116 protein-coding genes and 2 tRNA genes (1 of these 118 running past the window's edge) are annotated in these 115,343 nt (G+C 41.7%); 36 read left to right on the plus strand and 82 right to left on the minus strand.

The window, feature by feature from the left end:
• Nucleotides 1-192 precede the first annotated feature (192 nt).
• The 3 genes from FQ083_RS10910 to FQ083_RS10920 all read right to left on the minus strand — a co-directional run bounded on the left by FQ083_RS10910 (nucleotide 193) and on the right by FQ083_RS10920 (nucleotide 2,866).
• Nucleotides 193-672 (minus strand): hypothetical protein, encoded by a 480-nt coding sequence (locus FQ083_RS10910; protein ID WP_149409875.1) that lies wholly within the window; start codon nucleotides 670-672, stop codon nucleotides 193-195.
• Nucleotides 673-1,032: 360 nt separating this feature from the next.
• Nucleotides 1,033-1,980, minus strand: coding sequence for a CDP-diacylglycerol--serine O-phosphatidyltransferase (pssA, locus tag FQ083_RS10915; protein WP_011512903.1), 948 nt, complete (start codon nucleotides 1,978-1,980; stop codon nucleotides 1,033-1,035).
• Nucleotides 1,981-1,990: 10 nt separating this feature from the next.
• Complete coding sequence (locus tag FQ083_RS10920; RefSeq protein WP_011512902.1) at nucleotides 1,991-2,866, minus strand: 23S rRNA (adenine(2030)-N(6))-methyltransferase RlmJ; 876 nt, start codon at nucleotides 2,864-2,866, stop codon at nucleotides 1,991-1,993.
• 150 nt (nucleotides 2,867-3,016) lie between these two features.
• On the opposite strand from FQ083_RS10920, the gene FQ083_RS10925 reads away from it, so the two are divergent.
• Together FQ083_RS10925 and dapE are read left to right on the plus strand one after the other, a co-directional pair.
• Nucleotides 3,017-3,775, plus strand: a complete 759-nt coding sequence (locus FQ083_RS10925) for a 2OG-Fe(II) oxygenase (RefSeq protein WP_149409876.1) — start codon at nucleotides 3,017-3,019, stop codon at nucleotides 3,773-3,775.
• A gap of 81 nt (nucleotides 3,776-3,856) precedes the next feature.
• Nucleotides 3,857-5,080: a succinyl-diaminopimelate desuccinylase gene (dapE, locus tag FQ083_RS10930; RefSeq protein ID WP_149409877.1), complete on the plus strand. Its 1,224-nt coding sequence runs from the start codon at nucleotides 3,857-3,859 to the stop codon at nucleotides 5,078-5,080.
• A 65-nt stretch (nucleotides 5,081-5,145) separates the two neighbouring features.
• On the opposite strand, the gene FQ083_RS10935 is transcribed toward dapE, so the two are convergent.
• From FQ083_RS10935 to FQ083_RS10960, 6 genes are all read right to left on the minus strand, one after another.
• Complete coding sequence (locus tag FQ083_RS10935) at nucleotides 5,146-5,670, minus strand: GyrI-like domain-containing protein (protein ID WP_149409878.1); 525 nt, start codon at nucleotides 5,668-5,670, stop codon at nucleotides 5,146-5,148.
• Between the two features lie 98 nt (nucleotides 5,671-5,768).
• On the minus strand, nucleotides 5,769-5,978 hold the full coding sequence (gene iscX / locus FQ083_RS10940) for a Fe-S cluster assembly protein IscX (protein ID WP_011279849.1): 210 nt from the start codon (nucleotides 5,976-5,978) through the stop codon (nucleotides 5,769-5,771).
• A 99-nt stretch (nucleotides 5,979-6,077) separates the two neighbouring features.
• Nucleotides 6,078-6,641, minus strand: coding sequence for an acyl-CoA thioesterase (locus FQ083_RS10945; protein ID WP_149409879.1), 564 nt, complete (start codon nucleotides 6,639-6,641; stop codon nucleotides 6,078-6,080).
• Nucleotides 6,642-6,795: 154 nt separating this feature from the next.
• Nucleotides 6,796-8,196 (minus strand): NAD(P)(+) transhydrogenase (Re/Si-specific) subunit beta, encoded by a 1,401-nt coding sequence (locus FQ083_RS10950; RefSeq protein ID WP_149409880.1) that lies wholly within the window; start codon nucleotides 8,194-8,196, stop codon nucleotides 6,796-6,798.
• Complete coding sequence (locus tag FQ083_RS10955) at nucleotides 8,193-8,528, minus strand: proton-translocating transhydrogenase family protein (RefSeq protein ID WP_198010341.1); 336 nt, start codon at nucleotides 8,526-8,528, stop codon at nucleotides 8,193-8,195. The genes FQ083_RS10950 and FQ083_RS10955 overlap by 4 nt, the downstream gene beginning before the upstream one ends.
• A gap of 115 nt (nucleotides 8,529-8,643) precedes the next feature.
• The gene (locus FQ083_RS10960; RefSeq protein WP_149409881.1) at nucleotides 8,644-9,801 is read right to left on the minus strand and encodes a Re/Si-specific NAD(P)(+) transhydrogenase subunit alpha; all 1,158 of its coding nucleotides are present in this window, start codon (nucleotides 9,799-9,801) and stop codon (nucleotides 8,644-8,646) included.
• Between the two features lie 474 nt (nucleotides 9,802-10,275).
• On the opposite strand from FQ083_RS10960, the gene yaaA reads away from it, so the two are divergent.
• Nucleotides 10,276-11,076 (plus strand): peroxide stress protein YaaA, encoded by an 801-nt coding sequence (gene yaaA / locus FQ083_RS10965; RefSeq protein WP_149409882.1) that lies wholly within the window; start codon nucleotides 10,276-10,278, stop codon nucleotides 11,074-11,076.
• A gap of 204 nt (nucleotides 11,077-11,280) precedes the next feature.
• Here the strand turns inward: yaaA and groL are convergent, their stop codons facing one another.
• Both groL and FQ083_RS10975 read right to left on the minus strand, forming a co-directional pair.
• Nucleotides 11,281-12,930, minus strand: coding sequence for a chaperonin GroEL (groL, locus tag FQ083_RS10970; RefSeq protein WP_149409883.1), 1,650 nt, complete (start codon nucleotides 12,928-12,930; stop codon nucleotides 11,281-11,283).
• A 94-nt stretch (nucleotides 12,931-13,024) separates the two neighbouring features.
• On the minus strand, nucleotides 13,025-13,318 hold the full coding sequence (locus tag FQ083_RS10975) for a co-chaperone GroES (RefSeq protein WP_025652227.1): 294 nt from the start codon (nucleotides 13,316-13,318) through the stop codon (nucleotides 13,025-13,027).
• A 507-nt stretch (nucleotides 13,319-13,825) separates the two neighbouring features.
• On the opposite strand from FQ083_RS10975, the gene FQ083_RS10980 reads away from it, so the two are divergent.
• Complete coding sequence (locus tag FQ083_RS10980) at nucleotides 13,826-14,596, plus strand: DUF3108 domain-containing protein (RefSeq protein ID WP_149409884.1); 771 nt, start codon at nucleotides 13,826-13,828, stop codon at nucleotides 14,594-14,596.
• A 122-nt stretch (nucleotides 14,597-14,718) separates the two neighbouring features.
• On the opposite strand, the gene FQ083_RS10985 is transcribed toward FQ083_RS10980, so the two are convergent.
• Nucleotides 14,719-15,201: a hypothetical protein gene (locus FQ083_RS10985; RefSeq protein ID WP_020442832.1), complete on the minus strand. Its 483-nt coding sequence runs from the start codon at nucleotides 15,199-15,201 to the stop codon at nucleotides 14,719-14,721.
• A 52-nt stretch (nucleotides 15,202-15,253) separates the two neighbouring features.
• Entirely contained in the window at nucleotides 15,254-15,871 is a 618-nt protein-coding gene (wrbA, locus tag FQ083_RS10990; protein WP_149409885.1) for an NAD(P)H:quinone oxidoreductase, read from the minus strand.
• A gap of 252 nt (nucleotides 15,872-16,123) precedes the next feature.
• Between wrbA and FQ083_RS10995 the strand changes: the two genes are divergently transcribed.
• The 3 genes from FQ083_RS10995 (at nucleotide 16,124) to FQ083_RS11005 (ending at nucleotide 20,814) form a co-directional block, all read left to right on the plus strand.
• Nucleotides 16,124-17,692 carry a YihY family inner membrane protein gene (locus tag FQ083_RS10995; protein WP_188004109.1) on the plus strand — a complete coding sequence of 523 codons (1,569 nt, stop codon included), beginning with the start codon at nucleotides 16,124-16,126 and terminating at the stop codon, nucleotides 17,690-17,692.
• 190 nt (nucleotides 17,693-17,882) lie between these two features.
• Nucleotides 17,883-19,505: a DUF2254 domain-containing protein gene (locus tag FQ083_RS11000; RefSeq protein ID WP_262881111.1), complete on the plus strand. Its 1,623-nt coding sequence runs from the start codon at nucleotides 17,883-17,885 to the stop codon at nucleotides 19,503-19,505.
• Between the two features lie 34 nt (nucleotides 19,506-19,539).
• Nucleotides 19,540-20,814, plus strand: a complete 1,275-nt coding sequence (locus FQ083_RS11005) for a cation:proton antiporter (RefSeq protein ID WP_149409888.1) — start codon at nucleotides 19,540-19,542, stop codon at nucleotides 20,812-20,814.
• Between the two features lie 92 nt (nucleotides 20,815-20,906).
• Here FQ083_RS11005 and FQ083_RS11010 read toward each other — a convergent pair whose 3' ends face one another.
• The 3 genes from FQ083_RS11010 to FQ083_RS11020 form a co-directional block, all read right to left on the minus strand.
• Nucleotides 20,907-21,470 carry a DUF2127 domain-containing protein gene (locus tag FQ083_RS11010; RefSeq protein WP_149409889.1) on the minus strand — a complete coding sequence of 188 codons (564 nt, stop codon included), beginning with the start codon at nucleotides 21,468-21,470 and terminating at the stop codon, nucleotides 20,907-20,909.
• Nucleotides 21,463-22,644 (minus strand): dihydroorotase, encoded by a 1,182-nt coding sequence (locus FQ083_RS11015; RefSeq protein WP_149409890.1) that lies wholly within the window; start codon nucleotides 22,642-22,644, stop codon nucleotides 21,463-21,465. The genes FQ083_RS11010 and FQ083_RS11015 overlap by 8 nt, the downstream gene beginning before the upstream one ends.
• Nucleotides 22,645-22,734: 90 nt before the next feature.
• Nucleotides 22,735-23,808 carry an aspartate carbamoyltransferase catalytic subunit gene (locus tag FQ083_RS11020; protein WP_149409891.1) on the minus strand — a complete coding sequence of 358 codons (1,074 nt, stop codon included), beginning with the start codon at nucleotides 23,806-23,808 and terminating at the stop codon, nucleotides 22,735-22,737.
• Between the two features lie 404 nt (nucleotides 23,809-24,212).
• On the opposite strand from FQ083_RS11020, the gene FQ083_RS11025 reads away from it, so the two are divergent.
• Nucleotides 24,213-25,196 carry a class 1 fructose-bisphosphatase gene (locus FQ083_RS11025; RefSeq protein WP_149409892.1) on the plus strand — a complete coding sequence of 328 codons (984 nt, stop codon included), beginning with the start codon at nucleotides 24,213-24,215 and terminating at the stop codon, nucleotides 25,194-25,196.
• A 98-nt stretch (nucleotides 25,197-25,294) separates the two neighbouring features.
• Nucleotides 25,295-26,089 (plus strand): TrmH family RNA methyltransferase, encoded by a 795-nt coding sequence (locus tag FQ083_RS11030; RefSeq protein ID WP_149409893.1) that lies wholly within the window; start codon nucleotides 25,295-25,297, stop codon nucleotides 26,087-26,089.
• A gap of 103 nt (nucleotides 26,090-26,192) precedes the next feature.
• Here FQ083_RS11030 and FQ083_RS11035 read toward each other — a convergent pair whose 3' ends face one another.
• From FQ083_RS11035 to FQ083_RS11065, 7 genes are all read right to left on the minus strand, one after another.
• Complete coding sequence (locus FQ083_RS11035; RefSeq protein ID WP_149409894.1) at nucleotides 26,193-27,125, minus strand: electron transfer flavoprotein subunit alpha/FixB family protein; 933 nt, start codon at nucleotides 27,123-27,125, stop codon at nucleotides 26,193-26,195.
• Between the two features lie 131 nt (nucleotides 27,126-27,256).
• Complete coding sequence (locus tag FQ083_RS11040) at nucleotides 27,257-28,006, minus strand: electron transfer flavoprotein subunit beta/FixA family protein (RefSeq protein WP_011512880.1); 750 nt, start codon at nucleotides 28,004-28,006, stop codon at nucleotides 27,257-27,259.
• A gap of 589 nt (nucleotides 28,007-28,595) precedes the next feature.
• A complete protein-coding gene (locus tag FQ083_RS11045; protein WP_010196799.1) occupies nucleotides 28,596-28,808 on the minus strand; it encodes a cold-shock protein in 213 nt (70 codons plus the stop codon).
• Nucleotides 28,809-29,185: 377 nt separating this feature from the next.
• A complete protein-coding gene (locus FQ083_RS11050) occupies nucleotides 29,186-29,611 on the minus strand; it encodes a hypothetical protein (protein ID WP_149409895.1) in 426 nt (141 codons plus the stop codon).
• 287 nt (nucleotides 29,612-29,898) lie between these two features.
• Nucleotides 29,899-30,915: a ketol-acid reductoisomerase gene (gene ilvC / locus FQ083_RS11055; RefSeq protein WP_011279823.1), complete on the minus strand. Its 1,017-nt coding sequence runs from the start codon at nucleotides 30,913-30,915 to the stop codon at nucleotides 29,899-29,901.
• Between the two features lie 152 nt (nucleotides 30,916-31,067).
• The gene (ilvN, locus tag FQ083_RS11060) at nucleotides 31,068-31,565 is read right to left on the minus strand and encodes an acetolactate synthase small subunit (protein WP_011512877.1); all 498 of its coding nucleotides are present in this window, start codon (nucleotides 31,563-31,565) and stop codon (nucleotides 31,068-31,070) included.
• On the minus strand, nucleotides 31,565-33,277 hold the full coding sequence (locus FQ083_RS11065; RefSeq protein WP_011512876.1) for an acetolactate synthase 3 large subunit: 1,713 nt from the start codon (nucleotides 33,275-33,277) through the stop codon (nucleotides 31,565-31,567). Before FQ083_RS11065 ends, ilvN begins: the two co-directional genes overlap by 1 nt.
• 888 nt (nucleotides 33,278-34,165) lie before the next feature.
• Here FQ083_RS11065 and FQ083_RS11070 point away from each other — a divergent pair.
• A complete protein-coding gene (locus tag FQ083_RS11070; RefSeq protein ID WP_149409896.1) occupies nucleotides 34,166-34,654 on the plus strand; it encodes a DUF4124 domain-containing protein in 489 nt (162 codons plus the stop codon).
• A 48-nt stretch (nucleotides 34,655-34,702) separates the two neighbouring features.
• On the opposite strand, the gene FQ083_RS11075 is transcribed toward FQ083_RS11070, so the two are convergent.
• A complete protein-coding gene (locus FQ083_RS11075; RefSeq protein WP_149409897.1) occupies nucleotides 34,703-36,472 on the minus strand; it encodes an NAD(P)H-hydrate dehydratase in 1,770 nt (589 codons plus the stop codon).
• Between the two features lie 222 nt (nucleotides 36,473-36,694).
• Between FQ083_RS11075 and queG the strand changes: the two genes are divergently transcribed.
• Complete coding sequence (gene queG / locus FQ083_RS11080) at nucleotides 36,695-37,912, plus strand: tRNA epoxyqueuosine(34) reductase QueG (protein ID WP_149409898.1); 1,218 nt, start codon at nucleotides 36,695-36,697, stop codon at nucleotides 37,910-37,912.
• 134 nt (nucleotides 37,913-38,046) lie between these two features.
• On the opposite strand, the gene lysM is transcribed toward queG, so the two are convergent.
• The 6 genes from lysM to FQ083_RS11110 all read right to left on the minus strand — a co-directional run bounded on the left by lysM (nucleotide 38,047) and on the right by FQ083_RS11110 (nucleotide 42,673).
• Nucleotides 38,047-38,553 carry a peptidoglycan-binding protein LysM gene (gene lysM, locus FQ083_RS11085; RefSeq protein ID WP_149409899.1) on the minus strand — a complete coding sequence of 169 codons (507 nt, stop codon included), beginning with the start codon at nucleotides 38,551-38,553 and terminating at the stop codon, nucleotides 38,047-38,049.
• 288 nt (nucleotides 38,554-38,841) lie between these two features.
• The gene (gene acpP / locus FQ083_RS11090; protein WP_011279816.1) at nucleotides 38,842-39,078 is read right to left on the minus strand and encodes an acyl carrier protein; all 237 of its coding nucleotides are present in this window, start codon (nucleotides 39,076-39,078) and stop codon (nucleotides 38,842-38,844) included.
• Nucleotides 39,079-39,391: 313 nt separating this feature from the next.
• Nucleotides 39,392-40,126, minus strand: coding sequence for a 3-oxoacyl-ACP reductase FabG (fabG, locus tag FQ083_RS11095; RefSeq protein ID WP_226939375.1), 735 nt, complete (start codon nucleotides 40,124-40,126; stop codon nucleotides 39,392-39,394).
• Complete coding sequence (gene fabD / locus FQ083_RS11100; RefSeq protein ID WP_149409900.1) at nucleotides 40,117-41,085, minus strand: ACP S-malonyltransferase; 969 nt, start codon at nucleotides 41,083-41,085, stop codon at nucleotides 40,117-40,119. Before fabD ends, fabG begins: the two co-directional genes overlap by 10 nt.
• Before the next feature lie 490 nt (nucleotides 41,086-41,575).
• Nucleotides 41,576-41,758, minus strand: coding sequence for a 50S ribosomal protein L32 (rpmF, locus tag FQ083_RS11105; RefSeq protein ID WP_011512869.1), 183 nt, complete (start codon nucleotides 41,756-41,758; stop codon nucleotides 41,576-41,578).
• 321 nt (nucleotides 41,759-42,079) lie between these two features.
• On the minus strand, nucleotides 42,080-42,673 hold the full coding sequence (locus tag FQ083_RS11110; RefSeq protein ID WP_149409901.1) for a YceD family protein: 594 nt from the start codon (nucleotides 42,671-42,673) through the stop codon (nucleotides 42,080-42,082).
• 174 nt (nucleotides 42,674-42,847) lie between these two features.
• Here FQ083_RS11110 and FQ083_RS12960 point away from each other — a divergent pair, with 174 nt between their 5' ends.
• Entirely contained in the window at nucleotides 42,848-43,645 is a 798-nt protein-coding gene (locus FQ083_RS12960; protein ID WP_149409902.1) for an elongation factor P hydroxylase, read from the plus strand.
• Between the two features lie 212 nt (nucleotides 43,646-43,857).
• Entirely contained in the window at nucleotides 43,858-44,475 is a 618-nt protein-coding gene (locus FQ083_RS11120; RefSeq protein WP_149409903.1) for an L-threonylcarbamoyladenylate synthase, read from the plus strand.
• Between the two features lie 121 nt (nucleotides 44,476-44,596).
• Here FQ083_RS11120 and rplQ read toward each other — a convergent pair whose 3' ends face one another.
• The 33 genes from rplQ to FQ083_RS11285 form a co-directional block, all read right to left on the minus strand.
• Nucleotides 44,597-44,956 (minus strand): 50S ribosomal protein L17, encoded by a 360-nt coding sequence (rplQ, locus tag FQ083_RS11125; RefSeq protein ID WP_011279809.1) that lies wholly within the window; start codon nucleotides 44,954-44,956, stop codon nucleotides 44,597-44,599.
• A 19-nt stretch (nucleotides 44,957-44,975) separates the two neighbouring features.
• A complete protein-coding gene (locus FQ083_RS11130; protein ID WP_011279808.1) occupies nucleotides 44,976-45,983 on the minus strand; it encodes a DNA-directed RNA polymerase subunit alpha in 1,008 nt (335 codons plus the stop codon).
• A gap of 81 nt (nucleotides 45,984-46,064) precedes the next feature.
• The gene (rpsD, locus tag FQ083_RS11135; RefSeq protein WP_011512865.1) at nucleotides 46,065-46,706 is read right to left on the minus strand and encodes a 30S ribosomal protein S4; all 642 of its coding nucleotides are present in this window, start codon (nucleotides 46,704-46,706) and stop codon (nucleotides 46,065-46,067) included.
• A gap of 48 nt (nucleotides 46,707-46,754) precedes the next feature.
• Nucleotides 46,755-47,144, minus strand: a complete 390-nt coding sequence (rpsK, locus tag FQ083_RS11140; protein ID WP_010196728.1) for a 30S ribosomal protein S11 — start codon at nucleotides 47,142-47,144, stop codon at nucleotides 46,755-46,757.
• 20 nt (nucleotides 47,145-47,164) lie between these two features.
• Complete coding sequence (gene rpsM, locus FQ083_RS11145) at nucleotides 47,165-47,521, minus strand: 30S ribosomal protein S13 (RefSeq protein ID WP_011512864.1); 357 nt, start codon at nucleotides 47,519-47,521, stop codon at nucleotides 47,165-47,167.
• Nucleotides 47,522-47,778: 257 nt separating this feature from the next.
• Complete coding sequence (rpmJ, locus tag FQ083_RS11150; RefSeq protein ID WP_010196721.1) at nucleotides 47,779-47,895, minus strand: 50S ribosomal protein L36; 117 nt, start codon at nucleotides 47,893-47,895, stop codon at nucleotides 47,779-47,781.
• Between the two features lie 32 nt (nucleotides 47,896-47,927).
• Nucleotides 47,928-49,259, minus strand: coding sequence for a preprotein translocase subunit SecY (gene secY, locus FQ083_RS11155; RefSeq protein ID WP_011512863.1), 1,332 nt, complete (start codon nucleotides 49,257-49,259; stop codon nucleotides 47,928-47,930).
• A gap of 19 nt (nucleotides 49,260-49,278) precedes the next feature.
• On the minus strand, nucleotides 49,279-49,719 hold the full coding sequence (gene rplO, locus FQ083_RS11160) for a 50S ribosomal protein L15 (protein WP_011512862.1): 441 nt from the start codon (nucleotides 49,717-49,719) through the stop codon (nucleotides 49,279-49,281).
• Complete coding sequence (gene rpmD / locus FQ083_RS11165) at nucleotides 49,719-49,898, minus strand: 50S ribosomal protein L30 (protein ID WP_011512861.1); 180 nt, start codon at nucleotides 49,896-49,898, stop codon at nucleotides 49,719-49,721. The genes rplO and rpmD overlap by 1 nt, the downstream gene beginning before the upstream one ends.
• A gap of 20 nt (nucleotides 49,899-49,918) precedes the next feature.
• Nucleotides 49,919-50,434 carry a 30S ribosomal protein S5 gene (rpsE, locus tag FQ083_RS11170; RefSeq protein WP_010196711.1) on the minus strand — a complete coding sequence of 172 codons (516 nt, stop codon included), beginning with the start codon at nucleotides 50,432-50,434 and terminating at the stop codon, nucleotides 49,919-49,921.
• Between the two features lie 2 nt (nucleotides 50,435-50,436).
• The gene (rplR, locus tag FQ083_RS11175) at nucleotides 50,437-50,787 is read right to left on the minus strand and encodes a 50S ribosomal protein L18 (RefSeq protein ID WP_011279801.1); all 351 of its coding nucleotides are present in this window, start codon (nucleotides 50,785-50,787) and stop codon (nucleotides 50,437-50,439) included.
• Between the two features lie 11 nt (nucleotides 50,788-50,798).
• Nucleotides 50,799-51,332: a 50S ribosomal protein L6 gene (gene rplF, locus FQ083_RS11180; protein WP_011512860.1), complete on the minus strand. Its 534-nt coding sequence runs from the start codon at nucleotides 51,330-51,332 to the stop codon at nucleotides 50,799-50,801.
• Nucleotides 51,333-51,506: 174 nt separating this feature from the next.
• Nucleotides 51,507-51,905: a 30S ribosomal protein S8 gene (rpsH, locus tag FQ083_RS11185; protein WP_011512859.1), complete on the minus strand. Its 399-nt coding sequence runs from the start codon at nucleotides 51,903-51,905 to the stop codon at nucleotides 51,507-51,509.
• 11 nt (nucleotides 51,906-51,916) lie between these two features.
• Nucleotides 51,917-52,222, minus strand: coding sequence for a 30S ribosomal protein S14 (gene rpsN / locus FQ083_RS11190; protein ID WP_011279798.1), 306 nt, complete (start codon nucleotides 52,220-52,222; stop codon nucleotides 51,917-51,919).
• A gap of 12 nt (nucleotides 52,223-52,234) precedes the next feature.
• Nucleotides 52,235-52,771 carry a 50S ribosomal protein L5 gene (rplE, locus tag FQ083_RS11195; RefSeq protein ID WP_011512858.1) on the minus strand — a complete coding sequence of 179 codons (537 nt, stop codon included), beginning with the start codon at nucleotides 52,769-52,771 and terminating at the stop codon, nucleotides 52,235-52,237.
• 21 nt (nucleotides 52,772-52,792) lie between these two features.
• Nucleotides 52,793-53,110, minus strand: coding sequence for a 50S ribosomal protein L24 (gene rplX / locus FQ083_RS11200; RefSeq protein WP_011512857.1), 318 nt, complete (start codon nucleotides 53,108-53,110; stop codon nucleotides 52,793-52,795).
• Between the two features lie 8 nt (nucleotides 53,111-53,118).
• The gene (gene rplN, locus FQ083_RS11205) at nucleotides 53,119-53,487 is read right to left on the minus strand and encodes a 50S ribosomal protein L14 (RefSeq protein WP_010196702.1); all 369 of its coding nucleotides are present in this window, start codon (nucleotides 53,485-53,487) and stop codon (nucleotides 53,119-53,121) included.
• A 181-nt stretch (nucleotides 53,488-53,668) separates the two neighbouring features.
• Nucleotides 53,669-53,944 carry a 30S ribosomal protein S17 gene (rpsQ, locus tag FQ083_RS11210; RefSeq protein WP_011512856.1) on the minus strand — a complete coding sequence of 92 codons (276 nt, stop codon included), beginning with the start codon at nucleotides 53,942-53,944 and terminating at the stop codon, nucleotides 53,669-53,671.
• Nucleotides 53,941-54,138, minus strand: coding sequence for a 50S ribosomal protein L29 (gene rpmC / locus FQ083_RS11215; protein WP_011279794.1), 198 nt, complete (start codon nucleotides 54,136-54,138; stop codon nucleotides 53,941-53,943). Before rpmC ends, rpsQ begins: the two co-directional genes overlap by 4 nt.
• Complete coding sequence (gene rplP / locus FQ083_RS11220; RefSeq protein WP_011512855.1) at nucleotides 54,138-54,551, minus strand: 50S ribosomal protein L16; 414 nt, start codon at nucleotides 54,549-54,551, stop codon at nucleotides 54,138-54,140. Before rplP ends, rpmC begins: the two co-directional genes overlap by 1 nt.
• A 3-nt stretch (nucleotides 54,552-54,554) precedes the next feature.
• A complete protein-coding gene (rpsC, locus tag FQ083_RS11225; protein ID WP_011512854.1) occupies nucleotides 54,555-55,283 on the minus strand; it encodes a 30S ribosomal protein S3 in 729 nt (242 codons plus the stop codon).
• Between the two features lie 3 nt (nucleotides 55,284-55,286).
• The gene (gene rplV / locus FQ083_RS11230; RefSeq protein ID WP_010196689.1) at nucleotides 55,287-55,616 is read right to left on the minus strand and encodes a 50S ribosomal protein L22; all 330 of its coding nucleotides are present in this window, start codon (nucleotides 55,614-55,616) and stop codon (nucleotides 55,287-55,289) included.
• A 10-nt stretch (nucleotides 55,617-55,626) separates the two neighbouring features.
• Entirely contained in the window at nucleotides 55,627-55,902 is a 276-nt protein-coding gene (gene rpsS / locus FQ083_RS11235; RefSeq protein WP_011279791.1) for a 30S ribosomal protein S19, read from the minus strand.
• Between the two features lie 12 nt (nucleotides 55,903-55,914).
• On the minus strand, nucleotides 55,915-56,742 hold the full coding sequence (gene rplB / locus FQ083_RS11240; RefSeq protein WP_011512853.1) for a 50S ribosomal protein L2: 828 nt from the start codon (nucleotides 56,740-56,742) through the stop codon (nucleotides 55,915-55,917).
• A gap of 11 nt (nucleotides 56,743-56,753) precedes the next feature.
• Nucleotides 56,754-57,104 (minus strand): 50S ribosomal protein L23, encoded by a 351-nt coding sequence (gene rplW, locus FQ083_RS11245; protein WP_011279789.1) that lies wholly within the window; start codon nucleotides 57,102-57,104, stop codon nucleotides 56,754-56,756.
• Entirely contained in the window at nucleotides 57,101-57,703 is a 603-nt protein-coding gene (gene rplD / locus FQ083_RS11250) for a 50S ribosomal protein L4 (RefSeq protein ID WP_011512852.1), read from the minus strand. Before rplD ends, rplW begins: the two co-directional genes overlap by 4 nt.
• 14 nt (nucleotides 57,704-57,717) lie before the next feature.
• Nucleotides 57,718-58,356, minus strand: coding sequence for a 50S ribosomal protein L3 (gene rplC / locus FQ083_RS11255; RefSeq protein ID WP_011512851.1), 639 nt, complete (start codon nucleotides 58,354-58,356; stop codon nucleotides 57,718-57,720).
• Between the two features lie 48 nt (nucleotides 58,357-58,404).
• Nucleotides 58,405-58,716 carry a 30S ribosomal protein S10 gene (gene rpsJ / locus FQ083_RS11260; protein WP_010196670.1) on the minus strand — a complete coding sequence of 104 codons (312 nt, stop codon included), beginning with the start codon at nucleotides 58,714-58,716 and terminating at the stop codon, nucleotides 58,405-58,407.
• A gap of 486 nt (nucleotides 58,717-59,202) precedes the next feature.
• Complete coding sequence (locus FQ083_RS11265) at nucleotides 59,203-60,789, minus strand: ribonuclease E/G (protein ID WP_149409904.1); 1,587 nt, start codon at nucleotides 60,787-60,789, stop codon at nucleotides 59,203-59,205.
• Nucleotides 60,790-61,014: 225 nt separating this feature from the next.
• The gene (locus tag FQ083_RS11270) at nucleotides 61,015-61,695 is read right to left on the minus strand and encodes a Maf family protein (protein WP_149409905.1); all 681 of its coding nucleotides are present in this window, start codon (nucleotides 61,693-61,695) and stop codon (nucleotides 61,015-61,017) included.
• A gap of 140 nt (nucleotides 61,696-61,835) precedes the next feature.
• The gene (mreD, locus tag FQ083_RS11275) at nucleotides 61,836-62,321 is read right to left on the minus strand and encodes a rod shape-determining protein MreD (protein WP_149409906.1); all 486 of its coding nucleotides are present in this window, start codon (nucleotides 62,319-62,321) and stop codon (nucleotides 61,836-61,838) included.
• A 142-nt stretch (nucleotides 62,322-62,463) separates the two neighbouring features.
• Nucleotides 62,464-63,324 (minus strand): rod shape-determining protein MreC, encoded by an 861-nt coding sequence (gene mreC / locus FQ083_RS11280; protein WP_149409907.1) that lies wholly within the window; start codon nucleotides 63,322-63,324, stop codon nucleotides 62,464-62,466.
• A 245-nt stretch (nucleotides 63,325-63,569) separates the two neighbouring features.
• Complete coding sequence (locus FQ083_RS11285; protein ID WP_011512846.1) at nucleotides 63,570-64,598, minus strand: rod shape-determining protein; 1,029 nt, start codon at nucleotides 64,596-64,598, stop codon at nucleotides 63,570-63,572.
• Nucleotides 64,599-65,292: 694 nt separating this feature from the next.
• Here FQ083_RS11285 and gatC point away from each other — a divergent pair.
• From gatC to FQ083_RS11370, 17 genes are all read left to right on the plus strand, one after another.
• Nucleotides 65,293-65,607, plus strand: coding sequence for an Asp-tRNA(Asn)/Glu-tRNA(Gln) amidotransferase subunit GatC (gene gatC, locus FQ083_RS11290; RefSeq protein ID WP_011512845.1), 315 nt, complete (start codon nucleotides 65,293-65,295; stop codon nucleotides 65,605-65,607).
• Nucleotides 65,608-65,672: 65 nt separating this feature from the next.
• A complete protein-coding gene (gene gatA, locus FQ083_RS11295; RefSeq protein ID WP_149409908.1) occupies nucleotides 65,673-67,169 on the plus strand; it encodes an Asp-tRNA(Asn)/Glu-tRNA(Gln) amidotransferase subunit GatA in 1,497 nt (498 codons plus the stop codon).
• Nucleotides 67,169-68,698 (plus strand): Asp-tRNA(Asn)/Glu-tRNA(Gln) amidotransferase subunit GatB, encoded by a 1,530-nt coding sequence (gene gatB, locus FQ083_RS11300; protein WP_149409909.1) that lies wholly within the window; start codon nucleotides 67,169-67,171, stop codon nucleotides 68,696-68,698. Before gatA ends, gatB begins: the two co-directional genes overlap by 1 nt.
• A gap of 114 nt (nucleotides 68,699-68,812) precedes the next feature.
• Nucleotides 68,813-68,889 (plus strand) — tRNA-Pro (locus tag FQ083_RS11305).
• A gap of 163 nt (nucleotides 68,890-69,052) precedes the next feature.
• A complete protein-coding gene (locus FQ083_RS11310; RefSeq protein WP_149409910.1) occupies nucleotides 69,053-70,297 on the plus strand; it encodes a tyrosine-type recombinase/integrase in 1,245 nt (414 codons plus the stop codon).
• Nucleotides 70,298-70,471: 174 nt separating this feature from the next.
• Complete coding sequence (locus FQ083_RS11315) at nucleotides 70,472-75,562, plus strand: DEAD/DEAH box helicase (protein WP_149409911.1); 5,091 nt, start codon at nucleotides 70,472-70,474, stop codon at nucleotides 75,560-75,562.
• Nucleotides 75,563-75,758: 196 nt separating this feature from the next.
• Nucleotides 75,759-76,874, plus strand: coding sequence for a hypothetical protein (locus tag FQ083_RS11320; protein WP_149409912.1), 1,116 nt, complete (start codon nucleotides 75,759-75,761; stop codon nucleotides 76,872-76,874).
• A gap of 112 nt (nucleotides 76,875-76,986) precedes the next feature.
• Nucleotides 76,987-77,256, plus strand: a complete 270-nt coding sequence (locus FQ083_RS11325; RefSeq protein WP_262881112.1) for a helix-turn-helix transcriptional regulator — start codon at nucleotides 76,987-76,989, stop codon at nucleotides 77,254-77,256.
• Nucleotides 77,257-77,259: 3 nt separating this feature from the next.
• On the plus strand, nucleotides 77,260-77,496 hold the full coding sequence (locus FQ083_RS11330; protein ID WP_149409913.1) for a helix-turn-helix domain-containing protein: 237 nt from the start codon (nucleotides 77,260-77,262) through the stop codon (nucleotides 77,494-77,496).
• Nucleotides 77,489-77,806: a hypothetical protein gene (locus FQ083_RS11335; protein ID WP_149409914.1), complete on the plus strand. Its 318-nt coding sequence runs from the start codon at nucleotides 77,489-77,491 to the stop codon at nucleotides 77,804-77,806. The genes FQ083_RS11330 and FQ083_RS11335 overlap by 8 nt, the downstream gene beginning before the upstream one ends.
• Nucleotides 77,807-77,972: 166 nt before the next feature.
• Nucleotides 77,973-78,773, plus strand: a complete 801-nt coding sequence (locus FQ083_RS11340; protein WP_262881113.1) for a YdaU family protein — start codon at nucleotides 77,973-77,975, stop codon at nucleotides 78,771-78,773.
• On the plus strand, nucleotides 78,770-80,152 hold the full coding sequence (gene dnaB / locus FQ083_RS11345; protein ID WP_149409916.1) for a replicative DNA helicase: 1,383 nt from the start codon (nucleotides 78,770-78,772) through the stop codon (nucleotides 80,150-80,152). Before FQ083_RS11340 ends, dnaB begins: the two co-directional genes overlap by 4 nt.
• A 536-nt stretch (nucleotides 80,153-80,688) precedes the next feature.
• Nucleotides 80,689-82,647 carry an AAA family ATPase gene (locus FQ083_RS11350; protein ID WP_149409917.1) on the plus strand — a complete coding sequence of 653 codons (1,959 nt, stop codon included), beginning with the start codon at nucleotides 80,689-80,691 and terminating at the stop codon, nucleotides 82,645-82,647.
• Nucleotides 82,634-83,479 (plus strand): hypothetical protein, encoded by an 846-nt coding sequence (locus FQ083_RS11355; RefSeq protein ID WP_149409918.1) that lies wholly within the window; start codon nucleotides 82,634-82,636, stop codon nucleotides 83,477-83,479. Before FQ083_RS11350 ends, FQ083_RS11355 begins: the two co-directional genes overlap by 14 nt.
• A gap of 1,104 nt (nucleotides 83,480-84,583) precedes the next feature.
• Complete coding sequence (locus tag FQ083_RS11360; protein WP_133105437.1) at nucleotides 84,584-85,357, plus strand: hypothetical protein; 774 nt, start codon at nucleotides 84,584-84,586, stop codon at nucleotides 85,355-85,357.
• Nucleotides 85,358-85,490: 133 nt separating this feature from the next.
• A complete protein-coding gene (locus FQ083_RS11365) occupies nucleotides 85,491-85,670 on the plus strand; it encodes a hypothetical protein (protein ID WP_133105438.1) in 180 nt (59 codons plus the stop codon).
• Between the two features lie 102 nt (nucleotides 85,671-85,772).
• A complete protein-coding gene (locus FQ083_RS11370; RefSeq protein ID WP_133105439.1) occupies nucleotides 85,773-86,729 on the plus strand; it encodes a DUF1853 family protein in 957 nt (318 codons plus the stop codon).
• A 25-nt stretch (nucleotides 86,730-86,754) separates the two neighbouring features.
• On the opposite strand, the gene FQ083_RS11375 is transcribed toward FQ083_RS11370, so the two are convergent.
• The 7 genes from FQ083_RS11375 to FQ083_RS11405 all read right to left on the minus strand — a co-directional run bounded on the left by FQ083_RS11375 (nucleotide 86,755) and on the right by FQ083_RS11405 (nucleotide 94,834).
• Nucleotides 86,755-87,285 carry a DUF2726 domain-containing protein gene (locus tag FQ083_RS11375; protein ID WP_020442801.1) on the minus strand — a complete coding sequence of 177 codons (531 nt, stop codon included), beginning with the start codon at nucleotides 87,283-87,285 and terminating at the stop codon, nucleotides 86,755-86,757.
• A gap of 303 nt (nucleotides 87,286-87,588) precedes the next feature.
• On the minus strand, nucleotides 87,589-88,785 hold the full coding sequence (locus tag FQ083_RS11380) for an SPOR domain-containing protein (protein ID WP_149409919.1): 1,197 nt from the start codon (nucleotides 88,783-88,785) through the stop codon (nucleotides 87,589-87,591).
• A gap of 230 nt (nucleotides 88,786-89,015) precedes the next feature.
• Nucleotides 89,016-90,389 carry a bifunctional folylpolyglutamate synthase/dihydrofolate synthase gene (locus tag FQ083_RS11385; protein ID WP_149409920.1) on the minus strand — a complete coding sequence of 458 codons (1,374 nt, stop codon included), beginning with the start codon at nucleotides 90,387-90,389 and terminating at the stop codon, nucleotides 89,016-89,018.
• Nucleotides 90,390-90,618: 229 nt separating this feature from the next.
• Complete coding sequence (gene accD, locus FQ083_RS11390; RefSeq protein WP_187289120.1) at nucleotides 90,619-91,572, minus strand: acetyl-CoA carboxylase, carboxyltransferase subunit beta; 954 nt, start codon at nucleotides 91,570-91,572, stop codon at nucleotides 90,619-90,621.
• A gap of 262 nt (nucleotides 91,573-91,834) precedes the next feature.
• On the minus strand, nucleotides 91,835-92,653 hold the full coding sequence (trpA, locus tag FQ083_RS11395) for a tryptophan synthase subunit alpha (RefSeq protein WP_149409921.1): 819 nt from the start codon (nucleotides 92,651-92,653) through the stop codon (nucleotides 91,835-91,837).
• Between the two features lie 114 nt (nucleotides 92,654-92,767).
• Nucleotides 92,768-93,970 (minus strand): tryptophan synthase subunit beta, encoded by a 1,203-nt coding sequence (trpB, locus tag FQ083_RS11400; protein WP_188004112.1) that lies wholly within the window; start codon nucleotides 93,968-93,970, stop codon nucleotides 92,768-92,770.
• Nucleotides 93,971-94,150: 180 nt separating this feature from the next.
• Nucleotides 94,151-94,834, minus strand: a complete 684-nt coding sequence (locus tag FQ083_RS11405) for a phosphoribosylanthranilate isomerase (protein ID WP_149409923.1) — start codon at nucleotides 94,832-94,834, stop codon at nucleotides 94,151-94,153.
• Between the two features lie 137 nt (nucleotides 94,835-94,971).
• On the opposite strand from FQ083_RS11405, the gene FQ083_RS11410 reads away from it, so the two are divergent.
• The gene (locus FQ083_RS11410) at nucleotides 94,972-96,597 is read left to right on the plus strand and encodes a cryptochrome/photolyase family protein (protein WP_149409924.1); all 1,626 of its coding nucleotides are present in this window, start codon (nucleotides 94,972-94,974) and stop codon (nucleotides 96,595-96,597) included.
• A 309-nt stretch (nucleotides 96,598-96,906) separates the two neighbouring features.
• Here the strand turns inward: FQ083_RS11410 and FQ083_RS11415 are convergent, their stop codons facing one another.
• The gene (locus FQ083_RS11415) at nucleotides 96,907-97,668 is read right to left on the minus strand and encodes a DUF4230 domain-containing protein (protein ID WP_149409925.1); all 762 of its coding nucleotides are present in this window, start codon (nucleotides 97,666-97,668) and stop codon (nucleotides 96,907-96,909) included.
• 604 nt (nucleotides 97,669-98,272) lie between these two features.
• On the opposite strand from FQ083_RS11415, the gene FQ083_RS11420 reads away from it, so the two are divergent.
• The gene (locus tag FQ083_RS11420) at nucleotides 98,273-99,991 is read left to right on the plus strand and encodes a proline--tRNA ligase (RefSeq protein ID WP_149409926.1); all 1,719 of its coding nucleotides are present in this window, start codon (nucleotides 98,273-98,275) and stop codon (nucleotides 99,989-99,991) included.
• 105 nt (nucleotides 99,992-100,096) lie between these two features.
• Here FQ083_RS11420 and queF read toward each other — a convergent pair whose 3' ends face one another.
• The 4 genes from queF to FQ083_RS11440 form a co-directional block, all read right to left on the minus strand.
• Nucleotides 100,097-100,954, minus strand: coding sequence for an NADPH-dependent 7-cyano-7-deazaguanine reductase QueF (gene queF / locus FQ083_RS11425; RefSeq protein WP_149409927.1), 858 nt, complete (start codon nucleotides 100,952-100,954; stop codon nucleotides 100,097-100,099).
• A gap of 114 nt (nucleotides 100,955-101,068) precedes the next feature.
• Nucleotides 101,069-101,842 (minus strand): ABC transporter permease, encoded by a 774-nt coding sequence (locus FQ083_RS11430; protein ID WP_011512829.1) that lies wholly within the window; start codon nucleotides 101,840-101,842, stop codon nucleotides 101,069-101,071.
• A gap of 179 nt (nucleotides 101,843-102,021) precedes the next feature.
• Nucleotides 102,022-102,969: an ABC transporter ATP-binding protein gene (locus FQ083_RS11435; protein ID WP_149409928.1), complete on the minus strand. Its 948-nt coding sequence runs from the start codon at nucleotides 102,967-102,969 to the stop codon at nucleotides 102,022-102,024.
• Nucleotides 102,970-103,195: 226 nt separating this feature from the next.
• The gene (locus FQ083_RS11440; RefSeq protein ID WP_149409929.1) at nucleotides 103,196-103,873 is read right to left on the minus strand and encodes a c-type cytochrome; all 678 of its coding nucleotides are present in this window, start codon (nucleotides 103,871-103,873) and stop codon (nucleotides 103,196-103,198) included.
• A 298-nt stretch (nucleotides 103,874-104,171) separates the two neighbouring features.
• Between FQ083_RS11440 and FQ083_RS11445 the strand changes: the two genes are divergently transcribed.
• Nucleotides 104,172-104,248, plus strand: a tRNA-Arg gene (locus FQ083_RS11445).
• A 191-nt stretch (nucleotides 104,249-104,439) separates the two neighbouring features.
• Here the strand turns inward: FQ083_RS11445 and FQ083_RS11450 are convergent.
• The gene (locus FQ083_RS11450; protein WP_149409930.1) at nucleotides 104,440-104,799 is read right to left on the minus strand and encodes a hypothetical protein; all 360 of its coding nucleotides are present in this window, start codon (nucleotides 104,797-104,799) and stop codon (nucleotides 104,440-104,442) included.
• Between the two features lie 35 nt (nucleotides 104,800-104,834).
• Between FQ083_RS11450 and FQ083_RS11455 the strand changes: the two genes are divergently transcribed.
• Nucleotides 104,835-105,635, plus strand: a complete 801-nt coding sequence (locus FQ083_RS11455; protein ID WP_149409931.1) for an NAD-dependent deacylase — start codon at nucleotides 104,835-104,837, stop codon at nucleotides 105,633-105,635.
• A gap of 11 nt (nucleotides 105,636-105,646) precedes the next feature.
• Here the strand turns inward: FQ083_RS11455 and FQ083_RS11460 are convergent, their stop codons facing one another.
• The 4 genes from FQ083_RS11460 to FQ083_RS11475 form a co-directional block, all read right to left on the minus strand.
• Nucleotides 105,647-106,645, minus strand: a complete 999-nt coding sequence (locus FQ083_RS11460; RefSeq protein ID WP_149409932.1) for an adenosine deaminase — start codon at nucleotides 106,643-106,645, stop codon at nucleotides 105,647-105,649.
• Nucleotides 106,646-106,736: 91 nt separating this feature from the next.
• Nucleotides 106,737-107,261, minus strand: coding sequence for a TPM domain-containing protein (locus tag FQ083_RS11465; protein WP_020442785.1), 525 nt, complete (start codon nucleotides 107,259-107,261; stop codon nucleotides 106,737-106,739).
• 91 nt (nucleotides 107,262-107,352) lie between these two features.
• On the minus strand, nucleotides 107,353-108,498 hold the full coding sequence (locus tag FQ083_RS11470; protein WP_149409933.1) for a TPM domain-containing protein: 1,146 nt from the start codon (nucleotides 108,496-108,498) through the stop codon (nucleotides 107,353-107,355).
• A 264-nt stretch (nucleotides 108,499-108,762) separates the two neighbouring features.
• On the minus strand, nucleotides 108,763-109,395 hold the full coding sequence (locus FQ083_RS11475) for a LemA family protein (RefSeq protein WP_149409934.1): 633 nt from the start codon (nucleotides 109,393-109,395) through the stop codon (nucleotides 108,763-108,765).
• Nucleotides 109,396-110,354: 959 nt separating this feature from the next.
• On the opposite strand from FQ083_RS11475, the gene FQ083_RS11480 reads away from it, so the two are divergent.
• Complete coding sequence (locus FQ083_RS11480; protein WP_020442782.1) at nucleotides 110,355-111,905, plus strand: alanine/glycine:cation symporter family protein; 1,551 nt, start codon at nucleotides 110,355-110,357, stop codon at nucleotides 111,903-111,905.
• Between the two features lie 286 nt (nucleotides 111,906-112,191).
• Here FQ083_RS11480 and FQ083_RS11485 read toward each other — a convergent pair whose 3' ends face one another.
• The gene (locus FQ083_RS11485) at nucleotides 112,192-112,794 is read right to left on the minus strand and encodes a fasciclin domain-containing protein (RefSeq protein WP_011512819.1); all 603 of its coding nucleotides are present in this window, start codon (nucleotides 112,792-112,794) and stop codon (nucleotides 112,192-112,194) included.
• A gap of 338 nt (nucleotides 112,795-113,132) precedes the next feature.
• Nucleotides 113,133-113,687, minus strand: a complete 555-nt coding sequence (locus FQ083_RS11490; RefSeq protein ID WP_020442781.1) for a fasciclin domain-containing protein — start codon at nucleotides 113,685-113,687, stop codon at nucleotides 113,133-113,135.
• 713 nt (nucleotides 113,688-114,400) lie between these two features.
• On the opposite strand from FQ083_RS11490, the gene metH reads away from it, so the two are divergent.
• Nucleotides 114,401-115,343, plus strand: partial view of a methionine synthase gene (gene metH, locus FQ083_RS11495; RefSeq protein WP_410477369.1) — the 5' portion only. 2,714 nt of this gene lie beyond the right edge of the window; only the first 943 of its 3,657 coding nucleotides appear in the window; its start codon is at nucleotides 114,401-114,403; its stop codon lies off the right edge, out of view.

Genomic DNA, 115,343 nt, shown 5'->3' on the forward strand with positions numbered 1-115,343 from the left:
ATTTTAATTTGAGTTAACTTAAAAGTAATTTTTTTGGTTGGCTAAACTCTCTAAGCGATAAACCACTCTCAATCCGCCTTCCTCTCCGACTGGGTGGCAGTATACGCTGTTTTAGTAGAGGGTCAAGAGATTATTAAGGTTTATTTTTATTTGGTTGAAAACACTAGGCTTGGCATTCAATGCAAGATTCCATTAAGGACAAAGACTTTTCGTCCATTTCCCTACTTTATTACCGCGAACACATTGATATTGCACCCCATACTGTACCCATTGCCAATTTAAATCAGACGGCTTGCCTTTTAAGGTAAAACTAATACGGTAACTTTCTGCACTCACACTATCATCCATGAGACCAGAACGGGTAATGACAACAACCGCTGTCTTAGGCTGCGATTTTAATGGATAGTAAAAAGCTTGTGCCAAATCATAATCCGCATCTATCTCGTTAATACTACTATTGATTAGCTTAAGCTTTTCAAGACCACAAGCAATCAGCCCTTTTTTAATAGAGCATGGTGCTGATGCGGAAGTTACTGCATTACCATTGATGTTTAAATGCTTAAAATTAGCTGGATTGGCAGCTTCAGCGCGAGATATTGTACTTACTGAATTACTAGTAGTGGCATGTGTAGAGACTGAAATAAGTGACAATGAAAATAAAGCGCTTGCCATCAAACCTCTCAACAAATTGTTTGAGGTCCTTGAAACACGTAATAGGCGATTAAAAATAGGTAAGTTCAGCATAATAATCTCGGCTTAGTTATCAAATGGCGTTATAGGAAGGCTCATCGTATAAACTTTATATAGATTGCATACAATAGCATTGTATAAGGCTTTAATATTAAACCCAATCAATAGATATTTGTAGTGTTTTATTTTAACTTTTCCATTGTTGTGCTTATCTCTATCAGAGCTATATTTCAGTGCCCAATAGAATCAAAAACTAGCACGCAAATAAAAACCGCCTATTAAAAAATAAGCGGTTTTTGTTTGCGTGTCTTAAGTTTATATTCACTATAAAAAGCTATAGTATTAACTTGTCGCTTTGGCTTGTAAGGTGCTAACAATACCTGACAAGGCATAAATAACACCAATCGCTAAAATGCCGACTGGAATATCATATAACACGATACTCATGACCAATACACCAACGATAAGCACCACGAAAGGGACTTTCTTCTTATCAAACTCTTTAAAGCTATAGTATTTGACGTTGCTAACCATCAGCAAACCGCAAATAACGACCCAAGCAGCAAATAAAAACATCACAAGCGTATCGTATTGTCCGATCCATTGATTGTGATCAACGGCAACCATAACAGCCGCTGTGACCAAAATAGCGGCAAGCGGACTGGCCAAACCAACAAAATATTTTTTATCGACCTCACCAATCTGAACGTTAAAACGCGCTAGACGGAAGGCGGCACAGGCAGTAAAGACAAACGCACAGCCAAGCCCAATACGACCTAATGGCTGCAAAGCAAAGCTATAAATTAAGATTGCCGGTGCAACACCGAAGGCTAACATATCGGCAAGCGAATCGTACTGCTCACCAAAGGGGCTTTGCGCATTTAGCATACGTGCTACCCGACCATCTGCGCCATCCAAAATAGCCGATAAGAAAATCGCTAAAGAGGCTTTATAAAACTCACCTTGGGTACTGGCTAAAATAGAATAAAAGCCTGACAGCAGCGATAAAGTGGTGATCAAGTTGGGCGCTAAATAAACACCGCGACTGACTACCCGCTTACCTTCAGCGACTTCTGCTTCAATCACCTCGAACGTCAGCCCATCATAGTTCTCATTATCCGCCAAGCGAATATCGAAATCATGCTCATCCACAAAAGGCGGTTGAGTGGCAGCGCTATCTTGTAATAAGGGCTCTTTGATCAAACCGTCATTCATCACTTTATCAGTGACCAGACTACCCTTTGCAAGATTGTTTTTTTCAAGGCTACGTGATGATTGATCAGTCGTCATAACAATATCCTTATTCGCCAACCAACCAGCGGACGGTGGTTGCACTATCAGGTGTTAAATCTGGTGCATCAGCAACTTTTAATACAGGCTGTAAGAAACGCAATATCTCACGCGCTTGGTTATCAAACTGCCATGGCGGATTGATCACAAGTAGCCCTGTACCGTTTAGACCGACAGCGATATCTTTAGGATAGATATTTAGCTCACAAACCAGCTGACGTCTCATCTCGGTACGTTTGAGTTTTTTATAGAACAGCTCAACCGCGTCGATGTTCTTGATTGGGAACCATAATGCATAAGTGCCTTGTGGCCATTTGTTATAAGAATGCACCAACAAATCGATTAGACGCGTGAAGTCTTTATGCTCCTGCTCGTAAGGAGGATCTAAAAATATCAAGCCACGCTTTTCTTTTGGCGGAATCACGGCAGCGATACCTTCAAAAGCATTGCGATGATGAATACCGATTGGCAATTTATGTAGCTGATAGTTCAGTGCATCATATTCACTGGCTTTGGCTTCAAACGCTTCACCGCGCACGCCAGCATCTGGATTTTTTTCAACATGATGGGCAATCCACCATGGCGAACCCGGATAGACTTTTTTGTCATAGGTAAAACGGGCTTGCTTAATGCCTTCCATATAGTCTTTGATGGCAGCTGGTGCTTTTTCGACATCGGCTTTTACCAAAGCTTGGATACCGCCTTTGGCTTCACCAGTCTTGCGCGCCTCTTCACTGCCGAGCGAATACAGTCCACGACCGCCATAAGCATCAAGCACATAAAAAGGTTTGTTTTTTTGCCCCATTTGGTTCAGTAGTTGTACCAATAGAATGTGTTTAACAACATCGGCAAAGTTACCAGCATGATAGGCGTGTTTATAATTCATAAGTTCAAAAGTTTAAATAAGAAAAATTGCATCTATGGTAGCATAGGATGGCTAAAAGATAACGATGGTTTTGGTAAAAAGGCATAGATTGGACGGGTAAAAGTATAGATTGACGGTGTAATGACAGATAATGGACGATAGTGAGACAAAATGACGAAGATTATTAGCAATCTTGATGTGACAACGTTGGTGGTTGATAATCCAATAGATAAGGAGAATCCGCCACTGTCATCTTTACATTCTACTAACTATAATAATCAGGCGCTGCCGACCCAATATTTATTACAATCCTCTGATTTTGCGGTTAATTGGGAACACAAGCTGACAGATAAACAGTTGGATACGTTTGTTGATGATGGTTGGCTCATTATTGACAATGTCTTTGAACGAAAAGCCTTATTAGCACTGCAAGCGGAAAGTGGCTTTATTGACTATCGTGACGCCCAGTTGACTGCCGGTATTCGTATCAGTGATATTCGCGGTGATAAAATACGCTGGATTACCAAAGACTTTTTTGCAGGATTTTATTATCTACACAGTATCAATGCGCTTGCCAACTTATTCAATCAAAGCTTGTTCGCTGGTATTCGCCATAGCGAGGCGCATTATGCTTGTTATCCAGTAGGTTTTGGCTATCTATGGCATAGTGATAATCCGGCTGGACGTAATGAACGCGTTATCTCGGCAGTGTTTTATCTTAATGATGATTGGACAGCGAATGACGGCGGCGCGCTAGAAATCGTTGATAAACATGGTGTCCATCATAATGTAATGCCTGTCGCTAATAGGCTTGTAATATTCGATAGTGACTTACGGCATCAAGTGCAAATCGCCCATCGTCAGCGTTATTCTATCGCGACTTGGATGCGCCGTGATGGCTTAGTACCTTTTATTGAAGACGTTATTTAAGTACTGTAATATTCATAAAGACTCTCTTACCAGTTACATCTAACCATACTATCTATCCCTCTATAATAAAAAAGGCTTCCCATGTCAGATTTTGATAAAAACCGAAATACTCAGTCTCAGACGCAAGCAACTCATCAACAAGCAACCTTGGACTTAAGCATCGCCCTACTTGAACGTCCTTCTGTCACCCCAGATGATGATGGCTGCCAAGATATTTTGTCTGAGCGGCTAACGCAAGCAGGCTTCGACTGCGAGTTTATGTATTACGGTGATAGACAAGCAAAAGGCGAACACGCTGAGGTTAAAAACTTATGGGCGCGCCGCGGTAATACCAATCCAGTCATTTGCTTTGCCGGTCATACTGACGTCGTCCCAACAGGCGATGAAACAAACTGGACTTATCCGCCATTTACGCCAACCATTGCAGATGGCTATTTATGGGCACGCGGTGCTGCGGATATGAAAACCGGTATTGCTGCTTTTACCGTTGCCGCCGAGCGTTTTGTCGCTAATTATCCAGAGCACAATGGCTCTATTGCTTTTTTAATCACCTCAGATGAAGAAGGTCCGTCTATTAACGGCACAGTCAAGGTAGTAGAAACGCTAGAAGCACGTAATGAGAAAATTACGTACTGCTTAGTAGGTGAACCATCAAGCACGGATACACTTGGCGATATCATTAAGAATGGTCGTCGTGGCTCACTCGGCGCAGTGCTCACTGTCACTGGTAAACAAGGTCACGTTGCCTACCCGCACCTTGCCTCAAATCCCATTCATGCGGCTATGTCGGCACTCGCAGAACTGACCAATGCTACTTGGGATAATGGCAATGATTACTTCCCTGCGACTTCACTACAAATATCTAATATCAATAGTGGAACGGGCGCGACCAATGTCATTCCTGAAACCTTAGAAGCTGTATTTAACTTCCGCTTTTCGACAGAAACGTCTGAAGATGAACTAAAAGCAAAAACCCACGCTATCTTTGATAAATATTTCGCTGATAGCAAAGCAGCTTATGATATTCATTGGAAATTATCTGGTCAGCCTTTTTTGACGCCTGAAGGTAAATTGGTCTCAGCATGCCAGCAAGCGATTAAATCTGTGACTGGAACCGATACGACATTATCAACTTCTGGCGGCACATCAGATGGACGCTTTATTGCACCAACCGGTGCGCAAGTGGTCGAACTTGGCGTGCGTAATGCCACTATTCATCAGGTTGATGAAAAAGTTGAAGTAGATGACTTAGGGAAATTGGCGCAGATTTATGAAGGGATTTTAGAGAATTTACTATTAGATTAATAAGCACTAGTAAAAAAAGCGCCATCTCATACAGATGGCGCTTTTTTATTATAGATATTAATTACTTACTCAATACCAATATACAGCTCGACTTGACCATATTCTAACTTACCCTCAACGTAACGCTCAAAGTCAACGTTATAAGTTCGAGTATGCTCACAGCTTGGATCATTGAAATACGTCCACGCTTTTTCCCATGCATTCATCACGGTATTAGGCATGTTACCGTATTCAGAAAACACCATGTATTTTCCTGCAGGAATAGTGACCGTTGTTAGGTTGCTTGCATTTTTATTCTTAGTAGCTTTGACAGTATTGGTCGTATCGTCATTGTCTGACTGTTTTTGCTGACTTTCCACCTTCCAACTCGCAACCACATCAAAAGCGCCTACATCATCACTCTCATAGTTATGATAGATACCATAGATATCCTGACCCTTTTCAAGTTGGCTCACGTGATTTTTGTAAAAACTTTGCCATAGCTTGCCTAACTTTGCCGTTTCATGGCTGATTTCATCGGTGTTGGTGGTGCGTACGCTGATGCCTGTGCAAGTTTGTACGTCGGTTAGTTCTTGGATTGGTGCAGTCATGAGACAATATGTCCTGTTTTCATTTGAGATTATGTTTATTAAAGCTATGTTTGTTATTAATGCTATGCTAATTATTAAAAAATAGTAAAAAGGTCAATCTAGTCAGCTTCGTCGATCCAATTCATCTGAATCGCTTCTAAGATACCTTCATTGGAGCGTTGCGGATCATCGTCAAAGCCTTCAAGCTCAGTCACCCAGCGATGCAAATCCGTAAAGCGAATATACTGCGGATCGGTCTCTGGGAATTTTTCATAAAGCTCAATAGCGATATCTAAGCTGTCTGTCCATTTTAACTTCTGCGGGGTCATAGTAGCTCCTTATGTTTTCAATTATTTTTATAAAATAGCATTATAAAATATATATGCGCTATCCTACCAAAATTCATCATAGGATTATAGGCAAGTTGGTTACGCAGCCTTTGTTGATTTAGTCAACTCAGTAGATTGAGCAGCTTTAATCGCCACTTGATGCTGATTCCATGACTCAATAACTTCTGTCAGCTGCTTACCCGTCATATCTAGCACCTCAGTTGCGCACTTACCTTGCTTATTGGTTAAAACAAACTTGGTCATACCCACTGCCATCAGCTGGTTTTTAACAAAAAATCGATGCTCAAAATAGACATATTTTTTATCCCAACCGACAAGCATACTATTGACTGTTATCTTATCTAGAAACTTAATTTGTTTAAGATAGACCATCTCCTGCATAGCGATAATCCAGCCGAGATTTTTAATCCCTTTTTGATGACAGCAGTTCATCAGCCATTTGGTGATATTTAGCTCAATAAAAGACAGATAGCGATAATTAGGCAGATGATCGCGAAAACCCATGTCATGTGGTAATACCCGATACTGACGCACAGTTGGTGCTGTCAATGTCTCAATACTCAGGTGATTGCTTGTCGATTGCTGCTTAAGTTGTTGTTTGAGTAGGCTTACCATAATAAAGAAACGCAGCAGCATATTCATAAGAAACCTTCTTATTTTATAATATTGATAATGAGAAAATACATTGTAGATAGCTTTAGATGGGCAATACTCTAACGCAAAAAAAGCCACCTCAGTGACTTTTTTATGTGAAAGCTTCTGTTTAAAAAATGATATGTCAGACCTATTTTAAAGATTAATGACCTGCGCCATTGATACTACGTACCATCTCTTCAACCATTTTCTTGGCATCACCAAAGATCATCATGGTTTTGTCCATATAGAACAAGCTGTTATCTAGACCAGCATAACCTGTACTCATAGAACGCTTAATAACCATCACCGTTTGCGCTTTGGTCACTTCTAGAATTGGCATACCAAAGATTGGTGATGTCGGATCATCTTTCGCAGATGGGTTTACCACATCATTGGCACCGATGACTAATACCACATCAGTACTGGCGAAGTCCGAGTTAATCTCATCCATCTCTAAAATATCATCATAAGGGACATCGGCTTCTGCCAATAGGACGTTCATATGTCCTGGCATACGACCTGCAACTGGATGAATGGCAAAACGAACATTAACGCCTTCTTCTTTTAACAGCTCATACAATTCTTTTACAGCGTTTTGTGCACGACCTTGTGCCATGCCATAACCTGGGACAATCACCACACTACTAGCATTTGCCATAAGGAAGCCTGCATCTTCTGCTGATCCTGCTTTGTAATTCTTTGGCGCGCCATCATCGCTGCCAGCTGCGACTGCTGATGTACCCATACCGCCAAACAAGACATTAAGCAATGAGCGGTTCATGGCTTTACACATGATGTAAGATAGAATCGCACCTGATGAACCAACTAATGAACCTGCGATAATCAACATCGAGTTGCCAAGAGTAAAACCAATACCTGCTGCTGCCCACCCTGAAAATGAGTTCAATAGCGACACGACCACTGGCATATCGCCACCACCGATTGGGGCAATCCACATCCAACCAAAAATCACTGCAATCACTGCCATCGCATAGAAGGCGGGTAATGAATCAGTGACAAAGTACACACCACCGAACGCAATCATCGCCATGAAAAGTGCCGCTTGTACTAGTTTTACCCAACTACCAACTAAGGTCTTAGCCCAGCTCTTAGCTGCCAATTTACCAAAGGCAAAGACAGATGCTGAGAAAGTAATCGCACCGATGAAACAACCGATAAACAATTCAACACGAGCAACCGCGCCATGCTGTTGTTCAGTATGCAGTACCGTTGCTAATGCAATCGCCACCGCTGCCAAACCGACAAACGAATGCATCAAAGCCACGGTTTCTGGCATTTGGGTCATCGCGACCGTCTTTGCTTTCCACATACCGACGATAGCACCCAATACCATCGCACCGATGATTAACCAAAGCACTGGACCTTCTGCTAGGAAGAACGTTGTTACAACGGCAATCGCCATGGCAACCATACCCAATCGATTACCACGAATAGCCGTTTTTGGGCTAGATAAACCCCGTAACGTCAGAACAAAAAGAATGGCACCGACTAGATAAAACCAGTCCGCATTAGCCGCAATCATATTTGATAAGTCACTCATGCGTCACCCCCAGTATCCGTTGTTACTACTGCTTTTTTTACTTTTGGCTTAAACATCGACAGCATACGCTCAGTCACGGCGAAACCACCAAAAATATTGATACTGGCTAAAAATACCGCAAAAGCCCCAAGTAAACTGGTCGGTGTAAATATCGAACCATCGATAGTGACGGTCTGTAGCATTGCACCGACAATAACAATACTTGATAAAGCATTGGTTACAGCCATTAAAGGCGTATGCAGTGCAGGGGTTACACCCCAAACAACGTAGTATCCGACAAAGATAGCCAGTACAAATACGGTAAAAATCGCTACGAATGGCGTGCTACTCATGGCCGCACCGGCTGGCGCTGCCGCTAAAATAGTGGCAATCATCTTATCCTCCTAAAATTGTTTCGTGTCTGGCAAATGTACGATAATGAAAGTATCAAGACCTGAAATTTAGCACTTAGCGTTTAGCAAGACGTACTTGATTGTCATGCGTTACCGCTAATGCGCCTTGAATCTCATCTTCCATGTCTAAGTTGAGTGCCATTGTGTTTGCTGTAGCGTCATCTGTAGCGGCAGGCGCAATTAGAGTGGTGATAAAATTAACGAGGTTATTGGCATATAAGTCTGAAGATTGTGCTGCTAACTGTGAGGGAATATTAGCTGCACCGACAATACGCACGCCATTTGACGTCGTAATCGTTTCATCAGGGACACTGCCTTCAACGTTTCCGCCAGTGCCAGCCGCCATATCGATCAACACCGAACCAGCTTTCATCTTAGCAATGGTTGATTGGTGTACCAAACGCGGCGCTTGGCGACCCGGAATCTGTGCAGTCGTAATGACGATGTCAGCATTGCTCAAGGCTTTATCAACAATAGCAGCTTGGTCTTTGATATATTGCTCAGATGGCGTCCACGCATAGCCGCCTGTAGATTTAGCTGTCTCAGCCTCCTCCGCACTCATCGGGACATCAAGCCATTTACCACCTAATGACTCCACTTGCTCGCGAGCGGTCGGACGTAAATCACTGGCTTCAACGACAGCGCCTAAACGCTTCGCTGTCGCAATCGCTTGTAAACCCGCAACCCCAACACCTAGAATAACGACTTTGGCAGGCTTAACCGTACCAGCTGAGGTCATAAACATCGGGAAAGGACGCGAATATTCATTGGCAGCGAGCAAAACCGCTTTGTAACCGGCAAGGTTGGCTTGTGAAGACAAGACGTCCATATTCTGTGCGCGTGATAAGGTGCGTGGCAATAGCTCCATGGCAAAGGCGGTAGCCCCTTTGGCAGCATAAGTATCCAGTTGGGTATTGCGATAGGGATCAAGCATGCCGATGACGATTTGACCAGACGTTAAACTAGCAGTCGTTGACGTCGGCAAATCATTGACGGTAGTGATAATCTGAGACTGTGTGACGACGTCAATGCTACTATTGGCGATATCAGCACCCGCAGCCTGATATAATTCATCCGCATAATAAGACGCTTGACCTGCACCTGACTGGATGACAACCTCAAACCCAAGTTTGCGTAACTTTTTTACCGCGTCTGGGGTTAATGCCACCCGACTCTCACTTGCGCTCTCTGCACTAATAACACCAATTTTCATACCGTCTCCTTACGTCTAATGACTACTTTTAATACCCTAACGCACCTCTAAAAAGCACAGGGGACAAAAAAATCTTTGGTCAGGGTTAGCTTAATATTTAAGACCAAAGATTATCAATTTAATAAATGATAGCTCGTTTGCCATCATGCCGTTTTATTATAGATATATCGTCTGCCAACTTTCATTGTCTAATGATGACCCGCAAGTAAAATAAAAGTTAGCTATTTATAACATTATCATAACTTTTATTGTTATATTAAAAAATTTTATTTAGTCTTAAGTAGCTTGAAGCCTTTAGGCTATTGGCTTACACGAGTTATCACAACGCCTATAATAGTTGATATATGTCCATGATGAGGCTTAAAAGTACAAAACAGCCACGCGTAAGTCAAGTTAAACCTGTAGGTATCGTATAATGAAAAAGCTCGAAACATTAATGGAGTGTTTATCACTTCACTATAATAAGGAATAATTATGTATTTTTTACTCTCTCCTGCCAAATCTTTGAACGAAACGGACGCTGTACCAGTAAATATTGATAACTATTACAGTCAGCCTGAGTTGATTAAACACTCGCAAGCATTGATGAAAATACTGAAGTCGAAAGAGCCGCTTGACTTACAAGAGCTTATGAATATCTCTGATGATTTGTCGCAGCTAAATGCTAAACGCAATCAAGATTGGGCTTGGAGTGATAACGAACTGTTTACGGATGACAATGCCAAACCAGCTGGTTATTTGTTCGATGGCGATGTTTATACTGGACTTGATATGTATAACATGGATAAAGATACTGCTATTTATGTTAATGAACATTTGGGTATCTTGTCCGGGCTTTATGGCGTACTAAAGCCACTGGATTTTGTTCAGCCGTATCGACTTGAAATGGGTACCAAGCTTAAAAATGAGCGTGGCGATAATTTATACGAGTTTTGGGGCGAAGAAATCACTGAGATTATTAATAAGCGCATGGCTGATAGCGATGACAAAGTTTTGGTTAACCTTGCTTCTAATGAATACTTTAAAGCGGTAAAGAAGAAAGCCTTAAATACGGAGATTATCACGCCAAGATTTGAAGATGAAAAGAATGGTCAATATAAAGTGATTAGCTTCTATGCTAAAAAAGCACGTGGATTGATGGTGAAATATGCGGCAGATAATAAGCTGACCAATGCTGAACAGCTAAAGCAATTTGATTTGGCTGGATATTACTATTGTGAAGGTGCGTCTGATGATAAGACGTGGACGTTTAGACGGGATGAGGCGAATCAGTAATATTTAATGCTTTTATGATACACATGAAAAACCCCGATAAGCTCAGCCTATCGGGGTTTTATTTGAACTAGGTTTAACAAGTACGTTATGACAAAGTCATACTTCTAGCAAAAAGCGATTTGTCGAGGAAAACTAGCGAAAATAATACCTATTGTACATTGAGCACGTCTGACAAAGAGAAATCGCTTTGTAGTAGAAGTAGAGTTACATCATACCGCCCATTCCACCCATACCGCCCATTCCACCGCCAGCACCCATGCCAGCCATACCATCATCACCTTGTGGCAAATCAGTAATCATGACTTCAGTAGTAAGCATGAGGCCTGCTACAGAAGCGGCGTTTTCTAGTGCTGAACGAGCAACTTTCGCTGGATCAAGGATACCCATCTCTAGCATATCGCCGTATTCGCCAGAAGCTGCGTTGTAACCGTAGTTACCACTACCGCTCTTCACTTCGTTAACCACAACTGAGGCCTCTTCGCCAGAGTTGGTCACGATTTGACGTAATGGGGCTTCCATCGCGCGACGTAAGATATTGATACCCGCGTTTTGGTCATCGTTGTCACCACGTAGCTCAGACAATGCATTCATGGCACGAACTAAGGCAACACCACCACCAGGGACAACGCCTTCTTCAACCGCTGCACGAGTCGCATGTAGCGCATCATCAACACGGTCTTTCTTCTCTTTCATTTCAGTTTCAGTCGCAGCGCCAACTTTGATAACGGCAACGCCGCCAGCAAGCTTAGCCATACGCTCTTGAAGCTTCTCTTTATCATAGTCAGACGTTGATTCTTCAACTTGACGTTTAATAGATTCAACGCGATTTTCGATATCAGCAGTGTTACCAGCGCCATCAACGATTACCGTATTTTCTTTACCGATAGTCACTTTCTTAGCGGTACCAAGTTGCTCTAGGGTCGCAGTTTCAAGGCTCAGACCAATCTCTTCAGAGATAACCGTACCGCCAGTTAAGGTTGCGATATCTTCTAACATAGCTTTACGACGATCGCCGAAACCTGGTGCTTTTACTGCACAAGTTTTTAAACCGCCACGCATATTGTTCACAACTAAGGTAGCCAATGCTTCGTTTTCTACATCTTCAGCAATGATTAGCAATGGTTTGCTTTGCTGCATGACTTGCTCAAGTAATGGCACGATTTCACGGATGTTGCTGATTTTTTTATCAACAAGCAAGATGTATGGGTTTTCAAACTCAGCAGTTAAGCTGTCTTGCTTATTAGCAAAATACGGACTGATATAACCACGGTCAAACTGCATACCTTCTACAACTTCCAAGGTATCTTCAAAGCTTGAACCTTCTTCAACAGTGATAACACCTTGCTTACCGACTTTTTCCATCGCTTGTGCAATCAGTTCACCGATTTTGGTGTCTGAGTTAGCAGAGATAGAACCAACTTGGGCAATCGCTTTTGAATCATCAGCTGGAGTAGATAGCAAATGAATTTGCTCAACAGCCGCACGTACCGCTTTATCGATACCGCGTTTTAGATCCATTGGGTTCATGCCAGCGGCCACTGATTTCATGCCTTCTTGCAAGATTGACTGAGCCAATACCGTCGCAGTAGTCGTACCATCACCAGCAACATCGTTGGTGCGGCTAGCGACTTCACGAACCAATTGAGCGCCCATATTTTCAAATTTGTTTTCAAGCTCGATTTCTTTAGCAACTGAAACACCATCTTTAGTGATGGTAGGCGCGCCAAACGACTTATCGATAACCACGTTACGACCTTTAGGGCCTAGTGTTACTCGTACTGCGTTTGCTAGAACGTTTACGCCGTCCATCATTTGTTTACGGGCATCAATGCCGAATTTTACGTCTTTTGCCATGTTAAATTACTCCACTATTATAAGTATGAGAATGCAATTAAATGTTTCAATGATATTGTCAAAATGCGCTGAGTATAATAATACTCAAAAGGGACTAGCCTTCTAGCACACCCAATACATCAGATTCTTTCATAATCAATAGTTCTTCGCCGTCAACCTTGACAGTTTGACCAGCATATTGACCGAACAAGACTTTGTCGCCAGCTTTTACATCTAACGCGCGAGTTTCACCGTTGTCACGAATCTGACCGTTACCAGTTGCTAGCACTTCACCTTGTGAAGGCTTTTCTTGAGCAGAACCAGGAAGCAAGATACCACCAGCCGTTTTTGTTTCTTCTTCTATGCGGCGGACAACAATACGATCATGTAAAGGACGAATATTCATCAATATGTCTCCAATAATTTAGTTATTTAAGTTAAAAATATATTTGGTTTGTTAGTCTCAACATCCTATCTTCAAAAGCCATCTTATAAAAACGCTTTTATTAAGATAAGCCTTGAGCTTGTTTCAAAAAGTGGGGGCATAGCGAGGTAGCTTCAAGTGTAAAGACCAAAAATTTACAAGAATTTCTTAATTAGAGGGGTGTTTGTCGATAAGCAATACTAAATCTCTGGGAGTATTATGCAATAAAGGCATTAAGTGAGTAATAATCCAGTAGAAAAGACCAGTATTCTATACGCCTATTCTTACTAAATTTACAGCAAGTTACTCATAGGCCAAGCATTACTTAAGATAGTAACATCAACTACAAGAGCCAAACGTCAGCGTAAGTTCTCCCTCTTGAAAATGTAACAGAGTATGACCATTATAAGCATTGAAAATATAATATTAATTAACAGTAAGATCCAATCGACTTAAATAAGTTATTTGATATCAATCTATTAAGGACTGTTCATGAGTTTTTCATTTACCAATAAAAAACCATCCATAACCGACTATAATGACAAGAATAACGGTAAGGTTAAATTCTTAACTGCGTTGACTACTGGAGCGAGCATAGCGACTATCAGCGCTTTAAGTATGGCTGCACCAACGATTGCCAGTGCAAAAGACATTCAACCGTCGAGCGCCGACTATACGTTTACGATTGAAGACAAGTATAAAGGTACTGCCACTCGTGCTTTAGATAAGTCAGGCAACACATGGAAATATAATGTCGATGCACGGGTTGCCGGTATCGCAAGTGCTGCGCAACATAGTACCTTTACTATCAACGGTAATGCGGTTGTTCCAACACAAGCCAGTACCACTTATAAACTACTGGGTATCGGTCGTACGCATAAACTCGATTTTAATCCCCGTAGTAAAAAAGTCGTGAGTAATTATAGAGGCAAATCGACCACGTTAAATATGGCGCAGCAAGCATTTGATGATTTGAGCCTTGAAGTGCAAATTCGCCAAGACTTGTTAAATGGTAAATTCTCTGGCAATTACTACATGGCAAAACATGACAAAATCGAAAAAACGCCGTTTAAAAAATCTGGTAATACCAAGATAACGGTCCCTGCTGGTACCTTTGATACGGTGCGTGTCGACCGTATCCATGATGACAATAGCCGTTCGACCAGTTTTTGGTTGGCACCAAGCTTAGATTACTTACCGGTAAGAGTAAGCCAGATTAATGATGGTAAGAAGATGGATTTAGAGTTGTCTAAAGTGAACTAATAGCCTCAAATCTACAGCTTAAAACATTAAAAAAGCAGCATGCTAAATAGCGTGCCGCTTTTTTAATGTAAATTTTTTATTAAGCACTACGGAAAAATAGCATTGGAATAGATATCAATGACTTATGAGCGTGGCTGTTTAACCACATTATTCATCGAAGGTAGGCGCTTTAATAAGATAAACAGCCAGATATTAATCGCAAATAGCAGGACGAAATCAATGAAATAAACAGCGATTTCTGCCCAACTACTGCCATAAGCACGTGTGAACAATACAACCCCACTTGCCCCTAAATATACCAAAGTAAACATGCTGTCTATTAATAGCGCATAAGGCGAGCGCCCGCGTAGTATCGATGGTGTTAAGACAAATGCTGGTACTAACCATAGCGCTTGCCATGCAATACCGCCGATAATATCAGGATGACTAGGATTAAAGATATTGATCAAAAGAGGCAAAGCAAGCAATCGAAAGGTTAACCAAACCAGCCATGTCACCATTAGGCGCTGACGAACAGGCATAATCGGTTTTAACAGCTGAGTTGATTGACTGCTTGTTTCGGATATTTGCTGTTGACTGTCGTCATGAGAAAGGTTAGTAGCCATTAGAGGTATATATTTCCTAATTGTTCATGCCAAACAGTAATAGATAAGCGCATTAACGGCTCCAGTTAGCTTGCGCTAATGCAGATGCCGTGATCGCCAAGCGACGCCCTTGAGCGATGCCAAGCTCGCGCTCATCAGCAGAGACAGCCTGATCATGGGATGCGCCGCTCACATGACTTGCACCATAGGGTGAACCGCCACGCGTGGTACGGTTTAAAGCAGGTTCAGCATAAGGGACGCCCACAATCATCATACCATGATGCAACAGTGGTAACATCATCGTCAGCAAGGTCGTCTCTTGACCGCCATGCATAGAGCCTGTCGCCGTAAATACTGACGCTGGCTTGTTCTGTAGATTGCCTGCCAGCCAAATGGTGACGGTATTGTCCCAAAAATACTTCATGGGCGCGGCCATATTACCAAAATGGGTTGGGCTACCAAGTGCCAGACCGCTGCAATTTTTTAGATCTTCCATCGTGCAATATAAATCACCTTCATCAGGAATCGCAGGCTTGCTTACCGTGGTTTCAGGCGCGACTGTCGGTACCGTACGGATGCGCACGGTCATGCCCGCCTCTTCGATACCCTGAGCGATAGCATAGGCTAATGTCTTAGTCGTACCATAATTTGAATAATAGAGTACCAAAACATAAGGGGCGGTCTGACTCATTAGCAAAACTTCCTTATAAAATCGTTAACAGTAATATAGATACTGCCCATTATGCCCGAGTCATTCACTGACATGCAAACAAACCCTGCTACTTGGCAGCATACTTAACCTAGCAGCCAAGCAAATCATCTGCAGTACTTTACTTAACTACTCAATACAATCTAATGCATATTGACACAATTAACGCGCAGATTCAGACAGACCATGTTTGCTACACTATCCGCACTCTATTATCCTTGCTAGATGGTCGTTATGGAAAATCTATTAAAAAAAATACCTTTTTTACACCAACGTTGGTTTCAGTTCTTACGTTTTTTGACGCGGCACTTTTTTGAGGATAATTGTCAGCAAAAAGCTGCATCATTAACCTATACGACTTTGTTGTCGATTGTGCCTATCTTAACCGTACTGCTGATGATTTTGTCTTCAGTGCCAGCACTTGCTTCAGTTAGAGCGCAGATTTATGAAGTCATTTATAGCAACTTGCTGCCACAATCGAGCTTGCAAGTCAGTAAATATATCAATAACTTCGCTGAAAAATCATCAAACCTCACCATCATTGGAGCGATGTTCTTACTTTTTACTACCATCATGACTTTGACCACCATTGAGCGCGCTTTCAACCAAATATGGCGCGTAGAAGATCGTTCTGGCGGCATGAGAAGTATGCTGCGCTATTGGACCATCGTCACGTTAGGACCCTTGGTATTGGGTACGGCATTCATCGCCTCAAGTGCTGTACAAAGCCTGAGTTTGTTAAATAGACAAATTGGCGGCTATGGTATTGATTGGTCGTTTTGGGTACAGATAGTATCCATTGCAGTTACGATCGCTGGTTTTATCAGTATGTATTGGTTTATTCCAAAAGCGCGAGTACCAGCAAAAAATGCTGCGATTGCAGGTGTCTTTGTAGCGATTGTCTTTGAGCTGATGAAACATCTATTTGGTACAGTGATGGCGAACTTTACCAGTTATGAAGCGATCTATGGCGCATTTGCTGCGCTGCCGATTTTCTTATTATGGATATATCTGTCATGGAATCTGATTTTATTAGGGGTTGAGATCAGCTATACCCTAACGATATTTGAGACAAAAGAGGTTTATCCGCGCCATCCATTTTTAAGCTTGCTTGATATGTTAAATCTCGTTTATACCCATCACTTAAAAGGCGAAGCGGTGAGCGAACAAGCGCTACGCAATGTCCTCGGACGTAAAGAGCTGCCAAAATGGTATACCTATATCAATTATCTGCAAGACAGCAACTTGATTACCATGACAGAAGATGAGCACTATGTACTCAAAAGAGATTTGAGCAAAATGACCTTGTGGGATTTTTATCGTACCCTGCCTTATCCATTGCCTATCAAAGATGAACTTGATGAGATGAGCCTAGAAGACCAAAAACCTTGGCTTAGCTTATTGATTAATCGCTTTGAAAATACCGAAGCCTATGCCAAAGCACAATTGAATGTGCCGCTCGGTGCTATTTTTGCCCATAGTGAACCACGTAAGAAAACCTCTGATGACAAATCCACTAACCATAAAAACGAAAAGTTTCAAAAAGAGAAAAATGAGTTTTTTAGGAAATCTAGCGCAGCTACCTCCAGTCATTTATTACAAGAGCCTTTAGATAGTAAGGATGACATGCCGAAGTTTGAACCAGTCGCTTATGATAAGGATAGCGACATAGAGCGTGACGAGCACAATCGTGAAATTCTTATTCCACAAGACAGCATTGACGATAAAAATCAAATAAACGCTAATTTTTCTAATGCTAAACGCGATATTATTACTGAAGCCGATAACCCAAGATCGATTTGAGAGTCTAAATAATAAGACCTCTCTATAAAAAAAAGTTCCAAATGGAGCTTATTTTTTTATCCTGTTTTTAATGGATTATTTGCAGTGAATCAGGTAATTTGTTTTTAAGAGCTTTTGTTGTCAGCAGTCTGATTCTATAGAACTGCTGGCAACAAAAGAAATACTACGATCATTTTTGGAGCTCCTCACGTTGACTAAACATGCTGAAGACAACTTATTTAAGCGTCTATCAACGTCAAGTCTCAAAAGACTGCGGCAGTTTTTTCAGTTATGGTCGCTAAAAACGCTTACCAATTTACCCGATCGCCTAACGAATTTGTGGCAACAGCTGATTGGCTCTTACTGGTTTATACCGACTGCCTGTGTGCTGGTAGGCATCTTGCTCGCTCCTATCCTTGTAACGATCGATGAGCATTTTGATCGCGACATGGTCAGAGAGATTACCTTTGCCTTCACTGGCGATGATGACGCCGCGCGCGCTATTATGACCACCATTGCCGGTGCAGTACTTGGCGTGGCAGGCACGACTTTCTCGATTACCATTGCTGTATTATCAATGGCATCTTCACAATTTGGTCCTAGATTACTCCGTAATTTTTTGACTGATACGCCCAATCAGTTCGTTTTGGGCGCGTTCATCGGTACGTTTAGCTATAGTTTGCTAGTGTTAAAAGCCATTCATAAATACGATGTTGGTTTTGGTGTGCCGCAATTGTCGGTGACTTTTGCCATTATTATGGCGATTATTTGTGCCCTTCTACTGGTCTATTTTGTACAGCATATGGTACATGCCATTCAGGCATCGCATGTGATTGAAGGTGCCAGCAATGAGGCAATTAAAAACATTCATTATTGGTACAGCGACCGCTGCGATATCGAGCACCAACGTAATATCGAGCATCATGATATCGAACAATTTCATCACTGGTCTGCGACGCCTATTTATCCACCGTACTCTGGCTATTTGCAGCAGATTTATTTTGAATCGCTCATTACCCTATCGCAAGATTATGGCGGTGTGGTAGAAATAAATAGCAGTCTCGGTCACTTTGTCACCGACAAAAATGTGATTGGCTATTTTTATCAGCGTCCGGCGGACCATCCAACTAACCTACAAAAAACAAAAACGCCTCATTTGGCGCTTGTGCCACGTTCGCCTGATGGGCTGTTTTGGCAACGTTTTGCTGGTTGTATACGCCTTGAACAGCGCTTGACGCAATCTAATGATATTGCCTATAGCTTAGGGCAAATGACTGAAATTGCTGTCCGCGCATTGTCACCAGGTATCAATGACCCAAAAACAGCGGTTAACTGTGTTCAATCGCTGACCAGCTGTCTGAGCATTATGATGCGCTGTCAACCGCCGACGCCGTATCATTTTTATAAACCGTTAGATGAGACAGATACACCAGATACTATCAGCCATCAGCCGTCAGCCATCCTTGCCGTTGTTACACGTATCCCTAAAATATCAGATTTTATTGATAGCTCACTTGGTGAGATACGGCGTTATGCGGCAGCAGATTTGATGGTATTAAAGGCGCTATGTCAAGCAATGATTGACTTGAATTATGCTAGGGTTAATGAGGCGCAGCAGCAAACGCTCATACATGAGATAAAATTGATTGAGCGTGCCGGCGCGGATAATTTAAATTACCATCAACTCGCTGATGATTTGACCGCAATGTGCCAACAAGCAGAGAAATTTATTATGAGTGAAAACGCCCAGCATCACTATTTTCATTATGTCAGTGATTTTGATGCCCATATTCGTCAGGCACTACAAGCCCAATCGAAACAAGGCAGAGTATAGTTGACACCTCTTATTACCCACTTGAGACTTTTTTATGGACCCTACGAGCAGCCTGACCATACTCGAAATTAGCGCGATATTTTTATCTATCACTGCCCTATTAACTTACGTTAACCATCGATTTATTGGCCTACCCACAACTATCGGTGTAATGGTTATCTCGATATTATTGTCGATCGGGGCGATATTTTTAGGATTTTTAGGGTTTGATCAGCTTATTGATTATGAAGTCAGTTTATTAGGTCAGCTTGATTTCACTGAAGTCTTACTTGATGGCATGCTTTCTATGCTTTTATTTGCTGCCGCTTTGCACGTCAATATTGGTGATCTAAAACGTTATAAGCTGCCTATTGGTATTCTAGCTTTCATAGGTACTTTAGTATCAGCGCTGCTGATTGCAGGTGCTCTATATCTAATGTTGCCGCTGTTTGGTTTCGAGCTGTCTTTTTTATGGTGCTTACTATTTGGCGCTTTGATATCTCCAACCGACCCTATTGCAGTGATGGGTATTTTAGCCTCTGCTGGTGCCCCAAAAAGCATAGAGACGGTCATCGCGGGCGAATCGCTATTTAACGATGGTATCGGCGTCGTCATTTTTGTACTGCTGCTCGGTATTTTATCGAGCGGTGATATCCCAACCGCCAATTATGTGGTGCATACCTTGGCAGTCGAGGCTGGTGGCGGTATTATTTTTGGCTTAGTACTTGGCGCGATTTTATATTACATGCTCAAAAGCATCGATAGCTATCAAGAAGAGGTTCTACTGACCCTTGCCGGTGTCATAGGCGGCTATGCGCTGGCCAGTCATTGGCATTTATCGGGACCACTAGCAATGGTAATGATGGGGCTGATGCTTGGTAATCGTGGACGAGCACTAGCGATGAGTGATAAAACGCGCCATTATGTTGATTTGTTTTGGGAATTGATCGATGAGATTTTGAACGCAATTTTATTTGTATTAATCGGTCTTGAAGTGGTGATGATTGCTTATTCAGCCAATTTATTTATCGCTGGCGCCTTAACGATTGTGATTGCCTTACTTGCTCGATTTATTGTGGTCGGCATGACCACCAAAACCTTTCATCGACAACTTGACTTGCCAGCAGGGGCTTGGAAGGTGCTAACATGGGGTGGACTACGAGGTGGTATTTCAGTTGCTTTAGTATTGCAACTCCCAACAGGATCTGAACGCGATATACTCTTGGCCCTAACTTATGCAGTGGTTATATTTTCTATACTGGTACAAGGGTTAAGTGTAGGCAAGGTCGCTAAAAGCATTCGTACTGATGAAAAAACAGCCAATATATAAATCTTAGATTACATTATTTATAAAAAAGCCAGTTTAAGATAAATATCTTAAACTGGCTTTCTAAATTGTCATTTGAACCTAAGGAAACCTGATTAGATTAAACCCTTTCGTTTCATATTACGATAAACCACAATCACAATAATAATATTCGACACCAATATGGCAAGTTTGAACCAATCAAACGGGCTCACAATCAGATAGTAGAGTTCAATAGGAATAAATATTCCATAACCCAGTACCCCAAACCAGTAAGCCCATGTTTTATCTTGCCATAAGCCATATGCCTCGACAAAACGCAAACTGGCATAAGCAAAAATCAATAATAAGAATATCGACCAGTTTTTGCTTGCCATCTGTGCAATACGTACCGCACTGTCAACTTGCGGCGCTAATAACTGACCAAATACTTGTTGCCAAGAAGCCGTCGCCGTAATGAGCCAATGCTCAAGGTCGGTATGCCACGACCATAAAGCCAATGCACCTAGTAGTGCGCCAATACCTTTTACGACTTCATAGATTGCTACTGCTTTGATAGATTCGCTTGACGTCGTGCGAGGCTCATTTTGTCGTGGGTCTAAAGACGGATGGTTATCTTTTGATGAATTGCCTTCTGACGAAGACTCTAGACTATCATCCTGCCTAGGCAAATTAGCCAAAGAAAGTCTCCACAACGCGCCCTTGCAGTGTTTGGTTAAAGAATGGCGTATTTTTGCCGTTTGATAACATGGATTCGCTAGTCACCTGCCATTCAAGATTGGGATCGATCAGTACTGCGCCACCGATAGTCTCATATTGCTCGCTGATACCCGCAATTTTCGCAGGATTTAAGCAGATTTTATCGACTAGCTGCTCAAGTGTTAACACCTCATCTTTTACCAGCTGGCACGCCAGCGCCATAAAGGTATCAAAATTTGAGATACCGGGCGTACTTTCCGCAAATGGGGCTTTTTTCGCGGTACTGTTTAACGGCTCATGATGACTACAAATTGCATCAATTGTGCCATCTTTTAGACCACGGCGAATCGCTTGCTGATCAGTATTACTACGCAAAGGGGGTAATACATATGCTTGAGCATTAAAGCCTTCCAGATTATCATCGGTTAAATACAACTGATGCATTGCCACATCACAAGTAACTGGTAAACCTTTATCTTTCGCCCAGCGCATCAGCTCAATTGACGACTTACAAGATAATTGGCTAAAGTGAGCAGCTATACCCGTTTCTTCCACCATAAGTAACTGCGTTGATAAAGCGACGGTTTCTGCAATCCAAGGAATACCCTGCAGACCATGATAAGAAGCGATATAGCCTTCATGTGCAACGCCATCACCAGATAGACTAGGCTCATCAGGATAAAAGAATACCTTCATGCCAAACGTCGCCGCATACTCAAGTGTACGTAAGAGCACTAAATCGTTTTGAAAGGGTCTGCGAGCATTGGAGACGGCAATACAGCCGCCTTTTTTAAGTCCTGCAATATTAGACGGACGTTCACCTTCTAAGCCAGCAGTCAACGCGCCCAAAATATGCAAATAGATGCCGCCATCATCGAGCGCACGCTCACGTAAGCCTTTTAACAATGAACCGTTCTCTAAAATAGGGTTGGTATCAGGTGGAATCACCACATGCAAAAAACCATTGGCACGGGCCGCACGCCCTTCTGACTCTAATGTACCATGCTGCTGTTGACCCGGCTCACGTAAGCGGGCGCACAAATCCACCAGCGGTGGTAATATCCATGTCTCGCGCTCGCTCGTCAGCTTTGCTAACTGAGCAGTGGCGATTTGTGACAGTGATTCTTTAAATACTTTTGGAAGTAAGTCGTGCATATGAACATCTGAATTCGTAATGTGAACCATGAGCGTTATTACCGTATCAATAAAATGGAATAAATAAGAATAAAACAGGCGAGCTAAATATTAATGACCAGCCGCTTGATGCGCACGCTGACCTTCCATCGCAAGCGACAATACCGCCATACGAATAGCAATGCCGTTATTAACCTGTTTTAAAATCACAGATTGCGCACCATCGGCAACGCTTGAGGCAATCTCAACACCGCGGTTCATCGGTCCTGGGTGCATAACTAGAGCATCAGGCTTAGCCAGTGCCACGCGCTCAGGAGTAATACCATAGTGCTTATAGTATTCACTCGATGAGGCGAGTAGCGGTGAGCCGATACGCTCATTTTGAATTCTCAAGCCCATAATGACATCACAGTCTGTCACGCATTCATTCATACTCTCATATACTTGCACACCAAAACGCTCAATCCCTTTTGGTAATAACGTACGAGGTGCGCAGACGCGAATGTCTTTTACACCCAATGTTTGTAGCGCACTGATGTCAGAGCGTGCTACTCGCGAGTGTTTGATATCGCCAACGATTGCAACCGACAGTTCTTCAAAAGGACGCGGCGCCTCACGGTGAATAGTCAGCATATCAAGCATGCCTTGCGTTGGATGCGCATGCCAGCCATCACCACCATTGATAATGGCAATATCTGGCGTCACTTCAGTCGCCATAAAATGTGCCGCACCTGATGCTGAATGACGTACCACAAAGATATCTGCCGTCATCGCTTGCAGATTCCATAACGTATCGCGTAAGCTTTCGCCTTTTTTGGTGCTAGAGCGTTCGATATCGATATTTAATACATTGGCACCTAAACGTTTTTCTGCTACTTCAAACGTGGTACGTGTGCGCGTCGATGGCTCAAAAAATAGATTCATCACCGTATAGCCTTCAAGCTCAGGACGGTTAATTAGCTGTCCCTTATCATCAAAAAATGACTCAGCTTTAGCGATAATCGCCTGCAGCTGGGCTTTATTAAGACCTTCGATACCTAAAAAATGACGAATACTACCATCAGTATTGAGCTGCGGACGACTCAATGACGCATCAAGTTTTTCATGAATCGTATCAGGATCAAATCTTGCGTAGTCTGTCGGCGAGACGGTAGGTAGTGATTGGCTATCGATAGAATTTGACATAAGGACACGTCTTCATTAAGGGTTTGTATGATTTTATAATAAGTTATCATTCGTTTTTTTAACGGTTTTGGCTCGATAATACGGCAGACATGCATACAGACAAGGACATTTTGCTGCTTATTTGCTACAATTTACCGCAATGATATAAGCAATATTAAAATAGATGTGGCTCTCATTTTAGAGAATAGCAGCACATCATTTGGCAACCGTATCAAAAGACAGCCTCTTAAACCATAATTGAATAATAATAGTGTTAGTGTAGCTGATTTTCAGGTCAGGACAAAGACGCCTTAGTCAGTATTTAACAATATCTCTCATATCAATATAACGTAATCAATTCTTAAACACGCATTCCATACTTAGCTTGTACCACTCTTTATCAGAATTATTCATTAGGAAACACTATGACAACCTTAGCACAGTATTTGAACACTAAAGCCACCACTCCTGCCCTCAATGACGTTATCACTACCGTTACTGACGTCGGCAAGACCATCTCACAGCTCTTAAGAAAAGGCGCTTTGGCAGACATCCTTGGTGAAGCGGGTAATCAAAATGTGCAAGGTGAAGACCAGAAGAAGTTAGATGTATTGGCCAACGATTTATTGTTAGATGCATTGGCACAAAACAGCCATTGTGCTGGTGTTGCTTCAGAAGAGCTTGATGACGCTACTCCTGCCAATGTTGATGGCAGTTTATTGGTATTGTTTGACCCACTCGATGGCTCGTCTAATATCGACATCAATATGGCTGTCGGCACCATATTCTCGATTTTACCGTACCAGCGTCAAGGTCAAGTTAGTAAAAATAGCGACTTTTTACAAGCGGGTAATCAGCAGTTAGCAGCCGGTTACTTACTATATGGCACCTCTACCGTTCTTGCGCTGACCATCACAGATAATGTAGTCATGTTTAGCCTAGATCCAGATACCAATGACTATGTATTAATAGAAGAAAATGTCACAATCGATGCCGATACTAGCGAATATGCTATCAATGCCTCAAACTACCGTTATTGGCGCGCGCCAATGCAGCAATATATCGATGAGCTTATCGCTGGCGAGACAGGCGTACGTGGTCGCGATTTTAATACGCGCTGGGTTGCCGCTATGGTTGGTGATGTTCATCGCATTCTATGCCGCGGTGGTTTATTCACATATCCATTTGATACCAAATACGCCAATAAAGCAGGCAAATTACGTCTCATGTATGAAGCCAATCCCATGAGTTTATTAATTGAACGTGCTAGCGGCGGGGCAACGGATGCAGTCAATCGCATTTTAGATATAGAGCCGCTTGACATTCATCAACGCGTGCCTGTAGTACTTGGCAGTAAAAATGAAGTCGACTATATTAAAGAGTTGCATTTAAACTACAGTGATAAGTAAGCTAATCAAGCACATTTTGACAGCACCTATAAAGCCATATCAATCATCATTTTATAGGCGCTTTCTATATTTTATACTTTTTCTCTAAGCGATCTATTATGGTAGCAAATCCCACCGAGCTTATTACTTCAGATAAGAATACAACGGTCAAGCTAGTAAAGGCGTTATTGACGCAAGCTCGCCAACGTAACAAACATGGACAAACTGTCATTGAAGGTATTCATCTTATTGATGCTGCCCTTCGTAGTGATTATCCATTTGTGCAAATATTGCTAGCAGAGTCTGCACACCACCATCCTGAGGTGCAGCAAGTTCTCACTCGCTTGCCCACTTATACGCCTATCTTAACCTTGTCGGATGCGCTTTATGAAAGTATTCGTAGCTTAGGTACTGGGATTGATATTATGGCAGTGATTAAGATGCCAACCCCTAGTCTATCTATGATTCATGATGACTGCTTGATTCTCAATGACGTTCAAGATAGTGGTAATGTCGGCACATTACTGCGTACCGCAGCAGCTGTTGGAATCAAAAACATACTTTGCACCAGCGCTACTGCGCAAGCTTGGTCACCAAAAACATTACGGGCAGGAATGGGTGCCCAGTTTGCCCTAAATATATATGAGGGATTGAGTGTACAAGAGGTTTTAGACCATGTGCAAACCCCTCTATTTGCCACCAGCTCGCACACTGATACCGTCATCTATCAGCATGATTTAAAAAAACCAATCGCTTGGATTATGGGACATGAAGGTCAAGGGGTTTGTGACGAGCTGATGCAGTGCGCAACCCCTATTGCTCTACCACAGCCCAATGGGCAAGAAAGCCTCAATGTTGCGATTGCAGGCTCACTGTGTTTGTATGAGACATTACGTCAAAGAAGTTATAGCTAATATCATTTAACTGAATCAGCAAGACGATTTTTAAGTTGAATATAAAAAAACCCGCAATCAATGATAGCGGGTTTTTTTATATTCAACTTTCACTAACAAGTACTTAGATTTTACTGGTCAGTTCAGGTAAAGCTGCAAATAAATCAGCTTCTAAGAAGTAATCGGCAACGCTAGCGATAGGTGATTCTGGGTCATTGTTGATAGCAACGATGACTTTAGAATCTTTCATACCCGCTAAATGCTGAATAGCGCCTGAAATACCAGCTGCGATATATAAGTCTGGTGCAACGATTTTACCCGTTTGACCAACCTGCATATCGTTTGGTACATAGCCTGCGTCGACAGCGGCACGTGATGCACCAACAGCAGCGCCAAGTTTATCAGCCAATGGCTCGATATATTTAGTGAAGTTTTCACCATTTGCTAGGGCACGACCACCAGAAACTACGATGCTGGCTGACGTCAATTCAGGACGATCAGATTTAGCCATCTCTTCGTTAACAAAGCTTGATTTACCAAGCTCTTGCACATTGTCAAGAGTTTCAACACTGGCTGAACCACCTTCACTTGCTACTGGATCAAAAGCAGTAGTACGTACGGTTAATACCACTTTATCTTCTGTCGTTTTAACCGTTGCTGTCGCGTTACCAGCATAGATAGGACGCTCAAACGTTTGTGCATCTACCACAGCAGAGATTTCTGATAACATGCTCACATCAAGTAATGCGGCAACGCGTGGTAAGAAATTTTTACCAGTTGTTGTAGCAGGTGCAAGAATATGACTGTACTCACCAGCAATATCAGCGACCAACAGCGCTAAGTTACCCGCCAATTGATGCTCATAAGCTGCGTTGTCTGCTAACAATACTTTGCTGACGCCTGCTGCTTTTGCCGCTTCATCAGCTGCTGCTTGCGCACCACTACCAGCTATCAATACATGAATATCACCGCCAATTTGCTGAGCAGCAGCGATCGTATTCAAAGTTGCCTTTTTTAGACTGGCATTGTCGTGTTCTGCATATACCAAAATTGCCATTGTTTTTGTCCTTTATTTATTCGTATCATCTATTCATGAGGTTGTTGGTACACAAAGCCCTATTATGTCCAAGTTCAATAAAACTTATTTAGGACGTCATGGCTTTGCAGTAGATAGGCACTAGCAAAGTATTAAATGACTTTCGCTTCGTTTCTTAGCTTATCGACCAACTCATCAACTGAACCCACTTTGATACCAGCTTTACGCTCAGCAGGTGGTACAACTTTAATAATTTCTTGCTTAGATGCCATATCAACACCAAAATCAGCAGGTGTTTTTTCATCAAGCTGCTTTTTCTTCGCTTTCATGATGTTAGGCAATTTTGCATAACGTGGCTCATTCAAACGTAAATCAGTGGTAATAACCGCTGGCAAATCAAGCGCAACCGTTTGCAAACCACCATCGATTTCACGCGTTACATTAACTTTATCGCCTTCAACCTTTACTTCTGATGCAAATGTACCCTGACCAATACCCATCAATGCCGCTAGCATTTGACCCGTTTGGTTATTATCATCATCAATCGCTTGTTTACCTAATAGAATAATATCGGTAGCTTCAGATTCAGCGATATTTTTCAGGATTTTAGCGATTTGTAGAGGATAAGGTTTTGCATCAGTTACTACCAAGATGCCACGATCAGCACCCAGTGCTAAAGCGGCACGAATCTGCTCTTGTGACTCTTTTGGACCAATTGAGGCAACGATGATTTCATCAATCACACCCGCTTCTTTAAGACGAACCGCTTCTTCTACTGCAATTTCATCAAAAGGGTTGATTGACATTTTAGTGTTAGATAAATCTACGCCAGAATTATCAGCTTTTACACGAACTTTTACGTTGTAATCAATGACACGCTTGACCGCTACTAATGCTTTCATACGTTCCTCGTTTATTAATGTTATGAATTAAAATTGCCAGTTAAGAACCAAAGGTTCATTTCTTTAAAATCGTCGTTCGAAATAGTACTCAAGGTTGATTGCTGCGTCAGCATCTATAATGTAATAAAAAATATCAGACCATAAACAATATACTGGCATCACACTCTTTATCTATAAAATCTGCCAAAGCTAAGCCAACCGTTATTATCAGACCTATGTATCTTGCGTGAGCTCAGCCCTAAGGTCAAGACAACGCCGTGAATAATGCGTCATAAATTTGTCACCATTCTACAATAAACAGTTTATAAGCGCCTAGTCACACCATTTTCTTATTGTTATTCTTATTATTTTCTGATTTCTACAAGCTATCTAAGTTATTTATAACCGTTGATATAAACCAATACCGTCTCGTTATTATAAGAATTAAATCAAAAAAAGATCATAAAAAAAGCAACCTGATCAGAGGTTGCTCTTTTTTAAAGTCTAAACAGTATTTTTATTGTTTTAACAAACAAAGGCATCAATGCATATTGATAATCTTACTGTCATTAAGCGCGCTGAAGAACAGCTTACTCAATGTCAAATGAGATTAGATAGCTTCGATTTGCTCAGCTTGTGGGCCTTTCTTGCCATCACCTAAGATGAAAGACACTTTTTGGCCTTCGGCTAGAGTTTTGAAACCACCGCCTTGGATAGCGCTGTAGTGAGCGAATACGTCTTGTCCGCCGTTGTCTTGCGCGATAAAACCAAAACCTTTAGCTTCATTAAACCACTTTACAGTGCCTTCAACTTTATCTGACATAAATTTTCCTAACTCTTTAACTGTTGGCGAGACGTGTGTCATCACCGATTAATTGATATATACCTAAGTTTTTCTTGCAGAATGCGTGGATGAAATCATTGAAACCTCTAATAGAGATCTTAATATTTTTACCCGAAATCCTTTGAGTACAAGCTGATTATAACAGCTTTTTTTAAGCGCAACAGCTTAAATTGATGATTTTTGTAACCCATTTAAGTCAATTTTAAATAATTATTACTATTAATTAATTGAGACTTAATACTTTGATATAGAATGTTTTTTTACCATTTACCTTTCGAGATTTACTATGGACTTAGATATCGCTTTCGACAAATCCCAGTGATAGGAATTATATTTGCTACTTTATTAAAAGCAAACTATACAGCAATCGGCAACCACGGTGAGCTCAATACCAATAAACATAGCGCAAAAAATATCAGCGAAAATGACTGACTATAAGCGATATATTTAGCAGGTATGACCAAGTCTTTCGGAGAGTCAGGAATGCCTTTACGCTTCAATAAACGTGCGCCATAGATCCAGCCAAAGGTCGTATAAAGACCGTAAGCCGCTGGTACAGCAACGGCTAGTGGTGTCAAATCAATCGTATATAGCATCACTACTGAGATGAAAAACCATGAGGTATCTAGAATTGAGCTGATTTGAAAGAACTTAGAGTTGGGTAGTTTGCCGCCGGTTTTTTTGAGCATCTCCCCTTCGACCCAAATCAAAACGGCAACGACAGCGCTCAGAGTAATGTATATGAATTGCGGTGTTAGCCAATCAGGATAAGATATTTGCACAACAGACAACCTATAATCTATAGAATAAAAGAATCCTTGGCATTTATATTGCAAGAATAAAAATAACAAGGATAAAAATAGAGATACCTATTTAACCGAGTAAGCCGTTAATAGATATGATAATGCTTGCCTATATTAGGCAGCGAAGTCAGATTTTCAACCAACACAGACTGGCGATGATAAAAATATTTTATAAAACATCGCCTACTAAAAATAAAAAGCCCATGCTATCACTGATAACATGGGCTTTTTTAGACTATTTTTTTTACTAATTACTCAATATCAAATTAGTTTTTGTCTTTATCGATGATTTTGTTGCCGCCGATCCAAGGCATCATACCACGTAGCTTAGCGCCCGTGATTTCGATTTGATGCTCTGCATTGTTACGACGACGAGCAGTCATTGATGGATAGTTGGTTGCGCCTTCACTGATGAACATTTTTGCATATTCGCCAGATTGAATGCGTTTTAGCGCATTACGCATGGCTTCACGTGATTGCTCATTGATCACTTCAGGACCAGTCACATATTCGCCATATTCAGCGTTATTACTGATTGAGTAGTTCATGTCAGCGATACCGCCTTCATACATCAAGTCGACAATAAGCTTTAGCTCATGTAAGCACTCAAAGTAAGCCATTTCTGGTGCATAGCCCGCTTCAGTTAAGGTCTCAAAACCCATTTTTACTAGCTCTACTGCGCCACCACAAAGAACCGCTTGCTCACCAAATAGGTCAGTTTCAGTTTCATCTTTAAAGGTCGTTTCGATAATACCTGAACGTCCACCACCAACACCAGCAGCATAAGATAGTGCTAATTGCTTGGCTTGACCTGACGCATCTTGATAGATAGCGATAAGATCTGGGATACCACCGCCTTTGGCGAATTCTGAACGAACGGTATGACCTGGTGCTTTTGGTGCCACCATGATGACGTCAAGATCGCTACGTGGTATAACTTGGTTATAATGAATCGCAAAACCATGAGCAAAGGCCAGTGTCGCGCCCTGCTTGATATTTGGCTCGATCACATCGTTATAAAGCTCTTTTTGGAATTCATCAGGCGTCAAAATCATGATGATGTCAGCAGCTTTTACTGCTTCTTCTACTTCAGCAACTTTTAAGCCAGCATTTTCTGCTTTCTTCCATGAGCCTGAGTCTGCACGTAGACCAACGGTCACATCGACGTTTGAATCTTGTAGGTTAAGCGCGTGCGCATGACCTTGTGAACCATAACCAATAATGGCAACTTTTTTACCTTGGACGATTGATAGATCACAATCTTTATCATAATAAACGTTCATAAACAGAGTCCTTTTCCTAAATCATGGCGTACCATGGATAAATAAACACTTAAATTATAGTCACCTTATCGAAGTGATTGGTGAGATAAGCGCTATGTTGATGTTGAATAAATAAGTTTGAAATACTGTATTTTGAAGATCATAAACGCTGATTATAGGCTTAGCGTTTTGTCACCACGAGCAATACCAATGACGCCTGAACGCACTACTTCCATGATACGTTCGCGACCAATAACATCAATAAAACCATCGAGCTTAGCTTTATCGCCGACGATTTGAATCGTATATAAGTTGGCATTGACGTCAACGATCTGTGCACGAAAAATATCGGCACTGCGTTTGATCTCTTCACGTACACCACCCGTCGCGCGTACTTTGATTAGCATCAACTCACGTTCGACGTGTACGGTATCTGAGAGATTAAGCACTTTAACCACTTCGATCAATTTATGCAATTGCTTGGTGATTTGTTCTATTTTTTCAGGTGACGTGATTGTCGTTACTGTCAGACGTGAAATACTTGGATCATCAGTAGGCGCGACGTTTAGTGTTTCGATATTGTAGCCACGTTGTGAGAACAAGCCGACTAAACGCGACAACGAACCCGCTTCGTTTTCCATCAATACCGAAATCAGATGTTGTTGTTGCATTAGGTACGCTCCCCTTTTGTTAACCACATATCACGCATCGTTTGCCCAGCAATTTGCATCGGATATACATGCTCATTACGATCGACGTAAACATCGATAAATACCAACCTGTCTTTTATTGCCATGGCTTCAGCCAATTGTGCTTCCATGGTCGCAGGGTCAGTAATCTTGATACCGACGTGACCATAGCTTTCAGCAAGCTTGACAAAGTCTGGTAAAGAATTCATGTAAGAGTGTGCGTGACGACCTTCATATAGCATGTCTTGCCACTGTTTTACCATACCCAACTGTGCATTATTCAAGTTTAGGATTTTAACTGGCAAATCATACTGCAAACAGGTAGACAGCTCTTGGATATTCATCTGAATAGAGCCTTCGCCGGTAATACAAACCACATCACGCTCAGGATTAGCAAGTTTGGCTGCCATCGCATACGGCAAGCCAACGCCCATAGTACCAAGACCACCTGAGTTCAGCCATTGACGTGGCTCATTATAGGTATAGTAAAGCGCGGCAAACATCTGATGTTGACCAACGTCACTCGTGATAATCGCATTACTATTAGTCACTTTATCTAAAGCTTGAACGACCGCTTGTGGCTTAATACCATTATCGGTACTGGTGTCATAGCGCAAACCATGACGCTTGCGCCACTCATTAATCTGTGACCACCAATCCAATAACGCGGGTTGGTCTAACTCTTTATCTTCGCCAATAATGTCTATCATGTCAGTAAGCACTGATTTCACATCGCCAACGATAGGAATATGAGCAAAGATCGTTTTTGAGATAGACGTTGGGTCAATATCAATATGAATAATAGTCGCATTTGGACAGAATTTTTTGACGTTATTGGTCACGCGATCATCAAAGCGTGCCCCAACTGCCAATATAACGTCAGAATGATGCATGGTCATATTGGCTTCATAAGTGCCATGCATACCAAGCATACCCAAGAACTGCTCATCAGAGCCAGGGAAAGCACCCAAACCCATTAAGGTATTGGTGACTGGTAGGTTTAAACGATGGGCAAGCGCCGTTAACTCTTTATAGGCATTACCTAAAACTACACCGCCACCAGAGTAGATAATCGGGCGCTTAGCCGCAAGTAAGGTTTCAACCGCCTTTTTGATTTGACCACTATGACCTTTTAATGACGGCTGATATGAGCGTATAAATACCTCTTTTGGATATTCATAAGCAAATTTTTCGCTAGGCGCAGTCATGTCTTTTGGCACATCGATGACAACAGGACCTGGACGTCCAGACTGGGCAATATAAAAGGCTTTTTTGACAATCATTGGAATTTCGCTAGCATGGCGCACTTGAAAGCTATGCTTCACGATTGGGCGTGACACACCAATCATATCGGTTTCTTGGAAAGCATCTTCACCGATCAGACTGCTAGGCACCTGACCTGCGATGATCACCATCGGTACAGAATCCATAAAAGCAGTGGCAATAGCTGTCACTGTATTGGTCGCACCAGGACCTGAAGTCGCTAGCACCACACCCGTGTTGCCAGTTACTCGTGAATAAGCATCTGCCATGTGACCTGCGGCTTGTTCATGACGTACCAGAATATGCTCAACATTGTCTTGTTGAAATAAGGCGTCATAGATATGAAGGACCGCACCGCCTGGATAACCAAAAATGTATTTGACGCCCTCATCCGTTAGTGCTTGCACCAACATCTCAGCGCCAGATAGCATGACAGGCTCATTGCTTCCTTCGGCAAGGCGTTGCTGCTTTTCAGGGAAATTCTTGGCAGCATGACCCGTTTGGGTATGTCCAGTCATATTCGGACTTTGCGTGGTTTGCGTCACTGTCGTCACCTTTTTTTGTGGCAAGAATTGTGCCCGCTACATCTAAGTTACGCTGTGTTATAAGACAGCATACTACTCAAACATAGCAATATATTTAAGGTCAGCTTTGCGACAGGATTTTATCGATATACAGTGACAAGATGCGAGTGCATCTATAAAAGAAGCTTATTATTTGTAGTGCATACAAGGTTGCGCTAATGACAAATAGACGGATACAGAATGATAGAACAAATCTCAAAGCTTATATTTTATAGCTTATATCATGTTATATGATTACGAAATCTTATAACCTGTTTGATGAGGAGATGTTAAAAACACACATGACATTCTATTTTTACAACAGCAAAATCTTACGAGACACAGTAATAATAAGTTTATCTTAGTCATTGTAGACAGATAAGTCCGGAGACAATAAATATAGATTTGAATAGCATTATTACAAGCGCTATTTATTTTATATCATTGTCACAAAGATAATAAGGCTAAGCAAGCTACCGATAAGCAACCCGTAGTCCTTATTTTCAAGTGCCACGGCAATATCATAAAAGCCGCTCACTGACCAATCAACTGCTATTATATTCGATGGTTTGTGAGCTATTGTCAAGAAAAACTTCTAAACCCTATCCCCAACTATTGGTTATTAAACAATGTACATTCATAAGTATTATTTGCTAGAATCAAGCCATTATGTATTTATATTGTTATCGATTCTATTAACCCTTATGCTTAACTGAACGATAGCTGTATTTTTTACCCATTAAGAGGGCTGTTACTATGGCACAAGCGTCTACGATAAGCACTGCTACCAAACTACTTATCAGTGTCAGCACTGCGTGTATGTTCATGCTACCAATTAGCGCCACTCATGCCATTCAGGTATACAAATCTATTGGCGCACATGGCGAAGTCAAGTACAGCCAATATGCGCCGCAAAATGGTAGGAATATCGAAGTTATCGAGTTTCGTAGTGACGGTAGACAGAGCAATGCTGGACAGCTGGCAGGTAAAACCGAAGCCAATCAAAGTGCGCCGCAAAGCGCAGAAGAACAGCGCGTTGCCCAATTAGAAGCACGTATCAAAGAGCAAGAAGCCCAAGCGAATGCCCAGCGTTGTCAATCGTTACGCAATAATTTAACCAATCTAAATGTGGGCGGACGTATTTATGAGATGGATGCCAATGGCAAACGTCAATATCTAGATGGTCGTGAGATTGAGCTTAAGCGTGAACGTGTTCAACAAGCCATTACCCAGTATTGTGGCTAATCTTCAATTTGGTGTTTAAACACATTTAGCTGAGGTGACATTAAATCGTTAAAGGCTATCTGTTATGAGATGCATCACATGACGGATAGCTGCTGACATATCTTGAGCTTGCAGACCTCGCTGCCCTACCAATAATAAATTATCATCGTTACTGTTCGTCTGGTTGACTAAAACATCGCCTGCTAATCCATGGATAATGACTGCTTGGTGCAAACTGCGTAGTTCATGTTTTAAATCATCCTGTGCCCATAGCCCAGTAATGACACCTGCAAGTACATCACCCATACCAGCGGTCGCCATGCCAGCATTGCCCACACCGCACACATAAACCTGCGCTTGCGCTGATTGCTGCTCCAGAATTAACGACCCTGCTCCCTTTAACACCCAATCACCGCCATAAATTGCTGCACCCTCTGTTATTGCAGCCAATCTATCATTTTCTATCTCAGCTACTGTTTTATTTAATAATCTAGCAGCTTCCCCACTATGTGGCGTTAAACACACTTGATAATTTTTACTATGTGTTTTTAGCTCGGCTATAAGCATATGGTTTTCCCGATGCAATGAAGCCAAATGATAAAGACCATCGGCATCAATGATTATAGGCTTACCTTCAGCTACCGCAGCCTGCAGATATTCAGTAAATAGCAATTTTGCTTTTTCATCACGCCCCAGACCCATACCAATAGCAATCACACTGGACTCTTTAATTAGGCTTTTTACTCCTTGGGTATCATGCAAATCCATGCTCATTGCATCTGGTAGCGAGGTTAATAACGCCCCATGGTAAGCCTTATGGCAGGCAACTGTTATTTTACCACTGCCCGTCGCCATCGCGCTCGATGCCGATAATATGGCTGCTCCGCCCATGCCTTGTGAGTTATCAATACGATTGCCGCCAATGATTAATACATGACCATAGCTGCCTTTATGGCTGTTTTGTCTCCGTGGCTTTAATCGATAAGACGAATTAATAAGGGTAGCGATAGGAATAAGCGTGTTATCATTTGCTAGATGGGGTATCAGCGGTATATCAATCACGGTGCCGCTATAATCGAGCCCGTCTTTGGTATGCAGACCAAATTTACGTGCCATCAGACATAAGGTCACATCTGCGGCTATCGCAACACTCTCAAACACCTGACCAGTAGAGGCAACCAAGCCACTTGGGATATCAACCGCGATGACCAATGCTTTAGCATGCTCTGCTGCTTCGTTGAAAGCGCAAATTGCTTGCTGATAAATATCGCTCGCTGCACGATTGAACCCAATACCAAATATCGCATCGATATAAACATCCGCCGGCAAAGCGCTCATGCTTCTATCATCGCTATTTCCAAAACATCGATATTTACAATCAGCAGATAGTGCCAGCTGTAACGCCTTTGTCGCATCAGCAATTGGGTTTTTATTGTCTCCAGCAAAAGTTTCTACATTATCCTTTATAACAAAATCTTGTTTCTCAAAGCCAACCGTAATGACTTGTACTTGCCAGCCTCTCTGCTGTAAATAATACGCAACAAGCCACCCATCGCCACCATTATTACCTTTTCCGACCCAAACACTGACACGGCACGGACGATTAACAGGACGAGAGGCAATGCCCTGCTTTGCTAATTGCTCATTCAAACATTTTTCTTCATAAAGTATCTCAATATGCTTCACCATTTGCCAAGCCGCTTGTTGCATTAGAGCAAAGCTGTTATTGCCTTGTGCAAACCATGCTTGTTCCATCGCATAGAGCTGCTTGCTGCTATATAGCGCGATAGGCATGGTAGAAATGGTAGTTTTCGATGACAATTCATTTAACGTTGGCATAATTAATCCTCGATTATTCTTATAAAATTTGGCTGAGTTCATAATTTATTATTGATACAAACCAAAATTGATGTATGTATTTGCTGCTATTAACTTTAATGTCAATTAATTATGTTTAATCCATATAAATCTATATTTATACGGATTTATTCACTTTGATACTTGCGCTCTTCGCTCACTGGCTTATCATATCCATATTCACATTATCATTGATCGTCAGATATGAGCAATAAATCTCAAACAAACTCTCAAACGCAGATGCCATCATTACCTACTAGCGTCTCTGCTAAAAAGATTGCTATCAATGATACGCATGATTTTACTACTACAGCAGATATTAAATGCTGGATTAAAGAGACAGCGCAATCGTTAGGGTTTGCAGATTGCGGCTTTTTATCAGTACATCACCCTCTGTTTGTTAAGCAGACTGAACAGTTAAAGCAGTGGTTGGCCAAAGGCTATGAAGCGCAATTACAGTTTATGCACAGCAATCATCATCTTCGTGCGCACCCTGAGCAACTGGTAGAAGGCGCAAAAACTATTATCAGTGTACGTATGGATTATCTCACTCAAACCCCAACACCACGTACTGTGACTGACAATGATTATCCTAACCAAGGTATCATTGCTCGCTATGCAAGAGGGCGCGACTATCATAAAACCATGCGCAGTCGCCTTAAGCAGCTGGCGTTAAAAATCGAGGCAATGCTTCCTGAATGGCGACATCTAGATATTGGCGCTGACACAGATTTTATTTTTAGACCTTTTAGTGACTCAGCTCCTATCTTTGAGCGACCGATTGCTGATGCTGCGGGTCTTGGCTGGACAGGCAAGCATACATTACTCATCAATAAACAAGCCGGCTCGTTCTTTGTGCTCGGAGAGCTGTTTATGAGCCTTGAACTACCTGACGATGAGCCAGTTAAAGAGCATTGCGGCAGTTGCAGTGCCTGTATTGATATTTGCCCCACTCAGGCCATTGTCGCGCCTTATGAGCTTAATGCGTCAGCTTGCATCTCTTATCTTACGATTGAACATGACGGTATTATTGATGAAAAATACCGCCGCGCTATTGGTAATCGTATCTTTGGCTGTGATGATTGTCAGCTGATTTGCCCATGGAACCGTTATGCCAATTTGACGCCCGTAGAGGATTTTGCGCCAAGGCATCGCCTTGATAGCAGCAGTTTGCTTGAATTGTGGCAATGGCAAGAAGCAGAGTTTATGAAAAAGACCGAAGGTAGCCCACTTAGACGCACCGGTTATGTGAATTTTCTGCGTAATATCGCTATCGGTCTTGGCAATGCCACTGGTAATCAAGAAATCATCGAAGCATTACAAGCGAAACTGGGGCTACATAACACTATGCTTGACGAACATATAGATTGGGCAATCGCCGAACAACGTCATAAATTGGATATCTTACTTATTAATAATTAGAAGCCTAATTTTTAACTCTATATTTTATACATAAAAAAACACCTCATATTTTGAGGTGTTTTTATTCAGCCATATTCTAAGTGTCCAAAATACTATGAGTGTTTCGATACTTATAATGACTTAAAAAATGATAACTATTTAGGAATACGTAGTACTTGACCAGGATAAATCTTGTCTGGATCAGATAACATCGGCTTATTGGCTTCAAATATCTTCATATAATCACCAGTTGAACCATAAACATCTTTTGCAATTTTAGATAAACTATCACCAGATTTTACAGTGTACATAGTCGACTCAGGTGACTGCTCTTCAATATCGATATTATCAATGACTTTAGCCACGTTTTGTACATTACCGATGGCAATAATAGCTTTTTCACGATCAGCTTGAGTCTTAGCTTTACCACTAATTTCTGCAGTATCGGTTGACCCATTATACTTAATCTTTAAATCACTAATATTTAGATTTTGCTGCTGAATACGACGAAGTAAAATATTGGCTACTGATTGCGCTGAAGGCTCAGTACTCTCTACTGCTGTATTAGCATCTGCTTTGGTTTCTACTTTAGCGTCATGCTTGGCGTCATCACGATTAAAGATTTTATCACCAATGTCTTTTGCAAAACTGAACATACCCATATAACTTCTCCTTAAAATATTATTAATTATTATGCATAATTGTTGTTTCGATGATAACGCATATCGGTTATCACCCTTTTTTGCTTACCATTATGAGTATAAGCAAAGGCATGAGCGATAAACAGTAAGAGTATGTTGAGTAATGTTGATTTGGCGTAGCCAATGTTAACGCTAATATTAAATCAGTTGTTATAAGTGTAATAACAATAAAGAGAAATGACAAACATAAAAAAACCGCCTATCTATTAAGATAAGCGGTCATATCGAACCTATTGAGCAAGTCGCTAATTATAGCTGTGCTTGTACGTAGTCAATTGCTTTTTGAACAGTCGTTAATTCTGCTGAATCTTCGTCAGGAATCGTGATGCCAAAATCGCTTTCAAATGACATAACCAACTCAACTAAATCCAGTGAATCAGCGCCTAAGTCTTCCATAAATGAAGCATCATTGTTGATGTCTTCAACATTCATACCTAGTTGCTCAGCTACGGCAGCTTTAACTCTTTGCTCGGTATCATTACTCATGTAGATTTCTCCTTTTTGATCTATTATTTTGACAAACTACTATAATCACGTGGTTAGCCACTATAGCATTGTATATAAATGGGATTTTCAGATCCATATAGCCATCTGAGTGTACTATAACAAGTTATACATTCTGTACTAATATCTAGTAAAGCCTTGCTATCATACATGGCTTTGACTTAAAAGTATTCGACATTATAGCACCCTTTATTATAGTTTACACTCGTTCACACAGTTTTTTATTATAAGTATGTAACACTTGGGATTCAACACTAATTGCTATCGCATGTAGGAAAAATCCGACAGCAAACTGCTACATATACATGCCGCCATTGACCGGCAAAACAGCACCTGTGATATAACTGGCTTCGTCACTGGCTAAAAACAGTACAGCAGCAGCGATATCTTCTGGTTGACCCAAACGGCTGATAGGTACAGCATCTAACATCGAGTTCAATAAACGCTCATCAAGCTCATCAGTCATGTCTGTTTCAATCAAACCTGGCGCGACGCAGTTAATGGTTACTTGACGTGAACCAATTTCGCGCGCGAGCGTACGGCTAAAACCCTCTACGCCAGCTTTAGTCGCCGCATAGTTAGATTGACCGGCATTGCCCATTTGAGCAACCACAGAGGTAATATTGATAATACGACCACGGCGTGCTTTCATCATGCCGCGGATAGCACGTTTGCTCATACGATAGACAGAAGTTAGATTGGTATCTATCACATTGTCCCAATCTTCATCTTTCATACGCATCAATAAGCCATCTTGAGTGATACCAGCATTATTTACCAATACTTGAACAGCACCATAGACGCTTTCTATCTCTTCAAACAGCTTGTCAATCTGCGCAGTATCGCGTACATCTAAAACACGACCAATACCGCCACTATCGTTTAGATAGTCATCAATCTGTGCAGCACCTTTTTCGGTGGTGGCTGTCCCAATGACAAAATGTCCTTCTTTAGCAAAGCGTTTTGCGACGGCTTTGCCGATACCGCGGCTTGCGCCTGTGACTAATGTGATCGTACGGCTCATGATAATACCTCCAGCAATTTATCTAGACGAGCGGGCTTGTCAGTCGGATAGCTCATAATTGGATGCGCTTGACGCTTCGCTAAATTACTCAAGACGTTACCACTACCACACTCAATTAAAATATTAATTTGTTTATCTGCCAGCTCTTGCATGGTTTTTGACCACAATACTGGCTGACTTAATTGTTCAGTTAACGCCTCTTTGATACCTGCCGCACTGGTTTCAACACGTGCATGACGGTTTTGAATCACAGGAATCGTTGCTTGATCAAACTTAATGGCGGCAAGCTCTGCTGCCAACGCTTTACTAGCAGGCTCCATCAAAGCGCAATGTGACGGCACACTTACCTTTAATGGAATGGCTTTTTTACCCGTATTTTGTACTTTATCAATGACTGCATTAACGCCTGCAGCATTACCAGAAACCACAACTTGCCCTGGGCTATTAAAATTTGCTGCGCCAACAATCGCATCATCTACATGCTCGGTTGCTTGCTCACACAGATTTTCGACTCGGTGATCTTCCAAACCTAGTACTGCTGCCATAGCCGTATCAATACCCACTACAGCGTCTTGCATCAATTGACCACGCTTATGTACCAGTTTCACGGCATCAGCAAGTGACAGCACGTTAGCTGCGCAAAGGGCGCTATATTCGCCAAGGGAATGACCAGCTAGGTAACAAGGCTTATCCTTTATTTTTTGTTGTAAGATGCGCCAAATAGCGATACTAGCGGTCAATAAGGCAGGCTGTGTATATTGCGTTTGATTAAGTTTTTCTTCATCTTGACAGATTGCCCACAAATCTTCGCCTAATGCCGCACTTGCTTCAGTAAAGGTTTCAAGAATTTCAGGATAGGTATCAGCAAGCTCGCTTGTCATACCGACGACTTGTGAGCCTTGCCCAGGAAACAGTATTGCAATACGGGTAGGTTGTTTTTTTATCATATCGGGTACAGAGCCCATAACCAATATTCCTTATTTGATTGGAAACACCCCTAGCGTGAATGGGGCTAATCGTAGAGTTAAAGACTATAATAGGATATTAATTTTATAGAGCCGTTACTGTCACTAGTCCTTTAAGACAGCATACTCTTATGAAACTATACACTGACATCGGTAATTAACAAAGCTGCTAAAAAGTTAATTGTTTGTCTCGCTTCGATAAATCCTTTGGTGGGACTTATACTAGATAGCTAAAATAGCTAATTCTTCATAACTGATGCGTTAAAACAGCCGTCAACAGCTAACAGTCAATAAACAGTACTAAAAACTAATAATTAATACTATTACTAAAAAACCCATAGCAAAAAGCCAAGTTATCTAGCCACATAATATATGATAGCGAAATAACTTGGCTTTCATTAGCTCAAACCAATTGCTGAATAATAGCCTGATAAAGAACATCGACAGTCATAAAAACCATCATCTTTAGCAGCCATCAAATAACAATAAATTAAGCGTCTTGACTTACTTTAAACAACTGACGACCACGATAAAAACCATCTTTGGTCATGTGATGACGACGATGTTTTTCACCAGTAGTAGCATCAACGCTTATTTCAGCGATTTCCATACGATGATGTGAACGGCGCATGTCACGACGTGAACGACTTTTACGACTTTTTTGAACGGCCATGATATAGCTCCTATACTTAAAAGGGATAAGCTTGAAATTCAGCTTTAATCGACACTGACAGAGGCTATATAATCACAACAACCTAAGTCTTACGCATCATTAATTAAATAGATTGCCACGTATTAAAGTGTTGATTACGTCTAAAATCTATAGTTAGTCTGCAAGGTTAGCTTCTCTCTGCCAGTAGCAGATTGCTAGAATGCAATAAACGGGACATTATACGCATGTTTAACGGATTAATAAAGCCCTGCTTTTCACTCTTCTGTATAAAGCTGGCAAAAATATAATAGAACATATCTTTTATCAATGCCGTTTATAGCGTTATAAATTACCTTTCAAAGATGCTAAAGCAGCAAAAGGATTTTCAGTTTCTTCTTCTTCAGGTATCTCACCAAACTGCTCGACACTCATTTCACAGTCATCATGCTTTGGCGCCATTGGCGTTTTGAGCAAAATTTCATCTTCTACCAATTTTTTGAATGGTAATAGTCGCTCTGGCGATTGCTCAGTGACAATTTCGTCTAACAATAAATAATCTTGCTCTTCATTAACTAGGCGTATTTGGCTTTCATTATCAAGAAGCGCAATATCATACTCATCACTCAAATCAATAGCAATCGGTTGCAGACAGCGCTGGCAAGTCAGCCAGACTTCACCAGTCAATGTGAAAGCCAAATGCAGTACATTGTTACGACGATACAGAGTGGTATTTACCACAATATTTGATTGTTCATGTTCACTAGCTAGAATAGTCGCAAGACGCTCAAAAGAGCTGGGAGCTTCTTCACCTGCCCATTCAAAGCCAGTGTCTTCCCACTTATTTAAAGAGATGTTATCAGGCATGCTGGTTGACGTAGGCACTTGTACTTTACTAGCATGGAGCGCTGACGGCTTGTTATCTTGGGTGCTTGACATACGCGGCCTCATTGATCAAAAACGGTGTATAATATTGCCTGCCATACTAACGGAAAGCGCCCTGTTGCGCTAGCGCTAGTATGTTAATATTTTTTGGCAACTTCCTTGTCATTGTTTACCTAAAGAGATAGCACATCCTGCTCTATCATCCTTTACTTGGTTAAAGTTTTATTTATGATATCGCCTACCGCTTCTCCTGATTTTTCCAATTTATTATCTACTATTGATGCCAAAAATTTATTACACCGTTTGAATGAATTGCAAAGTCAGAAAACGAATCCTACTGAACATAGTATCAATCTTGAGGCAGATGCCTCATTAAAAAAACTGTCATTACAGTGGCAATATTTGGCTAATAACTATTTGATTCATTCTGCTAAAGACATCATTGAGCCTATCAAAGTATGCGAATTTATTCAAAACAGTTTAACCGATCTTAATTTACAAAATGAATTATCGTTTGAAAGTATTGAGCAAGCACTGACCGATTGGCTTATTAATCTATTTAATCATTTATTTATCAGCAAACAAGTTATCTTGGTTCGTAGCACTGGCGAGCCCGAATACTTTCCTGCCCAGAGCAATCAACCCGCAAGAATTGAGTTTGCTCATGGATTTTTTTCTAGTGCATTGCATGAAATAAGCCATTTTTGTATGGCAGGTGAACGACGTAGACAACTACCTGACTTTGGCTACTGGTATGCACCTGACGGACGCTCAGCGGCTCAGCAGCAGGCATTCGAACGTGTTGAGGTTAAGCCGCAAGCTATAGAGTGTTTGTTTACCTTAGCTTGTGGACGACCTTTTCAAGTATCACAAGACAATCTATTTGCAGATTTTGATACCAGTGGTAGTACTTTTGCTCAAGATGTTTATCAACAAGTTCAAGCATATATTACTAAACCAGATACCTTACCATCTGATGCTAAAACCTTGCTACAAGCTTTACTCACTATCTGCGCCGTATCTTAGCTAAAACCTACAATGTAAGATTTTTTATTATTGTCATCAAAACTCATTACAAGACTGGCTATTGTTAACGATTTTATACTCACGTTAACGCCTTGCCCATAAACTTATATTTACTTTACGCTATACTACTTAATAAAGCCGTATTTTAATCTTTAGTACAAAAAGCAAAGTTCATCAATCAAATTCTAATAATTATAAAATAAGGAATTATTATGCAAGTATTTTATATTCATCCAGAAAATCCGCAGCCACGGCTGATTGAGCAAGTAGCAGATTTATTACGTAAAGATCAATTGATTATTTATCCGACTGATACCAGTTACGCTTTCGGCTGTCGCTTGGGGGCAAAAGATGCCTTGGAGAAACTAAAACAAATACGCGCACTTGATGATAAACATCAATTCACCCTACTTTGCCGTGATCTAAGTGAGATTGCTAATTACGCTGCAGTAGACAATGTACAATTTAAACAGCTCAAAGCGCATACGCCAGCACCGATTACCTTTATTTTAAACGCCACTAAAGATGTCCCTAAGAAGCTGGCACATGCAAAGAAAAAAACCATTGGTATTCGTGTTCCAAGTAATGCTATTGCCCAAGCTTTATTAGAAGCGATGGATGAACCTATTTTAACCAGCTCATTAATACTACCGAATCGTGATGATATATTAGATGACCCTTTCGAGATCGAAGAATTATTAGGCAATCAGATAGATGGGCTCATTAATGCTGGCATTAAAACCACCAAACTCACGACCATCGTCGATATGACTAGTAGCCAGCCAGAAATCATTCGGCAAGGTGCTGCTAATGTAAGCTCATTGCTGTAGATATAGACATACTGTAAGTGTTTAAATATGCACTTCCCTAACGATCATACAAAAATTTAAACGAAAAAAAGCTCCAATTGAATTGGAGCTTTTTTATGTACATATTTTGGTTACTGTAAAATTAGTCGCGATCAACCAATTCTACATAAGCCATAGGCGCATTGTCACCATCACGGTAACCACATTTTACGATACGCAAATAACCACCTGGACGAGCTTGGTAACGAGGACCAAGAGTACCAAATAATTTGCCTACCATAGCTTTGCTACGCATACGGCTAAATGCCAAGCGACGGTTAGCAACGCTGTCTTCTTTAGCCATAGTGATCAATGGCTCAGCAACGCGACGTAACTCTTTTGCTTTTGGTAAAGTTGTTTTGATCAGTTCATGCTCAAATAATGAGTTGGTCATGTTCTGAAACATTGCCTTACGATGACTGCCGGTACGACCCAGCTTGACTCCACTCTTACGATGGCGCATAGTCAAAAATCCTTAAAGTTTAACGGCTACGATAAGAAAAGCGATCATCAACACGTAAATCAGCTGGTGGCCAGTTATCTAGGCGCATACCAAGCTCCAAATCTTTAGACGCTAGTACGTCTTTGATTTCTGTCAATGATTTCTTACCAAGATTTGGGGTTTTTAGAAGTTCAGTCTCTGAACGCTGTACCAAATCACCGATATAGTAAATGTTTTCAGCTTTTAAGCAGTTGGCTGAGCGAACCGTTAGTTCAAGATCGTCCACAGGGCGTAATAGCACCGGATCAACCTCTTCTTTTTCTTTCACAGGCTCAGGCGCTTCTTCAGCTTCTAGGTCAACAAAGATAGAAATCTGTTGTTGTAATATAGTGGCTGCTTTACGAATTGCTTCTTCTGGATCTATAGTGCCATTTGTTTCAAGCTCAATGATAAGACGATCAAGATCGGTACGTTGTTCTACACGTGCGTTCTCAACCTGATAAGCAACACGAAGCACAGGACTAAAACTTGCATCAAGTTTTAAGCGTCCAATTGCTTTAGTATCACCATCTTCACGGCGCTGGTTTGCTGGCTCATATCCACGACCCATTACTACGCGCAAACGCATCTTTAGATGACCACGGTCACTCAATGTACCCAATACCAATTCTGGATTGATGATGTCCACATTGTGCGGTAACGTGATGTCTGCAGCAGTAATAGTGCCTGGACCTTGTTTATCCAAGGTCAGAAATACTTCATTTTGGTCATGAAGGGTGATTGCTAAGCCTTTTAAGTTCAAAAGCAAATCAAGCACATCTTCTTGTAGTCCTTCAAGCGTTGAGTATTCATGGTCAACACCATCAATCTCAGCTTCAATGACTGCAGCACCAGGTAATGAAGATAACAAGATGCGACGTAAGGCATTACCCAAGGTATGCCCAAAGCCGCGTTCTAACGGTTCGAGCGTGACTTTCGCAATCGTTTCATTAACCGTATCCACGTTGATGGCGTTCGGCGTTAGAAACTCAGTTGCATTTAGCATCATGATGTCACCTCGATTTATTAAACTGATTTAATTAACGTCAATTGCTCAATGCCATGTGAACAGCATCGAGCAGTACGTTACTTACTTAGAGTATAGCTCAACGATTAAGCTTTCGTTGATTTCAGCAGGTAGATCAATACGATCAGGCGCTTTTTTGAACGTGCCCTGTAGCTTGCTGTGATCAACATCTAGCCATTCTGGAATACCACGTTGGGTAGCCAGCTCAATTGCGTTTTTAATACGTAATTGCTCGCGAGACTTCTCTTGGATAGCGATGACATCACCATCTTGCAACTGAATTGATGGAATATTCACACGAATAAACTCATCACGGCCAGCTTTTTTCACCATAACAGTACGATGGCTAACTAACTGACGTGCTTCAGCGCGCGTAGAGCCAAAGCCCATACGATATACTACGTTATCAAGACGGCTCTCAAGCATTGCTAACAAGTTTTCACCAGTAGCGCCACGCTTACGAGCAGCTTCTTTATAGTAGTTTGCAAACTGACGCTCTAATACACCGTAGATACGCTTAACTTTTTGTTTTTCACGTAACTGTAGAGAGTACTCTGAGCTTTTGTTACGGCTAACACCATGTTGACCAGGTGGACGAGCCGATTTTTTCGTTTTTACGTCGTATGGTTTAACACCAGACTTAAGACCTAAGTCAGTGCCTTCACGACGTGATAATTTGAGTTTTGGTCCAATATAACGGGCCATTGTTATGTCTCCTATAAGCTTCTATTATAAAAAGCTTCGTCTTTAATATTAGACGCGGCGCTTTTTCGGCGCACGGCAACCATTGTGTGGGATTGGGGTTACATCAGAGATGCTGTTAACTTTATAACCCAATGCACCTAGTGCTCTTACCGCAGACTCACGACCCGGTCCTGGTCCTTTGACCAAAACATCGATGTTCTTAACACCATATTCTTGAGCCGCTTTACCAGCGACTTCAGCTGCAACCTGAGCTGCAAATGGTGTAGATTTACGTGAACCACGGAAGCCTTGTCCACCTGAAGTGGCCCAAGCCAATGCATTACCTTGACGATCGGTAATCGTAACAATGGTGTTATTAAAAGACGCATGGATATGGGCAATGCCCTCCGATACTGAACGACGAGCCACCTTTTTGCGACTGCGAGTGTCTTTTGCCATCTTTTAGCTTCCTAAGTTAATTATCTTTTGAGAGGGCGTGTCGGACCCTTACGAGTACGAGCGTTGTTCTTGGTGTTTTGACCTCTAACTGGTAAGTTACGACGATGGCGGATGCCACGGTAACAACCAAGATCAACCAAGCGCTTGATATTCATTGACACTTCACGACGAAGATCACCTTCAGTCATGTATTCTGCAACTTGTGCACGGATAGCATCTAACTGTGTATCATCTAACTGACTGACTTTAGTACTAGGGGCAATGCCAACTGCTTCTAAGATTTTCTGAGCAGTGGTACGACCTACACCAAAGATGTAAGTTAGTGAAATAACAGCATGCTTATTATCCGGAATGTTTACGCCGGCAATACGAGCCATTGATTTCTCTCCATTAAAGAAAAATACCCTTATTGATTAAAATAAAGTGTTATTTTTCAGATTTGTTGCTGTCAATACTAAAGCTTTTATAATTATTATCGCTGCTTCGAGTTGGTAAACCAATCTATTCATTGATCATTTCATAAAAGATTTTGCATAAACTACGGCAAGTGGCGGATGATATCGCATCCGCCGTCATTTTTCAAGTATTAATTTAATAAGCAAGCCAATCACTTAAAACTGACTTGCTTAAATTATTAACCTTGGCGTTGCTTGTGGCGAGGTTCTGCGGTACAAATGATATGTACACGGCCTTTACGGCGCACAACTTTACAGCTACCACAAATCTTTTTAACTGATGCTTGAACTTTCATAGCATACTCCTTTGAGATATCGTACCGCTCATTTAAGGTTGAGTGGGCGATTGAATTAACGTCTGATCATGATATTGATGGGTCATCAAATGCGCTTGAATCTGCGAGATGAAGTCCATTACCACAACCACCATAATCAGTAACGACGTACCACCAAGTTGAAACGGCACACCAAACGATGACTGCACGACCATTGGCATTAAACAAATAACCGTCATATACATCGCGCCAATAAAGGTCAATCGGTTTAATACATGATCGAGGTAACGCTGAGTTTGTTGTCCTGGGCGAATACCTGGGATATACGCACCACTACGTTTAAGGTTTTCAGCAACTTCGCGCGGACTAAATACCAATGCCGTGTAGAAGTAACAGAAAAAGATAATCATTGCACCAAATAGAACGAGATACAGCGGCTGTCCTGGAGACAACACCAATGCCATATTTTGCAATATCTTTTGCGTCAAGGTAGGATCAGGCGATTGACCAACCCACTGCCCTAAACTTGCAGGAAACAATAGCAATGAGCTAGCAAAAATAGCAGGAATAACCCCTGCCATATTTAGCTTCAACGGCAAATGTGATTGCTGCTGAGCGTAAATCTTGCGACCTTGCTGTTGTTTTTGCGCATAATTGACAGGAACACGGCGCTGAGCACGTTCAATATAGACGATACCCGCAGTAACCGCGACACCTAACAGTGCAAAGATAAAGAGGACAATCAAGTTCATTTGACCTTGGTTGACCTGTTCAATAGACTGCGAAATCATACCTGGCGTACCAGCCACAATACTCGCAAAAATGAGCATTGAGATACCATTACCTACACCGCGCTCTGTAATCTGCTCACCAAGCCACATTAAGAACATAGCACCAGCTACCAATGAAGTAACCGCTGGAATATAGAAAGTCAGACCAGAAGATAAAGTAAGGTTTTGACTGATTAAGCCAGCACACATCCCTAATGACTGTACTAGAGCTAATGCAAGTGTCCCTTGACGAGTATACTTGTTTAGCTTACGCCGTCCCGCTTCACCCTCTTTTTTGAGAGCTTCAAGCGATGGCAATACCGCAGACATCATCTGTACAATAATCGATGCTGAGATATATGGCATAATACCAAGTGCCATGATGGACATACGCTCTAGTGCACCACCTGAGAACATATTAAACATGCTCAGGATGGTATTTTCGTTGCGCGAAAACAGATCAGCCAAGTTAACCGGATTGATACCCGGTACCGGGATATGCGACCCAAAACGATAAACAATCAATGCGCCGATTAAGAATAACAAACGCGTCCATAGCTCATCATACTTACGTATAAAGGCAAAAGGATTAAGCGGTATACCAGTCGATGACATTGATTGCTTTGACACGTTACTACTCCTCGATGCTACCACCAGCAGCTTCGATTGCTTGCTTAGCGCCTTTAGTCACTTTGATACCTTTAAAAGTATAAGCTTTAGTGACTTCACCTGACAACATAACGCGCGCACGCTTCATGTCACGACGGATAAGGTTAGCAGCTTTCAAAGTTTCAATACTAACGACATCGCCTTCAATTTGGCTCAGTTCAGACAGACGAACTTCAGCAGTCGTCATAGCCATTTTACTGGTAAAACCAAATTTTGGTAGACGACGATATAAAGGCATTTGACCACCTTCAAATCCTGAGCGTATGCTAGAACCTGAACGAGATTTCTGACCTTTTACACCACGACCACCAGTTTTACCAAGGCCTGAACCGATACCACGACCACGACGTTGGGCAGTTTTCTTTGCGCCAACACCTGGTGATAATTCATTTAATCTAAGACCCATTACGCTTCCTCCACTTTTACCAAGTAGTTAACGCGATTGACCATACCACGAGTTGAAGGAGTATCTTCTACTACAACAGAATGATTAATACGGCGTAAACCCAATCCTTTCAAGCATGCTTTGTGGCTCTTGAGGCGATGGGCACCCGATTTGAATTGAGTGACTTTCATTTTTTTCATCGTAACTCACCTAGTCTAAGTTAACCCAAGATTTCGTCTACAGATTTACCACGTTTTGCTGCCATCTTTTCTGGAGTTGACATATCACGTAAACCGTTAAACGTTGCACGAACAACGTTAGCAGTGTTGGTAGAACCATAACATTTAGTCAAAACATCTTTGACACCAGCAACTTCTAATACAGCGCGCATTGCGCCACCAGCGATTACGCCAGTACCTTCAGATGCAGGTTGCATATAGACTTTACTAGCACCATGACGTGCTTTGATCGGATGATACAAAGTTGCATCATTTAGCTCAACAGTAATCATATTACGTTTGGCAGCTTCTAGTGCTTTTTGGATAGCAGCTGGCACTTCACGTGCTTTACCGCGACCAAAACCAACGCGACCATTACCATCACCAACTACAGTTAGTGCAGTAAAAGAGAAAATACGACCACCTTTAACAACTTTTGCAACGCGATCAACGGTAACTAAGCGTTCTACTAGACCGTCAGTCTGTTCATTTTTATCATTTTTATCATTTCTAGCCATGATTAAAACTCCAATCCGTTTTCGCGAGCAGCTTCAGCTAAAGCTTTTACTCGACCATGATATTTAAAACCACTACGGTCAAATGCAACTTTAGTAATGCCAGCTGCTTTTGCGCGTTCTGCGATCATTTGGCCTACAGACGTCGCTGCATCAGCGTTACCAGTCGCGCCTGAACGCAAGCTGCTGTCTAAGGTAGATGCCTGAGCAATCACTTCACCACCGTTCGGAGAGATAATCTGGGCATAGATGTGTCTTGGCGTACGATTAACCGTTAGACGATGAACGCCCAAAAAACGGATATGTGCGCGGGTTTTCTTAGCTCGACGTAGACGAGCTGCTTTTTTATCAAACATTTCAACTCACCTTATTTTTTCTTGGCTTCTTTGCGAATCACATGCTCGTCACTATAACGAATACCTTTACCTTTGTAAGGCTCAGGTGGGCGGAAACCGCGGATATCGGCTGCTGCTTGACCAAGCTGCTGCTTATCGTTTGATTTTAAAACGATTTCAGTTTGCGTTGGAGTTTCAGCTGATACACCTTCAGGTAACGTATATTCTACTGGATGTGAGTAACCAACGTTTAGCGTTACTTTATTACCAGCAGCTTGAGCACGGTAACCAACACCAATCAACTGAAGACGTTTTTCAAAGCCTTCGTTAACGCCTATTACTAAATTATTTAGTAAAGAGCGCATGGTGCCAGTATGCATCATCGCTTCTTTTGAATCGACTGTAGGTGAGAAAATGATTGCATCATCTTCCTGTTTCAGCTCGACCAATTCATGCAGGCGTAAAGACATATTGCCGTTCTTGCCTTTAACTTCGACCTGCCGATCGTTCAAAGTAACGCTTACGCCGTTTGGCAGCGTCACTGGGGCTTTAGCCACACGAGACATAGGAATATTCCTTAGAAAATTAACTTCTTTATATTAGCGAAAAAACTAACAGGCTAAAAAGCGTGTTAGTTTAGCATAGTTGACCGCGTTAGACACCTAACAATGTTAAATAATTTATCACTACCACATTGATAGAAGCCTAACAGCGTCAAATAGACTTTATCGTCGTGTAGCTTACGCTACAAATGCGACGACTTCACCACCGATACCAGCAGCGCGTGCAGCACGATCAGTCATGATGCCTTGGCTAGTTGATACAATAGCAACACCCATACCTTGCTTAACAGTAGGGATAGCGTCTTTACCGCGATGCTGACGTAAACCAGGACGGCTAAAACGTTGAATCGTCTCGATGACAGCTTTGCCTTCGAAGTATTTTAATACGATAGTCAAAGTTGCTTTGTTGTTGTTTTCTTCAGTAACAACAGCGCTAGCAACATAACCTTCGTTAACCAACAAATCAGCGATTGATTTGCGTAGCTTAGAGTTCGGCATTGCTACCGATACTTTATTAGCCATTTGTGCGTTACGAATACGGGTTAGCATATCCCCAACGGTATCTTGCATACTCATATAGTTACCCCTTACCAGCTTGCTTTACGAACACCAGGCACATCGCCTTGCATGACACGCTCACGCAGCATATTGCGTGATAAGCCAAACTTGCGGAAGTAACCGTGAGGACGACCCGTGATAGCACAACGATTGCGCAGACGTACTGGTGATGCGTTACGTGGTAAAGCTTGTAGCTCTAGCATCGCTTCCATACGAGTTTCGTCACTTGCAGTCATATCACTGATAGTTTCTTTTAGCTTGATACGCTTATCAGCGTACTTAGCAACCATTTTTTCGCGCTTTAATTCGCGGTTAATCATGCTCTTCTTTGCCATAACGTCTTTACCTTATTTAAATGGGAAGCCGAAAGCTTTAAGCAACGCACGACCTTCTTCATCAGATTGAGCTGACGTAGTAATTGTCACATCCATACCACGGATACGATCAATCTTGTCAAAGTCTACTTCTGGGAATACGATTTGTTCTTTGATACCCAATGAGTAGTTACCACGTCCGTCAAAGGCTTTAGGAGAAAAACCACGGAAATCACGAATACGAGGAATTGCAATGGCAATGAGACGATCTAAAAATTCGTACATTTGCTCACCGCGTAGCGTTACTTTACAGCCAATTGGCCATTCTTCACGAATTTTAAAGCCAGCAACTGATTTACGCGCTTTGGTGACTACAGGTTTTTGACCAGCAATAGCAGTCATATCAGCCACAGCACCTTCAAGCAATTTCTTGTCTTGAGACGCGCCGCCTACACCCATATTTAGTGTGATTTTAGTGATTTTTGGCACTTGCATCACATTCGCCAAACCAAGTTCTTCTTTGATTTGCTGTTTTAATTCTTCGTTATATAAAGATTTTAATCTTGCCATTACCATTACACCCTTAGTGTCTTACGCAGTCGCCACTACTTCACCGTTCGAACGATACAGGCGTTGTTTCTTGCCGTCTTCGCCGAACTGATAAGTAATACGATCAGCTTTTTGGGTTTGCGCATTTAAGATTGCGACATTTGAGATATGCAGAAAAGCTTCTTGCTTAAGAATGCCGCCTTCAACGCCAGTTGCCTGATTTGGCTTCTGATGTTTAGTGACAATGTTAATGCCTTCAACTTTAATACGATCGTTTTTTACAGCTTGTACAGTACCTTGCTTGCCTTTGTCTTTCCCAGCAATCACGATAACTGTATCGCCTTTACGTAATTTTGACATGGATTACCTCACAATACTTCTGGTGCTAGTGATACAATTTTCATAAACTGATCACCACGTAGTTCACGAGTTACCGGTCCAAAAATACGAGTTGCAATCGGCGCTTTGTTTTGGTTCAACAATACCGCAGCATTGTCGTCAAAACGTAATACCGAACCATCAGGACGACGAACGCCTTTTTTGGTACGTACAACTACCGCATTCATCACGTCGCCTTTCTTAACACGACCGCGAGGAATGGCTTCTTTAACCGTTACTTTAATAATGTCGCCAACTGATGCATAACGACGATGAGAGCCACCCAGTACTTTAATGCACTGAACTCGTCTTGCACCGCTATTATCTGCAACTTCCAGCATAGATTCAACCTGAATCATAGCGTTACTCCACACGTATGAGCAATAAAAACCAGTTGCTGCCGCTAGCACAGTATGAGTAGTCGGCATTTTAATATTAATAACCGCTGCTACTCTTAATGTGAGTGATATACGCTCGGCGCAATCAGTATCCTTAAAAAGGCAGCTATTTTAACAGCTTCTGGCTTTTAATGCAATTTACTTAGATTTTTTCTACTTTTTCAACCACATCAACCAAAGTCCAAGACTTGGTTTTTGAGATTGGACGCGTTTCTTTGATGCGGACAAGATCGCCTTGTTGGCAAACATTATTCTCATCATGTGCTTTGATTTTAGTAGAACGACGAAGCTGCTTGCCATATAAAGGATGACGAACCAGACGCTCAATCAAAACCGTGATGGACTTGTCCATCTTGTCACTGACAACTCGTCCTGTCAGAACACTAGCATTGGTCGTTGCTTGATTGTTATCGCTCATGAGTCGCCTCGTTGTTTCTCGTTAATCAAAGTCTGAAGCTGAGCAATCGCACGACGATTGACACGTACTTCATGGGTATTCCCCAACTGACCAGTTGCTTTAGCCATACGAATACGGAAAGCATCAAGTTGCTTTTCATCAAGTAACTGGGTCAGTTCTTCTAATGATTTATCACGTAATTCACTGATCTTCATTACATTATCGTCCGCTTAACAATGGTAGTTTTAAAGGGCAGTTTAGCTGCAGCAAGCGTTAACGCTTCGCGAGCAAGCTCTTCTGAAATCCCTTCAAGTTCATATAGTATTTTACCAGGTTTGATTTCGCATACCCAATATTCTACAGGACCTTTACCTTTACCCATACGTACTTCTAATGGTTTATTGGTAATTGGTTTGTCTGGGAAAACGCGAATCCAAATCTTACCGCCACGCTTAATTTTACGAGTGATGGTACGGCGTGCTGCTTCAATTTGACGGGCAGTCATACGACCACGAGTCAAAGATTTTAGACCAATTTGTCCGAATGCAACGGTGCTTCCACGATGAGCTAGCCCAGTGTTACGACCTTTATGCATTTTACGAAACTTGGTACGTTTTGGCTGTAACATAGTTTAACCTCTGTCTGTGTTTCGACGGTTTCCGTTTCCACGACCACGGCGTTTTGGCGCACGAGTCTGCTCTTCTTTAACGGGATTGTATACACTGTTCATACCGTCAAGGATTTCGCCACGGAAGATCCAAACTTTTACACCGATGGTGCCGTAAGTGGTTTCCGCACGTACTGACGAATAGTCGATATCAGCGCGTAGTGTATGCAGTGGCACACGACCTTCACGGTACCATTCAGTACGAGCAATCTCAGCACCGCCAAGACGGCCAGACAGCTCAACTTTAATACCTTTAGCACCAGAACGCATGCTGTTCTGTACCGCACGCTTCATAGCACGGCGGAACATAACACGACGCTCAAGCTGACTTGCGATGCCTTCCGCTACTAAATGAGCATCAAGATCAGGCGAGGTGATTTCTTCAATGTTGACCTGAGCAGGTACGCCCATAATTTTGGTCAATTCTTTTTGAAGTCTTTCAATATCTTCGCCTTTCTTACCGATAACAATACCAGGACGCGCAGTGGCGATGGTAATCTTAGCAGCACCAGTAGGACGCTCAATCATGATCTTGCTAATCATAGCACTATCAAGTTTCTTGCGCAGATATTCACGAACCTGAATGTCGTTAATTAGGTATTCTGAGTATTGTTTAGGGCTAGCATACCAGTTTGCGTTATGCTTTTTTACAACACCAAGACGAATTCCGATTGGATGTACTTTTTGTCCCATAACTTATTCCCCTACCTTTATAGTGATGTGACAGGTACGCTTACTGATACGATCAGCGCGACCTTTAGCACGTGGTAGGATACGTTTTAGCGTAATGCCTTCATCAACGTAGATGGTTGATACTTTAAGAGTATCGATATCTAAACCGTTGTTGTTTTCAGCATTGGCGATGGCAGAGTTAAGACATTTCTTAACAAAAACCGCGCCTTTTTTATTGCTATACGTTAGGATATCCAAAGCACGCTCAATAGATTTGCCACGAACTTCATCAGCAACGAGTCTAACTTTTTGTGCCGATATGGCGGCACCGCGTAATTTTGCAGTTACTTCCATGGTAAGCACCTTATCTCTTAGCTTTCTTGTCAATGCCGTGACCACGATATGTACGAGTCGGGGCAAATTCACCTAGTTTATGACCAACCATCTGTTCACTTACGATAACCGGTACATGAGTACGGCCATTGTGAACAGATAAAGTTAGGCCAACCATTTGTGGCAGAATCATTGAACGGCGCGACCAAGTTTTAATTGGTTTGCGTGAGTTGGTTTCTAATGCAGTTTCAACTTTAGCAAATAAATGCGCGTCTATGAATGGACCTTTTTTCAATGAACGAGGCATGAAATTCTTCCTTTATTTCTTCTTGGCGCGACGGCGGATGATCATGTTGTCAGTACGCTTATTGTGACGCGTTTTAAGTCCTTTAGACTTCTGACCCCAAGGGCTAGTAGGATGGCGACCTTTGTTACGACCTTCACCACCACCATGTGGGTGATCAACCGGGTTCATAGCGACACCACGAACAGAAGGACGAATACCTCTCCAACGTGAAGCACCGGCTTTACCAAGTGATTTCAAGTTGTTTTCAGTATTAGAAACTTCACCGATAACAGCACGGCAATTTACGTGTACACGGCGAGTTTCGCCAGAACGCAAACGAAGAATTGCATAAATACCGTCACGACCTAGTAGCTGAACGCTAGCACCCGCAGCACGAGCCATCTGTGCGCCTTTACCGATTTTAAGTTCGATATTATGGATCACAGTACCTAGTGGTATGTTTTTTAGCGGTAAACAGTTACCTGGACGAATTGGTGATAATTCACCTGACATTACAGTATCGCCAACTGCTTGCTTTTTAGCAGCGATAATATAACGACGTTCGCCGTCAGCGTACTTAAGTAAAGCAATATGTGCAGTACGGTTAGGATCGTATTCAATACGCTCTACTGTAGCTGGGATATTGTCTTTAGTACGTTTAAAATCGATAATACGATAATGTTGCTTATGACCACCGCCGATGTGACGAGTAGTGATACGGCCATTATTGTTACGACCACCGGTCTTGCTTTTTGATTCTAGAAGCGCTGCAAACGGACGACCTTTATAAAGGTGTGGATGCACTACTTTTTCAACAAAACGACGGCCTGGTGATGTTGGCTTTGCTCTTACGATAGGCATGAGTGTAATCCTTATTCGTTATTCGCTGTTTCACTAGTAGAAGCAGTCGTATTTGCGACCTCTTCACCAGCATCAGCCATTTGTACATCTTGACCAGCTTTTAAGGTAACATAGGCTTTTTTATAGTCGTTACGACGGCCAATACTTTTACCAAAACGCTTTGTCTTGCCTTTAACGTTCAATGTGTTTACTTTTAAAACTTCAACACCTTCAAACATCATCTCAACTGCTTTTTTAACTTCAAGCTTAGTAGCCTTAGAGTCAATTTTAAATACCTGCACACCAAGTGAGTCGCCAAGCATTTGAGATTTCTCTGAGAATACAGGTCCTCTTAGGATCTGATAAAGTCTTGCGTTATTCATGCTAGTGCTTCCTCAAATTGTTTCGCAGCTTCGACTGTCATGATCACTTTATCAAAAGCGATCAAGCTCACTGGATCCACTTCACTTGTATCAAGTACATTGACATGTGGGATGTTGCGAGCAGCTAAGTATAAGTTTTCGTCAACTTCTTTGGTGACGATCAATGCACGTGATGCATTTAACTCACCTAACTTTGCGATCAGCTCTTTGGTCTTAGGACCAGAAACGCTTATCTCTTCAACCAAAATCAGACGCTCTTGGCGAATCAATTCGGCTAGGATGCACTGCATAGCACCGCGATACATCTTACGGTTAACTTTCTGTGACCAATCTTGTGGCTTAGCCGCGAATGCACGACCGCCCCCACGCCAGATTGGGCTACGAATAGAACCTGCACGAGCGCGACCAGTACCTTTTTGGCGCCATGGCTTAATGCCACCACCAGAAACTTCGGCACGGGTCTTTTGAGCGCGTGTACCTTGACGAGCACCAGCAAGATATGCGGTGACGACTTGATGCACTAGTGCTTCGTTGAATTCACGACCGAAAGCCGTATCAGAAAGCTCAACTGCCGCCCCTGTAACTGTTTTTAAATCCACGTTAATCCCCTTGCTTAGGCTTTGACTGACGGACGTACGATGACATCGCCACCGGTGGCACCTGGGATAGCACCCTTGATGACAAGTAACCCATTTTCAACATCAACCGATATCACTTCTAGGCCTTGAACGGTAACGCGTTTGTTACCCATCTGACCTGGCATTTTTTTGCCTTTGAAGACTTTACCTGGTGACTGGTTTTGACCAGTTGAACCAATGGCACGGTGAGATACTGAGTTACCATGAGTGGCATCTTGCATGCTGAAGTTGTGACGCTTCACGCCGCCTTGAAAGCCTTTACCTTTACTGTTTCCTGTGACATCAACCATCTGACCTTGTTCGAACAAGTCAGCTAGGATCTCACCACCAATCTCACGACCTTCAAGATCGCTATCATTGGCACGAAATTCCCAAACACCACGACCAGCGGCAACGCCGGCTTTAGCGAAGTGACCTTTTTGAGCTGCTGTTACGCGGCTGTCACGACGGGTGCCTGTGGTAACTTGGATGGCTTGATAGCCATCTACATCAGTATTTTTTACTTGAGTAATGCGGTTAGCACTGATCTCAACCACTGTTACAGGGATAGATGCGCCTGCTTCAGTGAAGACACGGGTCATGCCGCATTTTTTACCGACTAAACCGATCGCCATTTTAGACCTCTTTATATCTTATATTAATGGGTTGGGTGTTTATGTGCATTAACCCAAAGCAATTTGAACGTCAACACCCGCCGCTAAGTCAAGCTTCATTAGCGCATCCACAGTTTTATCGGTAGGTTGAACAATGTCAACCATACGCTTATGAGTACGAATTTCGTACTGATCACGAGCGTCTTTGTTTACGTGTGGTGAAGTTAGAACGTTGAAGCGCTCAATGCGAGTCGGCAACGGTACAGGACCACAAACTTGCGCACCGGTGCGCTTTGCAGTATCAACAATCTCTTGTGCAGATTGATCAATCAGACGATGATCAAAAGACTTAAGACGGATACGGATTCTCTGGTTAGCCATGCCAGCAAGCTCCTAATATGTGCTTTTGTCATTCTTGCTTTGCAAGGATATGAGCAAAAGCCGTTTGGTTAAATATTCACTTAAAGCGGCCTTCTGTTCTAAACCAGAATGAGTTCTTTATCCGAACTTATAGCGTGCCAAAAGCAAAATAGTTTAAAGCCCCGCCGACCCTTCCATTGTAGGATGTCAGCAAAGGCATAATGAAATAGTGCTAGAAACGATGCTCTAGCTGTCATAGCGCCAGCTGTTTGATTGGCTGCGCATATATAATTCAGTGGCCTGTATTATACATAATAATCAGATGATTGCAAGGGGCTTATTTACAATGATATACACAACTGTTTGATATAAATATTGGTTTTTAAACCAGATCCTCTAACTTTTAACCAATTGCTTACTAATCCTCAAAACTAAACCGTCCCATTAAATGCCCTAAGTTTTCAACATTTGACGGTAATACTTACTATCCAGATCCCGCCTTGACGTTCAATCTAATACTATATCGTATTGTTCTTGGGTATATAAATTCTCAACATCGAAGGTAATCACTCTACCCAGCAAATACTCTAAATCTGCCACAGTATCCGATTCTGACGTCAGTAATAAATCAATCACTGCCGCATGAGCGACCACCGTAAACTTCTTTGGAGAATTATAAGTACGAGCACAGCGCATGATTTCACGAAATATCTCAAAGCAGACCGTTTCAGCGGTTTTGACAAAGCCGCGCCCTTGACAGGTCGAGCAAGGCTCACATAGTTGCTGACCAAGCGATTCACGAGTACGCTTACGGGTCATCTCAACCAAACCAAGCTCACTGACTTGAGTGATTTTGGTTTTGGCATAATCTTGTACTAGCTGTGACTGCAAGCTCTCTAAGATATCATCCTTATGCTGCTGCTCAAGCATATCGATGAAGTCTAGGATAATAATACCGCCTAGATTACGTAAGCGCAGTTGACGGGCTATTGCGTGTGTTGCCTCTAGATTTGTTTTGTAAACGGTATCTTCTAATGAACGCCCACCAACGAATGAGCCAGTATTGACATCAATGGTGGTCATTGCTTCGGTTTGGTCAATAATCAGGTAGCCGCCTGACTTTAAATCAACGCGGCGTTTGAGCGCATCACGTAAATCATCTTCGACGCGGTGCACATCAAACAGAGACTGCTCAGCGGTATAATGTACTATGCGATCATAGACAAAAGGCACAAATTCCTTGGCAAAGTATCTAACCTGCTCATATATCTGCGAATTATCAATCACGACTTTTTCGGTACCAGCGTGTACCAAATCACGGATAGAACGCAGTGGTAGCGATAATTCTTGATAAATAAGCTCTGAGCTTTGATTAGGCTTCATTTCTTGGCGACGGGCACATATCGTTCGCCATAGTTGCAAGAGATAGTAGATGTCTTCTTCAAGTTTATCAACGGGGACACGTTCAGCGGCTGTACGTGCAATAAGACCGCCCTTGAGGTTGACGGTTTGCATCAGGCTAGTAAGCTCAGTCTTGAGACGGGTACGCTCTTCTTCACCATCAATACGCTGCGAGATACCGATATGCTCACTCGATGGCAAGTAGACCAGATAGCGAGATGGCAGTGATATATTGGTGGTTAAGCGCGCGCCTTTACTGCCCAGCTGATCTTTGGTGACTTGAACTAAGATACGTTGGCTCTCGTGTAGGCGATGCTGGATGAGAGTTTTCGAAACTGGTACAACTTCTGTGTTCTGCGTACTTATTACAGGCGGCGTAATGGCTAAATCGTCAGCCGTCACCTCTATAATAGTGCGCTCATCATCAGCCTTTTCGACTTTACTGCTTTTGGCAGCTGGACGAGGTTCACGCTGCATATCATTAACGTGTAAGAATGCAGTACGTGACTGACCAATATCGACAAAGGCTGCCTGCATACCCGGCAGAACGCGCACCACTGTACCCAAGTAAATGTTACCAACCAAACCCAGTTTATGATGACGCTCAATATAAATCTCGCCCAAGATGCCGTTATCTAATACGGCGACACGGGACTCCATGGGACTAATATTAATCAGCAGCTCTTCGGACATAGTATTTTCTCTTATCACTTAGCTTTCTGGTGAAGCATTCATAGTTTGGTAGCCTGACAGTGTAACAAATGCCACTTGCTTTTGCCCATGACACAAGCGTGTCATTATGTGCAGATGGTTTAATATCAAGCTTCATCTTAAAGCACTGCTGGATCCATACCCCTACTCTCACTTTTTTCAAACATTTAAGATTTATTGATTACTGCCTATTTAGGCATCAAAATTTTAAAGCGTATCAGTGTCATTCATCTCTTTAATCAATGTTAGCGTTTGGGCAAGCGGTAAGCCTACCACATTGGTATAGCTGCCATTGATACGGCTAACCCAAGCCGCACCCAAACCTTGAATACCATAGCCACCTGCCTTGTCTACAGGCTCGCCGCTGTCCCAATAATCACTCATCATCTCTGGGGTAAGCGCTATAAAGGTGACATCTGTGCGTTCAATGATTTGTTGCTGATTGATGATTTGCCATACTTGCTCATTGTTGAACTCATCAGAACGTTTAGGCTGTAATGAGAATTGCGTCGCTTGTACCGCCGTCCATACTTCATGAGTACTATCGGACATTTGCTGCCACATACGATAAGCATCTTCGCGATTATTTGGTTTGACCAAGACTGTTTTGCCATCTGGCAATACCCCAATGGTATCAGAGGTCAATAAAATAATGGGCTTCGATAAGAGTGATTGATATAAGTGAGCGTCATTATTCTTTAACTGTCTATTTAGCTGCACAGTTGCTGCCTCTGCTTTGGCGGCGACCATACGGACAATATAATCTTTGGGCGACTCATCTTGATAAGGCGTTTCATCGATATCAACACTGATGACCGTAAATTCTAGTTGCACTCTACTTAGTAACTCGCGACGACGCGGCGAGCCGGATGCTAAGATAATATCCATCACTACTCTCTATATTATGTAGAAACTTGATATTGATAGGTTTAGTCATAAATAAACGAGGGTCGTTTATCGTTGATGCTTATAAAAACCATGTGTGACGAAAATACTTATATTGATAATCGATGTAATAATCAATCTGATTAACGCACAAATTTTCGTAACGTCAATAGTACCAATGGCCAGCTAATAATACTCATCAATAAAGAAAAAGTAGATTGGGCAACAAAGACATCTTGTACAAACATCTGTAGCATCCACAGACTCGCTTGAAATACAAATAATCCTAAACTCGCTATTATCCATGCACTAATCGTATTTAGCTGTCTGATATAGATACTGGTCACCTTTATCATAAGCGCCACTGCCACAGCAGAAAAAGCCTGCTGTCCTAAATGAGTATCCATCAGCAAATCAGCAATAAGGCCAATAGAAAAGGCACTAAAAATGCCCACATAACGCGGCTGAAACAATAACCAAAAAATCAATACCATGATCATGATCATAGGACGCAATGTGGCCATACTAGGACTTAATGGATAAACACTGAGCGATGAGGCAATAATAAAACTCAGTACAATCACGGCATGCAGCAGCCCATTTGCATGATCAGAATCAGGATATGCCATGAATACGTACCTTTAGCGGATGTTTAGCAGCTACTTAATAATGAATTCAGCATTGCAGGGAATAAAAAACGAGGAGTAAAACAGCGCACTTAAATAGAATAGCGGCTGATTATCAGGCAATGATTATCTCTAACAATGACCATCAAGACTCATTGATGCCAATATTGTTTTTATTAGCCAGCTTGTCTTGCAGTATCAGCACATAAGCATTATCGACAAAGTTTGCGGCAGGTGTGACATCAATGCTTCTAAAATTATCCGCTTGCGTGTCTTCAATATGGGCGATACGACCAACACGGTAGCCTGCAGGGATACGCCCCCCTAATCCAGACGAGACCAGCTCATCCCCGACGCGTACATCTGAGGTTTTAAAGACATACTCAAGGCTCAATGAAGTAGGTATACCCTGACCAGTGACAATAGCGCGCTGACCTGTCCGCTTGACAGTAACAGCGACGGACTGCTGTTCATCAGTAATAAGCAATAAACGGCTGGTATTAGGATAGACATTGATAATCTGCCCTAAAATGCCGTTTTCATCAATGACCGTTTGCCCAACTTGTACCCCATCTTGCTCCCCTTTATTCAACACCACAATTTGACGCAGTAGATTGGTGTCAGTACCAATTACCTGTGCCAGATTTAAATCAAATTGTTCAGGGCGTGTGGTCGATAGAATACCTTGCAGGCGAGCGTTTTGCGCCAAGATATAATCTTGCTGCTGCAATTTAGCTTGCGCGTGAATAAGTTGAGATCTGAGCTGCATGTTTTCGCGGCGCAGCGTTTCTTTTGATTGTAGGCTGCCGCTTGACCAGTGTTGTGCATAACTGGGTAATAATGACAGCTCGTAAATAGGCTGCATTGCGGCGTGGCTCGTTGAGCGTATAGGCTTGAACCATTCTGGATTTTTGCTATCAAACCACATCAATATCAATGCCACTATTAATAAAACAGCAGTCATACGAAGCGCGAGTGGCTGGCGAGCAAAAATACTTGGAGTCATAGTTCGTCTAATGTAGAGGTTTTAATGTGAGCATTAGCCAGCACTGAATAGCACTATATAAAAGGCATTTGATATCAAAAAAAAGCTCAGTATCTATCAGATATTGATTGCCTTTATTGATAATATTAAAGGCAACCTTTTTGGCTACCTTCAATGTTATTCATCTATCCTTTCTCATGCCTAGTTATCGTTAATTTCAGCCTTGTCTAACATTGCTAGTATGACAATGCTTGATAAACAGTGATTTATACAAAAATCATATTTAGGCTTTTGTTATTGATAAAATCAAGCGCAATACCGCCACCACGGCTCACGCAAGTTAATGGATCTTCAGCGACTGTAACTGGTAAGCCTGTCTCTCTTGAGATGAGCTTATCTAAGTCACGTAATAGTGCGCCGCCACCGGTCAAGACAATACCGCGTTCAGCGATGTCTGATGACAACTCTGGTGGCGTCTGCTCAAGTGCTGCTTTTACCGCACTAACGATACCACTTAACGGATCACTCAAAGCTTTTTGCACTTCTTCTGAGTTGACCGTGAAGGTTTTTGGTACGCCTTCTGCCATGCTACGTCCGCGTACTTCTACTTCTAACTGGCTGTCTTCATTTAGCGCAGAGCCAACTTCTTGTTTGATACGCTCAGCGGTGGTTTCACCAATCACGCAGCCATGAATACGACGTACATGGGTAATAATGGCATCATCAAACATATCGCCACCGATACGGATAGACTCAGCATAGACACAACCTGACAAAGCGATAACGGCAATCTCAGTGGTACCACCGCCGATATCAACGACCATCGAACCGCTGGCTTCATGAACCGGCATGCCAGCACCAATCGCTGCTGCCATTGGCTCTTCTAGTAACAATACTTTGCTGGCGCCAGCTGACGATACCGCTTCACGAATCGCTTTTCGCTCGACAAGGGTAGACTTGCAAGGCACGCAAACCACCACATTAGGCTGTGCCATAAAACGCTTAGCTTTTACCTTGGCGATAAAATGCTTAAGCATTTTTTGCGTCACTTCAAAGTCAGCAATTACGCCGTCTTTTAATGGGCGGATAGCCGTAATATTGGCAGGCGTACGACCCAGCATCTGCTTGGCATCAATACCAACAGCAGCAACGGTAGGGTTCTGTGTGCGATTGCTTCTTAAAGCGACCACCGTAGGCTCATCGAGCACCACGCCTTTACCAGGAATAAAAATAAGGGTGTTCGCAGTACCGAGGTCGATTGCGATATTATTTGATAAAAATCCAAACAGGTTCATGACTAATATTTCCAGCGTATTACAAATGAGGCGAATGAGGCAAATGAGAGTGACCGAGGGATTACTCGTCAGTATTGAGCAGGTCGTCTTTAGACATTACCCGTGGCGAGAGTTTATCATCGTAACAAGTCAAACCGAAGCTATAATGATGAAATGAAAAAACTGAGCTAAATTATACCGATTTGGCTCAAAAAAAACACAGATATTTGCATCAGTACGCTAGGATTTTGCGCTTATACGCTAAAAGTTGTTACAAAGTTTGAAATCGCAGACCATACCAGCCGCTTTGATGAAACAGCCTTTAATTCAATCACTAACAAGCAGCTACCGTCTTATGATACTTACTAAGTAGTTTGCTTGATAACTTGCTTAGCAGCAGCAGCTACCCACTGTAACGTATTTCGTCATTAAATGGGGAGCTATTGACCATCAACTTTTTACTATCCAGTCAGCTTTGCATAATTGCTTATTCAGTTGAGCCTTTTTTAATAGAAGAGTCGTGAATAAAGCCCTTTTAAGCAATCTTGTGAGTAAAGATTGTGCTGTAATCAAGTGTCCTACTCTGTAAACTTCGGTCAGATGCTTTATAATAAAGCCACTGTATACTTACATCTTTATATAAGTCGCTTATTTTAGTCTTATCTGTTTTAGTCATATTCTACTCTAACAAAAACTGTCCGTAACTGGAGACACTATGTCACAGCAACCATTAACGTCTGACAACACTGTCAGCCGTGAAGAAATCCTAGAAGTTGCCAACCTTGCCCGTTTAGGTGTCGATGAAAATACTGCCGATAGCTATGCTGCTGATATCTCTAAAATACTTAAGCTGATGAACACGCTTGGTAATGTCGATACCACCGATATCAAACCTTTATCAAACATTCATGAAGCTTGCCAAGATTTGCGTGCTGATGTCGCTAAACACGATATCAATCGTGAACGCAATCAATCGGTTGCCCCTGCTGTCGAAGATGGCTTGTATTTGGTACCGCAAGTGATTGAATAGGCGGCTGTCGCTCTCTGATTTCGTATCTTACTTTATGCTATTAACATTTTGACGGACGACACCTTATGTCTGAACTTCATTTATTAAGTACCCAGCAGCTCATTACTGGTCTGCAAGACAAACAATTTAGCAGCCTTGAGCTGACTGACCACTACATCAAACGTATCAACGCGCTTGATAGCAAGATTAACAGTTTTATCACTCATACCTCTGAGACAGCACGCGCGCAAGCAAAAGCGGCGGACGAGATGCGTGTACAAGGGGACAAACGCCCATTACTTGGCGTACCCATGGCGCATAAGGATATTTTTTGTACTCAAGGCGTATTGACGACCTGTGGCTCTAAAATGCTGCATAACTTTATCTCTCCTTATGATGCGACCATCGTCACTAATATTGATAAAGCTGGAATGATTAGCCTTGGTAAGCTCAATATGGATGAGTTTGCGATGGGCTCAGACAATGAAAGCTCATATTATGGTGCGGTGCACAATCCTTGGAACATAGCGCATGTACCTGGTGGCTCATCAGGTGGTAGTGCAGCAGCCGTTGCAGCAGGATTTGTACCCGTTGCGACTGGTAGTGATACCGGTGGCTCTATTCGTCAGCCTGCCTCATTTTGCGGCTTAACGGGCATCAAACCTACTTATGGTCGTGTCTCTCGCTTCGGTATGATTGCTTATGCCTCGAGTCTTGATCAAGCTGGTAGTATGGGTCGCAGTGCCATGGACTGTGCCTTCCTATTACAGCCAATGATTGGTCATGACCCACGCGATGCGACTTCTATCAAATATGACATGCCTGATTATGTACAAGATTTAAATGACGCAGCTACCAGCGCTGGTGATAAACCGTTTGCCGGTTTACGTATTGGCGTTGCTAAAGAATACTTTAGTAAAGGACTTGATACTGAAGTCGAACAAGCAGCTCGTGCAGCGTTAAAGAAATACGAAGAACTTGGCGCGACCATTGTAGAGGTGACAATCACTGATCCAGAGATCACCCTTGCTACCTATTATATGCTCGCCCCAGCTGAAGCATCATCAAACCTATCACGCTTCGATGGTGTGCGCTTTGGGTATCGCTGTGAAAACCCTAAAGACTTGATTGACTTATATACGCGCTCGCGTTCTGAAGGCTTTGGTCCTGAAGTACAGCGCCGTATTTTGTCAGGGACTTATGCGCTATCTGCTGGTTACTTTGACGCCTATTATACTAAGGCACAAAAAGTGCGCCGTATCATCGTCAAAGATTTCGAAAATGCTTTTGCCAACTGTGATGTGATCGCCAGTCCAACGGCGCCAACAGCGGCTTATAAACTTGGTGAAGACCTTGATCCTGCAACGATGTACCTAGGTGATGTTTATACCATTGGTGTCAACTTAGCGGGTCTACCTGCGCTTAGTCAGCCAGTTGGTTTAACCTCAGCTGGATTGCCTATTGGTTTGCAATTGATTGGACAATATTGGCAAGAGAGCAAATTGCTCTCTACTGCTCATTTATTCCAGCAGCATACAGATCATCATCTGCAACACTCTACCATCGCGAAGGAGACGGTATAATGAATACAGCAACTACTACTGATAACAACGCCGTTCGCAAACACGATGTTCGTAAAGAGCTATTCGTCGATGGTTATGAAGTGGTCATCGGTATCGAGATTCACTGCCAACTGAACACAGAAAGTAAGATATTCTCGAGCGCGCCGACTGACTTTGGTCACGAGCCAAACAGCCAAGCCAGTATTGTAGATTTAGGCTTACCGGGTGTCTTGCCAGTACTAAATGCTGGTGTGGTTGATCGTGCGCTAAAATTCGGTATAGGTGTCAACGCTGAGCTGGGTCTATTTAATACCTTTGACCGCAAAAACTACTTCTATCCAGACTTGCCTAAAGGCTATCAAATCACCCAGATGGCCAATCCTATCGTTGGCGAAGGCTATATAGATGTCGTGGTCAATGAAGGTGAAAAGAACGAATATCCAAAACGTATGGGTATCACCCGCGCGCATTTAGAAGAAGATGCTGGTAAATCAGTACACGATGCCGTCGATGGTATGACGGGTGTGGATCTTAACCGCGCTGGTACGCCGCTGATCGAAATCGTTTCTGAGCCTGATATGCGCTCGGCTCATGAAGCGCTTGCCTATATCAAAGCCATTCATCAGCTGGTCACGTGGCTGGGTATCTCAGACGCTATCATGGCAGAAGGCTCATTCCGCTGTGATTGTAACGTCTCTATCCGTAAGCCTGGAAGCGAGCTTGGTACACGTACTGAGCTGAAGAACTTAAACTCGTTCCGCTTCATTGAGCGTGCCATCAATCGCGAAATCGAGCGTCAAATCGACATCTTAGAAGATGGCGGTAAAGTTGTACAAGCAACGATGCTTTATGACCCAGAGCGCGACGAAACTCGTGTTATGCGTACCAAAGAAGACGCCAATGATTATCGCTACTTCCCTGATCCTGACTTGCTACCTGTGCGTATTGAGCAGCATACGGTTGATAGTATTCGTGCAGCGATGCCTGAGCTACCGGTTGCCCGCCGTGCGCGTTTTGAAGAAGCGCTTGGTCTTTCAGAATATGATGCTCGTATCTTGACTGGTAGCCGTCAAATTGCTGATTACTTTGAAAATGTGGTTGCAGAAGTTGGGCAAGCAGATGCCAAAATGGCGGCTAACTGGATAATGGGTGATTTACTTGGTGCGCTAAACAAAGATGATAAGGAAATTACTGACTCCCCTATCAGCGCCAAGCAATTGGCTGGTATGCTAGCCCGCATCAAAGACGATACTCTATCTGGCAAATTGGCTAAAAAAGTCTTTATTGCCTTATATGATCGTGAAGGTGGCGATGCTGATGATGCAGCAGATAAAATCATCGAGGAAAAAGGTCTTAAGCAAGAAACCGATACGGGCGCTATCAAAGCCATCGTTGAAGACGTCATTGCTAAAAATGCAGCGATGGTTGAAGAGTATCGCGGCGGTAAAGAAAAAGCCTTCAATGGTTTAGTTGGTCAAGTAATGAAAGCCAGTCGCGGTAGTGCCAATCCACAGCAAGTCAACCAAATTCTGAAAGAGTTACTGGGTTAAGGTTAACTGCTCATTGGTTATACTGGCTATGATATGTAAAATGCCATTGCAGATTTTGGCTGAAATAAATAGCTCTTGCAATATACATAATTTTGCGTAAAATAGTCAGTCATTCGGGGCGTAGCGCAGTCTGGTAGCGCACTACACTGGGGGTGTAGTGGTCGCAGGTTCAAATCCTGCCGTTCCGACCAAACATAGATATAGGGCATACCGTCATTGACCGTATGCCCTTTATTTTGGGCGTTTTTCAGGTATTGAGCGTTATATAGGTGTATGGCGTTCCATATAGAATGTTGGTATTATTGTTGGTATTGAGCAGTACCAACATGGACAATACCAACAAAGGATAGACCCATGCCCCTAACCCATACAGGTATCAACAAGCTACAGCCTAGTAGCACCTCAATTGACACAAAACGACCTGATAAACACAGTGATGGTAACGGGCTGCAATTATGGGTGCGTTATACGGGCGTTAAGTCATGGATCAGCGCCTACCGTTGGCAAGGCAAACAGCAAACCCTCACTATTGGCACTTATCCAGTAATGAGCCTACAAAATGCACGCCAGCGCAATATTGAGATTAAACGCTTGATAGCTGATGGTGTGAACCCTAAAGACGATAGGAAAAAGACACAAGCCGACAATGACGGATCAAGGGTGTTCGATACCATAGCCCAGCGTTGGCATGATGACCGCAAAGCGCATATAGCCCCTACTACCTATAGCCGTGATTACTCGCAGTATCAACGCGATATTAAGCCCTTCATTGGTCACATGAATATAGAAGACATAATCGCGCCTGATGTTTTGGCTATCGGTAAAGCTATCGAAGCAAGAGGCGCTGGTGATATGGCAAGGCGTGCAATGCGTCAAACAGGGCAAATCTTTAAGCAAGCCATACGTGAGGGCTTAACCAACCTGAACCCAGCCAATGACCTAACCGAAGCCCTAAAACCGCATAAAGTGAAGCATCATAGCCGTATCACTAGCCAGCAATTACCAAAGCTACTACATGACATTAACACCTATGAGGGTGATGTACTGATAAAGCTAGGCTTATGGTTTATGTGCTATACGTTTGTGAGGACGCAAGAACTTAGGTTCATGGAATGGTCAGAGATAGACTACAAAGCTAAGATATGGCGCATACCAGCCGAGAAAATGAAAATGGATAGACCGCACTTAGTACCGCTTGCCCCTCAAACAATGGCTATTTTAGAGCAGATCAAGGCGCTAGGGTTTTCAGATAAGTATGTTTTCTTTAATCCATCGACCCGCAAGCCTTACAGCATGAACGGCTTTATCACTGCCCTATGGCGTATGGGTTATAAGGGTAAGATGACAGGGCACGGGTTTAGAGCGCTTGCCAGCACTACCCTACATGAAAATAACTACAAACATGAAGCGATAGAGCTACAGTTAGCCCATGAGAAAGAAAACAAGATAAGCGCAGCCTACAATGGAGCGCAGTATTTACACTATAGAATTAACATGATGAACAAATGGGCTGATTTTATTAGTGATGTGTACGCAGGTAAGCCAGCAAAAGAAGTCTATACCAAATTTAGAATGCCAGTAGAGTACGATGATTACTGATAAGGCGCACGCTGGCAAGTTGTATAACGTTATTGTCATGCCAAAGGCTAAAAATACAGGCACTGCTTAGAATATATGCAAAAACCACTTGCAACTCATTAGTCCAGATAGTCGACCACTAGCTATCTTTATTTATTGTTACATCAACACCAAACTATCAAATGGAAACTCTTTATGTCTGAACTTAATCCCCCTAGCACCCTGCAAAAAATACTTAATGATTATCGCAAGGTGACCCATACTCAAAGAGATTCAGGAACCCTATTTGAAGAGTTGATGATCAAATACTTTGAGAATGAGCCTAAATTTGAGTCTGAGTATAAAGAGGTACTGTCCTATGCAGATTGGGCAGATAAGTATGCGGAAGAATTAGGCTTACCTAATAAAAAAGATACTGGTATTGATCTAGTGGCAACCAATTACTTAGGTGAGCATCATGCTATCCAATGTAAGAACTATGTGCCTAGTCATAAAATGGCAAAGTCTGATATAGATAGCTTTATGAGTGCTTCAGGTAAAAGCTATTTTAGTTATCGTATCGTCGTTAGTACTGTAGATGAGTGGACAGATAATGCGACTCAAATGATCGACAATCAAAACCCACCTGTCAGCATGATTAACCTAGCTGAGCTTGAGCAGTCCTCAATTGATTGGGATGAGTTTTATCAAAGTGAAGAGATTAAGTTTGTTGAAAAATATGAGTTAAGACCACATCAGCAAGGCGCTCATAATGGTGTGATTAATGGCTTAAAAGAGGCGGATAGAGGTAAGTTAATTTTAGCGTGTGGTACTGGCAAAACCTTTACATCGCTACGCATTGCCGAAACTATGGCTGGCAAAGGCAAGAAGGTATTGTTCTTAGTACCAAGCTTAGCGCTTTTGAGTCAAACGCTTAATGAATGGACTCAACAAGCTAAAATACCGCTAAAGAACTTTGCTGTATGTTCAGATAGCGATGTAGGTAAACGCAGTAAAGGCGATGACGATAGAGTGATTGCTACCCGTTCTGACTTAGACTTTCCTTCTACCACCAACGCTAAAAGCTTATCAAATGCAATCAAAGCATTGCATGATGACGAACACATGACCGTTGTGTATAGCACTTACCATTCTATCAATGTGCTATCAGATGCTCAGATGAGTCATAACACCGGTGAGTTTGATTTAATTATTTGTGATGAAGCCCATCGAACTACAGGTGCGACTTTCGATGATGAAGACGAATCCGCTTTTGTTATGGTGCATAGCGATAACAATATCATGGGGAAAAAGCGTCTTTATATGACGGCAACCCCACGTATTTATAGTGAAGATGCCAAGTCCACAGAATCCGTGCAGTTATGCTCGATGGATGATGAAAAGCTATTTGGTAAAGAGCTTCACGTTATCAACTTCTCACAGGCTGTTGCTTTAGATCTATTGGTTGATTATAAGGTTATTGTATTAAGTGTAGAAGAAAGCGTTATTAGCCGAAGAATACAAAGCCTATTACGTAATGAAGATAACCACCTAAATGTAGATGATGCAGCCAAAATTATTGGGTGCTGGAAAGCACTGGCAAAACATGGTCTTTATGATTCAGACGATCCTATGAGGCGTGCGGTAGCATTCTGTCAGGTGATTGGCACTGACTATAAAGGTAAGGCTCATAAGGTATCTTCTAAGCTTATATCTGAGATGTTTAGTGAGGTCGTAGAAACCTATCAAGCGGCTGAAATTAAGGCTTTACGAGAAGAAGATCCAAATGCCGTCATTCCGCACTCATTAACCTTAAAGTGCAAGGCTGAACACGTTGATGGCAGTATGAATGCCAGTGAGAAACTTGCAAAGCTCGATTGGCTAAAACAAGACCTAGAAGACGATACTTGTCATATTTTATCAAACGTACGCTGTTTATCTGAAGGCGTGGACGTACCAGCGCTTGATGCAGTGATGTTTTTAACCCCTAGGCAATCACAAGTAGATGTGGTGCAGTCCGTTGGTCGTGTAATGCGTAAGTCTGCTGGCAAGAAACTGGGCTATGTCATTCTGCCAGTCGTTGTACCTGCTGGCATGGATCCTGCTGACGCACTTAATGACAACAAAGTCTATAAAGTAGTATGGCAAGTATTAAATGCCCTACGTTCGCATGATGATAGCTTTGATGCCATGATCAATAAGCTTGAGTTTAATGGTCGCGATACTAGCAAAATGGAAGTCATTGCTGTTACGGATAAGGTTCAAAAGAAAACAGCCACCACTACAGGCAAAGCAGGTCAAAAAGCTAAAGGCGGTAGTAGTATTGGCACTGATAATTCAAGTCAGCAACAACAAATGGCAATGGATTTTGAGGTCGGTGAGATTGAACGCGCCTTATATGCCAAGGTAGTCAAAAAATGTGGTAACCGCCACCACTGGGAAGACTGGGCGAATGATGTTGCCAAAATTGCTAACACTCACATTGACCGTATCGAAGCTATTTTAGAAAACCCTGAATACGAAAAAGAGCATAAAGCGTTCAATGCGTTCGCTAATGAGCTACGTGATGATTTAAACGATAGCATTACTGATGAAGAAGTGGTCGAGATGTTGGCTCAACACCTGATCACTAAGCCCGTGTTTGACGCTTTATTTGAGCAATATGAGTTCGCCAAGCGCAATCCGATATCAGTCGCTATGCAAGACCTCTTAGATATCCTTGAGTCTCATAGGCTAGATAAAGAAGCCAAGCAATTAGAGTCATTCTATGAGTCTGTGAAAATGCGTGCCAGCGGTGTGCATAGCGCTGAAGGTAAGCAGAAAATCATTTTAGAGCTATACGATAAATTCTTTAAAAACGCTTTCCCACGTATCACCGAACGCTTAGGTATTGTCTATACGCCTACTGAGGTCGTGGACTTTATCATTCATAGTATCGAAAACGTACTGAATGATGAGTTTGGTGCCAGTCTTGCCGATGAAGGCGTTCATATACTTGATCCATTCACAGGTACGGGCACTTTTGTCACTCGCTTGCTTCAAAGTGGGCTGATTCCTAAAGACAAATTACCTCATAAATACAAGCATGAGATACACGCCAATGAGATCGTACTACTGGCTTACTATATTGCCTGTATTAACATTGAGACGGTCTATCACTCTACAATACTAGACGTTGATACAAAGGATAATAGCAAGGCAAACGAAGTTGGCTATACCCCATTTGAGGGCATTTGTCTGACGGACACTTTTGAGATGTATGAAAAAGGTGATCTAGTCAGTGATCTATTAGAAGACAATAGCGAACGTCGTAAACGTCAAAAAGCGTTAGATATTCGGGTGATTATGGGTAATCCACCCTACTCAGCGGGTCAAACGAGTGAGAATGATAACAACAAAAATGTAGGTTATCCTTCCTTAGATTTGAGCATTGCGAATTCTTATGCTCAAAATAGCACAGCAACGCTTCAGAAGAATCTTTACGATAGTTATATTCGTGCCATACGCTGGGCGTCAGACCGTATCGGTGACAAGGGAGTTATAGGCTTTGTAACTAACGCAAGCTTTGTAGATAGTAACTCAATGGATGGATTAAGGCATTGTTTAGCTAAAGAGTTTAGCAATCTATATATCTTTCATTTGAGAGGCAATCAACGCACCAGTGGCGAACTATCTCGCAAGGAGGGTGGCAAAATTTTTGGCTCTGGAAGCCGAGCGCCTATTGCTATATCTATCCTAGTAAAAAACCCAAAAACCGATAGCACAGGTAAAATCAAGATTCATGATATTGGAGATTATCTAAGCCAAAATAAAAAGCTTGAGATGATCAGTGAGTTTAAAGACTTAAAAGGCATTACTGAATCTAACGGCTGGCAGGAAATAGTTCCTGATGAATTCAACGACTGGATAAATCAGCGTGATCCTAATTTCGATAACTATATCAATCTAGGAGATAAAAAATCTTCTAATAGTATAGCCATATTTGAGAATTACTCACAGGGAGTGTTAACTAGTAGAGATTTTTGGTGTACAAACTTTAGTAAGAGTTCGTTAGCAACTAATATTAGCTCAATGATAAGTTTTTATAATGAGCAACGTGATAATTTTAAAAACCAGTCCTCTAGCGATAACTTGAGTGTAGAGGATATTATAGACACTAATTCAGAAAATATAAGTTGGTCAAGAGCATTGAAAAACCAACTAAAAAGGGATGATTTAATTTCTTTCAATTCTGTAAACATTAGAAGGAACAATTATCGTCCTTACACAGCTACAAATTTTTATTTTCATAGAAGCGTAAATGAAATGGTTTATCAAATGCCGTCGATTTTCCCTTTACCTGAAACAAAAAACAGAGTGATTTGCATAATTGGTAGAGGTGAAAAAGTAGGCTTTAGTAGCTTAGTCTCTGATTTAGTGCCAAATTATCATTTCATGTCTTCTAGTCAATGCTTCCCCTTGTATCTTTATGAAAAAATTGTTGATCAAGCTAGCGAGAATGATGAAACCTTTCAATTTAACTTAACCGCACCTGATGAGCCAATAGATGACGAAAACATCATTACAGATGATAACGGCAAACCTATTTACCGTCGTAAAGATGCGATCACTGATGAGGGCTTAGCACACTTCGTTGATTATTATGCCAGTCAAATGAGCGCAGATGACAGTATCAGTAAAGAAGATTTGTTTTACTATATTTATGGCTTACTTCACAGTGAAGAGTACCGTGAGCGCTATGCTGAGAATTTGACTAAGCAATTACCGAACATCCCACGAGTACAACAATATCAGGACTTCGTAGCATTCAGTAATGCTGGTCGTAAACTAGCCGACTTGCATATTAACTATGAAAACCTCGATATGTACCAAGGAATTAAGTTCACTACCAAACTTACCAATCTAAAGCTAGCTGATGGTCAGCATTGGGCTAAGTCTAAGATAGAAGATGATAAGTTCTATGTGACTAAAATGAAGCACGGTAAGCGTGCAAATCAAGAAACGGGCAAGAATGAAGACGATCCAACTAAGATAGTCTATAACAGCCAAATCACTATTGAGCGCATACCTGAAGAAGCTTATGACTATGTGGTGAACGGCAAGCCAGCCATTGAATGGATCATCGAACGTCAAGGCGTAAAGACTGATAAAAAATCAGGTATTATTAACGATGCAAACGATTGGGCTATCGAGACGATGGATAACCCACGCTATCCGCTTGAACTGCTACTACGTGTCATCAACGTGAGTTTAAAGACTCAATCTATAGTGCGCGAGCTACCTAAGCTGGTATTAGAGAAGATTTAAGGATAGCGGTGCTGTATAACATCGTATTATTTAATAACTAAAGCTTACGAGACAAATATAAGTAGAGGTACACTCTGCTATAACAGCTATGCAAGGCTAGGACTAATTACCCGAACGACAGCTATTCACACCCTTATGCTGTCACTGCCTTGCACCTACTTTGATTTAAGGGTGTAAGGGTGTAAGGGTGTGAATTGTGGGATTAGCTGAAGCGATTACATTAAAAAGTAATGCAGAGCGAGAGAAGTATGTATCAGTTTATGAGGTTATAGAGATTATAGATAGCCATGATACAGACATAATTATCTATGTAATGGATAGTTTAGGCTTATTTTCTTTGACAGTATATGAACTAAGTAACTTAGACCCTTATATTCCTATTTACAAACCGGTATGCAATAGTTATGAGTTAAAGCAGAAAGTTAGAGATTATATAAATGCTAGACGACAATTTATTCATGAAGATAATAATTTTGATGAAAATATGACGTTACAACGTTGTTTGAAGAAACAAAAATTTTGGTCAAGATTTGACTTGTTAAAGATAGAGTTTATAGCTAAAAACACCAGTCTGATAGTTTTAGGTGATAGTAACGCTCTATATTCAATGTACAGTGACATGATAAATAGAAGTGATAGCGAATACTATGAATTACCGAAAAGCAGTCAGCAAGCCATAAAGGATTATATAAATTTAGGCAGATATCAAAGAGAACTAATAAACCTTCCAAGCTACAGCCCTGAACAAATAATATGCCTAATGACCAATGATGACCCAGCTCGTATCAATCGCGATGAAAAGTATCGGGTATATTGGAACATGCTGAACACTGCATTACATGCCAACGAATTAACACCAATCAATGGGGAAAATCTGATCAGGGCTGAACAAGTTAAAGCATGGCTAGCCAAATGTGGTTTTATTTATAAAAATTTTAATGATGATTTAATAATAGAACAATCAGTACAAAACGAAGAACTACAAAAACGCATAGCAGAACCTGAAGCAACCGCTACAAAACTGACAGCCGCCAAAGCTAAATTAACAGACAAGCCAGCTGATGTTAAAAATCCAAATCCTAAAGATAGTGCATATTGTTTGATAGCAGTATTAAAAAATCTATTGTTAGATCCTGATATTAATGCTTTTCATTTTAAAAGCAGTAATATCAACAGTAACAATAAACCGTCACAAACAGGGTTGGCTGAATATATTGATGAAATGAAAATATACGGCATCAAAAAAGATAATATAAATATTCTTTTTCAAAATGCAAATAAGCAGCTAACAGAAGCTAAGAAGAAATCATAAATTGTAAATACTATTTACAGATTGTATTTACAATGCCATAGATAACACTACCCCTTAGAGTATTAACCACTGGACGTTACATACCGTAGCGTCATTTAGTGGAACTATACCAATGGACAAGCAACAAACCAATCAAACCTCCGTTATTGCTTTTACTGATAACACCTCAAACAGTCCAGCTATGCAACTGCCTACCACTGGTATGGGCAGGGCTAAAGACATTCTGCCATTCCTACCCTTTAGTAAAACCACCCTTTTTGAATGGTCAAAAGATGGACGCTTTCCAGCACCTGTTAGGTTGTCACCAACGATGACAGCGTGGTCATATGCACAAGTGCACGAATGGATCAACAAACATACATCAACTGCTAGCGAGGTGTAAATCATGCCGACACCTAAACCAACCTATATCCAAATCATCATGGCGCACCTAATGACAGGTAAGACTATTACCACTATGCAGGCTTATGATGAATATTCAATTACTTGTCTATCCCAACGTATCAGCGAACTACGCGCTAGTGGTGTAAACATTGATGATGAAATGGTAACGCAGAACGGCAAGCGGTTTAAACGCTATTGGATAGACGAACAGGTACGACAAGGGGGCAACCATGACTAATATTAGCCAATCAAATGACATATTAGTACCGCGCCTAGTCGCAGTCGATAGTTATTACCTGTCAGTCATTAATGATCGCACACAAGACTTATCAGACGATGCTGAGAGCCTAGCAATGGCGCTTAGTGTTATCAAAACCGACTCACAGCCCCAACACGGGGCACATGCTGGCAAGCATGGCTTACTGCTAAGGTTTATTATCTTTATGGCATGGGTGGTAATTATTGGCTTATTTATATCACTGGTACAGTGTCAGCCCATGATTCCAAAACCGATTGTAACCGATAACAGTAAGCCGAGAGAAAGCTAATGATATATCGGCAACAAACACTCACTCAAGAAAAAGCCCACCGGATCAGGGCGGGCTTATCCAATATCTTATGTAACTATGTACTGGCAAGTAGTATTCAACTAGCTAAGCTAGCTGATAGTGATCATAGCATATCACGTGCCAGCTATGATACAAGGGGCGTATGATGCACTACTTCACGTTTCACCCAAAAGACTATATGAGTAAAACGAACTTCCTTGAACCTATGGAGGACTTGGCTTATCGCAGAATGTTGGACTATCAATACCTAAATGAGTGTCCACTTCCTAAAGATATTGACGAGATAGCAATGCTTATTAATATGCGAACGTATAGCGAAAGCATTGCGACCGTATTGCGTTATTTCTTTGATATAACTGACGATGGCTATGTGAATGATAGAGCCGAAAAAGAGATCGCTAAATATCAGGAAAAATCAGACAAAGCACGTAAATCGGCTAACGCTAGATGGAAAAAAACAGTTTCTAAAGCCAGTAATGATAAAGGGTTAAGTAATAGCGATGCGAACGCAATGCAAAATCGTAGCGAAGGCAATGCTAACCATAAACCATTAACTACTAACCAAGAACTATCAACTAGCCTGCCATTTGATGGTTTTTGGAATGCTTATGACTATAAGAAAGGAGGTTTAGTGAAGCCAAAAGCTAAATGGCTATCACTTGGTATTGAGACACAAAAGCTAATCATGGCCCATATTCCTGACTACGTTAAGTCAACGCCCAATAAGAGCTATCGCAAATACCCTATGACTTACTTAAATAACGAAGGCTGGCTTGACGAGATAACAGAGTCTGACAACACTGACGCAGAGCAAAGCAGTAGTGCTCGTCTTCATAGCAACCGTAGTGACTCGTTCGACTCTCAGCCACAGGTCAAGATATTGAGCCGTGAGGAGCAGATAGCAGCAAACAAAGCGAACATGGAAAAAGCGGGGCTAAAATTATGAATTTTTATAATATGGATATAGAAAAGGCGCTATTAGCTTCGCTCATGAGCATAGACAATTCTTTGGGGCATGTTGTCAGTGAGATTGATGCTAACGACTTTGCATCAGTCAAGCATGAGTTGATATTTCAAGCAGTTAAGGCATTAGATAAAGGCGGTCTACCATACGATACGGTTATGGTTTACGATTGGTTAGCCGCTAATAATCATAGTGATGCTGTTTCTGATAGTTATCTAGCTGAAATCTTAAGCACAAGCCCAGCTACTCTATTTAACCTTGTGGCCTATGCTGATCGCATACTCGAACTGTCAAAGTATCGAACTGTCAATCGGGTGCTTCTACAAGCGCAGAACGAATTAAAGCAAGCCGATACTCGCCTTGATGATAAGGTTAATGGGATTATTGAGCAACTAACGGCTGTCATTGATACCAACAAAAGCGGTAGTGGTGCGCGGTCTGTCGGCACATTGATGGACGACTTTTTTACTAATCTACAAGCAGCTAGCAAGGGTGAAGTAATGCCATTCTCACCTACTGGGTTTATTGATCTTGATAACCGTTCACCAATACAAAACGGTGACCTTGTGGTCGTAGGAGCGCGTCCATCGATGGGTAAGACTACGTTCGGTCAAAACATTGTACAGAGCATGGTTAGAGATAGCTTTTACACAGACAGCAAGGGGAGTTACAAGCGCAAGGCTGGCGTGTTCTTTAGTTTAGAGATGACGGACTCATCTGTTATGCAGCGCTTCATGTCGTCAATGGCAGGGGTTGATTTAGGCGCTGTCAGAAGCGGTATGAATGTTAGCGCTGACGATTGGGCGAACCTGAATAATACGGTCAGAGATTACAGCAAAGAATATCCTATGTTCATCGAGTCGGGGTCATTAATTACTTATCATCAGATGCGTACGACCTTGAATAAAATCCGTAATCAGCATGGTGAGATTGGGGTCATTATGGTTGACTACTTGCAGATCATGGGCGGGATTGATGGTAAGGATCGAGTGAATGCACTTGGTGAGGTAACGAGGCATTTAAAAGCATTTGGCAAAGAGTTCAATTGCCCCGTCATACTCTTATCACAGTTGAACCGTAGCTTAGAGAGCCGACCCAATAAGCGGCCTATTATGAGCGACCTGAGGGAGTCAGGCGCAATCGAGCAAGAAGCCGATGTGATTATGTTCTTATATCGTGATGAAGTTTATAACGATAAATCAAAAGATAGAGGTATAGCAGAAGTAATTATCGCTAAGAACCGCCAAGGCCAAGTTGGAACGGTTCGACTAGGCTTTGAAGGTAGGTACTCACGCTTTACCAACTACAGTCCGATGATGCACAACCTTGATGCAATCCCTGATTTTGGCAGCAATTCTTAGCTGGCAAGTAGGGTGCGTTACAGTGATGAACCCTTATCTTCATATTAAACTTTTGATGTTTTTTCGCGCTTCTTCGCGCGCCAAAACGCTCTATTTCACACTCTCCAAGAGTTAAATACTTTTTTCAATATAGTAAGATTATTTACTTAAAAAAACCAATCAAAGTCATACCAATTAAGGCTTACCAGTCTTTTACTGGTCTTGTAAAAATCAATTTCGCTCTTATGTTTAGGTAGCAATATACCCAGTAATTACTAATTAACGCGCGAAATATTGTGTTTTTTCGCGCGAAGTCGCGCAACTACGCGCAAGAATCGTTTTTAATTAAGATATGAAGAATAAACTTCTGTATAGTAGATTTATTTTAAAAACGATACAGTGCTACTGGCTATAAATTTTTTGCATCCTCTGTCACGCCTACCAACAGCAATAAAGAAAGAATTATAGCAGTAGCACGTTATTACTACCGTATCACTTTTATTTTGAACTGGCTATATTTGATGTTAATTGGTTGTAAGAATTAAGGTACTAACTAAATGATAAACCAAACAAATAGGAAGAAAATTTTAGATTTAATTTTAAACTTAAAGGGAGTTTTTGAGTTTGCAAATAATAGAGACGAAGGTATTATTCCATTTTTAAATGAAATTTGGGATTTACAATCGATGCCTTCTGAGGATAATCGATTTAGTAATGCAGAACAGGATATTATCCAGCATACAATTAATAATGATGATTTGAGCTGGCATGAGTTATTCGAGAAACGATTAGGGCTAACACAACAGGAAGACAAATTTACAAAATTTCTAGAAGTATTTCTGTTACCTAAGTATCAAAATAATTTAGAAGATATCCACTATCTTGTAGAAAGAATTAATGATGTTCTAGATAGTCAAGGGTTAACGCTTGCTATAGTAAGTTACGAAGATGAGTTTCCTATTTTAGAGTTAACTAAAATTGATGCTCTTGATCAGCCTAGTGATATACCAATCAATAAAATCCCCTTCTTTGTTTTACCATATCCGAATATGCCAGTTGACAAATTTGTTAGTAGGCTAGAAGTAGATAAAGAAAAACCAACTCAGCACTTCCTTTTGGTAACAGATAATTGGGATGATTATGATCACAAAACTACATTCCAGTTAGTCTACTTCGACAATGGCAAGAAAACAGCTTTAGGCGATGTTAAAATAGGAAGCAACAAAGATCTAGTTACAGTAGACGTCTTACCAACTAATTTTCTTTATTTAGATGAGGATTTCGTCTCCCTTGGACAATCGGAGAATTATTATAAACAGCTGAAAAAATTGTTCGGTAATATGATTACTTCTATTCTTTATTCCTTAAAAGATACCGCTTTCTTCTCTGAAATATCTGAAAATTATGAAAACTCAGATACTTTTAAAAAATCTTTAATCAGATCTGATGAAGCCGAAAGACTACATAGGATCGCGAAGCCAATGATTAAAGGAGCTGATCTAGAAAACATATATTCTTTCGAATACCATTTTTGTCCTAAGTACGCTGAAACTATTGTTTCTGTGCCTTTTCATTTTTCTGCAGATGGATATTTACCTAAAAGAATGATTGCTCTGATAGGCAAAAACGGAGCTGGGAAAACTCAGTTACTAACCTCTCTACCTTTAGAGATCGCGAAAGAAAAGAGTGAAGTATTGACTCCTCATAAACCGATTTACAGTAAGATTATCGCAGTTTCCTACAGTATATTTGATAATTTTGAGTTTCCAAAGAAGACATCAGACTTTAACTACGTTTATTGTGGTTTAAGAGATGAGCAAGGAAATATTAGAACGAAAAAAGGTCAATTACAAAAGTTTCACAACACTTGGAAAAAGATCGCCACACTAGGAAGGCTTAAAAAGTGGAAAAAAATTATATCTAAATTTTTAGATCTTGAGCTAATCAATCTTTTTATTAAACCTTCGCCAGATGATTCCGATAATTTGTACTTTGATAAATTAGGTTTCAATAAGGCTAGAGAATCTCTTAGTTCTGGACAATCAATAGTTCTATTCGTTGTATCTGAAATCGTTGCAAATATTAGGCTTGATAGCTTATTATTGTTCGACGAACCTGAAACCCACCTTCATCCTAATGCTATCAGCCAACTTATGAATGGTATTGCAGAGTTGATTAATGAGTTTGAGTCTTACTGTATAATTGCAACTCATTCTCCAATTATTATTCAAGAAATGTTCTCTAGAGATGTTTTAATAATTTCAAGAGAAGAAAACATACCGTCGGTTAAAAAGATAGGTATTGAGTCTTTTGGTGAAAGTTTGTCTGTCATAACTGAAGAGGTTTTTGGTAGTAGGGTAATACCAAAATTTTATGAAACAACAATTGAGCGATTAGTGCGACAGCATAAAAGTTACGACAAAGTCCTAGAGATAATTAAAGAGGGTAACTTACCAATGAGTCTAAACGTTCGCCTTTATATTCAAAGTTTAGTAGAAAAATATGCTGAAAATTAATTCCTATAACGAAAGCTCATTCTCCTTTTACAAGGATGTTGTCAGTTCTAAACGTAATACTGTAAATAAACCAAGACTTAAAGGAGAGCTGGAAACAATTTCTAACGATCAATCATCCTACTTTGACGTTTACGATGACGCTTTTAGTTCCAACTCCTTGTCTATTATTGCAGCTGGGTCTTACAACGACAATGATAAAGCTAATTTAAATGGGCTATACAGTTATAGAAGTAAAAAAATACAGGAGTTAAAAACCCTACTTACTAGACATCCACTACATACAGAGAATATTCTGAATACTTGTCAGAATTGTACAATCAATGAAGCAGATACGATGGATCATGTCTTGGCACAGACAGAATTTCCTGAATTTGCTGTTCACCCTAAAAACCTTTTTCCATGTTGTGGTTTTTGCAATAAAAAAAAGTCTGATAAATACGTTGATGAAGAAGGGAATCTTTTATTTTTGAACTTGTTCCTTGATGACTTACCTCAATCTCAGTATCTACATGTTAATTTTGGTGACAATTGGCTACCTCGTTTCTATTTGGCTCAGCCTACCGATGTTTCTGACAAAGTTTTTAATCTGATCAAGAGTCATTATGAACGATTAGATCTTTTGACTAGATTTAGTGATAGCAGTAATAAAATTATTAATGATATAAGAACCACAATTAAAGTATTTGGAGGGACACAGATACCAGACATAGTAAGCAAGATGGAAGAATATTGTCTAGAACAAGGGCCTTTTTTAGGTTATAACCATCGGCAAGTTGTTCTTTATCGTGCTTTGGGTTCGTCTGAAGAGTTTATTCTCGAATGTATGAGATAAGTTCACTCAATAGAATAATTAAACATTGAATTTAGCATATCCATATATTTAAATTTTAAAAGTGATTGGTACAGTTATTTTGTTATAACCTATACTGACTCTATATTTAGTAGTATTAGATATAGAGCATTCTTATTATGATGGACAGATTGATGATTGAAATATGAGTTCAGATTCTTCTATCAATGATAGTTTAGAGTGTGTGACATACTGAAGACTGTTTTACATTAGGTTATTTAGGGACAGCATTTCACAATCAATCTAATCAAGGTTTATTTTTTCAATGAAATCGGGGTTAGTGGCTATCAATGCTAGTCAAGATCAGTTAGGTAAATCTCTCACTATTGAAGTTTAAACCTTATGCTGACTTCACCAAAGATATTGGAATAGGCTTAGATATTTGTAAGAATACTATGTTAAGGCTACAAAATGAAAGTCAATTACGCTTTTTTTATAGACTCACAAAACTATTTTGATATATATTTTATTAGTCGTTAATAAAGGAAATAAATTGCGCATTTGTGCGCGCCCTTGAGACTACTTTGAGCACAATTTTAAATAACGTTTAATTAGTATATTTTTACTCCAAACCCATACTAACTCTACCTTTAACAATATCTCTAAGATAATATAATGCTAATTATTTTACTGCTTACAAGCTAAAACGCGCGATATTTGTGCGAATTGCGCGCAACATTGTGCGATCCGGAATAAATATGCTGAACTGATGCATAATACAATTGATTACAAAATAAGACTCAATCTATAGAATATAGTTTTAATAACATTAAAATCAAAATCAATTGTTGGTATTATTGTTGGTATCGCTAAAAATTTAAACTATGAGAACTATATATTTAAAGGAACACAGACCTTTCTTTACTTCCTGCCGTTCCGACCAAACATAGTAGTAAAGAGAGAAGCCAATCATTGTTTTCAATGGTTGGCTTTTTTTTGTGATAAATTTGGCTGATAATTAAAGAAAGAAATAGTAAAATTTGAGCAGGGCTAGGATTCATTACTCAAAAGCCAGCCAGCCACACACCTTTAGGCTGGTACTGACTTGCAACTACTATAATTTAAGGGTGTGTAAAGGTGTAAATTATGGTTAATTCTAGAGAGGGTTTTTCAGATGCTGACCTTCAAAAAATTCTCGAACAAGCCGAACGAATAGAGTTTGAAAGATTGCAACATAGAACAACTATACCCACAGTATTTATAAAAGAATTACTAGATAGCCCACCTAATTTTTTACTAAGTCGTAATTTTTTTGACGTAGGTTATAAAGATAGGAAGAGAATATCAATCATTCATGAGCTAATAGAAAAGATAGAGAATATTGCTATTGAAGACTGCAAAGGACTTTTAGAAGAACAGGGTTATCGTGTAGATTTTGAGAAAGAAGAATCTATTATGTATAGAGGATTATCTGTTCATATTATGCTCAGTAACAAAGATATTTACTTAGAGTCAAAGGAGCTTAAATGCTTGAACTTTCATAAACTATGTGACTGTATCAATTTAAAAGCTTTTGCTAGACTTTATTTTGAGAACCAACAATATGAAGCTAGTTTTTACTGTATCAACTTAGTTGGCTATGTTTTTGGTGCAGGAACAAATGAAGTTAGAGGTGATAACGATTTTCAAAAAAAACTATCAAAGTCCAACAAGACAAAAGCGAATAAAAGATGGTCAAAACACAATCAAACCAGACCTGAAAAAAAGAAACTATACCTAGAAATTATGGATCAACAGAACTTCACTACTTTTGCTGAAACAGCCGAATATATTAAACAGCACATTGAAACAGATAAAAAACCATCTTATGACACTATCAAACGATGGTTAAGCCAAGCCAACAAAGGCGATTTTTCATAACCTATCATACTGTGGTATGCAGGCATACAACACGCTATGCATGCATAAGTATTTAGCTATAACCATACAACCTATAACATAAATCCATGAACCGTTACGCACCGTTGTGTAACGGCATAACATGGAGCTAAACATGACACAGCAAGATCATATCCCACCTAATCTAGAACAACAGCCATCGCATAACGCGCCTAGCAACTTATCAAAACGGCTATTGCCAATACTTAAAATGGTACTTAGCATCCTATTGCCTTACTTGCTATCACCGCCTGATATCAGCATTCATATTCATCACATTAATATCATATTTTAAAGCCAAAAAACTGAGCACTACCCTAGCCGATACTCGTGTCCTATAGACTTTTATAGAGCGAGCCGTTAGGGTAAATGCTACATCTTTGCATTGGTTCAACTTATGTCAGAGCCTATCGCTCAGCCCACATCTACTCGCCTTATAAATGACGCACCTTGGGAAACTTACCAGCGACCTTATGTGCGTGATTTGGCGTATGTGCTTGCTTGCCCAAACGTTTTGACTAAATGGCTTGACGTTGCGCCTTACCAAAACACTCATGCTATTTCCGTACATAGCGCAAGTTTTTGGCAACAGCAATTCGCAGGATATCAGCAGCGTTTAAAAGAGTTGGATACCACCAATGACTATCAGGCGCTAACCCGCTATTTACTAACGCGTCCAAGTCCCAATCGTTTGGGTTTTCACTTTGAAGGGTTACTGTCATTTTGGTTAGAGGATGGATTTGCGCGCAAACTACATCCGTATGAGACACTGGCTAATAATGTGCAATTATTTAACGGCAAGCAGACGACGGGTGAGCTGGATTTGATTTTATATAATCATGAGGAGAAGCTCACTGAACATTGGGAGCTGGCTATCAAGTTCTTTATGGGGTCAGCACCCTTTGAGCCGATCAACTGGGTCGGTATCAACTCCAACGACAATCTACAACGCAAAATGACCCACATGCAAACCAAGCAGTTTGGTAGCATTTGGGTAGATACCGAAAATCATGGACAAGTTAAAATCGGTAAGCGTTATGGGGTGATAAAAGGGCGGTTCTTTTTACCAATCAATACCTGTAATTTTACTTATCCGTCTTGGTTATCACCAAGCTTTCCTATACACGAATGGTGTGATAAGTACGACACAAGCACTCTCGCGACTCTTGATATAAGGGCATTACGAGCCGCCCATTATATTGAATGGTTTACTAGGCGCGATTTTTATGACGGTCGTCAGTCGCCACTGAACAATTCTAAAAACGATATATTAAAAACAGGTTTATATTTTGCAGGCGATAGACCTATTGTCATTTATCCTAAGCAGACCGAACAAGTAGAAAATAAACTTTAAGCTTTTATCATCATCTTAATAGCTTTTAATAACTCTCAATTACTTGCATCAGCTCATATCTCAGCATGTCGGCACTCGGCATGCGCTCCGCATGAAAACGCACGATAGCAATGCCCGCACTGGCAAGCGCCTTGTCTTTTTTGTCATCGGCTTTTTGCCTTGCTTTACTGCTATGTGTCCAATCATCAAGCTCGATGGCAACCAAGGTAGTCTGAGCATCAATATCAACGATTACATAGTCAACACTTTGACGGCAGATACGATTGAACCAAAAGCTGCGCTCAGATGTCTCATTACTATTCGCCTCGATAATCCGTGATAGCTGGACTTGTACAAAGATATGATATTCTGGTAATGCATTTTTTAACTTATTAAAAAATATCACTTCAGTAGGGGTCATGATAGGCATCGGCGCAAACGGCCAAATAGCCAACTCATCACCGCGTACAGGTGGCGGATCTGGTTCAACAGCTTGTTTATTAGAAAATAATTTTGGTAAGGTAATCAGCCCCAAAAAGCCAACTGCCAATATTAAAAATATAGCGCCAAATGACATGGTTTTACCTTATGCAATATCTAAGCAGTTAGATAGCTTGCCTATATGCTAGCCTAGCCAACATAACAAACTACCTTTAACTGCAGCAGGTCGACCCTTATGGGCTAACAGGTTATACAGAGAGAAACAAAAATGGTGCTCATGGTAACTAAGTATGAGCAAATGGACAAACACTAAAACAAAAAACACGACAATAGATGTCGTGTTTTAATTATAAAAGCATCAAATGATGATAAATGAAAGCACTCTCATTAAATTTTCAGCTGCTATTTCATTATCATGCGTTTAGCAGTTTAACAAAATCTAGCGCCAGTATAATACCCAAGCGCTGGTGGTATTCACTTTAGGGTCACTATTAATCTTATCCTTCAAGGCTAAAGCAGCTACTTTACCACGCTCAGGACCGACAACAACCCGCACACCGCGACTTGTCGGGCTGGTCTTAACTTGATAACCTGCAGATTGGAATTTTTTTGCCATCTCATCCGCTTTGGATTGGTCGTTTGCTAACGCTACTTGTACCCCAAAGCTACCTTTAGCATCGGTTTCTTTGACTTCTTTGCGGGCTTCACTGAGTTTTTGCTGAGCATCACGTTTAGCATCTGCTGACTTTTTCGCTAAAGCTTCTTCTCTTTGATGCTTTTCTTCACGTGCCTGTTCAGCCGCCGTCGCTTCTCGCTCTAAACGCTCTACTTGCTTACGCGATGGAATCGTAATGGTTTGACCAAGATTTAGCGATGTTGATGTTGAGAGATTATTGGCTTGAGCTAAGACTTCTACCGGCATATCGTACTGGCGTGCCAGTTTAATCAGCCCATCTCCTCTTTTGACTTGATAGTCAGAGGGCGACTTAGGTGGGGTCTTTTTTGCGGCTTCATCCGCCTCGCGCTTTTTTTCCGCAGCTACTTGCGCTTCAGCCTGCTTTTTAACGTCTGCTTCCTTTTTGCTATCTGCTAATTTCTTAGCAGCAGCTTGCTCTCTAATAGTTGCTTGTCTTTCAGCTGCCTGCTGCTCTGCTAGTGCTTTCTTCTTTGCTTCAGCATCATCAGCGGAATTAGTGGACGTCTCTGCACTAGAAGGCGCTGATATAGGTGTTGCAAGTGTGTTCTTCGTCGCCTTTTCATTATTACTGTTAGTATCAACGTTATCTTCGATACTTGGTGTGGTGCTCGCCAGATATTGCTGACTTTCAGCGCGTGCTTTTGCCAATGCTTGTGCCTCTGCCGCTTCTTGTTCAGTCAAGAACTGCTGAGCACGCTTTTCTTGTTCTGCAACGCGAGCGGCACGCTCTTTTTGTTTTTGTGCCAAGATACGTTTTTCTGTTTCGATATCTGTTGTCAGTGGTTGTACAGACGTAGGCTCAGCACTCGGTTGATCGATCATTGCCGATGCTGGCTGTGATTTATTGGTATCACCAATTTGTTGTACCATGGCGTATAGCATCACGCTACCACCGATAATCATCCCAATGCCCAATAAGGCTTGTCTCGAAAAATTCATCCGTTTACGTCTCTTAGTTGGTAATAAGGTTGATTGGGCGGCACGGTTATTGTTTTAAACTATATTATAGATAGCTTAAATCAGCAAGCCATTAGCGCCAGTTGCTTCCATCAGTGTTAATACTAATGCGCTAGGTTTTAATCACTTTGATTATAAAGCATATTTTTCATGCTGTCTGCCACCACGCTATTACTAAGACTAACATCAAACAATCAATGTTTTAACGTAAATTATCGCGTTTCAAGCGTAGACAATGCCTCTCCAATCGTATGAAAAGAGCCACAGACTACGATCAAATCTTGTGGCTGACTGGCATTTATAATCGCATGAGTGGCTTCTTGCAAACGCGCAAACTCATGTATCTGAGAATCATCGAAATAGCTCGCTAAGATACCTTGCAAATGCTCCGTAGTGGCAGCACGTGGATAATCAATCTCAGCGATGAACCAATCACTGATTGGCAAGCCTGCTGTCGTCAAACGCTGCACCACTTTATTAATATCTTTATCACCTAGCATAGAAAACAACATTTTAATGGTAGCAGGTTCACCTGAAGTTTGATTAACTTGTTCAGGTGTACTTTGCTGTGTTAAATGCTGCTGCCAAAGCGGTAATAATTGCGCCAATAAAAACTCAACGCCTTGGTCATTATGCGCCACATCAAATAGCCAATGACGCTCATGGACTTCACGATAATCGAAGCGACCGGCAAGCTTAACTGTTTTTAGCGCTTGCTCTATAGCATTGGTATCGACGTCCAAGGGACTTGCAAGTACTGCTGACAGAGCATTGGCAGTATTGGTGAATGACAGTGCGGGTCGTGGCAACTGCAACGTCACAGCGGCATTACTATATTGCCACGTAGTCGAATCATTTTCGTAATAGCTGAAGTCTTTGCCGATTTGATAACAAGTCACCTGATGCTTATCTATCGCTTGCTGTACGCTATTTGGCATCTCTGTAGCACCGTAAATGACGCTAATCCCATTACGTAAAATACCTGCTTTTTCCGCTCCGATGGCTTCCACATTATCACCCAACCAATCAACATGATCGATGGCAATATTGGTAATCACTGCCATATCAGGGTCGATGATATTGACCACATCTAAGCGACCGCCCAGCCCTACTTCTAACACCCAAACATCGCAATCCGCTTCAGAGAATATGAGTAAAGCTGCCAGTGTTGTCATCTCAAAAAATGACAATGTTAAATCACATTGCAACCGTGCCGCTTCTATTTTGCTAAAGGCAGTAATCAGGGTTTCATCGCTGACCATCTCGCCATCGATCCGTACCCGCTCGTTAAAGACGCTCAAGTGCGGCGATTGATATAAGGCAGTTTTATATCCTGCGGCTTGGCACATCTGCGCGATGACCGCAGTCGTCGAGCCTTTGCCATTAGTACCTGCAACCGTAAATACATAGGCGTCATCTTTGGCTGATTGTACGACTCCCAATGCCTCAGCAACTGGCAGTACTCGTGACAGCCCCATATCTATCGCCGAGACATGAATCTGCTGCATATAATTCAGCCATTCGGTTAAAGTGGCTTGGTTGTCAGGGGTACTACTGGGGCTACGAGACACTAAAGAATCAGACATGGACAGAACCTATATCAAAGTTTGAGATAAAAGATAAAACTTATATAAAAAAATAAAAACAGTATGACTAGCTTGCTACAAAGCAAAAATAGCATTTACCGTTATACACGATAAATGCTATTCATTAGTTTTACATATTTGGCAGATATTAGCACGCCGCTCGATCATTATGCAGCGAAATTATAAAACAGCTGCTTGAATCTAACCCACGTGTTTTTATTTTTACTACCTACTGAGCATCAACGTTGGGTACGCTACACAGTTTTGCCAGCAGACGATAAATGGTATCAATCATTTGATGACGATGTACCACTTCATCAACCACACCATGTTCTAGCAAAAACTCTGCACGTTGAAACGGCTCTTCTAGTGTCTCACGTACTGTCTGTTCAATCACACGCTTACCAGCAAAGCCAATCATAGCTTTTGGTTCTGCTAAGTGAATGTCACCAAGCATCGCAAGAGATGCGGTCACACCGCCATAAACAGGATTGGTCAGTATCACGATATATGGCACGCCAGCAATTCTCAAACGCTCGATTGCTGCTGCTGTTCTTGCCATTTGCATCAATGATAGCAAGCCTTCTTGCATACGCGCACCACCAGAGGCAGCGAAACAGACCAAAGGTACTCTGTCTGCGAGGGCTTTTTCGGCAGCTTGAACAAAACGGTCGCCAACCACCGATCCCATAGAGCCACCCATAAATCGAAAGTCAAACGCACAAGTTACGATATCGAGATTGCGCAATTTGCCATATAGCACAATCAGCGCTTCACTCTCTTTCGTTTTTTCTTGTGCTTCTGCCATGCGACTTGGATACGGCTTACTATCTACAAATTTTAGCGGGTCTTTGGCGGTAAACTCTTGCCCAAGCTCGCCTTCTACCTTATCAAGCAGCCAGTTCAAGCGCTCACGAGCACTCATTGGCAGATGATGGTCACAATGCGGGCACACGTAACAGTTAAAAATCAGCGCTGTATTGGTAATGATCGAATGGCAGCTGCTGCATTTTGTAGAAGGCTCTGTCTCTACAGCGGTCAATTGCGCCGTTAATTGCTGTTTGATACCCGGAATCGGGCGCTCAAACCATGATTGACCGGCTTTATTGCCATTCTGCTGCAGGCTTGTACTATCGTTATTTATATCAGGTTTTGTCATCGTATCAGTCATATTATTCGCCATTATCTAAGGCTTATTGGCAAGCTCACTTGTGCACTTGTCCGTAAGAGTCCATTTATAAGAATCAGTTTAATCGTCACATATCCTCATGACTTTAGCAATTATAAGGCACGCTAATGCATAACTGTGACCATTTATATGTAATGTTAGTTTACACACGTAAACTAACTTTAGCAAAGCCATTTGCCTGTGTCTTTATAAACATTGTTATAAATAGCCTCATAAATATTGTGACGATAACTTGCCCAACTGTTTGAGCGGGTGCTTATAAACTATCGAGTGCGCCGCGTAACTCATCCATTTTTGCCATAATTTTTTGCTGAGCATTAGCGACTGCAGCGATATCATTGGCATCGATATCAGCAAAGTTCTGCACCAATGCACTACCGACGATAATACCATCCGCATGAGCACCAATTGCTTTGGCAGAAGTTGCATCACGAATACCAAAGCCCACACATACTGGCAAATCCGTCTCTGCTTTAATGGCTCGTACTTGCCTTGCAACATCGTCAGTATCTAGCGTTGCTGAACCCGTCACGCCTTTTAAAGACACGTAGTAGATATAACCACCGCAATGGGTCAATACTTGCTGACGACGTTCAGCCAGCGTAGTTGGTGATAATAAGAAAATCTCATTCATCGCGTGCTCAGTCAAATGCTGGGTAAAGCTACCCGCTTCTGCTGGCGGCAAATCAACCATCAAAATACCATCGACGCCTGACTGCTCGCATAGCGCAACAAAGTTATCATAACCGATAATCTCTACTGGATTGAGGTAACCCATCAGGATAATTGGCGTCTGCGTGTCTTGCAGACGGAACTCTTTGACCATTTTTAGCGCATCACGAGTGCTCGTACCTGCTGCTAATGCACGCTCGCCTGCCAATGCTACTGTAGGACCATCTGCCATTGGGTCAGAAAATGGTAAGCCCACTTCAATCATATCTGCGCCATGCTTGACTAAATCATGCAGCAAGCCAACAAAGTTACTCGGATTAGGATCGCCTGCCATCACATAAGGGATGAGTGCTTTTTTATTTTGTGCTTTTAGGGTTTCAAAGGTGCTTTCAATTCGAGTCATAGTGGTCTCTTAATTATTATAAACTGGCTCATTTGACCCTTTATTTAATAATAACGGGTCAAATCAGTAATTTTTCTTCCAAGGAATAATCCAGTTGCTACTAAAAAGTAGCTATTACAGCTCAATCCCTTCTGCCTTCATCACCGAATGCAAATCTTTATCGCCACGACCAGACATATTGACGATAATAGTTTGATCAGGAGTCATCGTTTTAGCCAGCTTCAGTGCATAAGCGACCGCATGAGCAGATTCAAGCGCCGGAATGATGCCTTCTTTACGCGTGACTTCATGGAAACCTTCTAACGACTCCTTATCGGTACAACCAACATACTCAACACGCTTCATATCTTTTAAGAAGCTATGCTCAGGACCAACACCAGGATAATCAAGACCAGCTGAGATAGAATGGGTTTCTTGGATTTGACCTTCATCATCGGCCATCAAGTAAGTACGGTTACCGTGTAATACACCAATACGACCAGCAGCTAATGGTGCTGAATGACGACCCGTCTCAATACCATCACCTGTTGCTTCCACGCCATACATTTTAACTTCATTATCATTTAAGAAGTCAAAGAATAGACCAATGGCATTTGAGCCGCCGCCAACACAAGCGACTAGCGCATCTGGTAATTTACCCGTCATTTGCAAATGTTGCACACGCGCTTCTTTACCGATAATTGCTTGGAAGTCGCGTACGAGTAATGGATAAGGATGCGGACCTGCAACCGTACCGATAATATAATACGTGCTATCCACATTGGTAACCCAATCACGCATGGCTTCATTCATCGCATCTTTGAGAGTGCGTGAGCCAGATGTTACTGGCACAACTGTCGCACCAAGTAAGCGCATACGGTAGACGTTCATCTTTTGACGCTCAACATCGTCCGCGCCCATATAAACGATACACTCTAGTCCCAAACGCGCGGCAATCGTCGCCGTCGCAACGCCATGTTGCCCTGCTCCAGTTTCTGCAATAATACGTTTTTTGCCACTCATTTTGGCAAGGAGCGCTTGACCAATAGTGTTATTGACCTTATGAGCGCCAGTATGGTTTAAGTCTTCACGCTTAAAGTAAATTTGCGCACCGCCAATCTCATCACTTAGACGCTTGGCATGATAGAGAGGCGTTGGGCGTCCAACATAGTTGACCAAATCATTGTGATATTCTTCCCAAAACGCAGGGTCTTTTTTGACTGTGTTATATAACGTTTCTAGCTCTTCTAACGCTGCCATCAAGGTTTCAGAGACAAAGCGTCCGCCGTGGACGCCAAAATGTCCTCGCGCATCAGGATACTGGTTAAAATCTTGCACACTTTCTGGATTGGTAAAGCTATTAATAGCGTGTGCGGTGGCAGATACATCTTTGTTAGCGACATGACTCATGGTAATTCCTACTGTAATAAGTGGTATTTTTTAGGATAGCTGTTTTTTGGAATAACTATAGGGAAAACTGTTTATATAGTTTGCTTTGGCAATGTGGCAGCAGTAAAGCTAACTATTTATATTCGAAGGTTCGCCAAGCGTCTCGTTTTGCCATCGGTCGCGTTTTACCGCTTTCATAAAGGCGCGAATCTTAGCGGGGTCTTTTTTGCCTTTATCAATCTCAATACCGCCGCTGACATCGACTGCGTAAATAGGCAGCTCTATTGTGGCAGCGACATTGTCAGCATCAAGCCCACCCGCTAAGATAATCGGTAGTGAGCTGTCATTCGGTATCAAACTCCAGTCAAAGCGTGCGCCTGTGCCGCCATACTTATGCTGATGGTAGGCATCTAGTAATATGCTGCTCGCCCCTGCTGCGGCAAAACTGTCAATTTGCATCTTTACACTATCGAGCGTATCTTGCTCAGCATTGACACGCAACGCTTTAATCCAGCGTTTATTGACGCTGCTTGCCAGCTGACGGCACTGCTCGGGCGTTTCATCGCCATGAAATTGGATAATATCAAAAGAGACATGATTTGCCAGTTCAATAAGCTCATCTTCAGGCATATTGACGACCAAAGCCACCACACTGATAAAAGCCGGTACTGCAGCACTCAATATTTGCGCCTGCTCGATTGTAACCGCACGAGGACTTGGCGGATAAAATACCAAGCCAATGGCGTCCGCATTGAGCTTAACAGCAGCTTTAATATCATCAAGTTGAGTAAATCCACAAAACTTAACGTGCATGAGGTGACCTTGCGAAAGACTGAATATGATGATTTGTTAATAAAGGAGCAAATCAATTGCATCCAAAAACTTATCCTAGCATACTTTTATTCATAGTTTTGTTTATGATTGCGATTGATTAATATGGGAATAGATGAATGTCTAAGACGGCGGTAGCGATAAAAAATAATTCACACAACAAAGTCGAGGATAGTCATCAGCTGCATTATCTCATGTGGTTTCGCCGTGATCTACGCGTTCATGACAATACTGCTTTGGCTGCCATTTGTGAGCGTGCAAACGAAGACAATGCTCAGCTCAGCGCGGTTTTTTTTCTCACCCCTGAGCAGTGGCAGACACATAATATGTCGCTTACACAGCTTGATCATATTGCGCGAACACTCCCTATCCTCGCACAAAAACTGCACCAGTTGAACATCATTTTAACCGTGCAAATCTGCCCTAGTTTCACTGATTGTATAGCTGCGTTGAGCGCATTATGTGAGACAAATAATATCAGCTGCGTGATGGCAAATCATGAGTACGAAGGTAATGAGGTTGCGCGGGATGAACTGTTAACCAAACAACTTGCAAACAACGAAATTGAGTTTATCCGCTGGCATGACCAATGTATCTTACCACCGAAAAGTATCACTACCAATGATGACAGCATGTATCAAGTGTTTACCCCATTTTATAAAAAATGGCGGCATACCTTGGAGGTTAGTGACATACAAATTCATACAGCACTTGCCGTCATAGGTAATAAACAAGTTAATTTAACATTATCAGAAAACAGTGCAAATACTACTCAAGATATAGAAGCATTGTGCAAAGAAACTGTCCACGACTATCAAAAATATCTACAAACTCATAAATCCTATCAAGATATAGATACGGACAAGCAAATTAGCCAAGCTCGCCTTGCCTATCCTGCTGGCGAAGTTACTGCTTGTCATCGATTAGACCAATTTATCGCGGATGATATCAATAACTATGATGTGAGCCGCGATGTGCCCAGCTTACACGCGACCAGTCAGCTATCCGCTTACCTTACTATTGGCGCAATCAGTCCCAGACTTTGTTACTTACAAGCTACTAAGGCGCTAGGGAAATTACATGGAAATGATGGTGACAACTTTGACAGCGGTGACAATAATGACATTAACCGCTGGATAAGCGAGCTGGCTTGGCGAGATTTCTATCGCCATGTTTTAGATTATAAGCCTGAGCTTATTCGCCATCATGCTTATAAAAATGAGATTGATAAGAAAATCAACTGGTCGTATGATGAAGATGCTTTTGCAGCATGGCGTGAGGGCAAAACGGGTGTGCCATTAGTCGATGCAGCGATGCGCTGCCTTAATACGACAGGCTTTATGCACAATCGTTTGCGCATGGTTACCGCGATGTTTTTGACTAAAGATTTATTGATTGATTGGCGCTGGGGTGAGCGTTACTTTATGCAGCAGCTGATAGACGGTGACTTTGCGTCTAATAATGGTGGCTGGCAGTGGAGCGCATCAACAGGTACAGATTCTGCGCCCTATTTTCGTATTATGAATCCCTTTAGCCAAGCTAAAAGCCATGATGCTGAGGGAATATTCATTAAAACTTGGCTACCTGAATTAAAGCCAATCCCTGCCAGTGTCTTGCATAGCGAGGATAAAATGCGCAAGGCTCTGAGTAAGAATGGTACCTTTGCAGATATTGATTATCCTGTGCCAATCGTTGAGCATAAACTGGCACGACAATTAGCGATTGCTGAATTTAAAAAAGAGTAATATCTATAGTTAAAATATCTCAAAAAACGCTACAGTGCTGCTGGTATAAATTTTTTGCAGCCTCTGTCTGCGTAGGCACAGCAAGCAAGAAAAATTAATATCAGCAGTACTTGATGTATCGATATTACTTTTCCCTGACTATATAGTCAGATAAAAATAAAAATGTTATGAAAATTTAAACGCGCTATTGGTATAAATTTTACTGGCGTGCTGCGTTCCCAGAGGCTGCGCAAAATTCATAACAATAGCGCTATAACACTTTCGTAATAAACTCACTATACAACCATTATCTACTGAAAATTGGTTTTATTATTTATTAACTGTAGCTGACGCTGAAGCGACTGACGGCATCTGACACGAGCCAGCACCCTGCGTCGTGACCGTCACTACTGCACCAGTTAACGCAAACAGCTGTTGCAACTGCACTTGTGCATTCTCTAACGCCATAGTCATGACATCACCACGGCAAGCACGTTCAAGCACTTCTTCTTTCGCCATACTTTGTGCTTGTTGTAAGATTTTTGGATCGACTTGCATCATCCCAAAAGCACCGGTTTGCCAATCATAAATCTCAATATCATCTAGATAGACTGAAAATATCTCTGATGGCGGCAGCGTAATATTAATTTTTGGCATAATAGAAACGGGGGCATTAACATCAGAGTTTTCAGCATCATTTACTTCCGACTCGGTAGGCTGTATCACTTGTACCATCTCAGGTGTCAATGCGCTCAAGTCAATGCCTGCCTCTACGCGACCACGAGCAATAAATAGCGCCTTTTGCTCATCTTGCCATAGCTTCATCCAACTGCCTGAACGCTGACTAGTAATCACCGTATCAACGCTGAACGCTACCGTCTCCAATCGATTCAAGTTCTGAATTTGTGTCACCACACCTTCACGAGTGATGGTTTCTATGGGCTCTTCTTTGGTAATATTCTGCACAGTATAGATAGCGAAAATGACGGCTGCGAGACCAGCAAGCAATACGATCCACGACATCATAGCGATGGATTTTTTCGCTTTTGAAGAAATCGTATTAATAGGAGTTCGATTATCAGAACTGTTCATATAAACACCTTTGTGGTTTTATCATAGTTTTATCGATTATTTTTATAATGCCATATTATTAGAACTACACAAAAAACGACATACTAGATGATAAATGCCATTTTTAAGCAGCAACTTCAAGTAATGACTACTAATACTCTACATAATTACCAATAATACCCTTTTCAAAAAACCCCTTTTTATTTGCTATAAATACATTTAGAACTGGTAAATAATCGAGTTATAGCTGTCTGATTCAACCCTTTAAGTAACCTTCGCTCTGAAAAAACAAAAAGTCATTGCGTCTTAGGCGAACTTTACCTAACATAGTCAGGTTGTATGCTTAAAACATCGGTATACAGGTATTTTTCGAGCTTTATGCTAAAGACAGCGCTCGATGAAGTCTGATATTTTTATACAAAATAATATGTTATATCCTTTTTTAAATGCTGTTTACGAACGCACTGCTCACTAGCGTACTGTCTGTTGTAGTATTTTCTAGCTAGGGCATGTCCTACACTATTACCAAGTAATAACAGGTCATCTTGCGTCGGCTATCAAACCACACGCTCAATATCCTACTATTTCTTATTTATTTTATCGTCGATAAGGTTCCGCTTTATTTATGAAAGCCAGTCAATTTTTATTTGCCACGCTAAAAGAAACACCCAGTGATGCAGATATCGCTTCAAGCCAATTAATGGTTAGAGCCGGTCTGATTCGCAAAATCGCTTCTGGATTATATATCTGGTTGCCAATGGGTTTGCGCGTATTGCAAAAAGTCGAGCGTATCGTTCGCGAAGAGATGCAAAATATCGGCGCTCAAGAAGTGCTTATGCCGATGACTCAGCCTGCTGAGCTTTGGCAGCTGACCGGACGTTTTAACGACTATGGTCCTGAGCTACTACGCTTTAAAGACCGTCATGACCGCGATTTTGTATTGGGACCGACTCACGAAGAAGTCATCACCAATCTTGCCCAAGGCGAGCTGCGCAGTTATAAGCAATTACCGATTACTTTCTTTCAAATTCAAAATAAGTTCCGTGATGAGATTCGTCCACGCTTTGGTGTGATGCGCGCACGCGAATTTACCATGAAAGATGCTTATTCGTTCCACGTTGACCAAGCGTCACTGGCAAAGACGTATGATGAGATGTATGACGCTTATACACGCATATTCACGCGCTTAGGTCTTGATTTCCGTGCGGTACAAGCCGACACTGGCTCAATAGGTGGCTTTGCCTCTCACGAGTTCCATGTCCTAGCAGACAGCGGCGAAGATGATATTGCTTTCTCTGATTCGTCTGAATATGCTGCCAACGTTGAGCTTGCAGAATCTATGAGTATGGCAGAACGCCAGCCTGCGACGATGACTCGCGAAAATATTGATACCGTCAATATGCCAACCTGTGAAGCCGTTGCTGAGCATTTGAATGTTCCACTTGCCACAACCGTCAAAACATTGATTGTGCAAGGTCATACGCCAGAAGGTGAGCCGCAGCTTATCGCTGTGGTATTACGTGGCGACCATACACTAAACACCATAAAAGCCGAAAAAATTGAAGAAGCCAATGTCCCTTTAATGATGGCAACGGAAGAAGAGCTAAAAGCCGCTGGTCTGCATAAAGGCTATATCGGCGTTGAGCTTAATATGCCAGTCTTTGTTGATCGTGCAGCAGCGGCATTGTCTGACTTTGTCTCTGGCGCCAATGAAATTAATAAGCACACGACGGGTATGAATTGGGAGCGTGACGCGCATATCACCCGTATTGTTGATATTCGCAATGTACACGAAGGCGACCCTTCTCCTGATGGTAAAGGTACGCTGCAGATCAAACGCGGTATCGAAGTCGGTCATATCTTCCAGTTGGGTGATAAATACTCGCAAGCGATGAACTGCACGGTATCAGGTGAAGATGGCAAGCCGGTCACTTTGATGATGGGCTGTTACGGTATTGGCGTCAGCCGTATTATCGCTGCTGCTATTGAGCAAAACAACGATGAAAACGGCATTATGTGGCCATCAACACCAGATGTTAGTGATTCTTTAGCACCTTTTGAAGTCGCTATCGTGCCAATGAAATCAAAAGAAGACACCGTTATGGAAACAGCAACGGCATTGTACGAGGAGCTAAAAGCTCTTGGTATCAATGTATTGCTTGATGACCGTAATGAGCGCCCAGGCGTGAAGTTTGCTGACCTTGAGCTGATTGGTATTCCGCATCGTATCGTAGTATCTGACCGTAATTTGGCAGAAGATAAATACGAGTACGTCAATCGCCGTGATAGTGAGAAGCAACTACTTAGCCGTGATGAAGTAGTAGCTAAAGTCAGCGGTAAATAGTGCAACGATAAAATCAGTACCATAAAAAGCGCCTATCTCATTATATGAGATAGGCGCTTTTTTTATAATTAGAGATTTACTTAAAAACCATTCACAATGCTTTTCTTACTGACGAATCAAACGACTAGGCACAGGCAATAATGTAATATCGCTCACACGACAAGGATTAATATCAATACCACCTCGACGTGTATACCAAGCACGAACCATGAGCTCACTTGGCTCATAGTATTGACTCAAATCAGCAAATATCTGCTCAACACACTGCTCATGAAAGCCATTATGCTGACGGAAACTTAATATATAACGCAGCATATTTGCGTTATTAACTGGCTTATTAGTGGTTATTGAAACTGCCAATGTCCCCCAATCTGGCTGATTGGTCACCGGACAATTACTACGTAATAGATTAGAATAAAAGCTAAAAGTTTTACCCTCTGATATTTTAGCATCACTTGAATCATGTTCTAATAATGACGCATCAGGATGCAGCGTTAATGCTACTTTCTCAGTACTGTCCGCTAGTGCATCATCAATACAAATGCCATAAGGCTGAGCGATCAATAGCCCTGAATGCTCATCCTCTAAGTCAAACAATTCAACGTTAACTTCAGCTTGTACGCATTTCGACAAATCTTTCGCTATCAGCGTTTGTACTGTTTCCCAACTACCAAATTCAGTAAAGTTGATACTATTTAGATAAAGCTTCAATGACTTTGATTCAACAATAAATGGCGAGCTTGCCGGAATGCCAAAGCGTGCTATCGCGACCTGCGATATACCTTGCTCATTTAACCATGACAGCTCAAATGCCTGCCACCAATCGATACCTATCTCTAGCTTATCATCCTGCCAACCAATGACCTCTCGCCCCATACTACGAGCAATCGGATATAACGTCTCTGGACTATACTCAGTTGGATAATCAGTGGTTTGTTCACCCAAGATACCGTGGATACTCATTGGTATTTCCTAATAGTAATGATTGAAATTAAATAATATTTAAAGTTTTAGTAAGATTATTAACCAGTTCAAGGGCTCGAACGGAATGAAAGATTTATATAAACCTTATTCTTCCTACAAACGTACGCGCGAGCCGTCACTTAATAGTCGATAGGCAATGGTATAAAAGATCGCACAAAAAGCAAAAATAGCGCCCATTGAATACCAGACATTGACGTCAGAATAGCCCAAAATCCCATAGCGGAATGAGTTGACCATATAAACGATTGGGTTCAATAATGAGATATTTTGCCAAAATGGTGATAAGTTTTCCATCGAGTAGAACACCCCGCCAAGATAGGTCAGCGGCGTTAATACAAAACTGGGAATGATGGAGATATCATCAAAAGAGCGGGCAAATACAGCATTAATAAAGCCGCCCAATGAAAACAGAATAGAGGTGCCAAGGACAGTAAATATGGTCACAAATAAATGTTCAATACCCAAATCAGTAAAGAACAGCGCCACGATCGAGACAATGATACCAATCGCTAATCCGCGGAAAATACCACCGCTGATATAGCCCATCAAAATAGCATGTTTTGATACGGGCGAGACCAAAAGCTCCTCGATACTGGCGGTAAATTTGGCACTAAAAAAGCTTGAGACCACATTAGAATAGCTGTTAGTGATGATTGCCATCATAATCAAACCAGGCACGATAAACTGCATATACGGCACACCGCCCATCTCACCCACACGTGGTCCAATCATCTTACCAAAGATGACAAAATACAGGCTCATGGTAATGACTGGCGGCAATAACGTCTGCGGCCAAATACGTAGAATTCGGCGCACTTCTTTTACCAAAATAGTGCGAAATGCAATCCAGCGTTGTGCAAAGTTCATGCGGTATCTCTCCTAAGCGCCTATGCTTGCTAGAGTAAATAGTCTCTAGTGCAAACAGAGTTGCCTATCTGATTATTCTATTTAATATACATGTTGAATGAAGATTTATTAATACGGTCTTATTATTCATAAAAATTCGTTATAAAGCCCAACTTTCAAAGGTAGCTAATGCTAAAGAGCTACGAGCTTAAAGGCTCATGTAGGCTTTTATCTACCAGACGCATGAACAACTCTTCTAAACGGTTGGCTTTATTACGCATACTCGCGACCGTAATACCTTGCTCAGACAATTGAGTAAAGACACCATTTAACGACTCACCTTCTGTCAATGTTACCTCAATCGTCAAATCATCCGGCTGCACGACATCCGTCACACCCGTTAATACTAATTGATGTGTTAACGGAGTCGCCACATCAAAGACAAAAGTCTCAACCGATAACTGCGCAAGCAAGTCTTTCATTTCAGTATTGATACGAATTTCACCGTGATCCAAAATCGCGATACGCTTACACAGCTGCTCAGCTTCTTCAAGATAATGCGTAGTTAGAATAATGGTGGTGTTTTCTTCAATATTAATCTGTTCCATAAACTCCCACATTGAGCGGCGTAGCTCAATATCTACACCAGCAGTCGGTTCATCTAATATCAATAGACGTGGCTTATGTATGAGCGCCCGTGCAATCATCAATCGACGCTTCATACCACCTGAGAGCTCACGCGATTTGCTGTCACGTTTTTCCCAAAGTCCCAAAGCTTTGAGCAACTTCTCTGCACGCGGTTTTGCTTCTTTTGCTGCAATGCCAAAATAGCCTGCTTGGGTAATAAGAATGTCTTCAACTTTTTCAAACTGATTAAAGTTAAACTCTTGCGGTACTACGCCCAAAAATTGCTTTGCTTTTGAGGGATCAGATAACAAGTCCGTACCAAAGATATGGACACTACCCGCTGTTGGCTTAAAGAGCGAGCTAATGATACCAATCATCGTTGACTTACCAGCACCATTTGGTCCCAGTAACGCAAAAAATCCCCCTTGCGGAACCGTAAGACTGACATCTTTTAATGCCGAAAATCCGTTGCTATAAGTTTTGGATAAATTCTGAATCGATAGTGCTGGTACTTCAGACATGAATACCTCTTTATGAATGATTAATCTAAAAAATGCTGTATCAGCATGCCAATTCTTATAATCGTTGCTGTAGTGTATTAATGTGAGGCTGAAGGGAAGCTATTTCAACGGTGGAATATCATAACGACGACATGAGTCCTATCAATCATACATAAAAAAGCACCTACCTCACTATGAGATAGATGCTTTTTATTTATTGCCTTTTAAAGCACCTTAGCCATAAAAACTAGCTGGCTTCACCAACCATATAATCAACGGCATTTTGTACTTCTTCATCAGGAATATCCGCGCCGCCTTTGGCAGGCATAGCATTGAAACCATTGATAGCATGGGTATATAGGGTATCTTTACCTTTTGCTATACGAGGTCCCCAAGCACCCGCATCACCTAACTTAGGAGAGCCGAGCAGCCCTGACGCATGACAAGTTTGGCATACTGCGTTATAGACTGCTTTACCATCACGAGGACCATCGCCTGCAGCTGGACCAGCAGAACGAGCCGTCACGTCACAAACTTCATCTTCTTCAAAACATATTTTGGCAACAGGCTGAATACGAGCAATCAGGTTCGGATATAACGCAATCAATTTTTGTACTTGCGGCGTATCTTGTGGAATTGGCTCTTCAACAGCAGCTGGTGCGGCTGCCGCAGTTGCCTCGGCTGGTGCATCTGTTGCTGTCGCGTCTGTTTGTGCAGTTGCATCAGCAGAAGCAGCGCCATCCGTGGTGTCAGCCGCCGCTTGAGGCTCATCACCTAGCTTTTGAGGGGCATTTTCGACAACCTCTTTGCCTTCTGCGACAGCAGATATAGTAACGGGTGTATCTATAGCACTTTCAGCTTGGCTCACAGCGATACTAGCGATTCCTAGAATGGCAGCTGCCGATAACATAACTACTTTTCTCATTCGTCACGTTCTCTTATTACGTATACAAGGGTCAGCAAGACTTAGACATTCTGTCTGTCCTCCTTTGACAACAAACCGTTGTCAATAGCAAACAGCCATCCCGCATGCGAGCGCACTTGTAATCGGTGATTATAAATATGGATTCTCCCTGACATTATAAGGGAAAAGACGGGTAGATTGCCATGCCTGTTTGCGGACTATGCTGTTTTTTCTTAAAAAACCTCAATAGCTGGCTTCATTCATTGGCTTTATGACTTTTATTTGTTAGACTAAGCGGTCTTTATTTCTAGGCACTTTTGCGCTCGTAGCTCAGTTGGATAGAGTATCGGTCTCCGAAGCCGAGGGTCGTGGGTTCGATTCCCGCCGAGCGCACCAATCATCGTATTTCGCCATTTCTCAGCACTACCTCAAATCTATAAGACCATTTAAAACAAAACCTTGAAGTTTTTATCATTGATAAGCTAGTCTGTTAATACCTATAAAATGTTGTATATATTGTTGTTAACTCCATTTTATGCTGACTTATGACGGAGTATTACTTCTCCTAGCTGGGTATTCGTACCAATCTACTCTGCCTCTTGCAAATTGGCATCTAGTTGCGCACGGCTAGGGACACGCTGATAATTAATCACTGGTATATCACCCAAACGGCGTTGACTGGCAGCAAGCTTGGGGTCAATCGTAATCATCGCAATTTTTATATTTTGTCGAGTAACGAGCAAATGACTGCCCTTTCGTGTCACTCGATAATCAGGAAAATGCTGCTTAATCATCTCTGCCGTCTTTTGTAAGGCGTCATTTATCGGTTTTTTCTTATCTTTTGACTTTGTATCATGCAAGTTATTTGGTGCACGTGATTTTGCAAAAAACCATAATCCAACGATAACTGCCGTCAATATGACAAGCCACCAAATTCCGTCTATCATAAGAAAGGATATCCATTATTAGCAAGGGTTAGCTTATGTTAGCAGAATTATCATCAGCGTTAATAGCAGAAGTAGAGCGTGCTGCTGAACTATTAGAATCGAAACAGCATATTTGCCTTTTAACTGGCGCAGGGATTTCAGCAGAAAGCGGCATTCCGACTTTTCGTGATAAGCAAACTGGCTTGTGGGAGAATTATCGGGCTGAGGACTTGGCGACACCAGATGCCTTCGCCCGCTACCCAAAGCTGGTTTGGTCATGGTATCAATGGCGCAGACAGCTCGTGGCTAGTAAAAAACCCAATCCTGCCCATACGGCATTAGCACAGTGGCAGTATCACAGTCAATCGACTAATCAGCAACTGACCCTCATTACTCAAAATGTCGATGATTTGCATGAGCAAGCAGGCAGCACTGTTACCCACCTGCATGGCAATCTATGGCGTAATCGATGCAGTCAATGTCAGACACCTTATACAATCCAATTAAAAGGCGCTTATGACAGCGAGAATAGCATCAGTTTTGATGAAGCTCTAATAACTTGCCAGCATTGTGATGGTTATATCAGACCTGATATTGTGTGGTTTGGAGAGTCGTTACCGATGCGGGCATGGCAGACAGCAGAGGAAGCTGCCGCGAGTTGTGATGTATTTATTAGTATCGGTACTTCCAGCCTCGTCTATCCCGCTGCCGGACTGGCACAACTGGCAAAACATAACGGTGCCAAAATTATCGAGATAAATCCTTATCCGACACCAAATACGCTAGTTGATATTACTCTGGCAGCAAAAGCTGGTGTCATCCTGCCAGAGTTGGTAAAAAGAATGGGCATACTATAATAGACAAACCATTAACCTACCGCTTGATCGACTTTGTCCAAATACTGCTGCTTTAGCTCATCACTGATAAATGACGATCTAAAAGAATTTTTTACCAAGGTGATAATATCGTCTTCTGTCAGTGGCAAATTCTCACTGATATTGATGAAGTTCTGATTGATATAGCCTTTAAAATAAGCAGGGTCATCTGAGTTGACCGTGATATTTAGACCATAATCTAGCAGCTCTTTGATGTTGTGCTCTTTATAGGTATCAAAGACTCTTAATTCGATATTAGAATTCGGGCACACGGTGAGCGGCATCTGCTCATCTTTTAGACGCTGCATCAGCTCAGTGCTTTTGATAGATTGCACACCATGGTCGATTCTACTGATATCCAATAAATCTAACGCTTCATAAATGTAAGAGAAATCCGCTTCTTCGCCAGCATGGGCAACCAACTTAAAGCCTTCCTCTTTTGCCTTTTTAAATACCTCTATAAACTTCGATGGCGGATTGCCTAATTCTGAAGAATCCAAACCGACACCGATAATGTCGTCTTTAAATGGCAATGCTTGCTCTAACGTCTCAAACGCTTCTTCCTGGGATAAATGCCGTAAAAAGCACATGATAATACAAGAGGTAATACCGTATTGTGCTTTGGCATCAGCCAGTGCACGTTTGATGCCTGTTATGACTGTCTCAAACGCCACGCCTCTTGCCGTATGCGTCTGCGGATCAAAAAATATCTCTGTATGAATAACATTATCTTCGACACATTTGAGAATATACTCCCATGTCAAATCGTAGAAATCATCCTGCGTAATCAAGACATTGGCACCGGCATAATAGATGTCTAAAAATGTCTGCAGATTGGTAAAGTTATAAGCATTACGCACATCTTCTATGTCTTTATAAGGAATCTCTATCTGGTTCTTTTTTGCCAATCTAAACATAAGCTCAGGCTCGAGCGAGCCTTCAATATGTAAATGCAGTTCTGCTTTTGGCAGTCTTTTTATTAGATCAATCATAATATTCCAGTATTGGCGTTATATATCGGTTATTTATTAAATATAGCGATAAGTGTTTAGTGTAATCTTTCATGCTGATGGCCGTCAGGGTTTATTTTAAAAAAACCACCGTATCAGACAGCTCATTACCTGATGGGTTTTGCTCCAGATGATAATACTGGCGCAGTACTTGACCAACCTCATCGAGCAATTCAGTCAAGCTTTCTTCTGTCTTCTGATTGGCAATACCGACTACCGCTTTGTCACACATTGCGCGCCAAACTGTTGGGCTAACATGGGCACTGATACCGCGATCAGCAACGATTTCAAGCTTGTGCTCGCAAACATTGACGTATATCAGCACACCAGTATTTTCTTCGGTGTCCCACACTCGGTACTCACTAAATAAATCAATCGCACGGTCACGGCAGTCGCTATGATAGGCCTCTTGAATAGGCAAATGATTTTCTACGATCAAAAATACCTCGCCGCGGTGACCTTGCTCAGCAAGTGTCACCCGCTCTGTCAACCGAGCTTTTGCCGCGGGCGTTAACCATTTACTATGCAAAACGGGGATAAATAAGACTTGGCGCCACCAGCGGGCAAAGCTGGATTTTGAAGCGTTATTCTCTGCCATGATACTATTTCCTCAAGTACGTCATTACTAATGGTTATTTAGTGTCTTTACTAGGTAGCTATGAAGCCACTGAAAAACAAAGGGCTAATGCTTACCAAGAACCGCCAGCGCCGCCACCACCAAAACCGCCACCGCCACCGCCGAAGCCGCCACCACCAAAACCGCCGCCGCCCATACCCGGCAGGAATATCATACCACCGCCTCTACCTCCTTTACCGCCGCCAGACCCGCCTTTACCGCCGCCGCGTGAAATCAAGAACAGCCATAAAAATATCGCCATAATGATGGTCATAAATAGACCACCGCCCAATGCTAGTGAACCTGCAACAAAACCACCGGCCGTCAGCACTGAACCGAATACTCGACCAAATATACTGGTAATAAAGCTACCAAATATCATCGCCATGATGAATAGAAAAATAGGAGATGGCAGCTCGTCTGATCCTTGTTGGGTAGTACGTTCAGCTGCCTGCGCATCGGCACGAGCAAGCACTTCAGGATCAGCAGATAAACGATTTTGTAAGGCCGTGACGCCTGCCAATATCCCTGCGCCATAATTATTTTGCTTAAATAACGGGGTAATATCCTCTCGAATGATGCGATTGACCGCCGCATCTGGCAGTACACCTTCGAGTCCATAACCTGTCAATATATACATATCACGGTCATTGACAGCGACAACCACAAGCAAACCATCATCGATGTCTTTACTACCCAGCTGCCATTTTTCAGCAACTTGCAAGGCATAATCAAAGATAGGCATGCCATTGGTAGTTGGGACAATCACCACTGCTGCTTGTGCCAAACCTTGCTGATAAATTGTACGTAGCTGTGCTTCTAAGCGCTGCTTCTCTTGTGGGTTTAAGATATTAGCTTGGTCGATGACAGGGCTGTTTAAAATCAGTTTGTCCGCATCGACACTGTCAGCAGTTGATTTGACAGGGGGACGTTTGGTCGCATTTGCCTCTGCCACGCCCTCATTGTTGGATGCATTAGGATTGATAGCTTCATTACCGAGTATGGTTTCGTTAATCGCCTCATTGCCTAAAACAGCATCATTAATAGCTTCATTGGATTCAGCGGCTTTTGCAATAGCCACTAAGTCTTCCACACTGCGATTTTGCGTGGTGCTATCGGCAGCAAGCGTACTGTCATCGGGCGCTGCATGCAATGTAGACGCGCTACCAATAGTAAGGGCGAATAACAACGCTGCTAGGGGTGTTTTTAAATGAGTCATTAACTGTATACCACCTCAAGTCAAATCTTTACTAAATTAATAGGTAGAGCGGCAATCAGTAAGTATTTAATTAATCAGTACTTGATGCTCTACCTGTTTTTAATGGCTTAACGATATAAATAGGCTTTAAGAGACGCTTATATTTAATATTAGACGCAACCTATTCATACCAGTAAGAAACGCTAAGACGGCTACACAATTCGTTTAATAGATGAAGCATACCGGCGTGAAATAAACGCATGATTCATCATTATTGATTTGCTGCTATTGAGCCGTCTTTGAGTCGCCATTGTCAAAATCCACGCTTGGTGCAGTAGAAATCTCTTTTTCGTTCGCGACGCTAAAGTTTGGTTTAGCACTCATCCCAAATACTTTTGCCGTAATATTGGTTGGGAATTGACGTACGGTCGTATTGTAACCCTGTACTTCTTGGATATAGCGGTTACGAGCGACGGCGATACGGTTTTCAGTACCTTCTAATTGCGCTTGCAAATCTTGGAATAGCACATCAGATTTCAGTTCAGGATAACGCTCAGACACTGCCATCAAACGTGATAGTGCACCCGTCATCTGTTCTTGCGCCGCCGCATAACGCTCCATCGCTTCAGGATCATTGAGTACTTCTGGCGTTACGGTGATACCACCAGCGCGTGAGCGGGCTTCAGCCACTTGCGTAAAGACTTCCTGCTCTTGCTTAGCATACTGCTGTACTACTTTTACCAAGTTTGGCACCAAATCCGAGCGACGTTGATATTGGTTGACCACCTCTGACCACGAAGCCGTCACTTGCTCATCTTGAGCCTGAAGATTATTATAACCACAACCTGTCAAGCCGACAGTAGACGTGGCTAATACAGCTGATAGCAAGATGGGTTTTACAATGGATTTACGGGTCATTGTGGATTCTCCTAATAATGATAAATATCAAACAACTGATAACAAGATTTTAAAATGGCTTTTGACTGCTTTTTTTGATACTGACTTCAATACTATGACTATATAAGCTTATATTTTGTAGCCTACAATATGTTGTGCTAATAATGGCGCTATAACGCTTTTTTTACAATTCATCGTTACCAAAACACAACCGCAAGCAACGACTTGTAGCATAATCTCTCGCTCTGTTTTGACTATGTATCTATATAACATAAATTATTGAAAAATCATCCAAACTGAGATAAATCGACCTTATGCCATATTCTACGGTACTTGTTGCCATAATAAAGCTTGCCATAACATATATATAGCTGCCGCTAAGAAGAAATTTCTAGTAATTGGGTAAAAAATATGGCAAATTGCAGTTACGTAGCTGTACGGTTTGCATACATTTGGTAGTGGACTTATTTTCTTCATAGTACTAGCGATTCGTTTATTTATCATTTAAAAGGATTAATAGACAGATAAATCATCGCTTTATGACTCTATTACGCAATTGTACTTAGCCGATACCGCTCATAGTAAGCTGAATGCCATCGCGATGATGGGTATTTAAAATTATAACCGCCTGTTTTATCCACTGGTTTATTTATAACAGCGTTTATGTTTATGGCAGGATGACGGATTACCAAAGTAAAGAGACAGTAAAAAGATGGCAACCATCGCCAATCGATTGATATTTATATATAAATGATATCAAGAGATGAGCAAATACAGCCAAACTTTGATAATAAACCAAGCGGATAAACACAGACAACTACAGTCCATTCTTGGTGACTATGTACATATGAAGCTTAAATCATTGTTTTAAGTACATGCAGATAATTTGAGTGGTTGGATTTAATAAGGATATTAAACCGTTAACTCACTCTATGCATCCTCATATATAGTCATTTTGAGACAGTTGAAGGAATAGATATATGGAAGGTTTAGTCAATTTAGTAAACGGAATTATTTGGAGCCCTGCATTAATTTACTTATGCTTGGGCGCAGGTCTATTTTATTCCATCATGACGCGCTTTGTACAAGTACGTTTATTCGGTGAAATGATCAAATTGCTATTTACTGGTAAATCTAGTGAACAAGGCATCTCATCGTTTCAGGCACTTGCCGTCTCGCTTGCTGGTCGTGTGGGTATGGGAAACATCGCAGGGGTAGCAGCCGCTATCGGCTTCGGTGGTCCTGGTGCTGTATTTTGGATGTGGGTAGTTGCTTTCCTAGGCGCATCTACTGCTTATGTTGAGTCGACACTGGCTCAGATTTACAAAGAAAAAGATGTAATCACTGGCGAATATCGCGGTGGCCCTGCTTACTATTTTGAGCGCGCACTTGGTCAAAAATGGTACGGCATCCTTTTTGCAATCTCATCTATCCTTGCTTGTGGTATGTTCCTACCAGGCGTACAGGCAAACGGCGTTATCAGTGCTTTCGCGCAGGTAATGGGTGAAGGTTCTATCGTTAACATTGGAGCCTTAGAAGTCGGCTCTATGCGGTTAGTAGCATTGGGTATTATTCTTGTGGTATTAGGTATCATCATCTTCGGTGGTATCAAGCGTATCGCAACGTTTACCGAGTATGCGGTTCCTTTCATGGCAATCGGCTATATTATCCTTGCACTGATCATCATGTTTGCTAACTTTGAGATGATTCCAGAAGTATTTGGCTTAATCGTTGGTGATGCTTTTACTGCTCAAGCAGGTTTTGGTGCAGCGATTGGTTGGGGTGTAAAACGTGGTATTTACTCTAACGAAGCCGGTCAAGGTACAGGTCCTCACGCTGCTGCTGCTGCTGAAGTTGAGCATCCATCACAGCAAGGTTTGGTACAGGCCTTCTCGGTTTACGTTGATACGTTACTGGTTTGTTCTGCTACTGCATTTATGATCTTAACGATGGGTACTTATAACATCCAAGGTACATTACCCGATGGTCAATTCATCGTCCAGAATGTAGCGGCTACGACTGAAATCAACGCTCCAGCATTTACGCAAATGGCAATGGAATCTGTCTATGGTGGTTTTGGTAATACCTTTATCGCTATCGCTGTCTTCTTCTTTGCCTTTACAACCATCTTGGCTTACTACTACATCGCTGAAGTGAACGTTGCTTACTTGACGCGCTTTATCGGTCGCGGTGCCAACAAAACTGGTCTATTTTTAGTTAAAGTCCTAATCATGGTGATGGTTGCCTATGGTGGTCTTAACTCAGCCGGTTATATTTGGGCAATTGGTGATATTGGTGTTGGTCTTATGGCTTGGCTCAATATTGTTGGTATTCTTGTTATCTTCTTTGTGGCACGTCCGACGCTTACCATGCTTAAAGACTATGAAGCACAGCGTAAAGCTGGTGTAACGCGCTATACATTTGATCCTGCAAAATTCGGTATCAAAAACGCGCCTTATTGGGAAGAGCGTCATCTAAAAGAGCAACAAAGAATAGCGGCACAAGATCCTTTAAATAAAGAGCATCGTTAATCCTCTGTAAAGTATTTGCCTACTAGCCAGTTATTAAAAAAGCCCGAGACCATTGTCTTGGGCTTTTTTGTATGTGCGCTCTTGCCTCTTTTCTACTATATTCGGTCCTAAATAAAAGAAATACAAATGTTATAAGGCACTACTGGATTCCTTTTACATTGCATCGACTCAAATTATTAGCAGCAATTAATAGGCAGCAAAAAGCCCAACTCAATGGCTGGGCTTTAGGTATTTTTACATCATTTACTGTTTACAAGAAAGACTTAGTAAGTCTATTAACCAAAACTTATTTAGGCAATAAAACTGTATCAATTACATGTACTACACCATTGGTTGCCATCATATCAGTGCCAACGATATTGGCGGTATTACCATTTGAATCTGTAATGACATTGGCATCACTAATCGTGATGGTTTGACCATTCGCCGTTTCAATCGCAGTACCGTAAGGAATATCAGCGGCTTTTACAACCATAGGTACGACATGGTATGGAAGCACACTTTTTAGCGTCGCTTGATCAGCAAGTAATTCTTCTTTGGTAATGTTCAACTTAGTCAATAAACCAGCAAAGGCATCATCAGTAGGTGCAAATACTGTGTACTTGTCTTCAGCCATCAGCATCGAATCAAGTCCAGCTGCCTGTAGTGCAGCGGTCAAGATGGTCAAGTCTTTATTGCCAGCTGCCATCTCACCAATAGTCTGCGTAGCTGCTGCTTCAGGGGCAACATCCGCTTCAACCATTGGTTCAGCTGCGACTTCTGGCTCAACGACTACATCAGTGGTTGCTTCTGGCTCAACTGGCTCAGCAACGACTTCTTTATCGTTACAAGCTGCTAATGACATTGCTGCCGCCACAACGGCGATAGATAGTAAGTTCTTTTTTAACATAAGACATTCCTTTGATATTAATAACTATTGAGTGAATAACAATTTGATAAGTACTGATTCGATAAGTAATAATTTTTGCATAAACAGTTTTTTTAAAATGCACAACACTGTTTAGAATATGACATCTTTTAAAGGGACGTTATCTGAAATCATCTACAATATTAACTGATTGATTTTTAATTGATATATTCTTAGGTAGTAGCACTGTAGCAATCACGTATATAACACAGGCGTTTCGTTATCTGAATCTATAACGAATTTAAGAGCTGCATAGAACAGCTCTTAAAAGATTGATCTTATACGCATATAATGGCTAGTTTTAAAACCTTACCAAAATACTATCTAGGCATTAGAACTCTATCAATCACATGTACCACACCATTACTGGCAGTAATGTCCGTTTTTAAGAGATTTGCTGTACGTCCACTTTCATCCATCAATTTGCCTTGGGCTGTCACCATAAGCGTGTCCATGCTTAGCATAGTTATATTGCCTGGTCTAACATCCTTGGCATAAATAGGTGCTGCGGCGTTAATCACGTGATAGCTTAAGATTTTAGTCAATAGTGGTTTATTGGCAAAGAGCTGTGCTTTGGTCATGTTATTTTCTTGTAACGCTTGCATAAAAGCAGCATTGGTTGGCGCAAGAATCGTATAGTTGGCATTAGGATTAGAGAGCGCGCCTGCTAAATCAGCAGCAACGACAGCTTCTACGAGTACAGAGAAGTCAGGATTGCTTTGGGCAATTTGTACTACATTCATTTTTGCCATTGATTGACTATGCATGGGCGCTTTCATAGGAGCGCTTTTAGCTGGCATCATATTGTTACAAGCACTTAGACCTGCAATTGAAACAGCTAAAGTACCAATAGCAGCGATTTTGATGATTTTCATAATATTATCCTTAATGAGTAAATATCTATAATCTGTTGGTTTTTATCTGGTATGTCAGATGAGATTGGCTTTCCTTAGCAGCAACGCTTAACGATATGATCACTGATTTGATAATGCATGATTACCCATGAAAAATAATATATAGGCAAACTTGCAAATAAAATCATCAACCCTTACTAATAAGCACTGCTTATGAAACATCAATCCTTCTGAAATTAAATTAACATATCCTTAAGTGGCGTAAACGGCTATTTACGCTACTTTTTGTGGTGTGCATGTAATCTGTATTTGCATTATAAAGTGATACTTTTACGTTTATAATCATAAGTAAAGCTATCTGTAACCCTAAAGATAAATGCTATTCATTTGTGCTCACACGCTTTATGCAATAGACTTTGATAACCTGACATTGGTAATATATTTTCTGCTAAAATCATCTGTATTTATTTACTATTTTTTACTGGCATTGATGGTTTTGACGTCTTCTCTATTAAAAATTATAACGACTTTTTCCTCTTCTTTTTTATAACTTTGACTCTATAAGCAGCGCTCCTATGACTCCAACAGCCCGTTCTCAAACTGATACCTCTTCAACCAATCTAACTGACACCAGTAACCCAAATGCCAATCCCAATGACTTTATATTGACGCCGCCTGCTGTGTTCCCTTATAAGGATCAGCAGCTAACGGCGCGAGCGCGCATTACAGAGCAAATGGCAGCACGGATTTTGATGCTCGATGGCGCCATGGGCACGCATATTCAAAACTATAAATTAGAGGAAGCGGACTATCGCGGTGAGCGCTTTGCTGATATCAAGCAAGATGTCCGCGGCAATAATGATTTATTGGTGCTGACGCAGCCACATATGATTAAAGAGATTCATTTGGCGCATTTGGAATCTGGCGCTGATATTATCGAGACCAATAGCTTTAATGGTACGCGGCTGTCGATGGCAGACTACGATATGCAGTATCTCGTGCCTGAGCTAAATAAAACGGCTGCTAAAATCGCACGTGAAGCCGCTGACGAATACACTGCGAAGAATCCAGAAAAACCACGCTTTGTCGCTGGGGTTATTGGTCCGACATCGCGTACTTGCTCGCTATCACCTGACGTTAATGACCCCGCCTTTCGTAATATTACCTTTGATGAATTGGTGCTGAACTATCGCGAATCAACCTTGGCGCTAATGGAAGGTGGCGTTGATATCATTTTGATTGAGACTATTTTTGATACGCTCAATGCCAAAGCAGCAATCTTTGCCGTCACAGGCGTGTTTGATGATATCGGATTTGAATTGCCAATTATGATTTCAGGCACGATTACAGATGCGTCAGGTCGTACCTTATCTGGGCAGACTGCTGAAGCTTTTTATAACTCGATTCGTCATGCCAAACCGCTATCCGTTGGCTTTAACTGTGCGCTCGGTGCGGACGCCCTACGTCCGCATATCCAAACGCTATCGAATATTGCCAATACTTATGTCTCTGCGCATCCTAATGCCGGTCTGCCCAATGAGTTTGGTGAATATGATGAAACTGCCGATGAAACTGCTGCACTGCTTGAAGGCTTTGCCAAAGCTGGTATCTTAAATATCGTTGGCGGCTGCTGTGGTACAACACCTGAGCATATCCGTCAAATCGCTAATATGGTAG

It is taken from the genome of Psychrobacter sp. ANT_H59, assembly GCF_008369225.1.
GTDB lineage: Bacteria > Pseudomonadota > Gammaproteobacteria > Pseudomonadales > Moraxellaceae > Psychrobacter > Psychrobacter cryohalolentis.

What these genes read in the sequence shown, in the direction of transcription:
- FQ083_RS10910 (WP_149409875.1), bottom strand. Translation starts at nt 672, where the DNA reads ATGGCAAGCGCTTTATTTTCATTGTCACTTATTTCAGTCTCTACACAT.
- pssA (WP_011512903.1), bottom strand. Translation starts at nt 1,980, where the DNA reads ATGACGACTGATCAATCATCACGTAGCCTTGAAAAAAACAATCTTGCA.
- FQ083_RS10920 (WP_011512902.1), bottom strand. Translation starts at nt 2,866, where the DNA reads ATGAATTATAAACACGCCTATCATGCTGGTAACTTTGCCGATGTTGTT.
- FQ083_RS10925 (WP_149409876.1), top strand. Translation starts at nt 3,017, where the DNA reads ATGACGAAGATTATTAGCAATCTTGATGTGACAACGTTGGTGGTTGAT.
- dapE (WP_149409877.1), top strand. Translation starts at nt 3,857, where the DNA reads ATGTCAGATTTTGATAAAAACCGAAATACTCAGTCTCAGACGCAAGCA.
- FQ083_RS10935 (WP_149409878.1), bottom strand. Translation starts at nt 5,670, where the DNA reads ATGACTGCACCAATCCAAGAACTAACCGACGTACAAACTTGCACAGGC.
- iscX (WP_011279849.1), bottom strand. Translation starts at nt 5,978, where the DNA reads ATGACCCCGCAGAAGTTAAAATGGACAGACAGCTTAGATATCGCTATT.
- FQ083_RS10945 (WP_149409879.1), bottom strand. Translation starts at nt 6,641, where the DNA reads ATGAATATGCTGCTGCGTTTCTTTATTATGGTAAGCCTACTCAAACAA.
- FQ083_RS10950 (WP_149409880.1), bottom strand. Translation starts at nt 8,196, where the DNA reads ATGAGTGACTTATCAAATATGATTGCGGCTAATGCGGACTGGTTTTAT.
- FQ083_RS10955 (WP_198010341.1), bottom strand. Translation starts at nt 8,528, where the DNA reads ATGAGTAGCACGCCATTCGTAGCGATTTTTACCGTATTTGTACTGGCT.
- FQ083_RS10960 (WP_149409881.1), bottom strand. Translation starts at nt 9,801, where the DNA reads ATGAAAATTGGTGTTATTAGTGCAGAGAGCGCAAGTGAGAGTCGGGTG.
- yaaA (WP_149409882.1), top strand. Translation starts at nt 10,276, where the DNA reads ATGTATTTTTTACTCTCTCCTGCCAAATCTTTGAACGAAACGGACGCT.
- groL (WP_149409883.1), bottom strand. Translation starts at nt 12,930, where the DNA reads ATGGCAAAAGACGTAAAATTCGGCATTGATGCCCGTAAACAAATGATG.
- FQ083_RS10980 (WP_149409884.1), top strand. Translation starts at nt 13,826, where the DNA reads ATGAGTTTTTCATTTACCAATAAAAAACCATCCATAACCGACTATAAT.
- FQ083_RS10985 (WP_020442832.1), bottom strand. Translation starts at nt 15,201, where the DNA reads ATGGCTACTAACCTTTCTCATGACGACAGTCAACAGCAAATATCCGAA.
- wrbA (WP_149409885.1), bottom strand. Translation starts at nt 15,871, where the DNA reads ATGAGTCAGACCGCCCCTTATGTTTTGGTACTCTATTATTCAAATTAT.
- FQ083_RS10995 (WP_188004109.1), top strand. Translation starts at nt 16,124, where the DNA reads ATGGAAAATCTATTAAAAAAAATACCTTTTTTACACCAACGTTGGTTT.
- FQ083_RS11005 (WP_149409888.1), top strand. Translation starts at nt 19,540, where the DNA reads ATGGACCCTACGAGCAGCCTGACCATACTCGAAATTAGCGCGATATTT.
- FQ083_RS11015 (WP_149409890.1), bottom strand. Translation starts at nt 22,644, where the DNA reads ATGCACGACTTACTTCCAAAAGTATTTAAAGAATCACTGTCACAAATC.
- FQ083_RS11020 (WP_149409891.1), bottom strand. Translation starts at nt 23,808, where the DNA reads ATGTCAAATTCTATCGATAGCCAATCACTACCTACCGTCTCGCCGACA.
- FQ083_RS11025 (WP_149409892.1), top strand. Translation starts at nt 24,213, where the DNA reads ATGACAACCTTAGCACAGTATTTGAACACTAAAGCCACCACTCCTGCC.
- FQ083_RS11030 (WP_149409893.1), top strand. Translation starts at nt 25,295, where the DNA reads ATGGTAGCAAATCCCACCGAGCTTATTACTTCAGATAAGAATACAACG.
- FQ083_RS11035 (WP_149409894.1), bottom strand. Translation starts at nt 27,125, where the DNA reads ATGGCAATTTTGGTATATGCAGAACACGACAATGCCAGTCTAAAAAAG.
- FQ083_RS11040 (WP_011512880.1), bottom strand. Translation starts at nt 28,006, where the DNA reads ATGAAAGCATTAGTAGCGGTCAAGCGTGTCATTGATTACAACGTAAAA.
- FQ083_RS11045 (WP_010196799.1), bottom strand. Translation starts at nt 28,808, where the DNA reads ATGTCAGATAAAGTTGAAGGCACTGTAAAGTGGTTTAATGAAGCTAAA.
- ilvC (WP_011279823.1), bottom strand. Translation starts at nt 30,915, where the DNA reads ATGAACGTTTATTATGATAAAGATTGTGATCTATCAATCGTCCAAGGT.
- ilvN (WP_011512877.1), bottom strand. Translation starts at nt 31,565, where the DNA reads ATGCAACAACAACATCTGATTTCGGTATTGATGGAAAACGAAGCGGGT.
- FQ083_RS11065 (WP_011512876.1), bottom strand. Translation starts at nt 33,277, where the DNA reads ATGCTATCTGGCGCTGAGATGTTGGTGCAAGCACTAACGGATGAGGGC.
- FQ083_RS11070 (WP_149409896.1), top strand. Translation starts at nt 34,166, where the DNA reads ATGGCACAAGCGTCTACGATAAGCACTGCTACCAAACTACTTATCAGT.
- FQ083_RS11075 (WP_149409897.1), bottom strand. Translation starts at nt 36,472, where the DNA reads ATGCCAACGTTAAATGAATTGTCATCGAAAACTACCATTTCTACCATG.
- queG (WP_149409898.1), top strand. Translation starts at nt 36,695, where the DNA reads ATGAGCAATAAATCTCAAACAAACTCTCAAACGCAGATGCCATCATTA.
- lysM (WP_149409899.1), bottom strand. Translation starts at nt 38,553, where the DNA reads ATGGGTATGTTCAGTTTTGCAAAAGACATTGGTGATAAAATCTTTAAT.
- acpP (WP_011279816.1), bottom strand. Translation starts at nt 39,078, where the DNA reads ATGAGTAATGATACCGAGCAAAGAGTTAAAGCTGCCGTAGCTGAGCAA.
- fabD (WP_149409900.1), bottom strand. Translation starts at nt 41,085, where the DNA reads ATGGGCTCTGTACCCGATATGATAAAAAAACAACCTACCCGTATTGCA.
- rpmF (WP_011512869.1), bottom strand. Translation starts at nt 41,758, where the DNA reads ATGGCCGTTCAAAAAAGTCGTAAAAGTCGTTCACGTCGTGACATGCGC.
- FQ083_RS11110 (WP_149409901.1), bottom strand. Translation starts at nt 42,673, where the DNA reads ATGTCAAGCACCCAAGATAACAAGCCGTCAGCGCTCCATGCTAGTAAA.
- FQ083_RS12960 (WP_149409902.1), top strand. Translation starts at nt 42,848, where the DNA reads ATGATATCGCCTACCGCTTCTCCTGATTTTTCCAATTTATTATCTACT.
- FQ083_RS11120 (WP_149409903.1), top strand. Translation starts at nt 43,858, where the DNA reads ATGCAAGTATTTTATATTCATCCAGAAAATCCGCAGCCACGGCTGATT.
- rplQ (WP_011279809.1), bottom strand. Translation starts at nt 44,956, where the DNA reads ATGCGCCATCGTAAGAGTGGAGTCAAGCTGGGTCGTACCGGCAGTCAT.
- FQ083_RS11130 (WP_011279808.1), bottom strand. Translation starts at nt 45,983, where the DNA reads ATGATGCTAAATGCAACTGAGTTTCTAACGCCGAACGCCATCAACGTG.
- rpsD (WP_011512865.1), bottom strand. Translation starts at nt 46,706, where the DNA reads ATGGCCCGTTATATTGGACCAAAACTCAAATTATCACGTCGTGAAGGC.
- rpsK (WP_010196728.1), bottom strand. Translation starts at nt 47,144, where the DNA reads ATGGCAAAAGACACTCGCAGTCGCAAAAAGGTGGCTCGTCGTTCAGTA.
- rpsM (WP_011512864.1), bottom strand. Translation starts at nt 47,521, where the DNA reads ATGGCTCGTATTGCCGGCGTAAACATTCCGGATAATAAGCATGCTGTT.
- rpmJ (WP_010196721.1), bottom strand. Translation starts at nt 47,895, where the DNA reads ATGAAAGTTCAAGCATCAGTTAAAAAGATTTGTGGTAGCTGTAAAGTT.
- secY (WP_011512863.1), bottom strand. Translation starts at nt 49,259, where the DNA reads ATGTCATCGACTGGTATACCGCTTAATCCTTTTGCCTTTATACGTAAG.
- rplO (WP_011512862.1), bottom strand. Translation starts at nt 49,719, where the DNA reads ATGGGTCTTAGATTAAATGAATTATCACCAGGTGTTGGCGCAAAGAAA.
- rpmD (WP_011512861.1), bottom strand. Translation starts at nt 49,898, where the DNA reads ATGAAAAAAATGAAAGTCACTCAATTCAAATCGGGTGCCCATCGCCTC.
- rpsE (WP_010196711.1), bottom strand. Translation starts at nt 50,434, where the DNA reads ATGGCTAGAAATGATAAAAATGATAAAAATGAACAGACTGACGGTCTA.
- rplR (WP_011279801.1), bottom strand. Translation starts at nt 50,787, where the DNA reads ATGTTTGATAAAAAAGCAGCTCGTCTACGTCGAGCTAAGAAAACCCGC.
- rplF (WP_011512860.1), bottom strand. Translation starts at nt 51,332, where the DNA reads ATGTCTCGTGTGGCTAAAGCCCCAGTGACGCTGCCAAACGGCGTAAGC.
- rpsH (WP_011512859.1), bottom strand. Translation starts at nt 51,905, where the DNA reads ATGAGTATGCAAGATACCGTTGGGGATATGCTAACCCGTATTCGTAAC.
- rpsN (WP_011279798.1), bottom strand. Translation starts at nt 52,222, where the DNA reads ATGGCAAAGAAGAGCATGATTAACCGCGAATTAAAGCGCGAAAAAATG.
- rplE (WP_011512858.1), bottom strand. Translation starts at nt 52,771, where the DNA reads ATGGCAAGATTAAAATCTTTATATAACGAAGAATTAAAACAGCAAATC.
- rplX (WP_011512857.1), bottom strand. Translation starts at nt 53,110, where the DNA reads ATGTCAAAATTACGTAAAGGCGATACAGTTATCGTGATTGCTGGGAAA.
- rplN (WP_010196702.1), bottom strand. Translation starts at nt 53,487, where the DNA reads ATGATTCAGGTTGAATCTATGCTGGAAGTTGCAGATAATAGCGGTGCA.
- rpsQ (WP_011512856.1), bottom strand. Translation starts at nt 53,944, where the DNA reads ATGAGCGATAACAATCAAGCAACGACCAATGCTAGTGTTCTGACAGGA.
- rpmC (WP_011279794.1), bottom strand. Translation starts at nt 54,138, where the DNA reads ATGAAGATCAGTGAATTACGTGATAAATCATTAGAAGAACTGACCCAG.
- rplP (WP_011512855.1), bottom strand. Translation starts at nt 54,551, where the DNA reads ATGTTACAGCCAAAACGTACCAAGTTTCGTAAAATGCATAAAGGTCGT.
- rpsC (WP_011512854.1), bottom strand. Translation starts at nt 55,283, where the DNA reads ATGGGACAAAAAGTACATCCAATCGGAATTCGTCTTGGTGTTGTAAAA.
- rplV (WP_010196689.1), bottom strand. Translation starts at nt 55,616, where the DNA reads ATGGAAGTAACTGCAAAATTACGCGGTGCCGCCATATCGGCACAAAAA.
- rpsS (WP_011279791.1), bottom strand. Translation starts at nt 55,902, where the DNA reads ATGCCTCGTTCATTGAAAAAAGGTCCATTCATAGACGCGCATTTATTT.
- rplB (WP_011512853.1), bottom strand. Translation starts at nt 56,742, where the DNA reads ATGCCTATCGTAAGAGCAAAGCCAACATCACCAGGCCGTCGTTTTGTT.
- rplW (WP_011279789.1), bottom strand. Translation starts at nt 57,104, where the DNA reads ATGAATAACGCAAGACTTTATCAGATCCTAAGAGGACCTGTATTCTCA.
- rplC (WP_011512851.1), bottom strand. Translation starts at nt 58,356, where the DNA reads ATGGCGATCGGTTTAGTCGGTAAAAAATGCGGCATGACCCGTGTCTTC.
- rpsJ (WP_010196670.1), bottom strand. Translation starts at nt 58,716, where the DNA reads ATGGCTAACCAGAGAATCCGTATCCGTCTTAAGTCTTTTGATCATCGT.
- FQ083_RS11265 (WP_149409904.1), bottom strand. Translation starts at nt 60,789, where the DNA reads ATGTCCGAAGAGCTGCTGATTAATATTAGTCCCATGGAGTCCCGTGTC.
- FQ083_RS11270 (WP_149409905.1), bottom strand. Translation starts at nt 61,695, where the DNA reads ATGGATATTATCTTAGCATCCGGCTCGCCGCGTCGTCGCGAGTTACTA.
- mreD (WP_149409906.1), bottom strand. Translation starts at nt 62,321, where the DNA reads ATGGCATATCCTGATTCTGATCATGCAAATGGGCTGCTGCATGCCGTG.
- mreC (WP_149409907.1), bottom strand. Translation starts at nt 63,324, where the DNA reads ATGACTCCAAGTATTTTTGCTCGCCAGCCACTCGCGCTTCGTATGACT.
- FQ083_RS11285 (WP_011512846.1), bottom strand. Translation starts at nt 64,598, where the DNA reads ATGAACCTGTTTGGATTTTTATCAAATAATATCGCAATCGACCTCGGT.
- gatC (WP_011512845.1), top strand. Translation starts at nt 65,293, where the DNA reads ATGTCACAGCAACCATTAACGTCTGACAACACTGTCAGCCGTGAAGAA.
- gatA (WP_149409908.1), top strand. Translation starts at nt 65,673, where the DNA reads ATGTCTGAACTTCATTTATTAAGTACCCAGCAGCTCATTACTGGTCTG.
- gatB (WP_149409909.1), top strand. Translation starts at nt 67,169, where the DNA reads ATGAATACAGCAACTACTACTGATAACAACGCCGTTCGCAAACACGAT.
- FQ083_RS11310 (WP_149409910.1), top strand. Translation starts at nt 69,053, where the DNA reads ATGCCCCTAACCCATACAGGTATCAACAAGCTACAGCCTAGTAGCACC.
- FQ083_RS11315 (WP_149409911.1), top strand. Translation starts at nt 70,472, where the DNA reads ATGTCTGAACTTAATCCCCCTAGCACCCTGCAAAAAATACTTAATGAT.
- FQ083_RS11325 (WP_262881112.1), top strand. Translation starts at nt 76,987, where the DNA reads ATGGACAAGCAACAAACCAATCAAACCTCCGTTATTGCTTTTACTGAT.
- FQ083_RS11330 (WP_149409913.1), top strand. Translation starts at nt 77,260, where the DNA reads ATGCCGACACCTAAACCAACCTATATCCAAATCATCATGGCGCACCTA.
- FQ083_RS11335 (WP_149409914.1), top strand. Translation starts at nt 77,489, where the DNA reads ATGACTAATATTAGCCAATCAAATGACATATTAGTACCGCGCCTAGTC.
- FQ083_RS11340 (WP_262881113.1), top strand. Translation starts at nt 77,973, where the DNA reads ATGCACTACTTCACGTTTCACCCAAAAGACTATATGAGTAAAACGAAC.
- dnaB (WP_149409916.1), top strand. Translation starts at nt 78,770, where the DNA reads ATGAATTTTTATAATATGGATATAGAAAAGGCGCTATTAGCTTCGCTC.
- FQ083_RS11350 (WP_149409917.1), top strand. Translation starts at nt 80,689, where the DNA reads ATGATAAACCAAACAAATAGGAAGAAAATTTTAGATTTAATTTTAAAC.
- FQ083_RS11355 (WP_149409918.1), top strand. Translation starts at nt 82,634, where the DNA reads ATGCTGAAAATTAATTCCTATAACGAAAGCTCATTCTCCTTTTACAAG.
- FQ083_RS11360 (WP_133105437.1), top strand. Translation starts at nt 84,584, where the DNA reads ATGGTTAATTCTAGAGAGGGTTTTTCAGATGCTGACCTTCAAAAAATT.
- FQ083_RS11365 (WP_133105438.1), top strand. Translation starts at nt 85,491, where the DNA reads ATGACACAGCAAGATCATATCCCACCTAATCTAGAACAACAGCCATCG.
- FQ083_RS11370 (WP_133105439.1), top strand. Translation starts at nt 85,773, where the DNA reads ATGTCAGAGCCTATCGCTCAGCCCACATCTACTCGCCTTATAAATGAC.
- FQ083_RS11375 (WP_020442801.1), bottom strand. Translation starts at nt 87,285, where the DNA reads ATGTCATTTGGCGCTATATTTTTAATATTGGCAGTTGGCTTTTTGGGG.
- FQ083_RS11380 (WP_149409919.1), bottom strand. Translation starts at nt 88,785, where the DNA reads ATGAATTTTTCGAGACAAGCCTTATTGGGCATTGGGATGATTATCGGT.
- FQ083_RS11385 (WP_149409920.1), bottom strand. Translation starts at nt 90,389, where the DNA reads ATGTCTGATTCTTTAGTGTCTCGTAGCCCCAGTAGTACCCCTGACAAC.
- accD (WP_187289120.1), bottom strand. Translation starts at nt 91,572, where the DNA reads ATGGCGAATAATATGACTGATACGATGACAAAACCTGATATAAATAAC.
- trpA (WP_149409921.1), bottom strand. Translation starts at nt 92,653, where the DNA reads ATGACTCGAATTGAAAGCACCTTTGAAACCCTAAAAGCACAAAATAAA.
- FQ083_RS11405 (WP_149409923.1), bottom strand. Translation starts at nt 94,834, where the DNA reads ATGCACGTTAAGTTTTGTGGATTTACTCAACTTGATGATATTAAAGCT.
- FQ083_RS11410 (WP_149409924.1), top strand. Translation starts at nt 94,972, where the DNA reads ATGTCTAAGACGGCGGTAGCGATAAAAAATAATTCACACAACAAAGTC.
- FQ083_RS11415 (WP_149409925.1), bottom strand. Translation starts at nt 97,668, where the DNA reads ATGAACAGTTCTGATAATCGAACTCCTATTAATACGATTTCTTCAAAA.
- FQ083_RS11420 (WP_149409926.1), top strand. Translation starts at nt 98,273, where the DNA reads ATGAAAGCCAGTCAATTTTTATTTGCCACGCTAAAAGAAACACCCAGT.
- queF (WP_149409927.1), bottom strand. Translation starts at nt 100,954, where the DNA reads ATGAGTATCCACGGTATCTTGGGTGAACAAACCACTGATTATCCAACT.
- FQ083_RS11430 (WP_011512829.1), bottom strand. Translation starts at nt 101,842, where the DNA reads ATGAACTTTGCACAACGCTGGATTGCATTTCGCACTATTTTGGTAAAA.
- FQ083_RS11435 (WP_149409928.1), bottom strand. Translation starts at nt 102,969, where the DNA reads ATGTCTGAAGTACCAGCACTATCGATTCAGAATTTATCCAAAACTTAT.
- FQ083_RS11440 (WP_149409929.1), bottom strand. Translation starts at nt 103,873, where the DNA reads ATGAGAAAAGTAGTTATGTTATCGGCAGCTGCCATTCTAGGAATCGCT.
- FQ083_RS11450 (WP_149409930.1), bottom strand. Translation starts at nt 104,799, where the DNA reads ATGATAGACGGAATTTGGTGGCTTGTCATATTGACGGCAGTTATCGTT.
- FQ083_RS11455 (WP_149409931.1), top strand. Translation starts at nt 104,835, where the DNA reads ATGTTAGCAGAATTATCATCAGCGTTAATAGCAGAAGTAGAGCGTGCT.
- FQ083_RS11460 (WP_149409932.1), bottom strand. Translation starts at nt 106,645, where the DNA reads ATGATTGATCTAATAAAAAGACTGCCAAAAGCAGAACTGCATTTACAT.
- FQ083_RS11465 (WP_020442785.1), bottom strand. Translation starts at nt 107,261, where the DNA reads ATGGCAGAGAATAACGCTTCAAAATCCAGCTTTGCCCGCTGGTGGCGC.
- FQ083_RS11470 (WP_149409933.1), bottom strand. Translation starts at nt 108,498, where the DNA reads ATGACTCATTTAAAAACACCCCTAGCAGCGTTGTTATTCGCCCTTACT.
- FQ083_RS11475 (WP_149409934.1), bottom strand. Translation starts at nt 109,395, where the DNA reads ATGACCCGTAAATCCATTGTAAAACCCATCTTGCTATCAGCTGTATTA.
- FQ083_RS11480 (WP_020442782.1), top strand. Translation starts at nt 110,355, where the DNA reads ATGGAAGGTTTAGTCAATTTAGTAAACGGAATTATTTGGAGCCCTGCA.
- FQ083_RS11485 (WP_011512819.1), bottom strand. Translation starts at nt 112,794, where the DNA reads ATGTTAAAAAAGAACTTACTATCTATCGCCGTTGTGGCGGCAGCAATG.
- FQ083_RS11490 (WP_020442781.1), bottom strand. Translation starts at nt 113,687, where the DNA reads ATGAAAATCATCAAAATCGCTGCTATTGGTACTTTAGCTGTTTCAATT.